Raw genomic sequence first — 84,582 nt, 5'->3', positions numbered from 1 at the left:
AAACTATGAGGGATAAGGGCAAGTGTTCTCGCCCGTTAAGAATAAGGGTTGCCTGTTAAGGTCGAAAGTTAAATACCAAACTTCTTACAAAGAAGCCACATCCCCTTGTGGGTGTGGTAGTTCACACGAAAAGTCAATGGGAACATAATATTAAGGATACAGCATCATTTGCAAGCATTATAAATAGAACAGGAGTGGTATTATATGGTTGATACAACTAGACCTAATGAATTGTTTAGTATGGGGGATAAGGATTTAAGGGGTGCTAAAATACTTTACGAGTATGATGGAGATTATGGACTAGTTTGTTTTCATCTTCAGCAAGCAGTAGAAAAATATTTAAAAGGTTTCTTGATATGTAATACTGGTATATTACAAAGTGGACATAATCTATTCAGACTATGTAAAATAGCAACTAGATACGATAAAAATATGAATAAATTTTTAAAAGATTGTGCATTTTTAAATGCATATTATATCGAAACACGATATCCAGCGGAAGAACCACTAATAGCATCGAGAGAAGATGTTGAGGAAGGAATAAAAATAGCAGAAAAAATAATAAAATATATTCAAAATAGCACCATAATTAGAGAATAGTGAATAAGGAATAGAGAATAGTAAAGGTGAAAATTGCTTCGCAATTTCTTTAATAGTAGATTGTCAGTTGGCTAGAGTGCTAGTGGCTAGTTGATTAAGAAATCGTTACGCGATTTCTTAATTGCAATTTGTCTATTGTAAATATATAGTAATCAAGTTACAAATCTGCTCTAGCGAATTTGATTTTTCCTAGCCCCTAAAACAGATACTGGCATACAAATGTCAAATCTGTACTAGCCATCTAGCCATCTAGCCATCTAGCAACCTAGCAAACTTGCTTTATTTCATAGCACCCAATTTTTGGTACATCAAACATATACTGGCATACAAATGTCAAATCTGTACTAGCCATCTAGCCCTCTAGCAACCTAGCAAAAATGTTTTCCCTGCCCCTAAATCCTAGTACATGGTACCTAATTACCTGATTCCTAGTACCTTCTCTTCCCAACTAGTCCCTAGCTGCATCCAGTGGTTGTTCCACAATCCAGGCAGACTTTACAAGTGCCATTTTGCACGAGGTTTGTGCTCGAACAGTTAGAACACACTTCAGAGTAAATTCTTTCACCAGTTATTTTAGCTTTTGTTGAATTAACTGAATTATTAGTGATGTTATTCCCTGTTTTGTGTGTATTCAAATCATAGGCTATGTCTGAATTATAATTTTCAGGTTTTATTTGACATCTTGAAAAATCACCGAGTTCTATATCTATTATTTTGCTTATCAAATCTGATATGGATGTTACAGATTTAATATATGGATGCTTTTGAACGAATCCGTATGGTTCATATTTTTGCCCCCTAAGCATTCTTGAAATGTCCTTTGGAGGTACATGATGCTGAAGCATTACTGAAATAGATTTAGAAAGAGAATTTAAGAGTCCAGTTATTATTGTACCTTCTCTATCAGTTGTAATGTATATTTCACATATTTCACCATTCTCTCGTCTATTTACAGTTGTATATATTTTTACATCACCAATCTGTGCAGGATGAGTAGTACCTCTACGTATCCCTTGAGGTTTTTCGCGTACAGAAAATTTTGATGTATATAATTCTCTTGTTTTTTCAAGTAATTCATAGTATGTTAAATCCTCTAATTGCTTTTCATCATTACTGCTAAGTGAAGTGTTTAGTGGCTGACTAGCTTTGGATGAATCTCTATACAATGAAATACCTTTTACTCCTGATTTCCAAGAAAGCATTATTACGTTCTTGAAATCCTGTATTGATGCATTTTTAGGAAGATTTACGGTTTTGGATATTGAACCTGATATTAGTGGCGTTAGTGCAGCCATCATAAGTACATGACCTTCTGGCCTAATAAATCTACTTCCTGAGCCACATTTATTTGCTGTGTCAAATATTGGTAAATGTTCTTTCTTTAAGTGGGGTGCACCTTCAATTTTACCATCCAAAACACTATCATATTCAAAGCCATTTTGTTTAACTTTTTTAGTTCTAGAAATATATTTTATTATATCGTTTATATCATCATCAGAATATCCAAGATTCTTCAAAGAAGCTTCTATTACAGGATTAACAATCATCATGAATCCGCCGCCAGATAATTTTTTGTAAACAATATGACTGAAATATGGTTCGATTGATGTAGCACCACAGTCCATAGCAAATGATATAGTACCAGTTGGTGCAATCACAGATACTTGTGCATTTCTATAGCCATATTTTTCACCGTATGACAATGCTTTTTTCCAAGACTCTTTTAAAGTTTCACTTAAATATTCCAGATTTTCATCTTTTAGTATTTTATGGCTAGTTTTATAAGGTTTATAGTCCAAATTTTCAAAGTCTGAATCCAATGCACCTGCACATCTAGCATGGTTTCTTATAACCTTCAACATATGTTGTTTGTTTATATTATATTTTTCAAATGAGCCTACCTTTTTAGCCATCAATGATGATGTATAGTATGAATAACCTGTTAGTATGCCTACTAATGAAGAAGCTAATGTTCTAGCTTCTTCAGAATCATATGGGTAACCCATTACCATAAAAAGAGATGCTATGTTTGAAATACCCAATCCTGTTGTTCTAAATAAATGAGTTTTCCTAGCTATATCTTTTGTTGGAAATTGACCCCAATGTATAGAAGCTTCGAGTGCAAGTTGAATTAAACCTATTAAGTGAGTATAATTTTCTAAATTAAATTTCTTATTTTCAAAATCATAGAATTTATACACATTAATAGAGGCTAAATTACAAGCGGTATCGTCTAAAAAAGCGTATTCACCACATGGATTTGTTGAGTTTATTCTATTATGTTTTGCATTGAAAATACCATCTTCACCACATGGACAAGTATGCCACGCATTAAAGGTATCATCAAATTGGGGAGCAGGATCAGCACATTTCCAAGCGGATTCATTAAAATTATCCCATAAGTCTTTGACTTTTATTTTTTTGTTTACGCTATTATCAACTCTTCCTCTTAATTCTATATATTCATGAGGATTTTTATCCAAATTCTCAACTTTTTTCATAAATTCATTTGAAAAACGCACAGAATTATTTCCGTTTTGACCAGAAACGGTTTCATAAGCTTCACCTTCAAAACTAATGTCATATCCCATTTTGCCAAGAGCTCTTACTTTATCTTCTTCTTTTGCTTTCCATGTTATGAAGTCCATTATTTCAGGATGATCAACATCTAAAATAACCATTTTAGCTGCACGTCTAGTTGTACCTCCAGATTTTATTGCACCTGCATTTCTATCGAAAGCTTTTAAGAAACTCATTAAGCCAGATGACATTCCACCCCCAGATAATCTTTCACCTTTTGCACGTATGTTAGAAAAGTTGGTTCCAGTTCCTGAGCCACCTTTAAATAATTTTGTTTCAGTAATGAACTGTTCAGATATAGAATGTTCACCTAAAAGTTTATCCTCAATTGAAATAATAAAACAAGCTGATGCCTGAGTCCTTGAATAGAAGTCTTGACTTTTGACAACCTTTTTTTCTTTCATATCATAATAATAATTGTTATTGCTATTACCTTTTATTCCATAAGCTAGTTTTAGTCCAGTATTAAACCATTGTGGTGAATTAGGAGCATACATTTGGTTTAAAAAGGCATATACCATTTCATCATAGAATATGTTTTTTTGTTCTTCTGTTTCAATTATACCTTCATTTATAAGTGCTTCTGTCCAAAAGTTAATTATTCTGTGTGCTACCATTTTCATACTGTTTTCATAACCATATTCATTATTAACACCAGTTTTTCTAAAATATTTAGATGCTATTATGTCGCAAGCATTTTGAGAATAATGCTCTGGAAATTCCAAATTCTTCATATCAACGAGTGTTTTCTGTGTTTTATGATCTTTCAATAGAACATCAACTTTTTTCCATTTAAATAAATCATACACTGTTATAGATTTGTTGATTTCAAGTTCTTTTGTAAAAATTCTCTTAAATAAATCATTTAAATTATTCATAATTAAATTTTAATAGTTAGCTTTGAAAATCAAAGACCTAACTATTTTTCACCTCCCAAGTAAGTATTGATAATCACAACTAAAAATAGCAAAGTTCATAATTGATTGCTGATTATTTGAAGATTTCAACTAAAGCATTTTCAAAAAAATAAACTAGCAATTTTGACGTGTTTTTTTAAATACCTAAATAATATAGTTGAAATTCACAAACAATATGTTGTATCATAAAAGAAGAATCGATACTACATATTGTATTATAAAACATTAATATATATTTTTCAATATGCATATGGTATAATTTTACATAAAATAATTTTAGGGGTGATTTTGTGATTAATAATTATAATAAATTTGAGCCAAAAATAAAAGAGAGTTGTTTTATTGCTGATAATGCTTCGATTATTGGAAATGTAGACATTGGTGAGGATAGTAGTGTATGGTTTGGAGCGGTAATAAGAGGAGATTTGGAAAAAATAGTTATAGGTAGGAGAACGAATATTCAGGATAATTGCACCATTCATGTTGATACTGATTGTTCTGTTGAATTAGGTGATGGTGTTACCATTGGCCATAATTCAATTATTCACGGTTGCAAAATAGGTAATAACTGTTTGATAGGAATGGGGAGTACTATATTAAATGGAGCAACCATAGGAGATAACTGTATAATAGGTGCTAATAGTCTTATTACACAAGGGAAAAAGATTCCATCGGGTGTTTTATGTTTAGGGTCTCCAGCAAAAATTATCAGAGAATTGACAGAAGAAGAAATTAATTTTATTAAGAAGAATGCTGAACATTATGTAGAACTTGCAAAATGCTATTAATATAAGCTATACTTTATTGACAATAGTTCGCAGTGCGTTGTATAGTGGTAGTATAGTAAAAACCTATTTAAATAGAGAACGGTAATATAGATAATAGTGAATAGAGAATAAGGGATAGTAAAGGTGGAAATCGTTACACGATTTCTTTAATGATAAGATTGCCAGTTGGTTAGTGGACTAGTTGATTTTGAAATTACTGTGTAATTTCTTCAAGAGTAGATTGTCAGTTGGTTAGATTGCTAGTGGCCAGCTATAAGTGTATAGTAATCAAGTTACAAATTTATGTTGGAGATTGGAAACTGAAGACTAAAACAAAGTTGCCAATCACCAGTAACCAGTCACCAAAGCAGATTGTTACTTTGATGAAAATTAGCACTTAGAACTTTGTTCTTAAATAGATAGTAGTTTTCAAGTTGTAAGTCTGTACTAGCAGACTAGGCATCTAGCAAACTTGCTTCATTTCTAGCACCTAAAACAGATACTGGTATACAAATAGCAAATTTGTACTGGAGACTGGGGACTAGGGATTGGAGATTAAAACAAAGTTGCCAATCACCAGTAACCAGTCACCAAAGCAGATTGTTACTTTGATGAAAATTAGCACTTAGAACTTTGTTCTTAAATAGACAGTAGTTTTCAAGTTATAAATCTGCACTATCAGACTAGCAGACTAGCCCTCTAGTCCTCTATTAGCCTAGCAAACTTGCTTCATTTCTAGCACCTAAAACAGATACTGGTATACAAATAGCAAATTTGTACTGGAGACTGGGGACTAGGGATTGGAGATTAAAACAAAATCGCCAATCACCAGTAACCAGTCACCAAAGCAGATTGTTACTTTGATGAAAATTAGCACTTAGAACTTTGTTCTTAAATAGACAGTAGTTTTCAAGTTATAAATCTGCACTATCAGACTAGCAGACTAGCCCTCTAGTCCTCTATTAGCCTAGCAAACTTGCTTCATTTCTAGTACCTAAAACAGATACTGGTATACAAATAGCAAATCTGTACTGGAGACTGGGGACTAGGGATTGGAGACTAAAAACATGGGGGTGATTTAATTGACTAAGAAAAAATATAAAAAAGTTAAAGCAATTGTTTTAATATCAGCTATGGTGAGTGCTTCAATTATTTCTGGTAATATTGCTAATGCACTTGGTAGTAGTGGACAAGTAAATATAAGTAGAAGAAAATTAACAGAAGGAGTAATTTACAAGGAAAACCAAGTGTCATATTATTCAGAAGAAAAGGGAAGTAAAAAGAAATATAGATTAGATATATTAGAAATAGATCCAAGTAATAAAGATGTTGGTTTTGTTTTTAGTTATGCAAATAATAAGGCATTGGGTTCAGAAATATTATCAAAGCAGATAGAGTATGCTAGGAACAATAATAAAAATATAATTGCAGGTATGAATGGTGATTTTTTTAATAGGGCAATCGGAATAAGTGTTGGACCACAAATAAGTAATGGAACTATTATAACGGGATACACATGTAAAAGCGACGAAAGTCGATATCCTGTGCTTATTGTTGATAAAAATAATAAAGTTTCCATTGATAGATTAAAGTTTATAGGCAAATTGAATGTGTTAAAAGGTGCAAGAGATAGCAGTTGTGATATAAATGATTTTTGGAATAGTTTTTTTAATGAAGAAGATAAAGCTAATATGTTGGATATAGATAGCATTAACAGATATGATGAATTTGATGTTAATAGATATAAAGTAATAAATCAATTGATGATATTAACTCCTAATTACAATGACAGTGGTATTATAAAAAAATCTCCGTATGCTCCTTCAGACGTATTTGTAAGACTTACATTGGATAAAAGATCTAAAGGTAAATTGGTTAATGGAGCATTGGAACTGTATAAGGAGTATACTGTTCGTGTTGAGGATATAAGTATTGGTAAGCCGCAGGTTAGTATACCTAAAAATGGAATGATAATAGCTGCTAATGGAAATAAAGCACAGTGGATTGTAAAAAATATTATTAAAGGAGATTTAATAAAGCTCAAAGTTGATTTTAATAAAAAAGATATAGTGAAAGCTATTTCAGGTTATACATATTTGGTTAAAGATGGACAAGCAATGACAGAGGAACAGTTTAAAAAAGCTGGTGTTAGCAAAAGCCTGATTAATGCTAAAAAGGCCAGAACTGCTATTGGGATTACTAAAGATAAAAAGATTATTTCTATAGTTGTTGAAGGAGGAAGTGCAACAAAAAATATTAGTGACGGTGCAACACTTCCAGAACTTGCTAATATAATGAAAGAACTTGGTGCTGTTGTAGCTTTGAATTTTGATGGTGGTGGCTCATCACAAATGAATGTAAAATCATATGGAACAATTAGTACAGAGATAGTAAATGTACCTACTGATGGAAAAGAAAGAAAAATATCAAATGGCGTTTTGATATCAAATAACACAGAAAAGTCAGATAAGTTAGGCAGTATGAGAATAGTAGGAAATAAACTCATTTTCAAAAATTCAAATACACAATTTAAATTACTTGGAGAAACTGTAAATAATATTCCTTTCAATTTTGATGATAAGAAAGTAAAATGGACAGTTAATAACAATTTAGGAAATATTGATTCTAATGGGAATTTCAAGGCATGTAGTAATGCCAAAATGGGAACAATTTCTGCTGAATTTGAAGGAGTAAAAGCAAATTTTGATATTATTATAACTGATAAAATTCATAATTTGAAATTGAATTGTGGAAATACATTATATATGAATTATGGTGAAAAATATGATTTTAATGTCCAAGCTTTTGATAAAAGTAGACAAAGTATAGCTATAAGCGATAATGCAGTTAAATGGCATGTCGATGGCAATATTGGGTACATAGATTCTAATGGTATACTTAATGTTACTACTAAAAAAGGAGAGGGAGTTGTTACTGCAGAAGCAGGAAATAAAAAGGTTTATGTTAATATTGAAGTTGGAAGAAAATCCGTAATATTAGATGATTTTGAAAAAAATTATAAATATAATATAACAGGATATGTTGGTGGAACAGGTACAATTTCTCATAAACATGCATGGAACAAGAATGGAAGCCTTCGTGTAACATATGATTATGATAAAAGTTGGAAGAGAAAATATAATGGTACTATAAATATTAGACCGAATTATGATACTTCGAAATTTGTTGCATATACACGTCCTAAAAAAATAGGAGTATGGGTATATGGAAATGGAGATGCACCATGGCTTAGGGCTCAATTTATTGATGGAGATGGAAAAAAGTTTAGTGTTGATTTAGCAAGCAAGATTGATTGGAAAAATGAATGGAGAAATGTATATGGAGAAATACCTAATGATGTTGTTTTGCCTATAAAGCTTGACTGTATTTATATGGTTGAGATTGATAAAAATGCTCATAAAAAAGGAACAGTGTATTTTGATGATTTGAGATATGTTTATTCAGATGATGAAGATTTGAGTAGAATAAATTTAACAACGAAAATTACTAACGTCACACCAGAAAATAATAGTATTGTCAAGACAGGGTATCCTTTGATTAAAGCCAAGATTTATGATGAAAAATATAGAGTTGATGCTAACAAAATATCTATTAAAATCGATGGTAAAAAAGTAACTTATTGTTTCAATGAGAATACAGGAGAAATTTATGCAATACCAGATTTTGAATTGTCAAAAGGAAAGCATATTCTTATAATTAATGGTAAAAATATAAATGGGCTTCCTGCAAGACAGGTTGAAAAAGAATTTTTAGTGGAGTATTAGTAAAAAAGATGTTACGGGGTGGATTAAATGATCGAACTTGATGGTTTGGAAAACATGACGCGTGAACAGAAATATATTGATTTGAAAAACATAAAATAAAAGGAGAATATAAATGGTAAAAATAGGAGAAATTAACGCATTAAAAGTAATTAGAATATGTGATTTTGGATATTATTTGGATGCTAATACAGGAAATACAGATGATGATATTTTGCTTCCCAAAAAAAGTGCTCTTGATAAAGAACTAGAGGTTGGACAAGAAGTTGAAGCTTTTATATACAAGGATTCAAGAGATAGAATAATCGCAACACTAAAGGAGCCAAAGGCCAAAGTAGGAGAAATTGCATATTTAGAAGTTGTAGATTCTACAAAGATAGGATATTTTATAGATTTTGGACTTGAAAGAGATATTTTAGTTCCGTTCAAGGAAGTTGCTTACAAGCTAGAAGTTGGCAAAAAATATTTATTCTATATCTATTTAGATAAAACAGAGAGAATAGCTGCAACAACATATGTTGATAAGCATTTACACAACACAAATGCATATGATATTGGTACAGAGGTTACAGCTACGGTTTATGGCATACAAACTAATGGAAGTTTAATGGTAGCGATTGATGATACTTTCAGGGGAGTTATTTTAAAAAATGAATACTTTAATCATATTAAGCCAGGTGAAAGGCTTTATGTAAGGATAAAGAAATATTATGAAGATGGAAAGATGGGAGTAACTCCAAGAAAAACTAGATTAGAAGAAATGAGCGATATTGAATATAAGATTTTGGATTATTTAAATTCAAAAGGTGGTTTTATGAAGTTTAATGATAAGAGCTCACCTCAAGAAATAAAAGAAACTTTTCAAACAAGCAAGAATACATTTAAAAGAGCACTTGGTGCACTTATGAAAAAAGGACGTATTTCTCAGGATGAAAGTGGAACGAGTTTGATAAAATAATTAGCTATAAAAGTAAGTTTTGAAGTTGGTATTGGAGACAGCTATATATGGATATAAAATAAAATGATCAGTTATAAAAAGGAAGTTTTCCTGCTAAATTAGCGGGAAAACTTCCTTTTGAATATTTTTATAATTTCGTTTAATATTAGTGGTATTAAGCAAAGAAGAATAACAAATATCCAGTCTTGTATTGCTAAATTTGTAACTTTAAATATAACTGCTAAAGTATGTATGGTTAGCAGACTTATTTGAAGTAATATTCCTATGATAATAGAGCCTATTAAATACTTATTTGAAAATATTCCAATTTGGAAAATGGATTTATTTTCACTTCTCATATTTAGAGAATGAATTAATTGTGAAATGCAAAGAACTACAAAAGCCATTGTTCTAGCATATATTAAGCTTTCTTTATAATCAGGGAATTTGTTCATTCCTATTGTAAAAGCAATCAGCGTTAGAGTTCCAATTAATAATCCATTTAGTAACAAATAAACTACTGAATTTTTGAATAAACTTTCATTTGATTTACGAGGTTTCAATTTCATTATATCTGGATCACCTGTATCAACTCCTAATGATAGTGCTGGTAATGTGTCTGTTATTAAATTAATCCACAATATATGGATTGGACTTAGTGGTGTTGACCATCCGAATAATATTGCAATAAACAATGCAAAGATTTCTCCTATATTACAGGATAGAAGGAATATTACAGATTTTTTTATATTGTTATAGATATTTCTTCCTTCTTTTATTGCAGATACTATTGTTGAAAAATTATCATCTGTTAAAATAATATCTGAAGCACCTTTTGCAACATCTGTTCCAGTAATACCCATTGCAACACCTATATCAGCTATTCTTAAAGAAGGAGCATCATTAACACCATCACCAGTCATAGATACAATATATCCTTTTGATTTTAGAGCTTTGACTATTTTTACCTTATGTTCAGGAGATACTCTTGCAAATACTCTTAAATCATCTACTCTGTTACTTAAATCTTCATCGTCCATATTATCTAATTCAATACCTGATATGGCCTGAGATTCATTTTCTGCTATGTTGAGTTTTTTTGCTATTGCAAGCGCTGTGTTTTTATGATCACCTGTTATCATTACTGTCCTAATTCCAGAACTATTACATATATTTATGGAATCTTTAACTTCTTCTCTAGGAGGGTCTATCATTCCAACGATGCCTAAAAAGGTTAAATCTTTTTCCAAAGAGTCTATTTCCACATGTTCAGATGGTATTATTTTATAGGCTGTTCCTAAAACTCTAAGTGCTTCATATGACATTTTATTTGATATTTCCATAATATTGTTTCTGTCTTCATCATTTAATGTAATAATTTTATTATTCATATATATACTTGAGCATTTATTTAGCAGACTATCTATCGCTCCCTTAGTAATAACATAATATTTACCGTCAAAATAGTTTACAGTAGTCATCAACTTTCTGTCTGAGTCAAAAGGAATTTCATCAACTCTCTTGTGGATTTTTTCGATTTCTTCCTTGAATATATTGAATTTAACTCCAGCCGATAAAAGTGCTATTTCGGTTGGATCACCTGTTTCTTTATACTGAGAATATGAAGCATCGTTACATAGAACAAAGCTTTCTAACATTAATTTGTGAATTGGATTTTGTAAGTTTAGTTTGTTTATTTCCTCAAAAGAACCATCACAATAAAACTTTGTAACGGTCATTTTGTTTTGTGTTAATGTACCTGTTTTATCTGAACATATAATATTGACAGAACCCAAAGTTTCTATTGCAGGAAGCGTTCTTACAATTGCATTATTCTTTATCATCCTCTGTACTCCAATTGCAAGTACAATTGTTACAATTGCAGGGAGACCTTCTGGTATAGCTGCAACAGCTAAACTTATTGATGTTAAGAACATTTCAAATAAATTTCTTTTTTGGAGCATACCTATTAAAAACATAATGATACATACTGCTAGTGCAGAAAAACCTAAGAATCTACCGGTTTCATCTAGTTTTTTCTGAAGCGGAGTTTTAGAATCGTTTTCTTCATTAAGCATATTGGCTATTTTACCTATTTGAGTATTCATGCCTGTTGCAACAGCTATTCCTACACCTCTTCCATATGTTGCAAGTGTAGACATGAATGCCATATTTTTCTGATCACCTATGGGAACACTAGAGGATTCAAATCTGGTTTTAGCATCTTTTTCTACTGGAACGGACTCACCAGTTAATGAAGATTCATCGATCTTTAAATTTGCTGTTTCTATTAAACGCAAATCGCAAGGAATGTATCTTCCAGCATCTATTATAACAATATCACCGGGTACTATTTCATATGATTCTATTTCAATAAGTTTTCCATCACGTTTTACAATTGCTTTTGGTACAGATAATTTTTTTAAGGCATCAAGTGCTTTCTCTGCTTTTGATTCTTGTATAACACCAACAATAGCATTTATGATGATTACTATTCCTATTATAGCAGCATCACTTATTTCTCCTATTAAGGCAGATATAACTGCGGCAACTATTAATATATATATAAGCATATCGTTTAATTGAGCAAGTATTAGCTGTAATATAGATTTCTTTTTTTTGGTAGCAAGTTTATTTAATCCATACTTGTTTTTCCTAACTTCTATTTCACTGCTACTAAGTCCTTCCACAATATCAACACTTAATTCTTTAAATATCTCTTCTAAATTTTTATCAAACCACATAAAAACACCTCTATTTTATATTATGCTCTATTACCTAAATTATTAAAACTGCCATTTAAAATAAACAAATTATTATAAATCAAAGAACAATCTATATTAGTTTTTGAAAATATGAAAAACTTATTCTCATTTTAATAATTTTATAGAATTTATGAATGCAATATGTGATGCACATTCATTTTAATAAGTTCAATAAACAAATCAGAAAATTTATAAATTTATATATATTATATAAATTAAATTAAAATATTATAAAAAAATTTAATTGAATTAATTTTAATTAAAGTATTGCTTTTCCCTCAAAAATATATTATAGTAGCATTGAATTGGTTGCTTCACAAAATTCGACAAGAATTGTGAGTGGCGCGATTAATAGAAATAATACAAAAATAGTATACTTTACGATTGGAGGAGAACTTATGAATCAAGATTTACAAAAGCGTTATAGTTACAATAGCTTGATGTTTACAATCAGCTATATTTTTATGGGAATTATGAGTGGTATTTGTTTTGATACACTTGTAACATTCTTGCAAGAAGCTTCCCCTTCCACTGCTGCTGGATTTTCATCCTATATGGGATATGGTACGTTTGCAGCTGCAATAATAATATTGCTAATTCCTAAAATAGGTTACAAAAAGGTAATAATGATTGGACCTATTGCATCTATTGCGGCATTGCTCGCTGTTAATTTTATGAAAGGTTCAATGATAATGAACATATCAACATTTGCATTGCTAGCAGGTGTTACACTTTACGATGCTATATTACCACCATTTTTAAGTTCATATTCTTCACCAGAGAATAGACAAAAAGTATTTTCAAGAGCAATATATACTAATGTTATTGGTATGGTAATAGCTTCTTTTACTGGTGGAAAACTTATTGTTATGAGATTTGCTTCTAGGTTAGGAATGTCTTATTCAAAGGCTAATGCTTTAACTGCTAACACAAAAGCACTAACTGAAGCTCAGAAATCTTTATACATAGCAGCACATAAGGATGTTCTATTGATGTTTGTTGTAATTTCTATTTTGGCGTTGATTCCACTTCTATTCTTAAAAGAGGTACCTCAAGACTATGTTGATGCAAAGAAAGAAAAGTCAAAATTCAACTGGAAAATATTCGCTAACAAATATGTATTTTTATTCGTTCTATATAATATTTTAATCAGATTTGGTGCTTCATTAATTTGCCCTTATTTCTCAGTATTCCTAGGAAAATTAGGTATAGAAAGAGGAACAGTTTCTACATTGGTTACTCTTCAATATATTGCAATGGTAATATTCATGATGGCTTCTCCTTGGGTAGTTAAAAAGTTTGGACAAGTTGTTGCGCTTGGAGGATTATGTTTAGCATCAATCCCATTCATGTTAATTATTGCAAATGGTAGAGCTTTTGGTTCAGGAATTGTGTTTGCAGTAGGTGCAGCATTGTTCTTTAGATCAGGATTCATGAATGCTGCAAATCCAGTAATGCAATCTTTACCAATGGAATTTGTATCTAAAGAATTAAGACCAGCATATAATTCAGTAATATTTGTTGCGGGTGCTTTAGCATCAATTGCGGCAGGCTGGTTTACAAAGAATATAATGTTTGATCCAAAAGTAATAACTGATGGTTACACAAAAGCATATTATATAACTGCTGCAATTTATACAACAGCTGTTATAATACTATTGATTGTTTATACTAAAAAATATAACAGATCGTTTGAACAACACGAAGAAGATAAAGCAGCATAAAAATAGTCGTCGACTTATGTCGGCGATTTTTTTATGCTCTGATTTTGGAACTCATAGGGTATAAGCTTCATATAAATATATTAGATGAAATTAACATCATCTTTAATGCAATTTGAAAAGAAGGAGGTAATCTAATGAGTGATTTGTATAAACTTGGACAATCCCAGCAGGGACAGATAGAACAAGTTGGACAGGAAATAAGACTTGATGTTCACCTTTCAGAAAATCCTTATAATAATACAGGCAGCATATATGGTACTATTACTGATAATAATGGAAATCCTGTTGAAGGTGCATTGGTAAAAATAATGGATAATGATCATAATCCATTGTATCACATTTTAACAGATGAGGATGGTAAATATAGCATTAGCGATATGGAACCTTCATCAGAGTATCATTTTTTTGCAGTAAAAGATGGATATTTATTAAAGGAAGAAAGTCCTTTTGCTATAAATGCTGGTCAAACTTTAGAAATAAATTCTGTTATAACGCCAGATCCTAATGCTGTATTATCTACAGTAACAGGGCATATATATGATACAGATGCAAATCCACTTGAAAATGTGCTTATAACATTATTGAAAATTGAAGGAACTGAACAAATTCCTGTTGCTGTAACAACAAGTAATGAATATGGGCAAGGTGTATTTACAAATGTTGAGATAGGAAACTATTATGTACGTGCTACTAAGCAGGGATATGAGACTGGAATTATTGAAGTTCAGGTTACAGAGCCAGGTTCTATATTTAATATAGATGCGACTCTATCACCATCAACTGTGGAATCAAAGGGTACAATAAACGGTATTATAAAAGACGAAAATGGAAATCCTGTACCAAATGCAGTTGTTATATTGTATGAAGTAAGTGGTGATCCTCAGAATCCAACACTAACTCCTATGAGATATACAAGAACAGATCAAAATGGAGCATATCTTTTCGGCGAAGTTGAACAAGGTAATTATCTTGTTAAATCAAATAAAGAATCATAGATTATGAAATGTGAGGTGATAATATGGCAGAGAATAGAGATTTATATAAATTAGGTCAATCTCAAGAAGGTTCAATTGTTGATAAGGGTCAAGAAATTCGTATTGATTTGCAATTAGAGGACAATATTATTAGTGAAGTTGGAACTGTATTTGGTAGAGTAATGGATGTAAATAGCAATCCCATGGAAGGGGTTACTATAAAGATAACAGATACAGAATATAATCCAAAATACCATGCTGTAACGGATGCTCAAGGACAGTATACTATAGATAATGTTGAAGCAGATGAACAGTATTTGATTTTAGCAGTTAAAGAAGAATATGAACTAAAAACAGGAGTACCTTTTGTAATGCAAAAAGGACAGCAAGTTGAAAGAAACTTTGTAATGACTGTTGATCCTAATGCTGGAAACAGTTTGATTGCAGGTGAAATTTTCGATCAGAATCAAAATAAGCTAGAGGGTGCTACTGTTAGATTGTATGACAACAGTGGAACAAGTCCTGTCCTTATGAAAACAACTCATTCAAATCAATTTGGACAGTATGCTTTCTTTGATGTGCCTCAAGGTGTATATCTTGTAACAAGTTCAATGGTTGGATATAAAATTGCTGAGACAACATTTATTATTTCGAGTTCAGGACAGGTTGTAAATATTAATTTGATTATGATTGATGATCCTATAAGCAGAATGGGAACAATAAATGGTGTTATAAAAGATAAAAATGGAGTTCCAATTGAAGGAGCATTTGTTATTCTATTTGAGGTTACTACTGATGAGCAGGGTAAAGAAGTATTGACTCCAATAAGGAAAACTGTTACTAATAGTGAGGGTGTATATTTATTTGAACAGGTACCAGAAGGAAATTACAAAATTAAGGCAAATAAACTAGCACCTCAGTAAAGACACTAGTGCAGAGTTTATTTTAGTATTACCGATCGGCATATATAGCAACATATGCCGATTTTATACATATGAAAAAGCAATTTTATAATATGGATTAATAAAATCTATTTGTGTAGTGATTATATAAGAGGTAGTGTGTTATGGATAAATATGAATTAGGTCAATCTGATATAGGTACAATTACCCATGAAATAAATGAAATAAGATTGGATTTACAATTAAAGAGAAATAATCATTATAATGATGTCATTATATGTGGATATGTATATGATTTTTGCAAACATCCAATAGAAAATGCAAAGGTTGTTTTTTATAATAAATGCAATAAAGAAATAGGTTTTGTATATACTTCATGTGAAGGGTTATACGTTTTTTTTGGTGTTAAATTAAATAGTGTTATAAGAATTACAGTAAATAAAAAAGGTTATTACAAATACTGCAGTGGAATGATGTGTATTTATACAAAAATGTTTAAATATAATATGTGCCTTCAAAAAAAGTGTTTTTGTAGTAAAGCTTTAATATCAGGTCATATTAAAGATGAAAATTGCAATCCAATAAAAAATATACCAGTGTATTTATTAAAGGTATGTGATTGGTGTTGTAATAAGTCTATTTTTAGGGTTACAAATTCAAATGAATATGGACAATTTGTTTTCTATGATTTAAGAAGAGGGAATTATATTGTTTATATAGATAATCCTAAATTTGAACAATATACCAAACAAATTGATATAACTGAAACTGATAGAATTATTGATGTTGATGTAGAGCTTATAAAAAGACAGCTAAAAACGAATATGTGTGGTTATATAAAGGATGATTTTGGAAGAGCAATCAAAAAAGCGGTTGTGATTTTATATAGAGTAGAGTTGAATGACAAGCTTATTCCAATTGAATATACAATATCTGATGATAATGGATGGTACAGCTTTGATGAACTACCATGTGGAAAATATGTGGCTAAAGCAATATAAACACAAAGACTTACAACTTTACTCCAGGGGTGTTATTTCAACCTCTCATACGTCACCCCAGGGGTGTTATTTCAACCTCTCATATGTCACCCCAGGGGTGTTATTTCACCCCCTGGGGTGATATAATAATACACCAGGGGGTGATTTTTTGGAAATCAACAGAATAAATGGTGCATCTAATATTAAATCTGAAAAGAAGGTTGTAGCATCTAAAAAAGATTTTTCTCAGAGTTTTAATTTTGCAAAACAGAAAAAATCTGAGCAGCAACTAAAAAAAATGCTTGATGAAATAAAGAAAAAAGGAAATAGGCTTACAATAACTAAGAGTTATGCTGATGTTAGAGCATACAAGAGAATGATTAAGGAGTACTTAGATTCAATATTGAAATATATGTATAGTGTAAAAAAAGATATTAGTTTTTGGCAAACGCAATATTTTGTTACAGTTGATACGATAGATAGTAAATTAGAAGAATTAGCTCAAATGCTTTTATCACAAGAAAAAGATAACTTAAATATTGCAGCTACAATTGATGAAATTACGGGACTTGTTGTGGACATTTACAGATAAAACAAAGGGGGAGGATTTAGTCTCCAGCTTATCTAATCTCAAATCCCTAGTCCCTAGTCCCCAGTCTCCAGTACAAATTTGCTATTTGTATACCAGTATCTGTTTTAGGTACTAGAAATGAAGCAAGTTTGCTAGATGGCTAGTCTGCTAGTACAGACTTACAACTTGAAAACTACTATCTATTTAAGAACAAAGTTCTAAGTGCTAATTTTCATCAAAGTAACAATCTGCTTTGGCGACTGGTTACTGGAGATTGGCGACTTTATTTTAGTCTCTAGTCTCCAGTACGGATTTGTGACTTGACAGCGAATATTTTATCAGGTGCTAGGAAATAGGTACTAGGTACCAGGAAATAGGTTTTAGGAAATGAGCTAGTTTGCTAGAGGGTTAGTACAGATTTGATATTTGTATGCCGGTGCTACATAGGTTAATTAAGTTTCATATATAAAAACATTAAGGGGAATATTTGATTAAAACAACTTTGAGGGAAATAAGTGATGGGTTTCTTTTATGTTGATTTTTTAAAATTCCATTTTTGATATCATGAAGGAAAAATAATTTCAAAATTATTATTTACAATTCCCAAAAATATTATTATAATAGAATTAATATCAAAATGAAAGGAAGTATAATTGTGAAAACAGACATAAAAGATATAGTAGAAATACAAGAGTCTATTTCTGCAGGTGAAGAAATATCTATAAACTTACCTAAGTATAAAAAATATACTATATGTAATTTGAGAGGAGGAATAGGGAAAACAACATTGGCATTTAATTTATCTTATTTAGCTAGAAATGTTTTAGCGGTTGATACTTGTGCACAAGGTAATTTATCATATTTTTATGATAATAATTACTTTACAAATGCATCCACGAATGTTAAGGATATGATATTGCCGTATATTGTACCAGGATTGGGGAAACCTACAAGAGTTGCTTGCAGAATTTCTGCTACAAATCAATTTTTTGATGATAATTCATACTATATACCATCATCAGATGAATTATACATATTGCCTTCTCAATTAGCTACTGCGTTAAATCAAGCGAATAATGTTCAAAGTCCAACAAAGGAACAGATAGTTGAGAATATATTACTTTCATTAAGAAAAGAAACAGACAGAGAAATGCAAGAGACTGGTTGTAGCAAGTGTTTGATAGATACATCACCATTTTTTTCGGGAGCAACACATTTAGCATGGCATGCAAGTGATGCTTTAATAATTCCAGTAAGGACAGATCAACAATCTATTAATTCATTAAATTTATTATTAAAAACGCTAAAAGACCCTTCAAGTGATTTTAGAAGAAATATGAGTTATTTAACTCCTAATTTGAAGACTCCGAAGATACAAATGATTATATTAACTCACTGTACTTGGTCAACACAGAAGAATGCTAAGAATAAACCAAATCAGCAAACTAAGGTATATATTGAAAAAGTTAAAGATATTGTAAATAGAAATATTACAAGTTTTACGACTGACAATCCTGATAATCATATTTTTTTATTAGATGATTTTTTGGGAACTGGGAGAATTTCTTCAGCTTTATCAAAACCAGTTTTATTATTACAGCAGGGAGAAAGTATGAGAATAAATAAAGTTAAAACCACAGTTAATGCATCGGTGGAAAAATGTAAAAACCAGCTTAGACATATTTCAAATGCATTGTGGTAAGAGATATTGTGAGCCATGTTATTGGCTCTTTTTTAGTACTCCAAAACAGGAAAGTGGTGAGTATTGTTGAAATATAGTTACAAAATATGATACCTATGTAAAGCTTAGATTTAGTAAAATATATAAATAGGTATGTGAAGAATTGACTAATGTATATATATCTAAAAATTGGAAACTAATGAATAAGCTGATACTAACGAGTTTGTTATTTTATCAGTTTTTTAAAGGACTATAATTAATAATTAGGCTATGTAGTACTAGGGGCTAGGAGAGAAAAGAAGGTACCAGGTTTTAATCTCTAGCTAAGTCACAATTTGTTTTTGAGATTGGCGATTAGTGACTTTTGTTCAGTCTCCAGCTTATCTAATTCCAAATCCCTAGTCCCCAGTCTCCAGTACAGATTTACCATTTGTATACCAGTATCTGTTTTAGGTGCTAGAAATGAAGCAAGTTTGCCAGGCTGCTAGAGGGCTAGTCTGCTAGTACAGATTTGTAACTTGAAAACTACTATCTATTTAAGAACAAAGTTCTAAGTGCTAATTTTCATCAAAGTAACAATCTGCTTTGGCGACTGGTTACTGGTGATTGGCGACTTTATTTTAGTCTCCAATCTTCAGTACAGATTTGTGACTTGACAGCGAATATTTTATCAGGTGCTAGGAAATAGGGAATAGGTACTAGGTACCAGGAAATAGGTTTTAGGAAATGATGCTAGTTTGCTAGAGTGCTAGACTGCTAGAGCAGGTTTATGACTTGATTGCTATATACTTTCAATCAATGAATGTTTTATATTGCAATTAAGAAATCGTGCAGCGATTTCATCATTTACTAGCCACTAGCAAACTGACCAACTGGTCAACTTGCAATCTTAATTAACTGGCCACTAGCAATCTAACCAACTGACAATCTATTTTTGAAGAAATTACACAGTAATTTCAAAATCAACTAGCCCACTAGCCAACTGGCAATCTTATCATTAAAGAAATCGTGTAACGATTTCCACCTCTACTATTCCCTATTCATTATTCACTATTATCTATTTAAGGTTCACTATTATCTATTAAGCTTTTCTTTGATTTTAGAAACTTTTCCACAGCGTGCTGCTTGCATCAGAAGGCATTCTTAGATCGCCTCTTGGAGATAGACTAACTGTTCCCACTTTTGGTCCATCAGGCAATGCAGACCTTTTAAACTGTTGAGTAAAGAATCTATGTATGAATTTATAAAGCCATTTTTTAATAACTTCCTCTGAATAGTCTTCTTTAAAAGCATGTTTGGCAAGAAAAAGTATTTTACTAGGTTCTGTGCCATAACGCATAAAGTGATATAAAAAGAAATCATGAAGTTCGTAAGGTCCAACTATATCTTCTGTTTTTTGAGTTATTTTACCGCTTTTGTCTTTGGGTAGTAACTCGGGACTTACAGGTGTATTTAAAATATCTATTAAAATTTCTGAAATATTTTGGCTTACTTCTTTTTCTGCAACATATTTTACTAAGTATCTTACTAGAGTTTTTGGTATAGAGCAGTTAACAGAGTACATTGACATGTGATCTCCATTATATGTACACCATCCTAAAGCTAGTTCAGATAAATCTCCTGTTCCAATTAAGAGACCACATTCTTTATTTGCGATATCCATAAGTATTTGTGTTCTTTCTCTAGCCTGAACATTTTCATAGGTTACATCATGTACTTTAGCTAGATGACCTATATCTTTAAAATGTTGAATACATGCATCAACTATGTTTATTTCTCTTAAATCAGTACCTAAAAATTTACATAAGTTTACTGCATTTGAATAGGTTCTGTCTGTTGTTCCAAATCCAGGCATTGTAATTGTTATTATATTTTTTCGAGGTATGCTTAGCATATCAAATGTCTTTATTATTACTAGTAGTGCTAATGTGGAATCGAGTCCACCTGAAATTCCTACAACTGCTTTATTTATTTTTGTATGATTTATACGTTTTGCAAGAGCAGAAGATTGAATTTTGAATATTTCACTACATCTTTTTTCCCTTTTAATTTCATCATTAGGAACGAAAGGATGCCTATCTATATATCTATCAAATTTTCCAATATCAAGTGAATTATATTCAAAAGCGATCTCTCTTACTTTGAAAGGACAATATTTAACGCTATCCCTAAAGCTAACATTTTTTAATCTTTCACTATTTAATTTATCAATGTTAATAATAGACGTAATGACTTCATTTTCACGCTGGAATCTCGAATTTTCTTTTAATATTGTACCGTTTTCACCTATAAGCAAATGACCACTAAATAATAAATCAGTTGATGATTCAAAAACACCTGATGACGAATAAATATAAGAAGATAAACATCTTGCACTTTGAGAAGATACAAGTCCACGTCTATAATCTGCCTTGCTTACCATTTCATTTGAAGCTGATAAGTTGCCTATTATATTTGCTCCTAAAATGCTCAAATAACTGCTTGGAGGAATTGTAGTCCAAAGGTCTTCGCATATTTCAAATCCAAATTTAAATTTGTTATATGTAAAAATCAAATCAGTTCCAAATGGTATGTCTTTTTGAAATATCATATCAACTGTTTCATTTACCACATTTAATCCTTGAGTAAACCATCTTTTTTCATAAAATTCATTATAATTTGGGATATAGCTTTTTGGAATTATGCCAAGTATTTTACCACTGAATATTATGTATGCACAGTTATATAAGCATGTTCTATATAAAAGAGGAGCACCTACTGCAATTAAAATGTCTTTTCCCTTAGAATAAGAGCATAATTCTTCAATAGCTTTATTAGAATGTTCTAATAATTGATTCTGAAGGAAAAGATCTGCACATGTATATGAAGTAATACATAGTTCGGGAAGAACAATCAATTTAGATTTTTCTTTAAGTGCTATATCTATACAATTTTTTATATTTTTTATGTTGAATTCTATATTTGCTATATCTGTTATGGGACATGCTGATGAAACTTTTATAAAACCGTTTTTCATATATTCACTACCTTTCTTGTTATACTTGCAAAGTTTTTAAAATCGTATAATTCTCTAGACAAAAATACGAAATTTATAGCTTGATAAGTATATCTCAATAAGATTATACCATTGTATGCGAGTTTTACAACAGAATTAAAGAAAAACAAAGAAAATAAAAGCATGGTACATGTAAACATTAAATATGGTATTAAATACTCTATAATAGAATGAAATTAAACTTTAAATATTTCGTAATATACGCTATAATTAAATCATAGAAGTAATATAATAATAGTAGTCAAAGGAGGTGGAATAAATGGATTGGTTCGTATTAATTGTATGGATAATGATAGGAGGGGCAGCTGCATATATAGATATTACTACAAGTAGCTTCTTGTTTATTTGGTTTACAGTTGGAGCTATTGTTGCAATAATTACACTTATTTTAGGTTATGGCTTAATTGTTCAAGTTGTTGCTTTTGTAGTAGTTAGTACAATATGTGTTGCAATTGGATATCCTATTGTTAAGAAAACTATAAAAAAGACAGTCAAAATTACACCTACTATGGAACAAAATTATATTGGAAAGGAGTTTATAATTGAAAAAGATGTAAATGAAAAGGCTACAATTAAGTACGAGGGTATATATTGGACTGTTAAAAATACAGGAGATAAAATTTCAAAAGGGACTAAAGTGAAGATCGTAGGGATTGAAGGAAATAAATTATTGATTAGCAAGTGAACTCGTTTTGCTATAACAAAGCATAAGTACTTTAGATTTAAGGTTGTTTGCTGATACAAATATAGCTGGTTTTGCTATAACAAGACATAAGTGCTTTTAAGTAGAGATGCTACTCCACGTAAAATAAAAGCTTAAATCAAACACTTAAAGAAGTGAGAATATTGTTGAAATGATAAAAAAATATAGGAGGAGTTTACATGTTTGGTAAAATATTAATTATAGTTTTGTTTATATTTATTATAATGATGATTATTTCATCCATTAAAATTGTTAACACAGGGTATGTTTTTATTGTTGAGAGATTTGGGCAATTTCATAGAGTTTTAGAACCAGGATGGCATTTTACTATTCCATTTGCTGATTATGTTAGAAAGAAGATATCCACAAAACAACAAATTCTTGATATACAACCACAAAATGTTATTACTAAGGATAATGTAAAAATTTCAATTGATAATGTTATTTTCTATAAGGTGCTTAATCCAAGGGATGCAGTTTACAATATAGAAGATTATAAGTCAGGAATAATATACTCTACTATAACAAACATGAGAAATATTGTTGGGGATATGAGTTTAGATCAGGTTTTATCAGGAAGAGATAGAATTAATGCTAAATTATTAGAAATTGTTGATGATATAACTGATGCATATGGTATTAAACTCCTTTCAGTTGAAATCAAAAACATAATTCCACCTGTTGAAATACAGGAAGCAATGGAAAAACAGATGAAGGCTGAAAGAGATAAAAGAGCAGCTATACTTCAGGCAGAAGGTCAAAAACAGAGTGAAATTGCTAGAGCAGAAGGTGAAAAACAGGCTAGAATACTTAAAGCAGAAGCAGAAAAGGAAGCAAATATTAGACGTGCAGAAGGTATGAAAGAGTCACAATTATTAGAGGCAGAAGGTAAAGCTAAAGCAATAGAAGAAATAGCAAAGGCTCAAGCAGATGCTATCAATAAAGTAAATAGAGCAATAATTGAATCTGGTACAAATGAAACTGTTATTGCATTAAAACAAGTAGAGGCACTTAAAGAAATGGCAAATAATCCTGCTAATAAATTAATACTTCCAAATGAAACATTATCAAGTCTTGGTAGCATAGCAGCTATAGGAGAAATGCTAAAAGGTAAAAAAGAGTAGAAAACTTTAATTCATAGTATTTGCGTGTGAGCATTTGATGTACATTATTAGAGAATGTATATTGTAGACTACAAAAAATCTTGGCAATAGTGCCAAGATTTTTTTATAAATGAGTAACTTTTATAATTTAACAGCGTATATATTATAGAATGTATTGATAGCAATAATATATTGATACGATATTGAAGTTATTAATTTCAGGGGGAGTGTATAATAATGAATAAAAGAAAAATAATATCTTTTTTAATAGCCTCAGCTATTATTACAAATTTAAATGTGGTTGCTTTTGCAGATGGAAACATTAATAAAAGAGAAGTCAAACCAGCATTGTTGATTTCAACTCAAAAGCAGAAGAAAGATTACAAGATTAATGAAGATATGGCTAAAGAAATTGCAAAGAAAATAGTTTCAAATTACTTTGGAGTTAAAATTAATAGCGATTTCAAATATTATTCAAATTTAAATGAATACAAAAATAGCGATAAGGAATATGCTTATTGGAATGTAACTTTTGGATTAAATACTCATGAAAAAAATATATATATAAATGTAATGATTGATGCAAATAGTGGTTTGGTTAATGAAATGAGTATATATGACAATTCTAGTGATAATAGAGCATCAATACCGAATATATCATTTAATGAAGCCCAACAAGTAGGTAGAGATTTTTTGAATAAAATTAATCCTAAATTATTTAAACAATGTGAACTTCAAAATAAGGAGTGGGTTGTTAATAAATATGATTCTACAAATTATACTTTCAATTATGTACGAAAAGTAAATGGCTTAAGATATTATGGTAATAATATTTCTGTTACTGTTAATGGTGTTACAGGTAAGGTTACTTCTTATAGTTGTAACTGGGATAATAATCTTATTTTTCCAGAAGTTAAGGATGTTATAGCAAAGAATGATGTTGAAAAAATATTTGATAAGCAGCTCAAAGTAAACTTGGTTTATAAAACATTTAGGAATAAATATGAGTATCAAGATGCTGATAATAAAAGAAATGTTAAATTGGTTTATCAGCAAAATTTAGAGAATGGCAATCGTATAGATGCTATTACAGGAGACGTATTATATACAAATAAAGAAAATGGCAAAATAGAAGAAAAGAATATTAATGATGAACAAAGAGAAGAGTTTTATAAAAGTTATAAAGCTGTTCATAAATTTAAAGAACCAATATCAAAGGATAAGGCATATGAATTTATATCAAAATACATTGTTGATAATTATGGTAAAGGATTTGATATAAGCAATTTAAATTACAGCAATGATGAGGCAAAAAATAAAAAGCAATGGCGTGCCTCTTTTAGCAAAAAGAGTGTTAAACAGGAAGGTGTATTGATGGGAGCTAAGGATGCAATATTAACACAAGAAACAGGATATATTACAATAGATGCATTGACTGGCCAAATAGTATCAATGAGTAAAAATAATTATTACAAGCCTTATAATTTAAATGATGAAGATTTTGAACCGGTACTAACATGGGAGGAAGGGTACAACAAAGCTATAAATTTATTAAAGAAATATTATCCAGATAAAATTAAAAATATAAATTTATTACAAAAACATTATATTCATAATGATGAATCAAACGTAAAAGAAAAAACAAAGTATAAAGAAAAATATTATAATTACTCTTTTAGTAGAGTGGAAAATGGTATACCATATAATGATAATAGCATAAATGTTTCAATAAATACTAAAACAGGAGAGATATCAAATATAAATTGTAGATGGTATTACGATGTTGAATTCAAATCTCCTAAAAATGCTATAAATGAAAATATGATTAGAAAAATGATTTTTGATAAGTATGAGCCAGAATTATATTATGCATATACAAACAGTGATAAAGTAGGTGCTGTTAAAGAGAATAATGGACAAAATATTAAACAGAATGATAAACACATGAAACTTGTTTATAGTCTAAGAGGTAAAAGTGCTGTTTATAGTTTCAATGATATAGATGCATTTACAGGAAAATTATTGGATTATAGTGGAGAAGAAATCAATGATAATGTAGAGCAATTTATGGAGGAAATAAAGGGAAGCAAATATGAAAAAGAAATGCAAATACTTGCATACTGTGGTATTATTGATACTAAGGGATTTAAACTTAAAAGAGAAGTACAATATATAGATTTAATAAAGACATTGGTTGATGCTTTAGGATATAGACCATATGTTATTGAAAAACAAGATTTTAACATGAATTTACGTGCTGTTAATAAAAACGACAAATCAAACGATAGCAAAGCTAATTATTTATCTCCACAAGAGTATATAAAAATGGCAAAATACTATGGATTGCTTGACAAAGATATTTCAAGTGATGATTTAAAAAAGATTGTTACAAGACAAGAAATGTCAAAGGCTTTTATTAAATTCCTTGATTATGATAATATTGCAAACTGTAAAGGTATTTTTGCATTGAATTTTGATGATGCTAGTAATATAAGTGAAAATAATGTTGGCTATGTAGCAATAGCATATGGACTAGGTTTAGTTAAAGCTGAAGACAACAGATTCAGACCAAATGATAAATCGACATATGAAGAAATGTGTATTGCACTTTTCAATGCTCTTCAGAACAAGAAAAAAAATAATGGGTATATTTGGTACAAATAGTTGCTAATCAAATATAATAAGACTGTCCTTTTAGGGCAGTCTTATTATATTTCAACTCATATTTTGCTAAATGAATTTTAAAACCAATTATTTATCTTACACTCCGCTAAAATATGTTTTATTAGGTGAAACAAGTACTGTGCTGGCATATGCTAAAACCACGAAATGGAAGGTAGCAGAACTTTGTGTTAATTTTATTGAAAAGAAATATATGACTGGCAAAAAGGTAGTTTTATCGATTTTACAAGACTCCCACTTCTGTAAGTGGGAGATTGAAGCTTTTGCTTTAGCAAAACGAGTTTACTAGAGAATAAACCGTAGGAAATTATTTTTAAGGAAAAGGGGAATTATACTTAAATTCAGTTAAAATTAATTTTAAAGTTACATTATGTTAAATATCAATTTACAAATTATAAGTAAAATGGTATAATTTAAAATAGATGATAGCAATTTAAAATTGACTTGTTATTTATTTTAAATTGCCTAAGAAAATATATAGTTGAAAAATGTTTCAAATAAAAGAAAAAATATTTTTAGAAAATTTCTATAAAAATTGAAACATTTTGTATCGCAAAATCCTCTTAATATATGTGGAAAGCTAATTGGCTGATTAATTTAAAAATAATATTAGTGGCAAGTTAAGTCGTACATTATTCACAAAAACTTTCGGTAGTTTTTGTGAATAAAAAATGACTGAGTTTGTTAAAAGGATAGTGTAAAGTATTTACACTATCAAAAACTTTTTGAGGTGATATTATGAAAAAAATTATAAGTTTATTTATTACAATGTTTATGTTAAGTTGTTTTATATTTCCACTTTGTGTAACTGCTCAAGAAAACAGTATAGATATAAAACATAAGTTGCAAAAGTTAAATGCTCAAAGTAATAGTTCATATTCTCTTAGGGCATGGGGAATTATAAATGTTTTAGATGCTTTGACAGCTTGTGTTATTCCATATGAAACTGAAGAAATGGTAGGAAGTATAAGATGTTTAGGATAAAATTAACTTCTATAAAGGAAGATTTAATAGTAATTTTTATAATAGTATTTTTTTTAAGCTGGGGATTAGTATTCTATTACAATTCATCAATTGAGCAGATTTATAAAGATAAAGGAGAAATATTAGAAATTATTCCATTAGATAAATCAAAAATAGTTTTATTTGAAAAAGATAGTGAAAAAGGCATAAAAACATTACATGCTAACTATATTAAAAAGACACCTATTGGTTGGAGAAAATTTCGTTCTTCTGAATTTGGATTTTCATATAATAAAACTAAAATAGATAATTCTCCACCTTATGCTGCTATATTTGAAGAAGAAAGTTGTCTATTAACATATGGGTATGTAGATAGCAATGTTGATAAAGTAGTTATGATATTAGATAAATTACAATTATCATATAAAGTGGATAACGTAAAAAGATATTGGTATTTTTTGATACCTAAAGATTGTTCAAATTTTAAAACACGTGAATTTTATTTTTTATTAAAAGATGGTTCTAAATATTATCCACATAAACACTAATTAGCAAGTTCAATTGTACATTTTTGTGAATTAAGAATGACTGAATTTGCTAAATCCCCTATGGGGACTTGAAGGGGAGTTTAGACAATCTTTAAAACTACTTCTGAAAGTTTATCAAAACTAGACAATTTTAGGGTCAGAAGATTTAAATCTTGTCTATTTTTACCAATCTACTCTAAAGAGCGTACAGAAAAAGGGGCTGTCGCATTAGCACTTTTAAATTGCTAATGTGACAGCCCCTCGTTAAGTTTTGAAAGTGGACTATCACATTCCTTTATAGGTGTGGTAGTTCACTTTCATATATTTCAGTAGAAAAAATAGTGAAATAATTACAGGCGATGTGATATAATATCATTGTATGCATTTATTTAACAAGTAAGAAGGACGGTGCTTATGGATAAGTGGAGTTTAAACAAACTAGAAATCAAGGCTATTAATTCAGAAATAAATGAAAACATAATTAGAAGTTTAATGACTCCAGTTGCAAGTAGAAAGAATTTCAAATACAATTCTTATGTTGTGACTATACCTATATATTTTTATAGATTTATAGGTATAAAGGAAAACGAAGAGAAATTTTATACCGATATTGCTAAATTGGACAGAGAACTAAGAGCTTTAGGAAGTCTATATTTACGGGTTTCAGATGGATTAAATAGAGATATAAGCATTTCAATTCAAAATGCCATAAGTGATGTTTGGAATAGGTGTGTTAAAGATGGCAATATTGATTCAGAGCAGATGTTCATATTTTTAGATAGTAATAATTTATTTCCAAAGATAAAAAATGTTACTTTATCAAAGCAAATTAAGAGCAATTTAAGAGCATTAGTGGATTACTATTTGAAGAGCAATAAAGATATTGATATTAATAAATTTAAGATTATGATGAATTATATGATTCATTGGATAAATCACTATTGTAAGGAATTATTTGATAAATTTAATTATTCAGAAATGAATCCAAAAGTTTTGTTCTATGGTGATATTTCCATAGATGAGATATTTTTTCTCATATTTCTTTCAACACTGGGATGTGATGTTTTATATTTTAATACAAATGAAACAGGAAGTTTTGATAAGATTGATAAATTGAATTATTTTTCAAGGGAAATACTTTATCATAAAAGAGCAAAAATTAGGCCATTTCCTGAAACAATCAATAAAAGAGTTGGTACAGCAGCTTTCAAAGCCAAAAAGGAAATTGGTGATATGCTTTTTTCAGAGGAATCGAAATTTTATAGACCGTGGCAATTCGCAGAATATAGGGTAAATGCTGTTACGCTTAAGACTACTTATGAAGAAATATTTATATGGGCTAAGGAAAAAGCGTATATTAGAGATGGATGGAATGTATCTAATAATGAAGTATATATCCCCAATATTTTTGCGAAAGTAAGTGGTACTCATGATGATATTGATAAATATTGGAAGGAAATTGATAGTATATTAAATCAGAAGCAAGTTAAATTTTACAACAAACTTCCAATAACAGCACCTATTCACATGGAATATGGAAAATTTAACGAAGTGCATATCATGTATGGCGATTCAAGTATTGATGTAAACAAAATGATAAATTCAAGTTGGTGGAAGTACAGAGAACTTAGAACAGGTCTTCAGATTTCAATAGCTGAAAAAATAAATGAATTATGTACAAATCCAGTTATAATCAATAGAGAGAATGAAGACTTTAGTGATTTTCAGGTTGAAATTTTTTCAGTTCTCATAAATCTTGACACATCGATAATGCAAATGCTTCAAGGGAATGATTATCCACAGGAAGTACCTAAAATTGTAATATACAATAACGAAAAAAATGGAAATCTATCCTTTGAGGACTGTGTAATGTTGGCTTTTATGAATTATATGGGAATTGATATAATCATATTTAATCCTTCGGGATATAATGATATTGAAAACTATATTTATTCAGACTTATATGATGTGCATATACTAGAAAATATGCGTTTTGAGCTTGACTTTCAGAAATATGATAATAAAAAGGGATTTTTCAAAAGATTGTTTAAAAGAAAAGGAGGGAGACCATAAGGTCGTTTTTTATGGATAATGTAGGTAATGAAGTGTTGATTGTTAATGAAGAAAATGTAGAAGAAAAAGCTAAAAGCATAAGTTTAGAACTTAAAAAGTCACCAGAGGTATTAAAAATTGCTGAAGATTTAAATGTTAATGATGCGAATGCAATATTGGAATTTGGAAATGAGCCAGCAGAGCAGATATCAAAATTTGCTGATCAGATTCTACATTCTATTAAATCAAGTGCAGTTGAGGATTCTGGCACTATGATAAAAGAATTAACCAGTATTATGAAGAAATTCGATAAAAAGGATTTTGAGAAAAATGAGAGCAATGGATTTTTAGGTAAATTATTTAAAAAGCCAAGTAAAACCATGGAAAAACTTATAGGAAAATACAATACTATTGGAGCAGAAATAGATAAGATTTATACAAAACTCGGAGCATATAAATCTCAAATCAATGATGCAAATATAATGCTGGATGAACTTTATGAGCAAAATTTTGATTATTATAGAGAACTCGAAAAATACATTGCTGCTGGAAATGTTATAATTGATAAAATGGAAAATGAGGATATACCTAAATTACAGCAAAAAGCAAATAACAGTGGAGAACAAATGGATGCAATAAATTTAGAAAATGCTAAAACAGCTTTAGAGATGCTAAGGCAAAGAGTGTATGATCTTGAAATGGCAAAAATGGTTGCACTTCAGACAGCACCACAGATTAGAATGATACAAAAAGGAAATTATAAGCTTATTTCAAAGGTTCATTCTGCATTTATAATAACAATACCTGTATTTAAGAATGGTATTATACAAGCGATAGCATTAAAAAGGCAAAAATTAGTATCTGATTCATTAAATGAGTTAGATAGAACAACGAATGAATTGCTTTTAAAGAATGCAGAGAGTATTAAAAATCAGAGTGTTGATATAGCTAAATTGACAGGAGGAACAAGTGTTAAGATTGAAACACTTGAAAAGACTTGGCAAACAATTATGAATGGAATAGAAGAAACACATAGGATAGAAGAAGAAAATAGAAAGTTAAGAGAAGAAGGAATAGCAAAGATTCATGATATGACTGAAAAACTAAAACAGAAATCACTACAATAATCACTACAATAAAATGAAAAGAATCATTTTATGAACAAAGGAGATATTTATAATGATAGAATTTAAAGATGTATCACTGCATATCGATAAGCAAGATAGTAATACAGCTATTGTTAAGAATATTAATTTAAAATTTGAGGATAACAAAATCTATGTTGTTACAGGACCTAATGGTGGGGGTAAATCAACACTGTGTAAGCTTATGATGGGTATTTATAAGCCTACTTCAGGGAAGATATTGTTTGATGGAGAAGATATAACGAATTTAAGCATAACAGAGAGAGCAAAGAGAAAAATAGGGTATGCTTTTCAGCAACCAGCACATTTTAAGGGTATGACTGTAAAGGAATTAATAGCGCTTTCAGCTAGAGATAATCCCAATGGTGTTGATATACCAGAATTACTAGCTGATATGGGATTATGTCCTAAAAGTTATTTAAATAGAGAGGTTAATGGAAATTTATCAGGTGGAGAAATTAAAAGGATTGAGATAGCTACTGTTTTGGCAAGAGAGCTAAAACTTGCTATTTTTGATGAGCCAGAGGCAGGTATAGATTTATGGAGTTTTAAAAGATTGGTTCAAACATTCAAAAATATGCATAAAAAATTTAATAGCACTATTGTTATTGTTTCTCATCAGGAAAGAATTATAAATATAGCCGATGAGGTTGTTGTATTGTCGGGGGGAACTGTTAAGAAAAGGACATATAAGACAGATATCATTAAGGAAATAAGAGAACAAGCGGCTTGTGATTATTGTGAAACCTGTGAAGAAAAGAGGTAGCTACTATGGAAAATTTAATAAATAAAAATATATTAAACGAGATTGATAATGCTGATAAAATATATAATGGAGTACACAACATTAGGAGCAATGGTAAGTCAATAAGCAGAGTTACATCAGATAATGTTGAAATAATAAGTAAGGAGAATAATTCAGGATTAATAGTAAATGTAAAAAATAATGTAATGGGGGTTACAGTTCATATACCTGTAATTTTGACAAATGAAGATTTTACAGATACAGTAAACAATACTATTAATATTGGTGAAAGTTCTGATGTGGTTTTGATTGCTGGTTGTGGAGTCCACAATTCTGGTATTAACAAGACTGTACATGATGGTGTGCATGAAATAAAAGTTCATAAGGGTGCAAAGCTTAAATATATAGAGAAGCATTATGCAGAAGGAACGAGTGTATCTAAAAAGATATTTAATACAAAGACATATATTGAAGTATATGAAGACGCTACTTTAGAAATAGAATTGGTTCAAATTAAGGGTGTTGATAGTAGCGAAAAGTATACCAATATAATTCTTCACGATAATGCACACCTTGTTATTACTGAAAGAATATTTACAGAATTATATCAAGAAGTTACTTCAAACATAAATATTGAAATGGTTGGTAAAAATTCAAGTGCTCAAATTGTATCACGTTCTGTAGCAAAGGATAACTCAAAACAGATTTTCTATTTTAATTTAGATGGTAAAAATAAGTGTAGTGGGCATATAGAATGTGATTCTATAATAATGAATAATGCTAAGGTAACATCGGTGCCTGCACTTTCTGCATCAAATGAGGATGCTGAACTTATACATGAAGCTGCAATAGGAAAGATTGCGTCAGAACAAATATTGAAGCTTATGTCTTTAGGACTTACAGAGGAAGAAGCACAGGATACAATACTTAAAGGATTTTTAAAATAGTTAAATTTATTTACTGAGGAGAAATAAAAATGGAGCAAAACGCTTTTTCTAGAACTGAATTGATTATTGGGAAAGAAGCATTACATAAGTTGAAAAATAGTAAAGTTATTGTTTTAGGTATAGGAGGAGTAGGGAGTTTTGTAGTTGAAGCTTTAGTACGAGCTGGTGTTGGTAAATTGGTTTTAGTTGATAATGATACTGTTAGTATTTCAAATATCAACAGACAAATAATAGCCACAATGGATACAATAGGTAAATTCAAGGTCGAAGTAATGAAAGAAAGAATACTTAGCATAAATCCTGACTGCAAAGTTGAAATTCATGCTAAATTTATTAGAGAAGATAACATAGGTGAAATTATTTCAAAGGATACTGATTATGTAGTAGATGCTATTGATACTGTTTCATCTAAGATTGCTGTTATAATGTGGTGTAAAAGTAATAATATAAATATAATCAGTTCTATGGGAACAGGCAATAAATTAGATCCTACCAAGTTTGAAATAGTTGATATATTTGATACTAAGGTTTGTCCACTTGCAAAAGTGATGAGATATGAACTTAAAAGAAGGGGAATAAAAGATCTAAAAGTTCTTTATTCAGAAGAAAAACCGATAAAACCTGAAAGAAGAAAATTTATTGATAAAGAAAAAAATAGTTGCACAGATGGAACAGAGAAAACTACTATAAGAAAACAGATTCCAGGAAGTATTTCATTTGTTCCACCCGTTGCAGGTATGATTATAGGCGGAGAGGTTATAAAAGACTTAATCCATTAGTATTACTCCAAGCTTTCTATAGAAACTGTAACTTACAGTATCTGATATAGGAAGCTTGTTTTCTTTTTGAAATCTATGAACTACATTTTTCATGTAGTTACCATAAATTCCATCAGGATTGGCTTTGTAATACCCTATATTTTTTAGTGATCTTTGCACTTCATACACGTCTGAACCTCTCATGCCGGGCTTTAATGTGCGAAGATAAGATCCAAAATTACCATATGGTCCACCATATATTATTACTTGTGTTCCATATGGAGTTATTTTATATAGTTCAGCTACGTCTTTGTTTTTCATCCTTATACATCCATGTGAAGAATTCCAACCAATTGAATTAGGCTTATTTGTTCCATGAATACCATATTTGCCCCATGGTACATTAAATCCCATCCATCTTCCACCAAAACCTTCACCCCAAGTACCTTTGCTTATTATCTTCCAAGTACCTATGGGTGAAGGAGTTGATGGTTTTCCAGAAGCCACAGTATAAGTCTTAATTAAATTACCATTTTGGAAAACAGCAAGTTCATTTGAAGTGATATCTACCAATATTACTATGGGCTTACCTGGCTTATATCCTTCTATGTTAATATCTTTAAAACTTTCAATATGATTAAAATAATTGCTTAAAATAATTAAAAATTCAATTATTAATAAGAAAACTAGTATTAAAACTATTTTTTTGAATTTTGACATTATATTTGTTACCCCCGCATTGAGTTATGCTTCAATATTATTTTTATGACATTTAACTGTTATATATTAGTAAAATGCATAAAATTATTAGCATTTTTGCGAGGGTAATGTGGGTAATGAATAATTTACTTGAAATATTTCATTAGTGTTGTATTTTTCTCAATCGCATGCATGAGAGGAATACCTAGTCCATAGCAACACACAATTTCACCAAAACCAACTTGAAGCATACATAAGTATAATGGCATTTCTGGGACATAAAGAACCTTAAGCATAATGCCTATCATAATAGCATTTATTATAACAGGGGGTAATGGTGCTAAAAATTTCTTACCCTTAATATTGCTTTTGCCTATTAAATATGTTAGCACTGCGGCTATTAGCGTAGCTAGTGAACCTAATATCAAATCAGGAATGCCAATTGGACTAATTATATTTGAAATAATACATCCTAAAAATAATCCTGGAATCGCCAAAGGTGAAAAATAAGGTAAAACAGTTAATCCTTCAGCTATTCTGAATTGAACTACTCCAAATGATATAAATGTAAGAGAATAGGTTACTGCTGCATAAATTGCTGCTATTAATGCTGTAAAAGCAATCTTTTTTGCTTTTGAGTTAGTTTTCAACATATTCAACCTCCATAGTTTTAATCTATTTATTAATTTTAATATGTTCTAGGTGCATAAGGATATTTTTAGAACCATATACAAGTAATTATTCTAATACAAATATACTGTTGTGTCAAAGTAGGGTGTTCTTAGGTATTTTAAAGAAAATAACAGATTAAATATGCTAATCTATTTTTTGAAGATGTTTAAGTTATTTAATGAATGAAATTAAAAAGTATGTTATTATTTTTGTATATAAAAAATAGAGGGAGAAAAGTATGAGGGAAAATTTTTTTGATGCTAAAGAGACAATGCTTTATAATGGACTAAAAATTGTAACAGTAAAAAGAAATACTCAATTGATGTCTTTGAATGTGGGGATTAATGTAGGTTCAATTTATGAAGATGAGAGTCAAAGGGGAATTGCACATTTTATTGAGCATATGATGTTTAAAGGTACTCATTCTAAAAATAATGAAGAAATAAATGACATACTTGAAGGATTAGGTGGTGATTATAATGCGTATACTGATTATACTAGGACGGTATATAGCATTACTGCACTCAGCAATGAATTAGAGCCTGCTGTTAGTATAATAGCTGATATGCTTATTAATTCAATTTTTCCACAGTCTGAATTAAATAAGGAAAGAGGAGTTATATTATCTGAAATAAAGACAAGCATTGACGATATTGAAGATTTGAGTTATAGAAAAATAAATGAAATTGCATTTGATAGAAATCCTATAAAATATGAAATACTAGGATATGAATATAGTGTTAACAATATTGAAAGAAAACACTTAGTCGAATTTTACAAAAAATATTATGTTCCTAATAATTGTTGTATATCGGTAGTTTCTCCATTCGAACACGAATATGTTATGGATATAATAAAAAAGTACTTTAATTTATGGAAATATAATGAAATTTTAAAAAAATATGTTATAATAGAAAATAATAAGCCTATTATAAAGAAAACTTTTAAAAAGGACATAGAACAGGGTACAATAACTTATTTGTACACATTTTATGGATTAACTGAGAAAGAAGAATTAGCATTGAGAATATTGAACAATAAATTTGGGGATAGTTCGAATTCTATATTGTTTAAGGAATTAAGAGAAAAAAGGGGTTTAGTATATGATGTTTACAGTACACTAGATATTAGTAAAAATATAAAGACACTTTATATTTTTACTTCTATGGACAGCAAAAATATTGATAGTGCTTTGAATATTATTGATTTATGTATTGATAAAATAATAAATAAAGAAATCATATTTGATAGTAATACTATGAAGCAAATAAAAAAAGTGTTTAAAACATCTATAGCTTCAACATTAGAAGATTCTAGTGAATTGAGCAGTTATGTTCTCCTTCAAATAATGGAAGATGATGATATATTTAAGTTTGAGCATGAGATGGAATATATTGACAATATGAAGGGAGAAGATTTATACAGCGTTGCAAATAAAGTTTTAAAAAATCCTACTATTTACATAATTATGCCAGAAAAGAGTGAATAACATGGAGAATAATATAATTACAAAAGTGGAAATTCAAAAGAAAAATAAGGATAGAGTGAATATTTTTGTTGATGATGAGTTTGCATTTGCATGTAGTGCGGAACTTGTTTATAAGTACAGTTTATTTAAAAATAAGCATATTGACTTTGAGTATATAAGTGATGTTATAAATGAGGATAATTATATTAAGGCAAAGAATAGAGCATTAAGAATACTAGAAAAATGTATTAAAACTGAAAAAGAAGTAAAAGAGAGATTGATTAAGTTAGGATATTCAGATGATACAGCAGAAAGAGTATTAAAATTTCTGAAAGAATATGATTTTATAAACGATAAGAAATATGCAAAAATGTTTATAAAAGAAAAAATATTAAAAGAAGGAAGAAATAAGATAAGATTTGAACTTCTGAAAAAAGGTGTTCCTGAAGAAATAATTCAAAATGAAATAGATTTAATTGAATGTGAAGAAGAGAAAAATTCTGCGTTTGAATTAGCTGAAAAAAGATACAAAGTTCTTAAAAAATTAGAAACAAATGATAGTAAGATTTATAAGAAACTTTTTAATTATCTTGTCAGAAGAGGATATGAATATAATGATATTAAAAATATTCTTAAGGATATACTTAAAGAGGATGAAGAATTATATTAATAAGGAGTTAATTTAAATATGAGCAGGTGAATGTATGTTTAAGAGTGATGCCATAACTTTATTCTTGATTATTGTTTTTTTGTATCCTATTACAAAAGGATTTATAATTAAATTTTCATCGTACAATCTTAAAAGAAATATTGAAAGTATAGCAAGAAATATAGTGTTTTTAATTGCTATATTTTTAGGAATGCAAGCAGTTAAGAGATTATTTGAAGAGTATAAAAAGGGAACATTCGATGGTATTAAAAATTATTTTCCATATAGAGTAAATCAATTTATAACTGAAAATACCATTATTATTTATATTGTAAGCATTCCTATTTGCATAATAGTAATTTATGAAGTTTTAGTATTGATAATAAAGTTAATTAATAGTATCACAATATATCCAGCACTTGACAGTATTGAGAGAACACTTGAGAGAAAAGGCAATTTTTTAAAGAGAATTATAGGAGCAGCTTTTGAAATACCTAGGTCAATCATATATGTTATAATAATAACATTTACTTTAAATATTGCATCTATAATTAATTTGGGGATAAATATAAATGAAAATTTAGAGAGGTCATTTTTGTATAATGAAATATGTAAACATGTAGTATTACCAGTTGCAAATTCTGTTATAGCTGAAAAACTTCCAATAATAATAAATGATTCATTTAAAATAGTTAAAAAGGAAATTGATTCAGCTAGCAGTAAGAATGTAATAGTATATTATAATGGAATTACAATAGATGAGGGTGTCAAATCAAACAAAAAAATTGATTCTTTTGCAGTTACTTTAACTAAAAAAGCTAATAATGATTATCAGAAGGCAAATATGATTTATAATTGGATAGGAAAAAATATTAAATATGACAGCGATAAGGCTAAAATGATAATGGGCAATGATTTTAAGAGCAAGTCGGGTGCAATTAGTGCGTTTAATACTAGAAAGGGAATATGCTTTGATTATGCATGCCTTTATGTTGCTATGTGCAGAGCAAATGATATCAAGGTTAGAATGGTAACAGGCAAGGGATTTAACGGAAAAATATGGGTAAGCCATGCTTGGAATCAAGTGTATATAAAAGAGCAAAATAGATGGGTAGATGTAGATGCCACTTTTTATATAGGGGGAAACTATTTCGATAGTGATAAATTTAAGTCCGATCATATTCAAGAGGGTATTGCAGGAGAATGGTAAAAAATAATGCATATATTGTACTAAAAATAAGTATAAATATGGGCTTGGCTCATATTCAAATACTTTGCTCTTAATACGAAATATGCATTATGGTGTTTTATTTCATAATTATTTTCTGTAGCCTTTTAATATTAAATTTATTGCTTTTTCACATTCAACGTCGGAATTATCAAGTGCCCAAGCTAAATTAAAATAAAGTAGAGATTTTTGTTTATTATCTATCATTGCATAGCAGTATGCTAAATTAAAATAGTATTTGCTGTCCGATCGTATTTTTACTGCTTTTTTGAGTGATTCAATTGCAAGCATATATTTTTTTAATTTTATGTAGCATACTGCTACATTGTATAGTGAACTTGCTTCGTTTTTGTTTATTTCAAGTGATTTTTCATACATAGATATAGCTTTTTCATATTGTTTTAAACTGTATAGTTCATTAGCTCTTCTGAAATAATCCATAGATAACACCTCTTACAAAATAATGCTTATACCTTATAAATATCCAATTTTAGAGATTTTTATACCGAATATAGAAAATTATTCAAAAGTTCTATATCTTTTCTCTAAAATTGCTACGCATTTATACATAAGAAAAGCTAATATTGCAAGAATTATTATGCTCATCATTACCATATCTAATTGAGAAATTTGTCCACCAAATATAATTAAAAATCCGAGTCCTTCTTTTGCAACTAGGAATTCACCCATTATTACACCAACCCAAGAAAGACCAACATTTATTTTTAGTGCAGATATTAGAGTTGGAATGGATGCAGGAATAATCAAATGAGTAAGAATTTGAAATTTTGTTGCACCAAATGTCTTTAGTAGTTTTATTTTATCTTCATCTACTGATTTAAATCCATTAAGAACTGTTATTATTGTTACTATTATTGATATCAAAAGGGCAATTATTATTATTGCACCTATACCATTACCAACCCAAAATATTATTATTGGGGCTAGTGCAACTTTTGGAAGTGCATTTAATACAACTATATAAGGATCTAATACTTTTGCTACAAAATCGGACCACCAAAGCAAAATTGCTATTAGAGTTCCTAAAAATGTTCCGAGAGAAAAACCAAGTATAGTTTCTCCACATGTTATTAATATATGTTTAAATAAATCACCTTGATTGTAAAGTTTAACTAGTGTTTTTAACATTCTTGAAGGTGTGCTAGTTAAAAATGGGTCTACTATTTTCAAATCTCCTGATATTTCCCACCATGCAAAGAATATAATCAATATTAATATTTGAGTTATTATTATTTTTCGTTTTCTTCTTTTAACTTTTTCAATATAATTTTTATGCTCAATACTGTTATTTGACATTTGAATCCAACTCCTTCCAAATTGAATTAAAATACAGTCTAAAGTTTGGAGCTTCTCTTCTTTTTAAAGGAGAAGAATATTCTTTAGAAAAATTGATGATTTCTGTTTTTCTAATTTCTGCGGGTCTATTAGAAAGAACAATTATTCTATCTGACATAGATATGGCTTCTGGTATATCATGAGTTACCATTATTACGGTTTTTTTCTCATCTCTTATTATTTTAAACACTTCATCACTTATTTTTAATCGAGTTTGATAGTCTAATGCAGAAAATGGTTCATCTAACAGTAAAACGTCTGGATTTGTGGCTAATGTTCTTATAAGAGCAACTCTTTGACGCATACCACCAGAAAGCTGTTTTGGGTAATGATTTCTAAAATTCCATAATCCATAATGCCTAAGGAGGCTTATTACATAGTCTTTATTTTTTTCTGTAAATATTTTCTGTATTTTTAATCCTAATATTACATTTTCCCAAACGGAAATCCACTCAAATAATTGATCTTTTTGGAACATATATCCAATATTTTTGCTTGAGGTACGAATTTTATTTTCATGTATATAAATTTTGCCTTTTGATGGTGTAAGTAAGCCTGCAATTATGTTAAGTAAAGTGGATTTACCACAGCCGGATGGTCCAACTATGGTTAAAAACTCTCCCTCTTTAACACTGAAAGAAATATTTTTTAGTGCAGTTGTTTCGGAGGTTATAGTGTGATAGTTCATATATATATTTTTTACATCAACCTTATTCAAGCTATCATCCCCTTCTAATAACTTATGGTTATAACACACAAGTTTTATAATATAAAATATGATTTAATGTATACATGTGTTATAGTATAAATTGATTTTTATTCTTTTTTATACCAATATAACCAACAATATGGAGATTTTGTAATTATTTTGATATAATAGTGAATATATTAATTGCAATCTGTAGAAAATGAGGTAAATATTATATGGAAAAATCTATATTTAAAGAAAGCTTTAATTTTATTGATATTTGGAAGTGCAACATCACAAATAGGAACACTAATGTGGACAGTGAAATTTCAAATAATACTAGTTGAGAATAATAATATATTTGAATATTAATGTAATAATGTATAAGGAGAATATTAGTATGAATATAAAATTATTAAAACAGAAAGATTTTTCACTATTAATAATGGGGAAATTGGTATCTCTTGTAGGTACAAATATGCAGAATTTCGCATTGTCATTGTATGTATTAAAAATTACAGGTTCAGCTACTAAATTTGCATCTGTATTAGCAGTAACATTAATTCCTGAATTGATTTTAGGACCTGTTGCAGGTGTATTTGCTGATTGGTTTGATAGAAAGAAAATAATAGTTTATTTAGATATGCTAAGTGGTATTATAGTTGGTATATTTGCAGTGATTTTTAAAATTAACGGTGGACTTTCTTTAGGATATATATATATTTTAGTAATTCTGCTTTCTATGGCATCTTTATTATTACAACCAGCTGTAAATACGGTTATTCCAAGTATTATAAAAAAAGATGAGTTGGTAGATGCTAATAGCATAGTTACCGTTATAATGAGACTAGGTAATTTACTAGCACCAGCAATAGCAGGTGTTTTATTTGGGTTTTATGGTTTATTAGTAATATTAATTGTAAATTCCATAAGTTTTATTGTATCTTCTATAAGTGAAATGTTTATAAATATACCTAAATCAAATAAAAAACCAGAAAAAATCAATGTAAAAGCGTTTTTTGGTGATTTTTCTGAAGGTATTAGTTTTATAAAGAATAAAGAAATTATGTTAAGTATAATGATTTTATGTTTATTAATTAATTTAGCAGCTGATGCAACATTCTCTGTAGGGTTAACTTATGTATGTAAAGAAATATTTAAAATTACTGATTATCAGTATGGTTTTTTTGAATCAATTTTAGTAGTTCCAATGATTATGTCACCTTTTATTTGCAGTATGGTTTCTAAAAAAATTAAATTAGGTAAACAATTATTTTTAGGGTATATTATTGCCTCTATATTAATTGGTATAATAGCAGTAATAGCTTCTCCATTCTATACAAATTTATTTACAGGCAATTTCATACCATATATTAGTCTTATAATAATTACATCACTTTGTATTTTAATATCTGGAGTTGCTAATATTGCAATGTTTACAATAATTCAAAAGGAGACTCCTCTATCATTAATGGGGAGAGTAATGACTGTAATGACTACAGGTGGTATGGCAACAATTCCTTTAGGTAAAATGATATTTGGGCTTTTACTTGATAATATAGAAGCTTGGATGTGTATAGGATTATCTGCAGTTTTATTGTTTATGGTTATTATTATTTTGAGAAAAAAATTAAGCTTTGATGAAAAATGTGATGATGATGAAGAAAAACTTGAAACTTTACAAGATATAGATTTATCTCATGAAAGTTAAGATTTGTGATTGTTATAGAGTGAACTCGTTTTGCTAAATCAAAACATTGGGACTTCAGGTGGAGACTCTACTCCACCTGAAGCAAAAAGCTTCAATCTCCCACTTATAGAAGTGGGAGTCTTGTAGAAACGATAAAAACAGGTATATTACAATGATTTGAAACTTAACCTAATTATCTGTATCAAAAAAAGAATCGTTTTGAATATGATATTAAGAGTATTCGAGTGCTAAATGACATATTTTCATTAATTAGAATGAAATATTTGTAAAAATTAACTAATTAGTATTTGAAATTAAAATGTAATAATTATATAATGTAACTTGAGATTTAATTTTTGATATGGAGAAGTGATTAGTATTATGAAAAGACTATTGAATATTGGTTTAGATGTTGGGTCGACAACAGTTAAATTAGTTGTAATAGATAAATATAGAACTGTTTATAGCAAGTATCAGAGGCATTTTTCTGATATTAAGAAGACTCTTATTGACCTTATTGATGATGCTTATAAGAAGTTTAGTGATGCAGAAATAACTATTATGGTAACTGGTTCGGGTGGACTGGCTGTATCAAAATGGCTGAATATTCCTTTTATACAAGAAGTAGTGGCATGTACTAATACAGTTGAAAAATTGATTCCTGAAACAGATGTTGCTATTGAATTAGGGGGAGAAGATGCAAAGATAACATATTTTAAGGGCGGAATAGAGCAGAGGATGAATGGTACTTGTGCAGGGGGAACAGGTGCGTTCATTGATCAGATGGCATCACTTCTTCAAACAGATGCTCAAGGATTAAATGAACTTGCAAAAAAGCACAGTACAATTTATCCAATTGCTTCTAGATGTGGTGTTTTCGCAAAAACAGATGTGCAGCCATTACTGAATGAAGGAGCTGCAAAAGAAGATATTGCCGCATCTATTTTTCAAGCAGTGGTTAATCAAACTATAAGTGGACTGGCTTGTGGCAGACCAATAAGAGGGAATGTAGCATTTTTAGGTGGACCACTCTACTTTCTGTCTGAACTTAGGAAAAGATTTGTGGAAACATTAAAATTATCTGATGAGCAGATTATTTTCCCAGAAAATTCACAGTTATTTGTAGCGTTAGGTGCTGCATTAAGTTCGGTAGAGAATGATAAAATGACATTTAAAGAATTACATGATAAGTTGCCATCTATAATATTTGCAAGTACTACTGAAGTTCAGAGATTAAGGCCTTTATTCAAAGATGAGAATGAATTGAATGAATTTGTAAAAAGTCATAGTGTTTATACTGTAAACAAAAAGGAGTTGTCTAAATATACTGGTAAATGTTATTTAGGCATTGATGCAGGTTCGACTACTACAAAGGCGGCTTTGATTGATGAAGATGGAGCCTTGCTTTATTCATATTATGGAAGTAATGAGGGAAATCCACTTAAATTGGTTATAAAGATATTAAAGGATTTATATAGCAATATTCCTGATGGGGTTCAAATAGTAAATTCTGCCGTTACAGGTTATGGTGAAGGTTTAATTAAGGCTGCTCTTAAGGTTGATATAGGAGAAATTGAAACTGTAGCTCACTATAAAGCAGCAGAGTTTTTCCTACCAGGTGTTGATTTTATATTAGATATTGGTGGACAAGATATGAAATGTTTAAAAGTTAAGGATGGTGTAATTGAGAGCATAATGCTTAATGAAGCTTGTTCATCAGGATGTGGTTCATTTATAGAAACATTTGCAAAATCGCTTAATATGAATGCTAAAGAATTTGCAAAGGAAGCTTTATTAGCTAAAAGTCCGGTCGATTTGGGTTCAAGGTGTACTGTTTTTATGAATTCAAGAGTTAAACAGGCTCAAAAGGAAGGTGCATCTGTAGGGGATATTTCTGCAGGACTTTCATATTCAGTAATCAAAAATGCACTTTTAAAGGTTATAAAGATAAGAGACCCAAAAGATATGGGTAATAAGATAATTGTTCAAGGTGGAACTTTTTATAATGATGCTGTTTTAAGGGCTTTTGAATTGATTTCTGAAAGAGAAGCTGTAAGACCTGATATTGCAGGAATTATGGGTGCATTTGGATGTGCAATCATAGCAAAAGAAAGATATAAAGAGGGTTATAAAAGTACTCTTTTGAAAATAAATGAACTTGAAAGCTTTAAAACTGAAGTTACTATGAAAAGATGTGGCAAATGCGGAAATAATTGCATGCTAACGATAAATAAATTTTCAGATGGAAGAGAATTCATATCGGGTAATAGATGTGAAAGAGGAGCAGGACACGATATAATCAAGAAGGATATACCAAATTTATTTGATTATAAGTATAAGAGATTGTTTAGTTATGTACCTCTCAAGAAGGAAGAAGCAAAAAGAGGGGTAATAGGTATACCTAGAGTTTTAAATATGTATGAAAATTATCCTTTTTGGTTTACATTTTTCACTAAACTAGGATACAGAGTAGAGATTTCACAGAGGTCTTCAAAAGCAGTTTATGAGATGGGTATAGAGACAATACCTTCTGAATCAGCGTGCTATCCTGCTAAAATAACTCATGGTCACATTATGAGTTTGATTAATAGAGGAGTTGATGTGATATTCTATCCATGTGTTGTATATGAGAAGAAGGAACAAGAGGGTGCAAATAATCATTACAATTGTCCTATAGTAACATCTTATCCAGAAGTTATAAGAAACAATATGGATATTATTAAAGAGAAGAATATAAAATTCATGAACCCATTTTTGGCTCTTCATGATAAGAATAAACTTGAAAAGAGATTATGGGATATTTTTGGTGAATTTAATATTTCTAAGAAAGAGATTTCTGAGGCTTTGTATGCAGCATGGGAAGAGGATTTAAAAGTAAAAAGCGATATTAGGAAAAAAGGAGAAGAGGTAATAGAATATCTAAATAAAACAGGTAAGAAGGGTATAATTTTAGCTGGAAGGCCATATCATATAGATCCAGAAATAAATCATGGTATTCCAAATTTGATAACAAATTTTGATATGGCAGTTTTGACAGAGGATTCAGTTGCACACTTGGGTGAAGTTGAGAGACCACTTAGGGTTGTAGATCAGTGGACTTATCATTCAAGACTTTATGCAGCAGCTAGTTTTGCAGCTAAGCAGCATAATATTGAACTTGTTCAGCTTAATTCATTTGGATGTGGGCTAGACGCTGTTACAACGGATCAGGTTCAAGAGATATTATCAAATAATAATAAAATATATACTGTGCTAAAAATAGATGAAGTTAATAATTTGGGAGCGGCTCGAATAAGAATACGTTCATTAAAGGCTGCACTTGATGAGAGGGATGCACACGAAGTTAAGCCTAAAAAGATTGCATCTTTACCAAAAAGGGTTATTTTTACAAAGAGCATGAAGGCAAAGCATACTATTTTAGCACCGCAGATGTCTCCTATTCATTTTCAATTTTTAGAGCCAGCATTAAATTCGTGTGGTTATAAAATAAAAATTCTTCCTGCTGTTGATACAAAGGCTGTAGATATTGGATTAAAGTATGTTAATAATGATGCATGTTATCCTTCAATAATAGTTACGGGACAGCTAATAGAGGCACTGCAGTCAGGTGAGTACGATTTGAATAATACTTCTGTTATGATATCCCAAACGGGAGGGGGATGCAGAGCAACTAATTATATAGCATTCATACGAAAGGCTCTTAGGGATGCTGGTATGCCTCATATACCTGTTATTTCATTAAATGCTGTTGGGCTAGAGAAAAATCCAGGCTTTAAACCAACTCTTACAATGGCTAAAAGAGCTATGATGGCTTTGGTATATGGTGATCTTTTAATGAGAGTATTATACAAAGTGAGACCTTATGAAAAAGTAAAAGGTTCTGCTAATGAACTCTACAAAAAATGGGAGATAATTTGTAAAGATGCTGTTACTAGAGGAAGTAGTAGAGAGTTTAAAAAGAACATTTATAATATAGTAAAAGACTTTGATAGCATTGAAATAATGGATATTAAGAAGCCTAGTATTGGACTTGTGGGTGAGATATTAGTAAAATTTCATCCAACTGCAAATAATGAAATTGTCAAGGTTATAGAAAATGAAGGTGGAGAGGCGGTAATGCCTGATTTAATAGATTTCTTTTTGTATTCAGCTTATGACGCTACTTTTAAAAATGAGTATCTTGGACAATCTAAAAAATCACGAATTATTAGCAATATTGTTATAAAATATATTGAGCATTATAGGAAAGATTTAAAGAAAGCATTGGAAATGAGCAAAAGATTTGAACCACCAAAGAGCATACAAGAATTAGCAAGAGGAGCGGAACAGATTCTTTCTCTTGGTAATCAATGCGGAGAAGGATGGTTTTTGACTGCTGAAATGATTGAACTTATTGAAAGTGGAACGAAAAATATAGTCTGCATGCAACCTTTTGCTTGTTTGCCTAATCACGTTACGGGTAAGGGTATGATTAAGGAGCTTAAGAGAAGATATCCAAGCTCAAATATTGTCGCAGTGGATTATGATCCTGGTGCCAGTGAAGTTAATCAGTTAAATAGAATAAAATTGATGCTTTCAGCAGCATTTAAAAATCTCAAGAGGGAGACTGAATTGGATGCTGCATATAAAGAAGCAGCAAGCACAAAGGAACTTAGATCTATATTAGTTACAAATAGTGAAATAGAGTAGTAAAAAAAGAGTAGTAAAAAAAGAGATTAGTTAAGCAAGTAAAAGAACTGCGGATTATTGCCGCAGTTCTTTTACTTGAATTCTTCTACAATTTTTTCAGCAAATGAATTGTTTACGATTTTATCAAATGGTGGTCTTTTTGGTAATAAACTTGAATTATAGGATTGAATTATATCCATTAATCTATTTAAGTTTTCTTCTTTCATGATTGGATTTTGTGCATATGCATTTATTTTTTTATAATTTTTAATTGATTCTGTTAGTATGTCTTCGTCTACACCAGGGAAAAATGATTTTACTGTAGTTGCTATTTCTTGGTCAGAATGTTTATATACCCATTGTTGACCTTTATATATTGCTCTTGTGAATTTTTTAAGAATTTCTGAATTCTTTTCCATATAAGATTTTGTTGAAAAATAACATGTGTAAGGTATTGGACCAGCTGATTTACCAATAGATGCTACTATAAAACCAGAATTATCTTTTTTCATCATACTAGCTGTTGGTTCAAATAGGGTAACATAGCTACCAGTACCACTTTTAAATGCACCTGCTGTAGCTGTAAAAGCTATATTTGTTATAATATTAATGTTTTTGCCGTTTTCGATTCCATGGTTTCTTAAAACATATTCAAGTGTCATTTCTGGAACTCCGCCTGGTCTTCCGCCTATAATCGTATCTCCTTTAAGTGATTCCCAAGAAAAGTTTGGTTCTTTATTTCTTCCAACTAGGAAAGAACCATCTCTTTGAGTTAATTGAGCAAATATTATTGGATAATCATCCCTCTTTTGATTATAGATATATATTACCTGTTCAGGACCACAAAAACCTATATCTGCAGAGCCACTTAGTATTTCCTGCATAGTTTTGTCGGCACCTTGACCTGTAGATAAATCTATTTCTATGCCTTCATCTTTAAAAAAGCCTTTATTAATTGCAACATACATTGGAGCATAGAATATTGAACGCACTACCTCATTTAGCTTTACTTTAGCCAGTCCCTTATTATTATTTTTTTGACAGCCCACAAATAAAGTTGAAATTAAAAATACACATGTCATCATAGATATAATGATTTTTTTACTATGTGATAATTTAAAGCTTCTATTTTTCATAAGTGTCTGATTCATATATGAATCAGTTTCCACCTCCAATTAATTCTGTATTACTGTATAATATGATTAGCATTTTGATTTTGTTAACATAAGGCATTTTCAAAAAAATAACTAGTCAGTATGCTAGTCTATTTTGCAAACTACTTCATCGTTGGAACCCGTTGATAGAATCCACTATCAGCGGAACCCAACTCTTTGTATTTCACAAAATATACGTCGCATCTTTGACTTGTTATTTTCTTTCAAATGCCTAATAGATTTTATTCTATTGCGTATGATATAATTACTATAAGGTTTATTTTCAAAAAGGGGTGAAATTATGAAGAAAATTCCTTATGGCATAAGTGATTATAAAATTTTAGTAGAAAAAAATTATGTTTTTATAGATAAAACTAGATATATAGAAAAACTCGAGAATTATCATGCTCCATATATATTTTTTTTAAGACCAAGAAGATTTGGTAAGAGTTTATTTACCTCAGTTCTTTCTAATTATTATGATATTAAGGAAAAAGATAATTTTGAAAAATTATATGGAAATACGTATATTGGTAAAAGGCCTACTAAAGAGAAAAATAGTTATTGTATTTTAAGATTTAATTTTTCAGGATTAAGAACGGATACTAAAGAATCTTTAGAAGAATCTTTTACATTAGCTATTAGAAAGGGATTAGATGAGTTTATTAGAAATTATAACATTAAAGTTGATTATGTAAAAGATACATTCGTTTCGAGTATGTTTGATAGCTTTTTAAGTAATGTAAAGTATGAAATAGATAAACCTATTTATGTTATAATAGATGAATATGATCATTTTGCTAATGAGTTATTAAGTTTTAAACCAGAATTATTTTCGGATAGTATAAGTAAAACGGGCTTTGTAAGAAAATGGTATGAAGTGCTTAAAATAGGTACAGAAACCATAATACAAAGAATATTTGCTACAGGTGTGTCGCCAATTGCTTTGGATAGTATGACAAGTGGTTTTAATATAGGAAAGAACTTAACAAGAGAAGCTAATTTCAATGAGATGATGGGATTTACAGAGTATGAAGTAAGAGAACTTATTAAAAAAACTGTAAATATAAAACTAAATGATAAAGACATGCAAGAATTAATTTATATTTTAAAAAGAAATTATAATGGATATTTATTTTCAGAAGATGCATCAACAAGACTTTTTAATAGTGATATGATTTTATATTATTTACAAGAGTTTATTGAAAATGGTAAGGGCCCTAAGAATTTAATAGATGAAAATATTGCAAGCGATTATAGTAAGATTGGAAATCTTTTTAATCTTAAAAGCAAAGATGGTAACATAAATATTATGAATAGAATACTGAAAGGTGAGGAACTTTCTGGTGAAGTGACAAAGCAATTTAGTTTAGAAAAAGATTTTACTAGTGAAGATTTTTTATCAATAATGTTTTATTTAGGGTTTCTTACTATTAAAGAAAGTGAACTTGCTGATGTAATATATAAAATTCCAAATGAAGCAGTTAAGGGAATATATTTTGATTATTTTGCAAAAAAGATAAGAGAAGATTCTGATTATGAAATAGACATATCTGAAATAAAAAGATCTGTTAAAAACTTAGCATTAAAGGGTGAAATAGATTCTTTCATTGATGTTATTGAAAGGACTTTGAATAAATTATCAAATAGGGATTTTATATTATTCGATGAAAAGTATGTAAAAATAATTATGATTGCTTACTTAAATTTAGCTAAAGCATATCTTATAAAATCAGAGTATGAGGTAGAAGAAGGGTATATAGATATAGCTTTATTAAAAAGAGATAATATTGAGCCTAAATATTTTGGCATTATTGAGTTAAAATATATATCACAGAAAAAGTATGAGGAAAGGGGAAAAGCAATAATTGAGAAAGAAAGAGTAGAAGCTATAAAACAAATTAACAGATACAAGAAGTCAGCAGAACTTAGTACACTACCAAATTTAAAAAAATGGGTACTTGTATTTGTAAAGGACAAGTGTGTAATTAATGAGGAGGTAAAGTAAATGCAAATAGAAGAATATTATAAATGTATAAGATTTACTCCTGACCCTATGACATATTGTCCTAAACAGTATATTTTTCGTAAAACTGATATGGAGTATGAAAAAGTTAATATTCCACTTGGCAAGTCAAGAATTGGAGGGCCAGTAGTGGATTTACCAATAGATGTTCAGTATCCAGAGGATTTGTTTTTTGTGGCTCAAATTAATTTAAGGGAATTTAAAGATTGCTTCTTTAATGACTATTTGCCTAAAGAAGGTTTTATATATGTGTTTATCGGCGAAGATGGTGATTGTGGTAAAGTTATCTATAGTAATTGTAAAACTAAAGATTTGAAAAGAGTAGTAAAGGAGCATGGAGATTGGTTCTATAGTGGTAATTTAATAAAAGATATCTACGTTGAAGAAGAAAACATAAGTGAAAGATATGATGAAGAATGGGCTAAAGATGGTGAAGAACTGGGTTGGAATCCTTTTGCAGGGACTGAAAAGTCAAAATTATTTGGTATATACACTAATTGTCAATATGAAGAACAGGAATTAAAAGCAGAATTACTAAAAGGTAAGATTTTATTATTGCAAATAGGAGAAGATTTTACTGAAGAAGGAATTCTGAGTGTGAGAATTGATAAAGATGATTTAGAAAAAATGGACTTTACTAATTGCATTATTGAGTGGAGTCAATCATAATTGGGATATTTTTCATATCACAAATTGATTTTAATTGTTCACTATGGCTGAAATATAGTATATAATTAAAATAAGAGGTGATCTTATGGAAGATAAGATGTTTGAACTTATGGAAAAAATGTATATTGAACTTCAAGGATTGAAGAAAGGCCAAGAAGAATTAAGAGTAGGTCAGGAAGAATTAAGAGTAGGCCAAGAAGAATTGAGAATAGATGTTAGAAAATTAGGAGCTAAAGTGGATGGTGAAATAACCGATACAATACAGGCATTGCTTGATGGGTATAAACAGAATGCCGAAAAAATTGAAAGTATTGATAGCAAAGTAGATCAGCTTAGAATTGATGTTAATAATATATCAATGAAAACCAATTACAATGACAATAGATTAATTGAATTAACTAGAAGGTTTAAGAATGCTTAGATACATAACAGAATTTCACTTTTAGCAGAAAAATGGCTTGACATGTATTAAATAAAGTATATAATAAGAAGTAATTTATACAATAAAATAGTTTTTTATGATATATTTCAAAAGCATTGAAAAAGAGGAGTAGGAATATGGAATATTAAGAGAGGAAGATTCGTTGGCTGTGAGATCTTCTATAGGAAGTGTTCTGAAGGTAGCTTTGGAGCTTCTTCACTGAAAATATAGTAGGTGGAGACGGTGTTCACGCATCGTTAAATTATGAGTGCTTGTATGATAGTACAGGAATAAAGGTGGTAACGCGCACGGTCGTCCTTTTTGGGTGACGGTGTTTTTTTGTTTTATAAGACCAATATTTTTACAGTAATTAGTTAGGCATTTTCAAAAAAATAACCAGTCAGTATGCTAGTCTATTTTGCGAACTACTTCATCGTCGGAACCCGTTGATAGGACTTACTATCAGCGGAACCCAACTCTTTGTATTTCACAAAATATACGTCGCATCTTTGCCTTGTTATTTTCTTTCAAATGCCTTATGTAATAGTAGCATATTGTGTTGCGAAGCAAACATCAAAAAAGATTGCCAGAGTGTTAGAGTGCTAGAGAGATAGTAAGAGAGTTAGTAATAGATGTTTTTCTTATAGAAAAACTAAAATTTATATTATAAAAATCAAAATGAAAATATTGAATTAAATTAATATAGTAAAAAGAAGGGAGATAAGTTTTATGAAAGAGAAAATAGAATTGTCTAAAACCTATGATCCAAAAGAATTTGAAGAAAGACTTTATGCATGGTGGGAAGAAAAGAAATTTTTTACACCAAAAGTAGATAACGAAAAGAAACCATATACTATAATTATGCCACCACCTAATATAACAGGGCAATTGCATTTAGGGCATGCTCTAGATAACACTTTGCAAGACATTTTAATAAGAACAAAGAGAATGCAAGGATACAGTGCATTGTGGCTACCTGGTGAAGACCACGCTAGTATTGCAACAGAAGTTAGAGTTGAAAAAGAAATAATAGAAAAAGAAGGCAAAGATAAAAAGGATTTAGGAAGAGATGCTTTTCTTGAAAAAGTATGGGAATGGTCAGATAAATACAGAAATAGAATAAGAACTCAGTTAAAGAAAATGGGTTGTTCAGCAGATTTCACAAGAGAAAGTTTCACAATGGATGAAAAGCTAAGCAAAGCAGTAAGAAAGGTTTTTGTTAAACTATATGAAGAAGGACTAATTTATCAGGGAAATAGAATAACAAATTGGTGTCCTAAATGTATGACTGCCTTGTCAGATGCTGAAATTGAACATGAAGAACAGGAAGGTGCTTTTTGGCATATTAAATATCCTGTAAAGGATAGTGATGAATATTTAGAAATTGCTACAACAAGGCCGGAAACAATGCTTGGTGATAGTGCTGTTGCTGTAAATCCTAAAGATAAAAGATATTCTCATTTGGTAGGAAAGATGTTGATTCTCCCTTTAGTAAATAGAGAAATCCCAATTGTAGCTGATGATTATGTTGATATGGAATTTGGAACAGGTGCTGTTAAAATCACTCCTGCTCATGATCCTAATGATTATCAGGTAGGTAAGAGACATAATCTTCAGGAAATTGTTATGTTGAATGAAGATGGTACTATTTCAGAAGGATATGGAAAATATTCTGGAATGGATAGATATGAAGCAAGAAAAGCTATAGTTGAAGACTTAGAGAAAGAGGGTTATCTTGTTAAGATAAAGAAACATGTTCATAATGTTGGAACACATGATAGATGTGGTACTACTGTTGAACCAATGCTTTCAAAACAGTGGTATGTTAAAATGGAAGAGCTAGCAAAACCAGCTGTAGAAGCAGTTAAAAATAAAAATACTAAATTTATACCTGAAAGATTTGAAAAGATTTATTTTAACTGGATGGAGAATATACAGGATTGGTGTATTTCAAGACAGTTATGGTGGGGACATAGAATTCCTGTGTGGTATTGTAAAGAATGTGGTGATATTATAGTTTCTATGGAGGATCCAACTAAGTGCCCAAAATGTGGAAGTGACAATCTAAAACAGGATGAGGATGTACTTGATACATGGTTTAGTTCAGCATTGTGGCCATTCTCAACATTAGGCTGGCCAGATGAAACTGAGGATCTGAAATATTTTTATCCAACAAGTACATTGGTTACAGGATATGACATTATATTCTTCTGGGTAGCTAGAATGATTTTCTCAGGACTTCACAATATGGGAGAAGTTCCATTTGAAAATGTTCTTATACATGGTATTGTTAGAGATAGCCAAGGCAGAAAGATGTCAAAATCTCTAGGAAATGGTGTAGATCCACTTGAAATAATAGATAAATATGGTGCTGATGCTTTAAGATTTATGTTAGTTACAGGAAATGCTCCTGGAAATGATATAAGATTCTATGAAGAAAGAGTTGAAGCAGCTAGAAACTTTGCTAATAAGATATGGAATGCATCTAGGTTTGTTATTATGAATTTAGATGAAGAATTAATGGAAAAATATAAAAACAGTAATAAGTACTCAGTTGCTGATAAATGGATATTATCTAGAATGAATACTGTTGTAAAAGAGGTAACTGACAATATTGAAAAATTTGAAATAGGTATAGCTCTTCAAAAAACATATGATTTCTTATGGAATGAGTTCTGCGATTGGTACATTGAACTTGTTAAGCCTGTATTCTTTAGTGATGATGAAGAAGCTAAGGGTGTTGCATTTAATGTATTAAATAGAGTGTTAATTGCAGGTCTTCAGCTTTTACACCCTGTGATGCCATATATAACTGAAGAGATATATACTAATTTGAATACAGAATATGAATCAATTACAATTTCAAAATGGCCTGAATATGGTGAAAGCTTACATGATAGTGAAGCTGAAGAAAATATGAGCAAAATTATTGAAGCAATTAAGGCTATAAGAAATGTTAGGGCAGAGATGAATGTTGTACCTTCAAGAAAAGCTAAGATTATCATTTTTGCAATTGAGGGAAATGAAGCATTTAAAAATGGTATTAGCTATTTTGAGAAATTAGCTTCTGCAAGCGATGTAGAATTTATTAATTCAAAAGAAGAAGCACCTGAAAATGTTGTTTCAGCTGTAACAAAATCTGCTGAGATTTATATACCTTTGCTTGATTTAATAGATGTTGAAAAGGAAATAGAAAGATTAAATAAAGAAAAAGAAAAACTTCAAAAGGAAATCGAAAGAGTTGAAAAGAAACTTTCTAATCCTAATTTTGTAAATAAAGCACCTGAAAATGTAGTTAATGCAGAAAAAGAAAAAGGTGAAAAGTATAAAGAAATGTATGAGTCTGTTATGGAAAGAATCAATAATCTTATGAAATAGAATATTTAGGCATTTTCAAAAAAATAACTAGTCAGTATGCTAGTCTATTTTGCGAACTACTTCATCGTTGGAACCCGTTGATAGAACCTACTATCAGCGGAACCCAACTCTTTGTATTTCACAAAATATACGTCGCATCTTTGACTTGTTATTTTCTTTTAAATGCCTTAGAGGGGTTGTAGGGAAAAAAACTATACAATACATTGTATTTAGGTTTTTTCCCTGACAGTCCCTTTTACTTTTTTGAATATTAATGTATACTATCAGTGAGTTAGGCATTTTCAGAAAATAACTAGTAAGTATGGCATAAAACATACGTCGTACATTTGACTTGTTATTTGCGTTACATTTGATTCAAATTAAAATTTAATTGTTAAAGAATGGTTTTGTTACTGTTTAAAGTATATTTACAAGATATTGTATTATTGTATGAGGGAGGGGATATATTTGAATTATGATGAAGCGATTAAATATATTGAAAATACATCGAGATTTGGTGTTAAATTAGGGCTTGAAAGAACAGAGAGAATGCTTGAATTATTAGGTAATCCACATAAGAGTACAAAATATATACATATTGCGGGTACTAATGGAAAAGGTTCGACAACTGCTATGATTACAAGAGTTTTAATGGAGGCTGGTTATAAAGTAGGAATGTATACATCACCTTATGTTGAGGAGTTTGAAGAAAGAATTCAAATAAATAATGAGAACATTCCTAAGAATAGATTGAGCGATATAGTTGAAGAAATTTCTAATATTGTTCCTAAAATAATTGATGAAGGATTAGGGAATCCCACATATTTTGAAATATTAACATGTATGGGTTTATTATATTTTTATAAAGAAAATGTTGATTTTGCTGTTATTGAGGTTGGACTTGGAGGAAGATTGGATTCAACTAATGTTATAACACCTATTATAAGCATTATTACATCTATCAGCTTTGACCATATGCATGTTTTAGGTAATACACTTAGTGATATAGCATATGAAAAAGGGGGCATTATTAAAGAAAATATTCCTGTTATTCTTTATCCGCAAGAATATGAAGCTGAAAAGGTAATTGAGGATATTTGTTCATTAAGGAATTGCAAACTAATAAAAGTAAATAAAGATAGTGTTGAATATTCATATTCATCATTAAGAATAGACTGTAAATCAGATAAAAATATACTTCAAAAGTTTGTTGTTCATACTGATTTAGATAAGTATGAAATAGAACTGTCTTTATTAGGTAAACACCAGCTTTTAAATTGTGCAACTGCTGTATATGCAGTGGAAGAATTAATAAACAATGGAGTTACAATTGATAAAGAGGCTATGCTAAATGCATTCAAAAATGTAAAGTGGCCAGGAAGACTTGAAATACTTAATAATAATCCATTGATTGTAATTGATGGTGCACATAACATAGATGGTATTAAAAAATTAAGAGAAAATGTTGATAGTTATTTTAGTTATAATAATTTGATATTGATATTAGGTATTCTTGCTGATAAACAAGTAAAAGAAATGATAGAAACCATTGTTCCATTAGCTAAAAAAGTTATCGCTGTAACTCCTCACAGCGATAGAGCAGAATTAGCTGTTGATTTAATGGATGAAGTTAAAAAGATAAATTCTAAATGTGAAGCTATTGAAGATTATGAATTAGCTTTTAAGAAAGCGTTAGATTACTATAAATCTGGAGATATGATTTTAATATCAGGTTCGCTATATATGGTGGGTGATATGAGAAAGTTGATAAGGCATATTCAAGAAAATGACTATTCAGTAAAATACTAATTCCAAAACATTAATGGGGATAGCCTGTTTACATAGGGTGTCCTTATTTTTTATTAGCAAATTTATTCAATACTCATATTATATTATGAGGAGGTGAATAAGTATGCACTCTTTATTTGTATGCAATACATCCACTGATAGTATATCTGTGGTTAATACTGAAAAATTTATTGAAAAGAATAAAATTAATTTGAGATATGATTATTATAATAGATTAGGACCACACGGAATTTGTTTTTATAAGGATAATATTTTAGTTGCTAATAGCTATGGAAACACAATTTCCATAGTTGATATAAATAATTTCTCTAAAATAGAGAGTTACTATATAGGTGTTCACTGTAATGATATAAAAACTCTAAACTATAATGCATATATAATATGTGGTGAACTTAATAATATGGTTGTTTTTGATATGATTAATCGCTCTGTTTTAGAAGAAGTGCCATGTGGAAATTCACCTCACAGTATAGATATTAACAAACGTAGCAATAAAATATTAATTTCTAATATGCAAGATGATACTATTACTTTAATAGATGGTACAAACAGTCGAATAATAAAAAATATTAAAGTAGGAGCATATCCTACAAAAGCCATTTTTTCTTCAGATGGTAACTATATTATAGTATGCGAAAGCAATATTGGAATGGATAGCAGGGGATGTATTAGCATAATATCGTCAAAAAATTATAAGATAATTAATAGAATACCTGTTGGTAATTCACCAGTAGATATTTTTAGCAATGATAATTACTGTTATGTATCAAATTTTGGAGAAGGTACAATAAGCATAGTAGACTTAAGCAAATATAAAGAGATAAAAAAGATAAGGGTGGGAGGAATGCCAAGAGGGATAATAGAAAATGATGACTATATATATGTTGGTGATAATTATAACAATCTTCTAATAAAGGTTAATCCAGTAAATGAAAGCAAAGAAAGCATTCACATAGGAGGTGAGCCAACAGGCATAATATTGGCATAGAAAGCCAACTGTACCGCTCCCGTCTAGCAAGTGAGGTATCATATTGTACACTTGTGAAATTTTTAAAATCGTATAATAAGTACAATAATCTAAATGGTAATACGGATTTTATAACTTGATAAGTATAGTAATATGCTAAGTATAAGTAATATGCTAAGTATAGCAATATGCTAAGTATAGCAATATAAAATAATAGTATAATATCAGTAAACCAATATTATACTAAATATCATCAATAAGTAAGTCTATGATTTCCTTATATAATTTTGAAGAATTTGACTTCCATTTTTTGCACAGAGCTCTTGCTTGATTGTTTGAAGCTACGCTTAATTTTAAGTCTATAAGAGTCAAATCATTTTCACAAGCCTTTAGGTTGACTAAAAAATTATTTTTGTTTTCGATTGTATAATCAGCAGTAATAGTTATCTGCTTTTTTATTTTTTCTATGTGATTATCTAAATATTTATTTATCAATTCTATTTTGTTTTTAGAAATTCTGTTCATAAACATGTTTAATATTTTGATACCGTCATTAGTAATATAAAGTCGAGTTTTATTATCTTTTTCTAATGGTTCAATGAAATTGGAATTTACCAGTTCAAAAATATATTCTTGAAGTGTGAAATAATTAAGTAAATTGTTTTCCAAAATTATTTCAGTTAACTGCATATTTGATATTGGAAGTTTTATTTTATCAATAATGTATAATATAAGAAGTTTACTTTCGGCTAATTCTAATGTATTGCTGTTCATCATAATCCCTCCTCATATGAAATCTATATAATATTATAGCACAAAATTTGAATAAAGCCACCCCAGGGGTGTAAATTTTACCATGGTAAAATTTACACCCCTGGGGTGATAAATATGGTAATTTGTGAATAACATTTATTAAGGTATTAAAATAAAAAAGGGAAGGAAAGAGTGATATGCTGGACAAATATAAAAAATCAACAAAAATAATTGGAGTAGTACTTGCTTTAATACTTATATTTGCAGTTGCAGGGATATATGTGGGAGTGAAAAATTACAATTCAACAGGTGTGTTTTTTACAACTAAAAAGAAATTGCCAATTTATTGTGTTGACACGGATAAGAAAAAAGTTGCTATAACATTTGATGCGAGTTGGGGAAGTGACAAAACAGAATCATTGCTAGAAACACTAGATAAATATAACGTTAGAGCTACTTTCTTTTTGGTAGGTGGATGGGTGGATAAATATCCTGATAAGGTATTAGAGATATATAAGCGTGGACATGAAATTGGAAATCATTCAAATACTCATCCTAATATGACTAGACTATCTAAGGAAAAAATAATTAATGAAATTGCAATTACAGATGCTAAGATAATGAAAATAACAGGTGAAAAGACAAAAGTATTTAGATGTCCTGAAGGTGCATATAATGATAAAGTTGTTGAAGCGGTTGAAAGCACTAATCATTATTGCATACAGTGGGATGTTGATAGCATAGACTGGAAGGCACAAGGTGCTGATTTAGAGTACAATAGAGTAATTAAAAAAACAAAACCTGGTTCTATTATATTGTTTCATAATGATGCTAAATTTACACCTCAAAATTTACCTAGGGTGCTTGAAAAGCTTAAGAGTGAAGGATATGAATTTGTTACTGTATCGGAATTAATTTATAAAGACAATTATCATATGGACCATTCTGGAAAACAAATAAAAAATAATCAATAAAAATATTGAAAGAGATAGGTGCTTTGTATTATAATGGAAAAGTAGAAATATTTTATAAATATTTTTATGTTATATGGTTATATAAATAAATATTATTGAATAATATTTATTGTATAAAAAATAAAAAACGAAAGGAAAGAGGGGCTATGATGGACAATTTAATGAAGAACAATAGTATTTATCTGGAAGGAGAGGTAGGTTCTGAATTAGAGTTTAGTCATGAGATGTATGGGGAAGGGTTTTATACTTTTGTTTTGGAGGTACCAAGACTTAGCGATTCTAAAGATTTAATAAATGTTACTGTTTCAGAGAGACTTATAACAGGAATCGATATAAAAGCAGGGGACTATGTTGTTATTGAAGGTCAACTTAGATCCTATAATAAGTATGTTGATGGAGCAAATAGACTTATATTGACTGTTTTCGCTAGAGATATTTATCATTGTGAAGAAAAAAGTAAAAATCCAAATCAGATTTTTCTTGATGGCTTCATATGTAAGAAACCAATTTATAGAAAAACACCTTTTGGTAGAGAAATTGCAGATATGCTTTTAGCAGTAAATAGGCCGTATAATAAATCGGACTATATACCTACAATTGCATGGGGGAGAAATTCAAGATATTGTAGGACACTTGAAGTTGGGGATAACATAAGAATATGGGGAAGACTTCAAAGTAGAGAATATCAAAAAAGAATAAGTGAAAATGAAGTTGTGAGAAAAATGGCTTATGAGGTTTCAATTTCCAAGATGGAAAAGGTTGTTGAAGATAAAGACAAAGATGAAGAAAATGAAGAAAGCATAAATAATGAGGATTTTGAAAGAGAAGCATAGAATTTAAGGGGTTATTCAAGAGAATAGCCCCTAAATTGTTGTTTGTATTATTTTCTCAAATCATCAAGAATTTCTGTTTTGCTCTTTGTTGTTTCATCAACTTTTTTGATTATTTTTGCTGGAGTGCCAGCTGCAACTACATTTTCAGGAATATCAGATGTTACAACAGAACCGGCAGCAATTACAGAACCTTTGCCTATCCTAACGCCTTCAAGTATTACAGCATTTGCACCTATTAAAACATCATCTTCTATGACACAAGGTTCTTTGCTAGGTGGTTCTAAAACTCCAGCAATTACAGCACCAGCACCTAAATGTACTTTTTTACCAATTTTTGCTCGTGCACCAACTACTGCATTCATATCTATCATGGTTTCTTCGCCTATTTCAGCACCTATATTTATTATAGCTCCCATCATTATTACAGCGTTATTTCCTATGATTGCTTTATCTCTTATTATTGCACCTGGTTCAATTCTTGCATTTATTTTTTTTAGGTCTATAAGAGGTATAGCTGAATTTCTTCTATCAATTTCTAATCTGAATTTTTTGATTTTATTTTTGTTATGCTCCATAAAGTTACATATATGTTCGCTTTCTCCAAACAATACATAGAAATTGTTGCTTTTAAAATACTCAATATTGTTAAATTCGCAATCATCCAAATTTCCTTCAGCATATACCTTTACAGGAGTTGTCTTCTTTGAATTTTTTATGTATTTAGCGAGTTCGTATGGATTAGTTAAATCATATCCCATTAAAATATCATCCTCTCTGTTTTTTTACTATTTGTGGGTTTTTATAATTTGTAAATATTATGTGTAGAATTATATTTTCACAATATTATTTTAATACATTAATTGTTTAAAATAAATAATTAATATAAAATATAAGCATATTAATTATTTTATTTGTAAGGAATGGTGATTGCATGGATGAGTTGTTTTCGAAGAAAATTCAATATATTGAAATATCAGGTATAAGGAAATTTTATAATAAAGTCAATAAAGTTGATGGAGTGGTGTCATTAACATTGGGTCAGCCGGATTTTGCTGTTCCAGAGTTAATTAAAAAAGAAATTTGTGATGCTATAATAAATAATAAGACAATGTATACTGCTAATGAGGGAATTTTGGAGCTTAGGTCAGAGATTTCAAATTACTTAAAGAAGAGGCATATTAACTATTATAGTGATGAGATTTGTATAACAGTTGGCGGCAGTGAAGGTATAATGGATGTATTTGCAGTATTTCTGAATGAAGGGGATAATGTTTTAGTACCTACTCCTGCGTATCCAGCGTATGAAAATTGTATTAAGGTGCTAGGTGGAAATGTTATAAATTATAAGCTAAATGATGATTTTTCATTAAATTATGATGAACTCCAGAAATTAATCAAACATGAAAAACCAAAACTTTTAGTTGTTTCATATCCTTGTAATCCAACAGGTGCAATATTATCTAAAAAAGATAGTGAAATTCTGCATGATATCGTTAAAAATAATGATTTAATAGTTATAAGTGATGAAATGTATTCTTCGCTCTGTTATGATGAGTATTATTCTATTTCACAATATGACGATATTAAGCATAAAGTTGTCTTGGTGGGTGGCTTTTCTAAGATGTTTTCAATGACGGGCTTAAGGGTTGGATATGTTTGTGGAACTAAGGCTGTAGTGGATAATGTGATTAAATTTCACCAGTATAATGTATCATGTGCACCTTCAATTGCACAATGGGGAGCTTATAGAGGACTCAAGAGCTGTTTGAGTGATGTAGAATATATGAAAAAATCATTCATGAAAAGAAGAGATTTCATGTATAGTGAACTCAATAGATTAGGATTTGATGTTATTCTGCCTAAAGGAGCATTTTATATATTCCCATCTATCAAAAAATTCGGTATAAAGAGTGATGAGTTTTGTGAAAGAATGCTTAAAGAAGCAAAAGTAGCGGTAGTTCCTGGTTCAGCGTTTGGATATGGTGGTGAGGGATACATAAGGATTTCATATTCTTACAGTATGGAGGAACTTAGAGAAGCTATAATGAGAATTGAAGAATGGTTAAAAAGGATTTGATAGCAAACAGATAATATAATAGTATTAGTATAAAAATATAAATGAGTACAGAAAATACATTGTAGTCAAACTTAAAATTAGATGACTACAATGTATTTTCACTTTTGTAAGTGCTAGTGCAAGGTTACTTAATTACACAAATCAACAAAAAGAATTTGTTTTTATTTAGTTTATTTTTGCACAGCCTCTGTTTTACAGAAAAATTTTTTACACTTACATATATTTACTAGGAAAGTCTGTACTAGTATTGTTTAAAGAGAAATGTTTTCATCGATAATATTATCCATATTGTATAATCCGTTTTGTTTGCCATGTATAAACTTACAAGCATCAAGAGCTCCTATGGCAAATACTTCACGTGATATTGCAGAGTGCTTTATCTCAATAATTTCTCCTTGACCTGCGAATATTATATCGTGTTCACCTACTATATTTCCACCTCTTATTGCATGTATTCCTATTTCTTTTTTATGTCTTTTACATTCACCTACTCTACCGTGTGAAAAAATAGTTTCTTCTTCTATGGATGATTTTATAGTGTTTGCAAGCATTAATGCCGTTCCACTTGGGGCATCAATTTTTTGATTATGATGTTTCTCTATTATTTCTATATCAAATCCTTTATATAAATATGAGCTTATCTTTTTTAAAATGTTATTGATTACATTTATACCTACTGACATATTTGCTGAACGAAATACAGCTACTTTTTTGCTCAAATTTGATATGATGTTTTCACCTTCTAGATCAAATCCAGTAGTGCATATAACTATTGGCATATTGTTTTTAATGCAGTATTTTGCAAGTGATGGTAGTGCAGCAGGTCTAGAAAAATCCAGTATAACATCAGCATCAATATTGCATTCATCAATATTGTTAAATACTGGATAAGGCGAAGTTGTATTGGTATTAACATCAATGCCAGCAACAATGGTTAAATTTTCGAATTTATAAGAAGCTTGTGTTACCATTTTCCCCATTTTACCAAAGCAACCGTTTAAAATTATTCTAATCATAGTCTTTTCTCCTTGCTAAAATTGTTATATTATTCAATTAGATTACATTTTTTTAATTCTGAAATCAATATTTCTTTATTTTTATCGTCCATATTGCAGAGTGGCAATCTTAAATTACCAACATTCATATCCATTATATTCATAGCTGTTTTAACTGGAATAGGGTTAGTTTCAATAAAAAGAGCATTTGTTAAATTCAAATAATCAAGTTGAATTTGTAATGCTTCTTTATGTTTCCCATCCAAATACATATGAACCATTTCATGAACACGATTAGGAATAATATTTGCTAAAACAGATATAACACCTATACCCCCTAAAGATAAAACAGGAATAATTTGATCATCATTTCCAGAATATATAGCTAAATTATCACCGCATAGAGCTTTTATCTTTGCAATTTGACTTATATTACCACTTGCTTCTTTTACAGCAACGATGTTTTTAAGTGTGCATAATTCTGCAAGAGTTTCGGGCAATATATTAATACCAGTTCTAGAAGGAACATTATAAATTATTATAGGAGTGTTTACAGAATCGCTAATTGTTTTAAAGTGTTCAATTAATCCTTTTTGAGTTGTTTTGTTGTAATAAGGTGTAATTACTAACAAGCCATCTACACCTATTTTTTCTGCCCATTTACTCATACTAATAGCAGAAGCTGTACAATTACTTCCTGTACCAGCTATTACAGGTATTCTTTTGTTTACTATATCTACAACAAATTTTATAGTCTCTTTTTTCTCTTGTTGTGTCATTGTGGAAGCTTCTCCAGTAGTTCCACAAACTATGATGGCATCTGTACATTCCTTGATATGCCATTCAATAAGTTCTTCAAGTTTTTTAAAATCAATTCCATTTTCGTTAAAAGGTGTGACAATAGCAACACCAGATCCTTTAAAAATACTCATATCTATCAACTCCATATAAATTATTTTTGTGTAAATTGGTTCTAGACATTATTATAGGGTATTATCTGTAATATGTTAATACACTATAATTTAATATATTATAAATAGTTTGCTATCAACAATTCAGCAATTTGGACAGCATTTAGAGCAGCACCTTTTCTTATGTTATCTGCAACTACCCAAATATTTAATCCATTCTCTAAACTAAAATCTTTTCTAATCCTTCCTACAAAAACATCATCTTTGCCAGCGGCAATAACAGGCATTGGATATACTAGATTGCTAGTATCATCCATTAGGACTATACCTTTTGAGCTTTTGTATAAATTAAAAACATCACATAGTTCAAATGAAGAACTCAATTCAATATTAATACTTTCACTGTGTCCGTAGTATACAGGTACTCTTACAGTAGTAGCAGTAATTTTTAAATCTTCACAATGCAGTATTTTTCTTGTTTCATTTATCATCTTCATTTCTTCCTTTGTGTATCCATTATCCATAAATATATCTATATGAGGAATAACATTACCTGCAATTGGATAAGGAAATTTTCTTGGTGGCTGCCCTTTATATCCTTCTAATAAATCATTGTAACCACTCATACCTGCTCCAGATACAGCTTGGTAAGTAGAGTAAACAATTCTTTTAATGCCGTATTTATCATGTAGAGGTTTGAGAGCAACTACAGCTTGGATTGTTGAACAGTTCGGATTTGCTATAATTCCATTGTGCATTTTAATATCTTCTGGGTTAACTTCTGGCACAACTAAAGGAACATCTGGATCCATTCTCCAAGCACTGCTATTGTCTATAACCACAGCACCTGTCTCTGCAAAAATAGGTGCATATTTTTTACTAACGTCACCTCCAGCTGAAAATAATGCTATATCAATTTTTTCACATTGAATATTTTGTTCAGTTAGTTCTATTATAGTGAAATCATTATTTCGGAAATTTATTTTTTTACCAGCAGATTTTTTTGAAGCATAGAGGTAAAGATTATTTATTGGGAAGTTGCGTTCTTCGAGTATTTTTATAAATTGTCTTCCAACCATTCCAGTTGCACCAACTATAGCTATATTAAATTTCATATAATCCCTCCTAAAAAATTCTATACTATATTATATATCTCATGGGTAAAAAAATATATAGTTTTTTTAATTTTTGCATAATTATTAGGTATTTTTTAAAAATCAAAAAAATGAATGATAACATGTATAAAACCGCTATTTTCAAAAAAATGAATTGTGCTATATTATTAATGCAATCATATGATTAACCATATTATACGATTATCAATATAAATTGATTTAAATACAAATAATACAAAATTATAATAATGAAATATTGATAAAAAATAATTATAATTTTCAGAATTATCCGAACAAGAAAAAGGACAATATATGACAAAAATCATTTGACTAGAAATGTTTTGTGTGATATCATGATGTTCGTATAGTAAATTGTTTGAATTTTACAAAAGAAAGTTGTACGAAATTTAAAAGAATTAAAATTTATTGTTAATTTAAAATATGATTATAAAAATGTGCGTAATGGTGTTTAAAGTATTAAGTAACAGGAAGGTATAATTTTAGATTTAACTAAGCAAACTAGTAATATGTTGTAGGGTATTTGATTTTATACAGTAAGATTTTATACAGTAAATTAGTTTTGCTGAGCCAAGAAGCTCTAATGTTCTGCTTATAGCGAGTAGAAGTCTTATAGAAGCAAAAAGTAAAGTTTTTAAGATATAAGCTTTGTTGATTATTATTGTTAATTATTAAGTTTAAGTTTAAGTTTTTGCTTTAAATTTACATAAATTAAATCTCAATAAAGGGGGAATTTTAGTGAAAGGCAAAAAGATTATGGCATTACTTTTAACAGTTTCGTTAGGAGTATCTGCTGCATTAATGGGTTGTGGAAAGACTCAAACGAGTACTTCTGACAACGAAAAAAAGACTGAGACTACACAGAAAGAACAAGCAAAGGGAGGGATTGATAAGGATCAATATCTTAATATTATTTTAGGTAATGAACCGAAATCATTAGATCCTTCTAAGTCTTCTGATTTGTATTCTTCACAGGTATTAGCGGAGGTTATGGAAGGCTTGACAAGAATAGAGCAGGAAAATGGTAAAGATGTAATAAAACCTGCTGGTGCAAAATCATGGGAGAAGAATGAAGATGGTACTGTTTGGACTTTCCATTTGAGAGATTACAAGTGGTCTGATGGAAAAACTGTTACAGCTAATGATTATGTGTATGGAATTAAGAGGACATTGAATCCAAAAACTGGTTCGCCATATGCATTCCTATTATATCCAATTAAGAATGCTAAAGCATACAATGCTGGAAAAGCAAAAGCTGATGAGGTTGGAGTTGAAGCTGTAGATGATAAGACTCTTAAATTTACATTAGAATCACCATGTGCATACTTTATGGATTTAACTTACTTCAAAGTTATGCACCCACAAAGAAAAGATATTATTGAAGCTGCTGGTGAAAGATATGGAACTGAAAAAGATACAATGGTTTTCTGTGGACCTTTCGTGATTTCTGAGTGGGTTCATCAGAGCAAGGTTGTTTTAGAGAAAAACAAGAACTACTGGGATGCTGATTCTGTTAAATTGAACAAAGTAACAATGAAAATCATAAGTCAAGAGGCTTCAAGAATGAGTGAATTATATAATGGTGGAATCGATGCTACTGGTGTTAGTGATCCGAACTGGGTTAAAAAGCTTAGTGATACAGGTAAGTTTAATGTGCTAAAAGGATATGATCCATCAACTACTTACGTTTTCTTCAATCAAAAGGATAAATATTTTAAAAATGCTAAGATAAGAAAAGCATTTATTTTAGCTGATGACAGAGAGGCTAGAGCAGAAGTATTATTCAGAAATTTAGCTCAACCAGCTTATGGATGGTGTCCTCCTTCATTACAGATAGGTGGAGAAGATTTTAGAGCAAAGGTTAACTATGAACCACTTAGAAAATTAGTAAAAGAAAATCCAGATCCTAAGAAGTTATTAATTGAAGGATTAAAAGAAATTGGTGCAGATCCAGATCCAGCAAAAATGGATGTTACTTTATTAGAAGGTAGTACAAGTGCAAGAAGTAAAGAATTTGCTGAGTTTGCTCAGGAAAATTACAGACAGAAGTTAGGTGTTAATGCAAAAGTAGAATATGTAAAATGGCCAATATTTGTTAAGAGAACAGATGAAATGGACTATCAAGTAGCTAGTATGGCTTGGAATGGAGACTACAATGATCCTATGACATTCTTTGACATGTGGACTACAAATGCGAAAGTTGTTCCAACTGGATGGTCAAATCCTAAATATGATAAGTTAATTGAAAAAGCGGCTGCAACTTTAGATAAAGAAGTTAGAACTGAAGCATTTAAGGAAGCAGAAAACATATTGTTATATGAAGATGGTGTAATTTCTCCAGGAGTTTATAGAAAGAGACAAACTTTCGTAAGAAAATATGCTAAGAATATTATGTATCCATTATTCGGAGCTATAGAAGTTAAATATGCTTATACAGAAGGTAGAAAATAGCATATAATATTGAATTACAGCAGAGTATTATGCTCTGCTGTAATAAGATGTTTATGTTTTTAACGGAGGGATAACAAATGGCTAAATTTTTACTTAAAAGGTTTGCATATATGCTCTTAACCCTTTTTGTTGCAATAACTATAACTTTTATGTTGATTCATGCAATTCCTGGTGATCCGCTTTCTAGTATGGCAAGAAAGTTACCACCACAGATACAAAAGAATTTTTATGCTAAATACGGTTTGGACAAACCTGTTATTGTTCAATATGGTAAATTCATGAAGAATCTTGTTTTGCATGGTGATTTAGGAGAATCATTGACTTATCCAGGTAGATCGGTTGTTCATACTATAAAGACTTATGCGCCTGTTTCAGGAAGAGTTGGTATTCAAGCTATTGCAATGGGATTTGTGATAGGTATAATTCTAGGAATAATTGCTGCATTCTACAGGAACAAATGGCCTGATTATCTTGTAATGTTCATAGCTATATTGGGAATATCGATTCCGAGTTTTGTACTTGCAACGCTTTTACAATATGTTTTTACAGTTAAATTCATGATACTTCCTACAACGGGATGGGGTGAATTTAAGCATACTATTTTGCCATCCATAGCTATGAGCTTTGGTTCGATAGCTACATACGCTAGATACATGAGAGCTAACTGTTTAGATGTTATAGGTCAAGACTACATACTTACAGCTAAAGCAAAGGGAGTTTCCAAGTTATCTTTGGTTTGGAAACATGTTATTAGAAATGCTATTTTACCTGTTATAACTTTATTAGGACCACAAATAGCTATGATATTTATTGGTTCATTCGTTATTGAGAGCATATTCTCAATTCCGGGATTAGGTCAGTATTTTGTGTCATCGGTTTCAGATAGAGATTATACAATGATAATGGGACAGACAGTGTTTATGTCTTCGCTATTTATAGTTTCTCTTGTTGTAGTCGATGTTTTATATGGACTAGTTGATCCAAGAATAAGACTCTCAGGCGGGAAGAAATAGGAGGTAAGTTATATGGCAGAGATGGTTAACAATAAGGTTAATATAACAAAAGACAAGTTTAAAATTGTAGGAAATAAAGGTGCAGATTCAGAGCAGATTTTAAGACCTAGTATGACATATTGGCAAGATGCATGGAGAAGATTGAAACAAAACAAGATTGCAATGGGTTCTTTAATACTTTTAGCTTTGATTACAATTATGACCATTATAGGTCCATATTTATCGCATTATGATTTTGAGGTTACAAATAATGCGGCTAATGCAAGAAATTTGCCTCCTAATGCACAGCATTGGTTTGGAACAGATAATTTGGGAAGAGATACATTTGCTAGAGTTTGGATAGGTGGTAGGGTTTCTATAATAATTGGTTTAGCTGGTGCACTTATAGATACTGTTATTGGTGCATTGTATGGTGGTATTTCAGGATATTTTGGTGGATTAGTTGATGATATAATGATGAGAATAGTTGAAATACTTTACAGTATTCCATATTTGATAGTGGTAATTCTTGTATCTTTGATTGTTGGTAAAGGTATAATACCACTGATTATAGCAATGACAATAACAGGGTGGTGTTATATGGCTAGATTGGTTAGAGGGCAGTTGCTCCAAATAAAAGAGCAGGAGTATGTTTTAGCTGCAACTGCATTAGGAGCTAGTCCAAAGAGAATTATATTAAGGCATTTGTTGCCTAATACACTTGGTGTAATGATTGTTGCTATTACTTTTGATATTTCTGGTTTTATATTTGGTGAGGCTTTCTTAAGCTTTATTGGGCTTGGAATTCAATCGCCTAATACGAGTTGGGGTTCTTTAGCGGCATCGGCGCAACCCAATCTAATATTCTATCCAGAACAATTATTCTTCCCATCTCTATTCATAAGTTTGACTATGCTATCATTCCAGCTTTTGGGTGATGGTTTGAGAGATGCACTTGATCCGAAATTACGTCAATAATTGGGAGGAGAATTACAATGGAAAAAATACTAGAAGTAGAAAATCTTAGAGTTTCTTTTCATACATATGCTGGTGAGGTTCAGTCTGTGAGAGGAGTAAGCTTTCACTTGAATAAGGGTGAAACTCTTGCGGTTGTTGGTGAATCAGGTTGCGGAAAGACTGTTACATCAAAGTCATTAATGAGATTGATTCCTGAACCACCAGGAGAAATAAAAGAAGGTTCGAAAATATTATTTAATGGTAAGAATGTACTTGATATGTCTGAAAAAGAGTTAAGAGAGTTAAGAGGAGCAGATATATCAATGATATTCCAAGATCCTATGACTTCTCTAAATCCAACAATGAAAGTTGGAAGGCAGATTGCAGAGAGTTTAATAATCCATAGAGGAATGAATAAATCAGAAGCATTAAAGGAAGCTGTAAAGATGTTAGAATTGGTAGGTATTCCTAATCCTGCCAAGAGAGCTAGACAGTATCCTCATGAATTTTCGGGTGGTATGAGACAGAGAGCAATGATTGCTATAGCTCTTGCATGTAATCCTAAGATATTGATTGCAGATGAGCCTACTACGGCATTAGATGTTACAATACAAGCACAAATAATGGATTTGATAGCTGATCTTCAGAAAAAATTGGGTACAGCCGTTATTCTTGTAACACATGATTTAGGAGTAGTTGCTGATGTTGCACATAGAATACAGGTTATGTATGCTGGAACTATAATTGAAAGAGGTACTACTGATGAAATATTCTATAATCCACAGCATCCATATACATGGGCACTATTGCAGTCAGTACCAAGATTAGGTACAGGAAATAAGGCAGAACTTTATTCATTAGGTGGAACACCTCCTGATTTGATAAAACCACCGGTAGGATGTCCATTTGCTGCTAGATGTGAATATTGCATGGATATTTGTAAGGAAGCTGTGCCAGAAGTAACAAAGATAACTGATACTCATTCTGTATCATGTTGGCTTAAACATCCATATGCACCTAAAGTTGAATTACCTGAAGCTTTAAGAGTGGGAGGTATAGAATAATGGCTGAAAATAAGAAAAATGACATTTTGATAGAGGTTAGAGATTTAAAAAAGCATTTTAAAGTGGGACCTAATGCTATATTAAAAGCAGTTGATGGTGTAAGTTTTGATATAAGAAAGGGAGAAACATTAGGTCTTGTAGGAGAATCAGGTTGTGGGAAGACTACTTGTGGAAGAACGGTTATGGGATTGTATCAAGCTACAGGTGGAGAAGTTATATTTGATGGTATTAATGTTCATAAGTTGAACAAGAAAGAAAAGAAGGCTTTTGCAAGAAGAGCACAGATTATTCTTCAGGATCCATATGCTTCACTAAACCCAAGAATGACAGTTGGAGATATAATTGGAGAGGGAATAGATATACATAATTTGTACAGTGGTCAGGAAAGAACTAATAGGATTTATGAATTATTGGATTTAGTTGGATTAAATAAAGAGCATGCATCAAGATTTCCACATGAATTTTCAGGTGGACAGAGACAAAGAATAGGAATAGCTCGTGCATTAGCGATTGAGCCAGATTTTATAGTGTGTGATGAACCAATATCTGCACTTGATGTTTCTATTCAAGCACAAGTTGTTAATTTATTAATTAAGCTTCAGAGAGAATTTGGATTAACGTATCTTTTCATTGCACATGATTTGTCTATGGTTAAGCATATTTCAGATAGAGTTGGAGTTATGTATTTAGGAAACATGGTTGAACTTGCTTCAAGTAATGAATTATACAATAATCCTCATCATCCATATACGAAAGCTTTGATGTCTGCTATACCGATTCCAGATCCTAAAATCGAAAGAAGTAAATCTAGGATTAAGCTTGAAGGTGAAGTACCAAGTCCGATCAATCCAAAACCTGGATGTAGATTTGCGAGCAGATGCAGATATGCAAAACCTATTTGTAATGAAAAAACACCAGAATTAAAAGAGATTGAAAAAGATCATTTTGTTGCATGTCATTTGTTTTAAGATAGATGATGTGTACTAGTTGCAAATTATGTTTAACAGAATGGTAGTATAAAAATTAAAATTTTATAAATATATAGACTCGGCACAAGAAAACTTCCGTTTATTATAACGGAGGTGAGATTGTGCCATTGCTTTTTTAGGAGGGGGAAAAAAGGGATTGGGGAAAATCAAATTTGCCAGTGGACTAGAGGGCTAGGGGGCTAACACAGATTTGACATCTGCATGCCAGTATTTGTTTTATTAGGTAATGGGTGCTAGGAGAAAGGTGATAGGGTTAATTTCCAATCTCCAATTTTTATTACATATTTGTGACTTGAGAGCTAGTATCTGTTTGAGGTGCTGGGTACTAGGTGCTAGGAGAGAAAAGAAGGTGCTAGGGAAAATCAAGTTTGCTAGAGTGCCAGTCTGCTAGAGCAGATTTGTAACTTGATTACTATATATTTACAATAGACAAATTGCAATTAAGAAGTCGCGTAACGATTTCTTAATCAACTAGCCACTAGCACTCTAGCCAACTGACAATCTACTATTAAAGAAATTGCGAAGCAATTTTCACCTTTACTATTCTCTATTCCTTATTCACTATTCTCTGAATTTATGATTGGTGATTGGCGATTGGTAACCTTGTCTTAGTCGCCAATCTCCAGTTTCTAGTACAGATTTGTAACTAGTATAGGTAAGGAATTACATTCTAAAATATTTGTGAATTTCACGTTATGGATTAATGCTTTTTGTGTGCTGTATATACTTGAAAATAATAAATAATATGGTATAATATGATTATGGGTGTATTTTGCGGAAATAGCTCAGTTGATAGAGCACTACCTTCCCAAGGTAGATGCCGCGGGTTTGAGTCCCGTTTTCCGCTCCAAGGAATAAGTTTGAGAATTACTCAAACTTATTCCTTTTTCATTCATTGTAGTAAAAACTAAAAAAGAGAGAAAAGAAAAAAATAGATGTAAATGATAAAATAAGTAATGAAATATTTTGAGTGGTTTTCTTAAATCCAAAGTGATTATTTGGCTAAAGTAAAACAAATGGAATAATTATTCCTTACTTTGTAAATAATTATAATATCGATTATATTATTTACTGGGGAGGAATTGCTATGGGTAAAACACCACTTAAAAAAGTAATAAAAGCTAAATTAAAATCAAATAGAGAATTAAATGAAATGGAAAAATTAAGAGAAAAATTGAAATATGAGATTGCACAAGAACTAGGATTAGCCGAAAAGGTTGACAAATATGGTTGGGGAGGATTGACAGCTGAGGAAACTGGTAGAATTGGTGGATTGATGACCAAGCGAAAAAAGGAATTAAAGTTACCGAGAAATAAAGATATAGAATAAAAATTCAGAAAAAAAAGTTTGTTAAATAAAATTGTGGTATAATCTTTACTGTGCAGTTGTTGTTAGTTAAAATAAAAGCAGAGTGATATTTGAATGGATTGGAGAGCGTGTATGCAGTGTTATAATGAAATGGCAGAAGTATATGATAAGTTAATATATAGTGATATAGACTATAAAAAGTGGTCAAGTGTTATATTAGAGCATTGTAAATTGCATGATGTTGCTATGGAAGATTATTTGGATTTGGCTTGTGGAACGGGTAATTTAAGCTATGAATTATGCGAATATTTTACTCGAACTTGGGTAGTAGATTTATCATCAGAGATGTTGACTAGAGCAGAAAGTAAGATTAGGCATAAATGTTTAAATGCAAAATTTATTTGTCAGGATATTTCAAGATTGCAGCTGAATCACAGTTTTGATCTTATAACATGTTGTTTAGATTCGACAAATTATATTACTGAATTTGATAACCTCTTGGATTATTTTAGAGGTGTATATTCACATTTGAAAGACAATGGTATATTTATTTTTGATATAAATTCGGAATATAAATTAACCAATATATTGGGAAATAATGTTTTTACGTATGATGATAACGATGTTGTTTATATATGGGAAAATATTTTGGAAAAAGATATTTTGGAAATGTACTTAACCTTTTTTATAAAGAGTGGACATACCTACAATAGATTTGATGAAGTTCATGTTGAAAGAGTGTATAAGGATAAAGATATAAGAGAAGCACTTATAAGTATAGGATTCGATATAGTTGGTATTTTTGATGAATATGAAAACATACCTATTTCAAATAAAACTGAAAGAATAGTTTATGTAGTAAAGAAAAAAGTAGTATAGTATGGAGGAGATAAAATGAGTGATAGTATTGTAAGAGCGACTGCACATAATGGAGATATAAGAATAATAGCAGGGATTACTACTGAAATGGTAAATGAAGCCACGAAAATACATAATTGTGCTGCTACAGCATCGGCTGCTTTAGGTAGAATGTTGATAGCAGGGTGTTTGATGGGAGCGATGTTGAAATCTGAGAATGATAGTGTGACTATCAAAATAGATGGTGGTGGAAAAGCGAAGGGAATTACCGTTACATCACATGCTGATGCAAGTGTAAAAGGGTATATAGGTAATCCACTTGTAGATTTGCTACCAAATGATAAGGGTAAATTAGATGTTGGAGGAGCGATTGGTAAAAACGGTAATCTGCTAGTTATAAGGGATTTGGGACTCAAAAAGCCTTATGTAGGGCAAGTACCTATTTATACTGGAGAGGTAGGAGATGATATAGCTTATTATTATACTGTGTCTGAGCAAACACCTTCAGCTGTTGGATTAGGAGTGCTTGTTGACAAGGATTTGAGTATTAAAGCGGCAGGTGGATTTATAATTCAGATGATGCCGGGAGCAGATGAGATGCTTGCGGATATTGTTACATACAGGTTGCAAGAGATACCTTCAATTACAAGTTTAATAAGTGATGGCAAGAGTATTCAAGAAATACTAGAGTTGTTATTTGATGATATGGATCTAAAAATTCATGATTCTCTCATTCCTAAATATAGATGCGATTGTTCACGTGATAAGGTTGAAAAAGCTTTGATAAGTATTGGAAAGGAAGAATTAAGCAATATATATAGAGAAGGCAAGAATGAAGAAATAACATGTCAATTTTGTGGTAAGAAATATATATTTACTAATGAGGACATAGCTATTCTAATTGATCATGTAAACAAATCAAAATAATTTTTGATTTGTTTTGCAAATTTATTAGCAAAATGTATTGACATTTTTGAATAAATCTTATATTATAATATTGCACTTGGTTTTAATTTGGTGTTTAGTAGTGGGCGCATAGCTCAGCTGGGAGAGCACTTGCCTTACAAGCAAGGGGTCACAGGTTCGAGCCCTGTTGTGCCCACCATTTTTCTAAGGTTATTCGGCTGGATAGCTCAGTCGGTAGAGCAGAGGACTGAAAATCCTCGTGTCCCTGGTTCGATTCCTGGTCCAGCCACCAGTTTTGCGCATTTGATTCGTGTATTTAAGTAGGAATGGTATTGATAATGCGGAAATAGTTCAGTTGATAGAATGCCACCTTGCCAAGGTGGAGGTCGCGGGTTTGAGTCCCGTTTTCCGCTCCATGTGGCGCTATGGCCAAGTGGTAAGGCAGAGGCCTGCAAAGCCTTTACCCCCGGTTCAAATCCGGGTGGCGCCTCCAATAAAGGTGAAGGAACTGTTACACTAAGTGATTAGTGAGCAGTTCTTTTTTTATAAAAAGAAGCTCCAACTTCAATGAAGTAAGTGGAGGTAGTTCATTACAAGTATAAAGAAAACACATCCATCTTTCGCTGTTATCTGTATTGTAGTAATTAATAATTCCTGCATATTCTAAATCAGTTACATCAAACCCCGTTTCTTCTTTGACCCCTCGAATAGCTGACTCAATGAAACTTTCACCAAACTCTATATGCCCACCAGGAAATGTTATACCTCCCCATCCATCATCTGCAACTTTATCTTGAACTAATACCTTATTATTTTTTTTATTGTAGACCATGTACATATTATATAATTTATAGTCAGGCATTATCTTTTCCACCTTTCACCCCAGGGGTGTAAATTTTTCCAATTAATTATTTTCATCTACCGTTACTTCCTTAATAATCAATTTATAATCTTTACTTTTTTGTTCAAGCTCCTTCTTTCTTTTTTCTGCTTCTTCTCTAGTGTTGTAATATCCTTCCTCAACAAAATATTTATCATGTTGATCAATTAATATACGTACATTTTTACTTTCTTCTTTACCTTCTTCATCATACATTAAATCTTCTTCAATATGACAAATTTTTTCACTAAGATCCTCGTAAGATTCTGTTCTTAGAGAATACACCTTTGTTAAATCCTTAGCGTTTTTATTAGTTTTCCTTATATTTACAACAATCCTTGCAGGATCTTTATACTCATGCACCTTAAATTCTACAGGTTTTTTTAATATTACTCCAAATCGTCTTGTACAATCATCACACGTCACGATGTGATAAAATTTGGATATTAAATTTGAATTTGTTATGTTTGGAAAATCAGCACTAAATTCTCTTGTGCCATTTAGTTGAAAAACAAAAGAATAAGGATATTTATTGTACTGAACAATAAAACATGGAACTACCTTATCATTACCAAATTCTAGTAATATCCTTTCATAATCATCATGTACTGCCCATCTTATTTCGGTTAATTTTCTACCATCTGTTACTTCTCCACCAGTTACACTACCTTCACTCAAATAATCACTATTTTTATCCTTATTTGAAATAGTTGATGAATCATTATCACTTTTATCCTTTAATATAACAGTTTTTGTATTGTCGATTTTATTTATTGAATTTGTAGATGAACATCCTATTAATGAAAATATTACAAAAAAAGAAGTCAAAACTAATATACTTTTCTTCATTTTATATCCTCCCATAAATATAGCTTCAGATTCTAATATTGATTCGTTAGCCATATATACACTCCGCATATATAGTATACTTTAATATATTGTTTATATCAACAAATTCTGCAAAAATTTCAAAACAATATCAATATAAACTGTGCTTCATTTTTGTAAAGTGTTTGGTCTCTTGTGAAAATTGGAAGTAAAACAAACAATCTTTGTTGCTTTTCAGATGATACAACAATAGTAGTTTCAAAAATAGCTCACAATTAACAAAATATTACTATATAATAAATTGTACATATTAAATTAAGAGGTGATTATTAAATATGATTAAGAAAAAAAGTTTGATTTTCGTTATTGTTTTTTTACTAACTCTTTTATTTGCTGTTTTTCAATATAATTATGTTTTAGCATCAGATAATAAAGATTGTTATGAGATGAGTAACTTTTATTTAGTTGATGAATATAAAAATGTTTTTTATATTGATGATGAAGGAACTGTTTATTTATATTATTACGATGATGGGGATTATTATTATAAATTATCTAGATGCATTGGTGATGACGGTTCAATATATTTATATTATTACGATGATAATGGAGATTACTGTGAGTACAAATTATCTGATTACATTAATGATGGCAGAGTAATGTATTTATATTGCTATGATGAAAAACATGGTGATAAATATTATAAATTATCTAGCTTACTCGATGATGAAATAGTAACTTTATATATTTATGATGATGCTGGAAAGTGCTATTATTATAGATTTTGTAATTTTGAAGATGCAGAGGATAATATACAAGATAATGATTATGTAGAGAATCTAGATGATTTTCATGATTTGCTAAATTATACTAATGATGATACTGATAACACAGATAATTTTTATAAGGCATTAAAAGAATTGAATGATTTAGCAGATAATATTAATAATTATACTGATAGTACAGATAATTTCTATAATGAATTATATGATCTACTGAACAGTGTCAATAATATTTCATATGATTATGCAGATGATACAGAGAATTTTTGTAATAAATTGAACAATATAATGAATAGCATGAATAACAATTCTTATAACTATCAAGATGATACAGATGATTTTTACAATAAATTAAATGATATTGTCAATAGTATGAATACTAACTCTAATAAACAATCAAATGATATGGATAAATTTTACGATAATTATTCATCTAATCAAACTAATACTTTTCAAATAAAAGATGATAAAGGTAAGAATCCTAGTCCAAGTACCATAAGAGCATTAATAGGAAATATTGATATAAGAATTAAAATGCTTAATAGTCGAATAAGTAATGAAAGGGCTTCACTAGCTAGAATGGAGTCATTAAATTTAGATGGAGGAGCAACTCATTTCATGATGTTAGAGTCCAAGAGAAGACTAATTTTAACTTATGAAAAGGAAGTATATACTCTTGAAAAGTTAAGGATAGAGTATCAAAATATGTTAAAAGGAAATTAATAATGTGAAAGTAATTTAAAAATCCAGCAGAAAATGCTGGATTTTTAAATGAGTGATGAATATGTATAAAATACAAAATGGGCTTTTTATTTGGTTTTTATTTAACAAAAGGAAAATGATGATCTTTGTAGAATATTATTGATAGTAACGAATTATAAATAATTACAAAATTAACAATAATATTATTGAAATAGGATATATTATGAAAGTAAATACGAGATATTTTTCGATAATAGAAAAAGTTGCGTAAAAAAGGTGATACAGCATGTTTATTTTTATAAAGAAAATTATTATTAAACCAACTATGTTTATATGTTTGATATGGAAAGTAAAATATTTTATGTATTTTTTAATGTAGAAATAAATTATAAAATTATTTAAAAAGGCTGAATTATTTTTAGTATTAATTAATATTATGTGAATAATATGGAGGGGGATAACAATGGAATATACAAGAGCAACATGGAACGAAAATCATAAAAGGCTTCGAGAATTACTAAAAAAGAAGTCAACATTTGATAGTGCTATTAATTTATTTTTGGATCAACATGCTAGGATACATTCTTCGGATGTATCGGGAATTGATTGTATAACATTTGAAGATGAGCTATGGGAAGGCATGGATGAAATAACGTTTCGTACAGGTCAGAATAAAAAAGGGCGAACAGTTGCATATGGAATGTGGCATTCGACACGTATTGAAGATATTACAATGAATATTCTCGTAGATGGTGAAAAACAGGTAATTGACCAAGAAAATTGGCTTAAGAGGATAAATTCTTCAATTTATGATACAGGCAATGCATTAGATGAGAATGAAATATTGAAGTTCAGTCAGACAATTGATATGCAAGCTTTGAGGGATTATAGAAAAGCAGTTGGGAGAAAAACTCGAGAAATAGTTCATAGGCTTGAATACGCTGATTTAAAGAGAAAAGTTTCTGAACTCGGACTTGAAAAAATTATTGAATTGGGTGCAGTAGCAAATGATGAGGCTGCTATATGGCTTATTGATTTTTGGGGGAAAAAGACAGTAGCAGGGGTATTACTTATGCCAGTTACACGTCACCATATGGTTCACATAAATGAATCAATGGAAGCGAAAAAAAGGGGTCTTAGAAAAATAAAAAAAAGGTAATAAACCATTTATTTGTATTAAAGAAAATAAATATATTGTAAAGAAGGAAACTCAGATAATATAAAACATAGTATAATTGTGAGTATCAAAAGCGTTAAAGTATCATCCGGAGGCTGATGTAATGGGTAAATATATTTATAATTCAAGTAAAATAAAAATAATCAGAATAATGTCTGGGAATAGTCCATTATTGATATCATCTAAAGGGTGTAATATTCTAGTTGATACAGGAATTAAAAAGAGATGGGAAACTATTACAAGAAATATTGATAAGTTTCTGAAGAATGGAAAGTTAAATGCTTTAATTTTAACTCATGCACACTATGATCATGTAGAAAATGTAGCGGCTATAAAAGAAAAGTATAACCCTCTAGTTATTATTCACGAAAAAGAAGCTAAATATTTGATAGCGGGGATTTCATCTCCTTTACTTGAATGTGGACATTCGACTGGTGCAAAAATTAACAAGTGCAAAAAAGCAAAACATTTTTTCACCAGTATAAATCCCGATATTTTGATTGAGGATAGTTTTGATTTAGCTCAATATGGGATTGATGGCAAAATAATTAGTACACCTGGTCATTCAATAGGATCGATTTCAATTATTATAGATGATGTCGGAATAATTGGAGATGCTTTGGGAGGGATGACAAAGAAACCGTTTGCAAAATCTATGAATATTGCATCGCAGGAAACTGAGAATTCGTGGCTAAAATTGATAGATTTAAATTGCAATAAATACATTCCTTCACATGGTAATACGGAGTATAGTAATGATGATTTAAAAAAAATGTATGTTGACTACAAAGAAATTATAGAAATTTATTGATATAGAATTAAGGAAAGTAAAGATAAAAATAAATTTTAAAAACTAAAAATAAATTTGAAAACTATAGAAATTCATATGTTTTAGTTATAGTATTAGTATATATTAAATTAAAATAAAGCATAATTATTATGGGGAGGATTTTGTAATGAGATTTTTTATGGGTGGATTCCCACCAATCTTTATGATTTTTTTTGCTATAATATTGGGAGTAATTATATTTTCAATTATAGCTACTGCGAAAAATTATTATAGAAATGCTACTTCACCGATTTTAAGTGAGCATGCACGTATTGTATCTAAAAGAACAGAAGTGATAAGAAATAGTTCTATGAGTGGTGATAATCATACTCACAATTCTTCTCGTACTAGATACTATGTAACATTTGAAACAGATGCTGGTCAAAGAATAGAGCTTATTTTAAGCGGAAAAGAATATGGACTTTTAGCAGAAGGTGATATTGGATTATTAACTTATCAAGGTGAATGGTATAAAAAATTTGAAAGAGAAATATTTAGATAATAAATGTTTTTAATCCGGAAGGAGATATTACATGATTGAAAGGATTATTTTATTTTGTAGGAGCATAATTAAAAAACTTCTATTGAGTTTAAAGCGTTTTCCTGAAGCTATAGTATTGGTGGCTACTATTGTGTTTATAATTATATTTATGAATCATGCTAGATTTTTACAAGAATCAACAAGTGAAATACTTAGAAGAATTTGTTTGATTTTAGCCTTAGGGATTCCAGTGTTTCTTAGTGTTAGAGTTCTCTTTGAAAAAATATCATCATTAAAGAAAAGAACAAAAGTATTGATTTATGCAGGTGCAATTGGAGGGCTAATACTATACTTCTTTTTATTACTTCAGGACTTAAGTAAAGTATCTGTGTCAAGATATATAGCTTTCAGTATTTGTTTTTATTGCATTTTTGCATTCATACCATATTTCTATAAGAGAGAATACTTTGAACTTTACATCATTGAACTATTCAAAAGTTTTTTCATAACATATTTGTTTTCAATGATAATTTACACAGGTTTTATTGCTATGCTCTTCACAATAAAATCACTTTTTTCAATAAATATATCAGAAAAAGTATACTTTGATAGTATGCTTATCGTTGCAGGAATTTTTGCACCAGCATTTTTCTTGGCTGATATACCTGAATATGATAAGAAGTTTAATGCTGATAACTATCCAAAAGCTTTAAAAGTTCTTTTGATTTATATTTTGGTACCGATTATAGTTGCTTACTCCACTATATTATATGCATATTTTATGAAAATACTTGTAACAAGACAATGGCCTAAAGGCATTGTTTCAAAGCTAGTTCTTTGGTATTCAATAATTAGTACAATTATAATATTCTTTATTTATCCATTACGTAAAATGAATAAGTGGGCAAAAACTTTTATTTCTTATTTTACCATAGCTATTATTCCTCTTTTAGGAATGATGTTTGTTTCAATGATTATTCGAATTAAGGCATATGGTATAACAGAAAATAGGTATTTCGTTATTATAGCTGGGTTATGGGTAACTGGATGTATGATATATTTTATTTTTGCGAAGCACACAAGAAATATAATTCTGCCTATATCTTTGGCTTTAATTTCGATATTATCTGTATCGGGACCCTGGAGTTGTTATTCTGTTTCGAAGCTTAGTCAAAACATAAGGTTTGAAAAAATACTAAAAAAGAATGATATGATTAAGAATGATTCAATAATCAAGCTAAATAAAGATTTATCTGAAACAGATAAGAAAGAAATCAGCGGTATAATTTTGTATTTTAACAAGTATCATGATTTGAAGGATTTGAAATATCTGCCTAAGGATTTTAAAATAAGTCAAATGAAAGATGTTTTTGGTTTTCAATTACACACATATAATAATAAAAGAGATAAAGAATACTTTAATTATTATGCTTTGGAAAATGGTGAATTCTTAGATATTAAGAACTTTGATTATTTTACTTATATTTCAAGCAATAATTATACAAACAAAAATCCTTCTAAAGAGGAGCTTAGTGTTGTATATACTTTCCCAAAAATGGAACTCAAAATATACAAGCAAGGTAAATTAATCTATAGTAGAAATGTAAAAGATTTATCAAAAGAATTGCGTAAAAAGTATAGAGAGAAAAATCAAATGAAAATGAATGAAATGACAATTTATGATCAAACTGAAGAAGTAAATGTTCTTTATGTGTTTAAGCATATTCATGGCTTTGAAGATAAAACTACAAATGAAATAAATATTAATGATTTAGATTTTTATTTATTTATTAAAATACATGATAAAAAATATTGATAATAGTGAATCTATAAAAAGATTAGTAGTTTTTTTACTAATCTTTTTTTTATATAAATGAAGATTAATGAAATGATAGTTGATGAAGAAAATGAATGGGTTAATGTGCATTTCTATGGCATAATATGTTATAATTATAATAAATAGTTAATATGAATGAGCATTATAATTATTACATTGTAATGGAGATGATTTGTATATGAGAAAGAGAGTACTGGGGATTGTACTATTAATTGTATGTAGTTTGCTATTGTGTATGTATAAATCAAATATGAATATTAAATTAGATAATAAAGAAAAGACGGAAATTATTTCACTTGTCAATTCTTACTATAATAGACTAATGAATAGAGATTATAGAGGAACATTAGAATTAATTGATTTATCTAAAACTGATTATAATAAAGCTTATCAATCATTAAGCAATAATAATGGATATAAAATTCAACAGCGGCTCGAAGCAAACCATTGGATAATACCTGTGAATAGTAAATATGATTATATTTGTTACGATAAGAAAAACAAGAGCTTTGTTATACTAATTGGTGCTAACATCATTAATAATGGTAAAAGATATGCTGTAACTGAACGTGTATATGTAAAAAAAATTGGATGGCATTTTAAAATTATTAAGATAACTACAGATGATAGATTTGGTTATATAAGAGGTTCATTTGTCAGCACATTTTAATTTTGATTTAGAAATGATTATTATTTATGAATTGTACTATTGAACTAGATTAGTTTGGCAGATACCAAAGTGGTTACAAAAATATTTATGCTAAAAAATTAGTACTAAAAATTTTGAGAGAAAGAGGTGTTAAAATGAAATCATTAGTTATTTACTCAAGTCTAACAGGAAATACTGAAAAAATTGCTCATTGTATTGCAGATGAATTAAGTTGCCAAGCAATTAATTTAAACAAAAATAATACTAATGACATTGATTTAGAAGGTGTTGATATTGTTTTTATAGGTAGCGGAGTATATGCTGGTAGATTGCACAAAAACGTTATAAAATTTGTAAAGAATTTTAGTAATCGAAATGTAAAAGCTGTTGTTTTTTTTGCTACATGGTTTGGAAGAGGCAAAAGCATAGAAACGGCTATAAATAATTGCAAAAATATTTTATTAAATAAGGAGCATCATGTGTTAAATGAGTACTTTGAATGTTATGGAAATGGTTTTAAATTTATCAGGAAAAACCATCCTAATGAAGAGGAATATGCTAAATCAAGAATTTGGGCTAAGAATATAGTGAAAATAATGGAATAAGAATATAAATTTATCGTGGGGAATAGCAAAAAAATGATGAATTTACTACTATATTGCACTGATTTGATGTATAATACTGCATAGAATAGTTATTTGTTGAGGTGAAATATGTTTAATTTAACAGAAGAATATATTAAAGAACGTTGTGTGAGTGATGTTATTTTTATGAGAGGAAAAGAATACAAACTAAAAAATAGAATAAAATATATAAAATATGAACCAAATGATAACTATGTATCAGCACTTGTATCAGGGACAATGGATTATTTGGTTTTTGCGAATTTTACTTTTGATGGGAAATTTTTAAGTGCACAATGTAATTGCCCTGCATATAGTAAGTATTGGGGAAATTGTAAACATATAGTTGCGGTGTTGCTTGAAATAGCTGATAGAGATGCACATGGAGAGTTTGATAAGCTTATGAATAAATATACTGTTGAAAGCATTATTAATCATTTTAGAAATAGGTATGTTTATGATAAAATAGCTCTTAATATTGAAATAACTTATGGGTATGATAGCGATGAGTATGAGCACAGTGTTGGAAAACATTCATATGTTAGTTTGTCTATTGGTGAGAGTAGGTTATATAAAGTAAAAAGTATGAGAAATTTTTTAGGGAGTATTGTATCAGGTGAACCAATATATTATGGTAAAAAGTTTACATTCGATCCTAGAATACACGTGTTTAAGGATGAAGATGGACCTATATTAGAAATGCTAAAGGAAATTTATGAGAATGAAGAATATATAGTGCCATATACAAATAGGTATTATGCAAATAGTCATTTTTCTAGAAATAAAGTTTTTCTTACTGACAGTTTAACAAAAAAATTTTTTAATATGTTGGGTGACAGACCGTTTAACGCGATGATATTAAATAAATCATATTCTAATATTAGAATAAAGCAAGCAATGTTGCCAATTGATTTTACTGTTGATAAAGCTGATAATGATTTGCTATTAAAAATGAATTGTAGTGGTGATATTGTTCCTCTTGTTAATGATGGAGAATATGTTTTTTTTCAAAATGAAATATATAATTTGCCATATGAACAGAAGCAGAATTTTATACCATTTTATAATGAATTAAAACGTAACAGGCAGAAAGCAATTGTTATTCCAGATATGTATAAAGAAACTTTTGTGTCAGAGATATATCCATTAGTTAAAAAAATTGGTGATGTAAGTATTGATGAAGAAGTTGAAGCTTTAATATATAAACCTGA

Annotated in this window: 66 protein-coding genes, 5 tRNA genes and 1 other annotated feature (1 of these 72 cut by a window edge); of the genes, 55 read left to right on the top strand and 16 right to left on the bottom strand. The window is 29.8% G+C overall.

Annotation, left to right across the window (positions count from 1 at the left end; translation table 11 throughout):
* Positions 1 to 204: 204 nt before the first annotated feature.
* Positions 205 to 600 (top strand): HEPN domain-containing protein, encoded by a 396-nt coding sequence (locus tag CLTEP_RS02675; protein ID WP_066822227.1) that lies wholly within the window; start codon positions 205 to 207, stop codon positions 598 to 600.
* Positions 601 to 1,055: 455 nt separating this feature from the next.
* On the opposite strand, the gene CLTEP_RS02670 is transcribed toward CLTEP_RS02675, so the two are convergent.
* Positions 1,056 to 4,058 carry a vitamin B12-dependent ribonucleotide reductase gene (locus CLTEP_RS02670; RefSeq protein WP_066822225.1) on the bottom strand — a complete coding sequence of 1,001 codons (3,003 nt, stop codon included), beginning with the start codon at positions 4,056 to 4,058 and terminating at the stop codon, positions 1,056 to 1,058.
* Between the two features lie 329 nt (positions 4,059 to 4,387).
* Between CLTEP_RS02670 and CLTEP_RS02665 the strand changes: the two genes are divergently transcribed.
* The 3 genes from CLTEP_RS02665 (at position 4,388) to CLTEP_RS02655 (ending at position 9,604) form a co-directional block, all read left to right on the top strand.
* Complete coding sequence (locus CLTEP_RS02665) at positions 4,388 to 4,885, top strand: gamma carbonic anhydrase family protein (protein WP_066822222.1); 498 nt, start codon at positions 4,388 to 4,390, stop codon at positions 4,883 to 4,885.
* Positions 4,886 to 5,946: 1,061 nt separating this feature from the next.
* Positions 5,947 to 8,649, top strand: coding sequence for a phosphodiester glycosidase family protein (locus CLTEP_RS02660; protein WP_066822219.1), 2,703 nt, complete (start codon positions 5,947 to 5,949; stop codon positions 8,647 to 8,649).
* 112 nt (positions 8,650 to 8,761) lie between these two features.
* Positions 8,762 to 9,604, top strand: coding sequence for a CvfB family protein (locus CLTEP_RS02655; protein ID WP_066822217.1), 843 nt, complete (start codon positions 8,762 to 8,764; stop codon positions 9,602 to 9,604).
* 98 nt (positions 9,605 to 9,702) lie between these two features.
* On the opposite strand, the gene CLTEP_RS02650 is transcribed toward CLTEP_RS02655, so the two are convergent.
* On the bottom strand, positions 9,703 to 12,327 hold the full coding sequence (locus tag CLTEP_RS02650) for a calcium-translocating P-type ATPase, PMCA-type (RefSeq protein WP_066822214.1): 2,625 nt from the start codon (positions 12,325 to 12,327) through the stop codon (positions 9,703 to 9,705).
* Between the two features lie 419 nt (positions 12,328 to 12,746).
* Here CLTEP_RS02650 and CLTEP_RS02645 point away from each other — a divergent pair, with 419 nt between their 5' ends.
* From CLTEP_RS02645 to CLTEP_RS02620, 6 genes are all read left to right on the top strand, one after another.
* The gene (locus CLTEP_RS02645) at positions 12,747 to 14,072 is read left to right on the top strand and encodes an MFS transporter (RefSeq protein ID WP_066822211.1); all 1,326 of its coding nucleotides are present in this window, start codon (positions 12,747 to 12,749) and stop codon (positions 14,070 to 14,072) included.
* Positions 14,073 to 14,206: 134 nt separating this feature from the next.
* Positions 14,207 to 15,067 carry an MSCRAMM family protein gene (locus CLTEP_RS02640; RefSeq protein WP_066822208.1) on the top strand — a complete coding sequence of 287 codons (861 nt, stop codon included), beginning with the start codon at positions 14,207 to 14,209 and terminating at the stop codon, positions 15,065 to 15,067.
* A 23-nt stretch (positions 15,068 to 15,090) separates the two neighbouring features.
* Positions 15,091 to 15,969, top strand: coding sequence for an MSCRAMM family protein (locus tag CLTEP_RS02635; RefSeq protein WP_066822205.1), 879 nt, complete (start codon positions 15,091 to 15,093; stop codon positions 15,967 to 15,969).
* Positions 15,970 to 16,112: 143 nt separating this feature from the next.
* Positions 16,113 to 16,949 (top strand): MSCRAMM family protein, encoded by an 837-nt coding sequence (locus CLTEP_RS02630; RefSeq protein ID WP_066822202.1) that lies wholly within the window; start codon positions 16,113 to 16,115, stop codon positions 16,947 to 16,949.
* 154 nt (positions 16,950 to 17,103) lie between these two features.
* Positions 17,104 to 17,520, top strand: a complete 417-nt coding sequence (locus CLTEP_RS02625; protein ID WP_423230725.1) for a YaaR family protein — start codon at positions 17,104 to 17,106, stop codon at positions 17,518 to 17,520.
* 634 nt (positions 17,521 to 18,154) lie between these two features.
* A complete protein-coding gene (locus CLTEP_RS02620; RefSeq protein ID WP_242863854.1) occupies positions 18,155 to 19,201 on the top strand; it encodes a ParA family protein in 1,047 nt (348 codons plus the stop codon).
* A gap of 1,078 nt (positions 19,202 to 20,279) precedes the next feature.
* Here the strand turns inward: CLTEP_RS02620 and CLTEP_RS02615 are convergent.
* The gene (locus CLTEP_RS02615) at positions 20,280 to 22,196 is read right to left on the bottom strand and encodes an NAD(+) synthase (protein ID WP_066822193.1); all 1,917 of its coding nucleotides are present in this window, start codon (positions 22,194 to 22,196) and stop codon (positions 20,280 to 20,282) included.
* A gap of 298 nt (positions 22,197 to 22,494) precedes the next feature.
* On the opposite strand from CLTEP_RS02615, the gene CLTEP_RS02610 reads away from it, so the two are divergent.
* From CLTEP_RS02610 to CLTEP_RS02565, 10 genes are all read left to right on the top strand, one after another.
* Positions 22,495 to 22,920: an NfeD family protein gene (locus tag CLTEP_RS02610; protein ID WP_066822190.1), complete on the top strand. Its 426-nt coding sequence runs from the start codon at positions 22,495 to 22,497 to the stop codon at positions 22,918 to 22,920.
* A 197-nt stretch (positions 22,921 to 23,117) separates the two neighbouring features.
* Positions 23,118 to 24,062, top strand: coding sequence for an SPFH domain-containing protein (locus tag CLTEP_RS02605; RefSeq protein WP_066822187.1), 945 nt, complete (start codon positions 23,118 to 23,120; stop codon positions 24,060 to 24,062).
* A 216-nt stretch (positions 24,063 to 24,278) separates the two neighbouring features.
* A complete protein-coding gene (locus CLTEP_RS02600) occupies positions 24,279 to 26,705 on the top strand; it encodes a YcdB/YcdC domain-containing protein (RefSeq protein WP_066822184.1) in 2,427 nt (808 codons plus the stop codon).
* A 756-nt stretch (positions 26,706 to 27,461) separates the two neighbouring features.
* A complete protein-coding gene (locus CLTEP_RS02595; RefSeq protein WP_066822181.1) occupies positions 27,462 to 27,707 on the top strand; it encodes a hypothetical protein in 246 nt (81 codons plus the stop codon).
* The gene (locus CLTEP_RS02590; RefSeq protein ID WP_066822178.1) at positions 27,695 to 28,234 is read left to right on the top strand and encodes a hypothetical protein; all 540 of its coding nucleotides are present in this window, start codon (positions 27,695 to 27,697) and stop codon (positions 28,232 to 28,234) included. The genes CLTEP_RS02595 and CLTEP_RS02590 overlap by 13 nt, the downstream gene beginning before the upstream one ends.
* 393 nt (positions 28,235 to 28,627) lie before the next feature.
* A complete protein-coding gene (locus tag CLTEP_RS02585; protein WP_066822175.1) occupies positions 28,628 to 30,286 on the top strand; it encodes a YceG family protein in 1,659 nt (552 codons plus the stop codon).
* Between the two features lie 11 nt (positions 30,287 to 30,297).
* Entirely contained in the window at positions 30,298 to 31,392 is a 1,095-nt protein-coding gene (locus tag CLTEP_RS02580; RefSeq protein WP_066822172.1) for a toxic anion resistance protein, read from the top strand.
* A 52-nt stretch (positions 31,393 to 31,444) separates the two neighbouring features.
* On the top strand, positions 31,445 to 32,176 hold the full coding sequence (locus CLTEP_RS02575) for an ABC transporter ATP-binding protein (protein ID WP_066822169.1): 732 nt from the start codon (positions 31,445 to 31,447) through the stop codon (positions 32,174 to 32,176).
* A 5-nt stretch (positions 32,177 to 32,181) separates the two neighbouring features.
* On the top strand, positions 32,182 to 33,102 hold the full coding sequence (locus CLTEP_RS02570) for a SufB/SufD family protein (protein ID WP_066822166.1): 921 nt from the start codon (positions 32,182 to 32,184) through the stop codon (positions 33,100 to 33,102).
* A 29-nt stretch (positions 33,103 to 33,131) separates the two neighbouring features.
* Complete coding sequence (locus CLTEP_RS02565) at positions 33,132 to 33,881, top strand: tRNA threonylcarbamoyladenosine dehydratase (RefSeq protein ID WP_066822163.1); 750 nt, start codon at positions 33,132 to 33,134, stop codon at positions 33,879 to 33,881.
* Here the strand turns inward: CLTEP_RS02565 and CLTEP_RS02560 are convergent.
* On the bottom strand, positions 33,870 to 34,580 hold the full coding sequence (locus tag CLTEP_RS02560) for a L,D-transpeptidase family protein (RefSeq protein WP_066822160.1): 711 nt from the start codon (positions 34,578 to 34,580) through the stop codon (positions 33,870 to 33,872). The genes CLTEP_RS02565 and CLTEP_RS02560 overlap by 12 nt on opposite strands.
* Before the next feature lie 125 nt (positions 34,581 to 34,705).
* Positions 34,706 to 35,212 (bottom strand): QueT transporter family protein, encoded by a 507-nt coding sequence (locus tag CLTEP_RS02555; RefSeq protein WP_066822158.1) that lies wholly within the window; start codon positions 35,210 to 35,212, stop codon positions 34,706 to 34,708.
* Positions 35,213 to 35,469: 257 nt separating this feature from the next.
* On the opposite strand from CLTEP_RS02555, the gene CLTEP_RS02550 reads away from it, so the two are divergent.
* From CLTEP_RS02550 to CLTEP_RS02540, 3 genes are read left to right on the top strand one after another with little or no spacing between them, the layout of a single operon-like run.
* On the top strand, positions 35,470 to 36,720 hold the full coding sequence (locus tag CLTEP_RS02550; RefSeq protein WP_066822155.1) for a M16 family metallopeptidase: 1,251 nt from the start codon (positions 35,470 to 35,472) through the stop codon (positions 36,718 to 36,720).
* A 1-nt stretch (position 36,721) separates the two neighbouring features.
* The gene (gene recX, locus CLTEP_RS02545; protein WP_066822152.1) at positions 36,722 to 37,369 is read left to right on the top strand and encodes a recombination regulator RecX; all 648 of its coding nucleotides are present in this window, start codon (positions 36,722 to 36,724) and stop codon (positions 37,367 to 37,369) included.
* A gap of 34 nt (positions 37,370 to 37,403) precedes the next feature.
* Positions 37,404 to 38,558, top strand: coding sequence for a transglutaminase-like domain-containing protein (locus CLTEP_RS02540; RefSeq protein WP_066822149.1), 1,155 nt, complete (start codon positions 37,404 to 37,406; stop codon positions 38,556 to 38,558).
* A gap of 108 nt (positions 38,559 to 38,666) precedes the next feature.
* Here CLTEP_RS02540 and CLTEP_RS02535 read toward each other — a convergent pair whose 3' ends face one another.
* The 3 genes from CLTEP_RS02535 to CLTEP_RS02525 all read right to left on the bottom strand — a co-directional run bounded on the left by CLTEP_RS02535 (position 38,667) and on the right by CLTEP_RS02525 (position 40,650).
* A complete protein-coding gene (locus tag CLTEP_RS02535; protein ID WP_066822146.1) occupies positions 38,667 to 39,017 on the bottom strand; it encodes a tetratricopeptide repeat protein in 351 nt (116 codons plus the stop codon).
* 78 nt (positions 39,018 to 39,095) lie between these two features.
* Positions 39,096 to 39,893, bottom strand: a complete 798-nt coding sequence (locus CLTEP_RS02530) for an ABC transporter permease (protein ID WP_066822143.1) — start codon at positions 39,891 to 39,893, stop codon at positions 39,096 to 39,098.
* Positions 39,883 to 40,650, bottom strand: coding sequence for an ABC transporter ATP-binding protein (locus CLTEP_RS02525; protein WP_066822140.1), 768 nt, complete (start codon positions 40,648 to 40,650; stop codon positions 39,883 to 39,885). Before CLTEP_RS02525 ends, CLTEP_RS02530 begins: the two co-directional genes overlap by 11 nt.
* Before the next feature lie 370 nt (positions 40,651 to 41,020).
* Between CLTEP_RS02525 and CLTEP_RS02520 the strand changes: the two genes are divergently transcribed.
* A complete protein-coding gene (locus tag CLTEP_RS02520) occupies positions 41,021 to 42,331 on the top strand; it encodes an MFS transporter (RefSeq protein ID WP_066822136.1) in 1,311 nt (436 codons plus the stop codon).
* A gap of 360 nt (positions 42,332 to 42,691) precedes the next feature.
* Positions 42,692 to 46,999, top strand: a complete 4,308-nt coding sequence (locus tag CLTEP_RS02515; protein ID WP_066822133.1) for a 2-hydroxyacyl-CoA dehydratase — start codon at positions 42,692 to 42,694, stop codon at positions 46,997 to 46,999.
* A gap of 71 nt (positions 47,000 to 47,070) precedes the next feature.
* Here CLTEP_RS02515 and CLTEP_RS02510 read toward each other — a convergent pair whose 3' ends face one another.
* Positions 47,071 to 48,063: an ABC transporter substrate-binding protein gene (locus CLTEP_RS02510; protein WP_153016264.1), complete on the bottom strand. Its 993-nt coding sequence runs from the start codon at positions 48,061 to 48,063 to the stop codon at positions 47,071 to 47,073.
* 370 nt (positions 48,064 to 48,433) lie between these two features.
* Here CLTEP_RS02510 and CLTEP_RS02505 point away from each other — a divergent pair, with 370 nt between their 5' ends.
* The 6 genes from CLTEP_RS02505 to CLTEP_RS02480 all read left to right on the top strand — a co-directional run bounded on the left by CLTEP_RS02505 (position 48,434) and on the right by CLTEP_RS02480 (position 57,402).
* Positions 48,434 to 50,140: an AAA family ATPase gene (locus CLTEP_RS02505; RefSeq protein ID WP_066822130.1), complete on the top strand. Its 1,707-nt coding sequence runs from the start codon at positions 48,434 to 48,436 to the stop codon at positions 50,138 to 50,140.
* Positions 50,141 to 50,827, top strand: a complete 687-nt coding sequence (locus CLTEP_RS02500) for a DUF1963 domain-containing protein (RefSeq protein WP_066822127.1) — start codon at positions 50,141 to 50,143, stop codon at positions 50,825 to 50,827. It abuts the gene before it with no gap.
* A gap of 85 nt (positions 50,828 to 50,912) precedes the next feature.
* Positions 50,913 to 51,248 carry a phosphate signaling complex PhoU family protein gene (locus CLTEP_RS02495; protein ID WP_066822125.1) on the top strand — a complete coding sequence of 112 codons (336 nt, stop codon included), beginning with the start codon at positions 50,913 to 50,915 and terminating at the stop codon, positions 51,246 to 51,248.
* Between the two features lie 107 nt (positions 51,249 to 51,355).
* Positions 51,356 to 51,571 (top strand) — a binding site (T-box leader).
* A gap of 406 nt (positions 51,572 to 51,977) precedes the next feature.
* Complete coding sequence (locus CLTEP_RS02490; RefSeq protein ID WP_066822123.1) at positions 51,978 to 54,626, top strand: valine--tRNA ligase; 2,649 nt, start codon at positions 51,978 to 51,980, stop codon at positions 54,624 to 54,626.
* A gap of 447 nt (positions 54,627 to 55,073) precedes the next feature.
* Positions 55,074 to 56,414 (top strand): bifunctional folylpolyglutamate synthase/dihydrofolate synthase, encoded by a 1,341-nt coding sequence (locus tag CLTEP_RS02485; protein WP_066822120.1) that lies wholly within the window; start codon positions 55,074 to 55,076, stop codon positions 56,412 to 56,414.
* Between the two features lie 103 nt (positions 56,415 to 56,517).
* Positions 56,518 to 57,402, top strand: a complete 885-nt coding sequence (locus tag CLTEP_RS02480) for a YncE family protein (protein ID WP_066822117.1) — start codon at positions 56,518 to 56,520, stop codon at positions 57,400 to 57,402.
* A gap of 222 nt (positions 57,403 to 57,624) precedes the next feature.
* Here CLTEP_RS02480 and CLTEP_RS02475 read toward each other — a convergent pair whose 3' ends face one another.
* Positions 57,625 to 58,155, bottom strand: a complete 531-nt coding sequence (locus CLTEP_RS02475; protein WP_066822114.1) for a DUF4364 family protein — start codon at positions 58,153 to 58,155, stop codon at positions 57,625 to 57,627.
* 176 nt (positions 58,156 to 58,331) lie between these two features.
* Here CLTEP_RS02475 and pdaB point away from each other — a divergent pair, with 176 nt between their 5' ends.
* On the top strand, positions 58,332 to 59,108 hold the full coding sequence (gene pdaB, locus CLTEP_RS02470) for a polysaccharide deacetylase family sporulation protein PdaB (protein ID WP_066822111.1): 777 nt from the start codon (positions 58,332 to 58,334) through the stop codon (positions 59,106 to 59,108).
* 149 nt (positions 59,109 to 59,257) lie between these two features.
* Positions 59,258 to 59,941 (top strand): single-stranded DNA-binding protein, encoded by a 684-nt coding sequence (locus CLTEP_RS02465; protein WP_066822109.1) that lies wholly within the window; start codon positions 59,258 to 59,260, stop codon positions 59,939 to 59,941.
* A 47-nt stretch (positions 59,942 to 59,988) separates the two neighbouring features.
* Here CLTEP_RS02465 and dapD read toward each other — a convergent pair whose 3' ends face one another.
* On the bottom strand, positions 59,989 to 60,699 hold the full coding sequence (gene dapD, locus CLTEP_RS02460) for a 2,3,4,5-tetrahydropyridine-2,6-dicarboxylate N-acetyltransferase (RefSeq protein ID WP_066822107.1): 711 nt from the start codon (positions 60,697 to 60,699) through the stop codon (positions 59,989 to 59,991).
* 173 nt (positions 60,700 to 60,872) lie between these two features.
* Between dapD and CLTEP_RS02455 the strand changes: the two genes are divergently transcribed.
* The gene (locus CLTEP_RS02455) at positions 60,873 to 62,018 is read left to right on the top strand and encodes a pyridoxal phosphate-dependent aminotransferase (RefSeq protein ID WP_066822104.1); all 1,146 of its coding nucleotides are present in this window, start codon (positions 60,873 to 60,875) and stop codon (positions 62,016 to 62,018) included.
* Positions 62,019 to 62,269: 251 nt separating this feature from the next.
* Here CLTEP_RS02455 and dapB read toward each other — a convergent pair whose 3' ends face one another.
* The 3 genes from dapB to CLTEP_RS02440 all read right to left on the bottom strand — a co-directional run bounded on the left by dapB (position 62,270) and on the right by CLTEP_RS02440 (position 65,039).
* Entirely contained in the window at positions 62,270 to 63,034 is a 765-nt protein-coding gene (gene dapB, locus CLTEP_RS02450) for a 4-hydroxy-tetrahydrodipicolinate reductase (RefSeq protein WP_066822094.1), read from the bottom strand.
* A gap of 29 nt (positions 63,035 to 63,063) precedes the next feature.
* A complete protein-coding gene (gene dapA / locus CLTEP_RS02445) occupies positions 63,064 to 63,945 on the bottom strand; it encodes a 4-hydroxy-tetrahydrodipicolinate synthase (RefSeq protein WP_066822091.1) in 882 nt (293 codons plus the stop codon).
* 98 nt (positions 63,946 to 64,043) lie between these two features.
* The gene (locus tag CLTEP_RS02440; protein WP_066822088.1) at positions 64,044 to 65,039 is read right to left on the bottom strand and encodes an aspartate-semialdehyde dehydrogenase; all 996 of its coding nucleotides are present in this window, start codon (positions 65,037 to 65,039) and stop codon (positions 64,044 to 64,046) included.
* A 756-nt stretch (positions 65,040 to 65,795) separates the two neighbouring features.
* On the opposite strand from CLTEP_RS02440, the gene CLTEP_RS02435 reads away from it, so the two are divergent.
* From CLTEP_RS02435 to CLTEP_RS02375, 13 genes are all read left to right on the top strand, one after another.
* A complete protein-coding gene (locus CLTEP_RS02435) occupies positions 65,796 to 67,508 on the top strand; it encodes a peptide ABC transporter substrate-binding protein (RefSeq protein ID WP_066822085.1) in 1,713 nt (570 codons plus the stop codon).
* A 77-nt stretch (positions 67,509 to 67,585) separates the two neighbouring features.
* The gene (locus CLTEP_RS02430) at positions 67,586 to 68,521 is read left to right on the top strand and encodes an ABC transporter permease (protein WP_066822082.1); all 936 of its coding nucleotides are present in this window, start codon (positions 67,586 to 67,588) and stop codon (positions 68,519 to 68,521) included.
* A 21-nt stretch (positions 68,522 to 68,542) separates the two neighbouring features.
* Positions 68,543 to 69,478 carry an ABC transporter permease gene (locus CLTEP_RS02425; RefSeq protein ID WP_066822248.1) on the top strand — a complete coding sequence of 312 codons (936 nt, stop codon included), beginning with the start codon at positions 68,543 to 68,545 and terminating at the stop codon, positions 69,476 to 69,478.
* A 17-nt stretch (positions 69,479 to 69,495) separates the two neighbouring features.
* A complete protein-coding gene (locus CLTEP_RS02420; RefSeq protein ID WP_066822081.1) occupies positions 69,496 to 70,521 on the top strand; it encodes an ABC transporter ATP-binding protein in 1,026 nt (341 codons plus the stop codon).
* Positions 70,521 to 71,489 (top strand): ABC transporter ATP-binding protein, encoded by a 969-nt coding sequence (locus CLTEP_RS02415; RefSeq protein WP_066822079.1) that lies wholly within the window; start codon positions 70,521 to 70,523, stop codon positions 71,487 to 71,489. The genes CLTEP_RS02420 and CLTEP_RS02415 overlap by 1 nt, the downstream gene beginning before the upstream one ends.
* 795 nt (positions 71,490 to 72,284) lie before the next feature.
* Positions 72,285 to 72,360: transfer RNA gene (locus tag CLTEP_RS02410), tRNA-Gly, on the top strand.
* A gap of 237 nt (positions 72,361 to 72,597) precedes the next feature.
* Positions 72,598 to 72,840 carry an alpha/beta-type small acid-soluble spore protein gene (locus CLTEP_RS02405; protein ID WP_066822077.1) on the top strand — a complete coding sequence of 81 codons (243 nt, stop codon included), beginning with the start codon at positions 72,598 to 72,600 and terminating at the stop codon, positions 72,838 to 72,840.
* Positions 72,841 to 72,951: 111 nt separating this feature from the next.
* Complete coding sequence (locus tag CLTEP_RS02400) at positions 72,952 to 73,698, top strand: class I SAM-dependent DNA methyltransferase (protein WP_066822074.1); 747 nt, start codon at positions 72,952 to 72,954, stop codon at positions 73,696 to 73,698.
* A 15-nt stretch (positions 73,699 to 73,713) separates the two neighbouring features.
* Positions 73,714 to 74,604: an Hsp33 family molecular chaperone HslO gene (hslO, locus tag CLTEP_RS02395; protein WP_066822071.1), complete on the top strand. Its 891-nt coding sequence runs from the start codon at positions 73,714 to 73,716 to the stop codon at positions 74,602 to 74,604.
* Between the two features lie 102 nt (positions 74,605 to 74,706).
* Positions 74,707 to 74,782 (top strand) — tRNA-Val (locus CLTEP_RS02390).
* Between the two features lie 17 nt (positions 74,783 to 74,799).
* Positions 74,800 to 74,875, top strand: a tRNA-Phe gene (locus CLTEP_RS02385).
* A gap of 48 nt (positions 74,876 to 74,923) precedes the next feature.
* Positions 74,924 to 74,999, top strand: a tRNA-Gly gene (locus CLTEP_RS02380).
* 3 nt (positions 75,000 to 75,002) lie between these two features.
* A tRNA-Cys gene (locus CLTEP_RS02375) sits at positions 75,003 to 75,076 on the top strand.
* 18 nt (positions 75,077 to 75,094) lie between these two features.
* Here the strand turns inward: CLTEP_RS02375 and CLTEP_RS02370 are convergent.
* Together CLTEP_RS02370 and CLTEP_RS02365 are read right to left on the bottom strand one after the other, a co-directional pair.
* Positions 75,095 to 75,457, bottom strand: a complete 363-nt coding sequence (locus tag CLTEP_RS02370; RefSeq protein WP_153016262.1) for an NUDIX domain-containing protein — start codon at positions 75,455 to 75,457, stop codon at positions 75,095 to 75,097.
* A 30-nt stretch (positions 75,458 to 75,487) separates the two neighbouring features.
* The gene (locus CLTEP_RS02365) at positions 75,488 to 76,366 is read right to left on the bottom strand and encodes a hypothetical protein (RefSeq protein WP_066822059.1); all 879 of its coding nucleotides are present in this window, start codon (positions 76,364 to 76,366) and stop codon (positions 75,488 to 75,490) included.
* 260 nt (positions 76,367 to 76,626) lie between these two features.
* Here CLTEP_RS02365 and CLTEP_RS02360 point away from each other — a divergent pair, with 260 nt between their 5' ends.
* From CLTEP_RS02360 to CLTEP_RS02325, 8 genes are all read left to right on the top strand, one after another.
* Positions 76,627 to 77,796 carry a hypothetical protein gene (locus CLTEP_RS02360; RefSeq protein WP_066822056.1) on the top strand — a complete coding sequence of 390 codons (1,170 nt, stop codon included), beginning with the start codon at positions 76,627 to 76,629 and terminating at the stop codon, positions 77,794 to 77,796.
* 442 nt (positions 77,797 to 78,238) lie between these two features.
* The gene (locus CLTEP_RS02355) at positions 78,239 to 78,934 is read left to right on the top strand and encodes a hypothetical protein (protein ID WP_066822053.1); all 696 of its coding nucleotides are present in this window, start codon (positions 78,239 to 78,241) and stop codon (positions 78,932 to 78,934) included.
* A 121-nt stretch (positions 78,935 to 79,055) separates the two neighbouring features.
* Entirely contained in the window at positions 79,056 to 79,763 is a 708-nt protein-coding gene (locus CLTEP_RS02350; RefSeq protein ID WP_066822050.1) for an MBL fold metallo-hydrolase, read from the top strand.
* 145 nt (positions 79,764 to 79,908) lie between these two features.
* Entirely contained in the window at positions 79,909 to 80,283 is a 375-nt protein-coding gene (locus CLTEP_RS02345) for a DUF2500 domain-containing protein (protein ID WP_066822047.1), read from the top strand.
* A 31-nt stretch (positions 80,284 to 80,314) separates the two neighbouring features.
* Positions 80,315 to 82,078 (top strand): DUF4153 domain-containing protein, encoded by a 1,764-nt coding sequence (locus CLTEP_RS02340; protein ID WP_066822045.1) that lies wholly within the window; start codon positions 80,315 to 80,317, stop codon positions 82,076 to 82,078.
* A 199-nt stretch (positions 82,079 to 82,277) separates the two neighbouring features.
* Complete coding sequence (locus CLTEP_RS02335) at positions 82,278 to 82,769, top strand: hypothetical protein (protein ID WP_066822043.1); 492 nt, start codon at positions 82,278 to 82,280, stop codon at positions 82,767 to 82,769.
* A 134-nt stretch (positions 82,770 to 82,903) separates the two neighbouring features.
* Positions 82,904 to 83,353 carry a flavodoxin domain-containing protein gene (locus CLTEP_RS02330; protein ID WP_066822040.1) on the top strand — a complete coding sequence of 150 codons (450 nt, stop codon included), beginning with the start codon at positions 82,904 to 82,906 and terminating at the stop codon, positions 83,351 to 83,353.
* 108 nt (positions 83,354 to 83,461) lie between these two features.
* Positions 83,462 to 84,582 carry the 5' portion of a DEAD/DEAH box helicase gene (locus CLTEP_RS02325; protein WP_066822038.1) on the top strand. Its footprint extends 2,119 nt past the window's final position, so 1,121 of the gene's 3,240 nt are visible here — the first part of the coding sequence; the start codon lies at positions 83,462 to 83,464; the stop codon falls past the right edge of the window.

This window comes from Clostridium tepidiprofundi DSM 19306 (assembly GCF_001594005.1).
Taxonomy (GTDB): domain Bacteria; phylum Bacillota; class Clostridia; order Clostridiales; family Clostridiaceae; genus Clostridium_AC; species Clostridium_AC tepidiprofundi.
This window is presented reverse-complemented; position numbering and strand designations above follow the sequence as displayed.

What these genes read in the sequence shown, in the direction of transcription:
- CLTEP_RS02675 (WP_066822227.1), top strand. Translation starts at nt 205, where the DNA reads ATGGTTGATACAACTAGACCTAATGAATTGTTTAGTATGGGGGATAAG.
- CLTEP_RS02670 (WP_066822225.1), bottom strand. Translation starts at nt 4,058, where the DNA reads ATGAATAATTTAAATGATTTATTTAAGAGAATTTTTACAAAAGAACTT.
- CLTEP_RS02655 (WP_066822217.1), top strand. Translation starts at nt 8,762, where the DNA reads ATGGTAAAAATAGGAGAAATTAACGCATTAAAAGTAATTAGAATATGT.
- CLTEP_RS02650 (WP_066822214.1), bottom strand. Translation starts at nt 12,327, where the DNA reads ATGTGGTTTGATAAAAATTTAGAAGAGATATTTAAAGAATTAAGTGTT.
- CLTEP_RS02645 (WP_066822211.1), top strand. Translation starts at nt 12,747, where the DNA reads ATGAATCAAGATTTACAAAAGCGTTATAGTTACAATAGCTTGATGTTT.
- CLTEP_RS02640 (WP_066822208.1), top strand. Translation starts at nt 14,207, where the DNA reads ATGAGTGATTTGTATAAACTTGGACAATCCCAGCAGGGACAGATAGAA.
- CLTEP_RS02635 (WP_066822205.1), top strand. Translation starts at nt 15,091, where the DNA reads ATGGCAGAGAATAGAGATTTATATAAATTAGGTCAATCTCAAGAAGGT.
- CLTEP_RS02630 (WP_066822202.1), top strand. Translation starts at nt 16,113, where the DNA reads ATGGATAAATATGAATTAGGTCAATCTGATATAGGTACAATTACCCAT.
- CLTEP_RS02615 (WP_066822193.1), bottom strand. Translation starts at nt 22,196, where the DNA reads ATGAAAAACGGTTTTATAAAAGTTTCATCAGCATGTCCCATAACAGAT.
- CLTEP_RS02610 (WP_066822190.1), top strand. Translation starts at nt 22,495, where the DNA reads ATGGATTGGTTCGTATTAATTGTATGGATAATGATAGGAGGGGCAGCT.
- CLTEP_RS02605 (WP_066822187.1), top strand. Translation starts at nt 23,118, where the DNA reads ATGTTTGGTAAAATATTAATTATAGTTTTGTTTATATTTATTATAATG.
- CLTEP_RS02600 (WP_066822184.1), top strand. Translation starts at nt 24,279, where the DNA reads ATGAATAAAAGAAAAATAATATCTTTTTTAATAGCCTCAGCTATTATT.
- CLTEP_RS02595 (WP_066822181.1), top strand. Translation starts at nt 27,462, where the DNA reads ATGAAAAAAATTATAAGTTTATTTATTACAATGTTTATGTTAAGTTGT.
- CLTEP_RS02590 (WP_066822178.1), top strand. Translation starts at nt 27,695, where the DNA reads ATGTTTAGGATAAAATTAACTTCTATAAAGGAAGATTTAATAGTAATT.
- CLTEP_RS02585 (WP_066822175.1), top strand. Translation starts at nt 28,628, where the DNA reads ATGGATAAGTGGAGTTTAAACAAACTAGAAATCAAGGCTATTAATTCA.
- CLTEP_RS02580 (WP_066822172.1), top strand. Translation starts at nt 30,298, where the DNA reads ATGGATAATGTAGGTAATGAAGTGTTGATTGTTAATGAAGAAAATGTA.
- CLTEP_RS02575 (WP_066822169.1), top strand. Translation starts at nt 31,445, where the DNA reads ATGATAGAATTTAAAGATGTATCACTGCATATCGATAAGCAAGATAGT.
- CLTEP_RS02570 (WP_066822166.1), top strand. Translation starts at nt 32,182, where the DNA reads ATGGAAAATTTAATAAATAAAAATATATTAAACGAGATTGATAATGCT.
- CLTEP_RS02565 (WP_066822163.1), top strand. Translation starts at nt 33,132, where the DNA reads ATGGAGCAAAACGCTTTTTCTAGAACTGAATTGATTATTGGGAAAGAA.
- CLTEP_RS02560 (WP_066822160.1), bottom strand. Translation starts at nt 34,580, where the DNA reads ATGTCAAAATTCAAAAAAATAGTTTTAATACTAGTTTTCTTATTAATA.
- CLTEP_RS02555 (WP_066822158.1), bottom strand. Translation starts at nt 35,212, where the DNA reads ATGTTGAAAACTAACTCAAAAGCAAAAAAGATTGCTTTTACAGCATTA.
- CLTEP_RS02550 (WP_066822155.1), top strand. Translation starts at nt 35,470, where the DNA reads ATGAGGGAAAATTTTTTTGATGCTAAAGAGACAATGCTTTATAATGGA.
- recX (WP_066822152.1), top strand. Translation starts at nt 36,722, where the DNA reads ATGGAGAATAATATAATTACAAAAGTGGAAATTCAAAAGAAAAATAAG.
- CLTEP_RS02540 (WP_066822149.1), top strand. Translation starts at nt 37,404, where the DNA reads ATGTTTAAGAGTGATGCCATAACTTTATTCTTGATTATTGTTTTTTTG.
- CLTEP_RS02535 (WP_066822146.1), bottom strand. Translation starts at nt 39,017, where the DNA reads ATGGATTATTTCAGAAGAGCTAATGAACTATACAGTTTAAAACAATAT.
- CLTEP_RS02530 (WP_066822143.1), bottom strand. Translation starts at nt 39,893, where the DNA reads ATGTCAAATAACAGTATTGAGCATAAAAATTATATTGAAAAAGTTAAA.
- CLTEP_RS02520 (WP_066822136.1), top strand. Translation starts at nt 41,021, where the DNA reads ATGAATATAAAATTATTAAAACAGAAAGATTTTTCACTATTAATAATG.
- CLTEP_RS02515 (WP_066822133.1), top strand. Translation starts at nt 42,692, where the DNA reads ATGAAAAGACTATTGAATATTGGTTTAGATGTTGGGTCGACAACAGTT.
- CLTEP_RS02510 (WP_153016264.1), bottom strand. Translation starts at nt 48,063, where the DNA reads ATGATGACATGTGTATTTTTAATTTCAACTTTATTTGTGGGCTGTCAA.
- CLTEP_RS02505 (WP_066822130.1), top strand. Translation starts at nt 48,434, where the DNA reads ATGAAGAAAATTCCTTATGGCATAAGTGATTATAAAATTTTAGTAGAA.
- CLTEP_RS02500 (WP_066822127.1), top strand. Translation starts at nt 50,141, where the DNA reads ATGCAAATAGAAGAATATTATAAATGTATAAGATTTACTCCTGACCCT.
- CLTEP_RS02495 (WP_066822125.1), top strand. Translation starts at nt 50,913, where the DNA reads ATGGAAGATAAGATGTTTGAACTTATGGAAAAAATGTATATTGAACTT.
- CLTEP_RS02490 (WP_066822123.1), top strand. Translation starts at nt 51,978, where the DNA reads ATGAAAGAGAAAATAGAATTGTCTAAAACCTATGATCCAAAAGAATTT.
- CLTEP_RS02480 (WP_066822117.1), top strand. Translation starts at nt 56,518, where the DNA reads ATGCACTCTTTATTTGTATGCAATACATCCACTGATAGTATATCTGTG.
- CLTEP_RS02475 (WP_066822114.1), bottom strand. Translation starts at nt 58,155, where the DNA reads ATGAACAGCAATACATTAGAATTAGCCGAAAGTAAACTTCTTATATTA.
- pdaB (WP_066822111.1), top strand. Translation starts at nt 58,332, where the DNA reads ATGCTGGACAAATATAAAAAATCAACAAAAATAATTGGAGTAGTACTT.
- CLTEP_RS02465 (WP_066822109.1), top strand. Translation starts at nt 59,258, where the DNA reads ATGGACAATTTAATGAAGAACAATAGTATTTATCTGGAAGGAGAGGTA.
- dapD (WP_066822107.1), bottom strand. Translation starts at nt 60,699, where the DNA reads ATGGGATATGATTTAACTAATCCATACGAACTCGCTAAATACATAAAA.
- CLTEP_RS02455 (WP_066822104.1), top strand. Translation starts at nt 60,873, where the DNA reads ATGGATGAGTTGTTTTCGAAGAAAATTCAATATATTGAAATATCAGGT.
- dapB (WP_066822094.1), bottom strand. Translation starts at nt 63,034, where the DNA reads ATGATTAGAATAATTTTAAACGGTTGCTTTGGTAAAATGGGGAAAATG.
- dapA (WP_066822091.1), bottom strand. Translation starts at nt 63,945, where the DNA reads ATGAGTATTTTTAAAGGATCTGGTGTTGCTATTGTCACACCTTTTAAC.
- CLTEP_RS02440 (WP_066822088.1), bottom strand. Translation starts at nt 65,039, where the DNA reads ATGAAATTTAATATAGCTATAGTTGGTGCAACTGGAATGGTTGGAAGA.
- CLTEP_RS02430 (WP_066822082.1), top strand. Translation starts at nt 67,586, where the DNA reads ATGGCTAAATTTTTACTTAAAAGGTTTGCATATATGCTCTTAACCCTT.
- CLTEP_RS02425 (WP_066822248.1), top strand. Translation starts at nt 68,543, where the DNA reads ATGGTTAACAATAAGGTTAATATAACAAAAGACAAGTTTAAAATTGTA.
- CLTEP_RS02420 (WP_066822081.1), top strand. Translation starts at nt 69,496, where the DNA reads ATGGAAAAAATACTAGAAGTAGAAAATCTTAGAGTTTCTTTTCATACA.
- CLTEP_RS02415 (WP_066822079.1), top strand. Translation starts at nt 70,521, where the DNA reads ATGGCTGAAAATAAGAAAAATGACATTTTGATAGAGGTTAGAGATTTA.
- CLTEP_RS02405 (WP_066822077.1), top strand. Translation starts at nt 72,598, where the DNA reads ATGGGTAAAACACCACTTAAAAAAGTAATAAAAGCTAAATTAAAATCA.
- CLTEP_RS02400 (WP_066822074.1), top strand. Translation starts at nt 72,952, where the DNA reads ATGCAGTGTTATAATGAAATGGCAGAAGTATATGATAAGTTAATATAT.
- hslO (WP_066822071.1), top strand. Translation starts at nt 73,714, where the DNA reads ATGAGTGATAGTATTGTAAGAGCGACTGCACATAATGGAGATATAAGA.
- CLTEP_RS02365 (WP_066822059.1), bottom strand. Translation starts at nt 76,366, where the DNA reads ATGGCTAACGAATCAATATTAGAATCTGAAGCTATATTTATGGGAGGA.
- CLTEP_RS02360 (WP_066822056.1), top strand. Translation starts at nt 76,627, where the DNA reads ATGATTAAGAAAAAAAGTTTGATTTTCGTTATTGTTTTTTTACTAACT.
- CLTEP_RS02355 (WP_066822053.1), top strand. Translation starts at nt 78,239, where the DNA reads ATGGAATATACAAGAGCAACATGGAACGAAAATCATAAAAGGCTTCGA.
- CLTEP_RS02350 (WP_066822050.1), top strand. Translation starts at nt 79,056, where the DNA reads ATGGGTAAATATATTTATAATTCAAGTAAAATAAAAATAATCAGAATA.
- CLTEP_RS02345 (WP_066822047.1), top strand. Translation starts at nt 79,909, where the DNA reads ATGAGATTTTTTATGGGTGGATTCCCACCAATCTTTATGATTTTTTTT.
- CLTEP_RS02340 (WP_066822045.1), top strand. Translation starts at nt 80,315, where the DNA reads ATGATTGAAAGGATTATTTTATTTTGTAGGAGCATAATTAAAAAACTT.
- CLTEP_RS02335 (WP_066822043.1), top strand. Translation starts at nt 82,278, where the DNA reads ATGAGAAAGAGAGTACTGGGGATTGTACTATTAATTGTATGTAGTTTG.
- CLTEP_RS02330 (WP_066822040.1), top strand. Translation starts at nt 82,904, where the DNA reads ATGAAATCATTAGTTATTTACTCAAGTCTAACAGGAAATACTGAAAAA.